Origin of the sequence: Massilia suwonensis (assembly GCF_042655665.1) — a bacterium.
GTDB lineage: Bacteria > Pseudomonadota > Gammaproteobacteria > Burkholderiales > Burkholderiaceae_D > Telluria > Telluria suwonensis.
Genome location: NZ_JBHSMR010000013.1, coordinates 1,506,219 through 1,619,486 on the forward strand (window position 1 = coordinate 1,506,219; position 113,268 = coordinate 1,619,486).

A 113,268-nucleotide genomic window follows, 5' to 3' on the forward strand; every position below is an offset into this window, starting at 1 on the left:
CAAGTTGTGGGGGAAGGACAGATGAGATGGAAGTTTCTTGCCATCCCATGTTACTGCGCAAGATCACCCGACCTCGCACAATAGCGGGGGCTATTGTAACGCAACATATGGAATGCATAAGGGCTGGACTGAATTTTGTTGACCGTCTAAATGATAATAGTTATCATTTGCGTTGTGTACTCAACAGGAAGCTCCCATGTCCGTCCAGAACCCGCCGCGTTCTCTTGAAGGGGCCACAGCCGTGTTGCCCGGTGCGCGGCGTGCGATGTGGCTCAAGACGCTGCATCAGTGGCACTGGATCAGCTCGGCGATCTGCCTGACCGCAATGTTGCTTTTTAGCATCACCGGGTTCACGCTGAACCATGCGGCGCAGATCGAATCGAAACCCGAAGTCACCCGAATCAAGGCCACGGTGCCCGCCGCCCTGCTGCCGGCGCTGCGCAGCTATGCCGAACAGCACGTCGACGGCGAAGCGCCGGTCCCAGCCGCGCTGGCGGAATGGGCCAACGGCGCCTTCCCGGTCGACCTGCGCGGCCGCAGCGCCGAATGGAGCGAGGAAGACGCGTATATCGCCCTGCCCCGCCCGGGCGGCGACGCCTGGCTGCGCGTGAACCTCGACGGCGAGGCCGAATACGAAGTCACCAGCCGCGGCGCCATCTCCTGGCTCAACGACATGCACAAGGGCCGCAATACCGGCCCGGTGTGGAGCTGGTTCATCGACATCTTCGCCATCGCCTGTCTGGTGTTCTGCATCACCGGTTTCCTGATCATGAAAATCCACGCCGCCAACCGGCCCTCGACCTGGCCCGTGATCGGCTTCGGCATCGTGCTGCCGGCCGTGCTGGCCCTCCTTTTCGTCCATTGATTCGCTCATCTATATAAGAAGGCATTGCATGAAACTGTCTCCCTCGCTGGCCCTGACCCTCCCCCTGCTGTCCGGTGGCGCCGTGGCCGCCGACCTGTCGGTGAAGTTCGAACTGCCGCAGCTGAACGTGGCCGAGTACCACAAGCCCTACGTCGCCATGTGGATCGAAAAGGCCGACGGCGCCGTCGCCTCGACCCTGGCTGTGCTGTACGACGTCAAGAAGAAGGACAACGCCGGCGAGAAGTGGGTCAAGGACATGCGCACCTGGTGGCGTAAGGCTGGCCGCGAAGCGCAATTGCCGATCGACGGCGTCTCGGGCGCGACCCGCGCCGCCGGCACCCACACGCTGAGCTTCGGCCCGGCACGCACCGGCATCGACAAGCTGCCGGCCGGCGACTACAAGCTAGTGGTCGAAGCGGCACGCGAAGCGGGCGGACGCGAACTGGTGCGCGTGCCCTTCACCCTGCCTGCCAAGGGCAAGGTTGCGGCCACGGCCAACGGCAAGGAAGAACTCGGCGCAGTCTCCCTCAACATTCAATAAGGCGAATTCATGGACAACTCCTTCATCAAGCATGGCGTACTGGGCCTGATCCTGCTCGCCTCCGCCGGCGCCGCCAGCGCCCACCGTCCGTGGATGCTGCCGACCTCGACCATCGTGGAAGACAAGGGCTGGGTCACGATCGACGGCGCCGTCTCGGAAGGCCTGTTCGACGTCGACCACATGCCGCTGCGCATGGACGGCGTGACGGTCACGGCACCGGACGGCACGACCGCGCCGGCGCCGGCCGCCGTGATGGGCAAGATGCGCTCCTCGATCGACCTGCCGCTGCCGCAGGACGGCACTTACCGCATCGCCCTGGTCAGCAACAACGTCATGGGCAGCTACAAGCTCGGCAACGAAGTGAAGCGCTTCCGCGGCAGCGAAGCCGACTTCGCGAAGCAGGTTCCGGCCGGCGCGCTTGACGTTCGCAAGACGCTCACCCACCAGCGCATCGAAACCTTTGTGACCGCCAACAAGACCAGCGAAGGCGCCCTGAAGCCGACCAACACCGGCCTCGAGATGGTGCCGCTGACCCACCCGAACGACCTGCGCGCCAACGAGACGATGCGCGTGCGCTTCCTCCTCGACGGCAAGCCGCTGCCGAACCTGCCCTTCAGCCTGGTGCCGGGGGGTGTGCGCTACCGTGGCGTGGCCAACGAGATCCGCCTGACCACCGACGCCAAAGGCGAGGCCAGCTTCAAGCTGCCGGCGGCGAACATGTACTGGATGAACGCGGCCTATCCGCCGAATCCGGGCAAGGGTCCAGCACCGGACAACGGCCCCGCCGAGACGAAGCGCTACGCCTACACGGCCACGCTCGAAGCCCTGCCGGAGTAAGTCGCCCTTTGCGCCAGGTTCTCGTTCCCGTCGCCATCGATCCCGCAGCACCGCCGGCCGGCAGCGTCCTCGTCGACGCCGGCGGGGCGACGATGGGTACGAGCTGGTCGGCGCACTTCCTGCAGCCTTCCGGCGTGCGCAGCAGTCTGCAGGCGCAGATGCAGGCGGAACTGGACAATATCGTCCGCGAGATGAGCCACTGGGAGCCGGACTCCGTCCTCGGCCGCTACAACCGCGCACCCGCCGGCAGCTGGCATGCGCTGCCGCCGCGTTTTATTGAAGTACTCGACTATGCCTTGCAGGTCGCCGCCGCCAGCGGGGGCGCCTACGATCCCTTCGCCGGCGCGCTGATCAACCTGTGGGGCTTCGGTCCCGAGCGGCGCTACAACCAGCCGGGTTTCTATGCGCCTGCGCCTGAAAAGGTGCAGGCCACGCTGGCCGCGCGCGCGGCGCTCGATCCGATCTTCGACGGTGAGGGAAAACGCCTGCTGCAGCCGGGCGGCGCCCTGCTCGACTTTTCCTCGGTGGCCAAAGGCTACGCCGTCGACCGCCTGGCCTGGTGCCTGGAACGGCATGGCGTGCGCCACTACCTGGTCGAGATCGGCGGCGAGCTGCGCGGCGCCGGCATGAAGCCGGACGGCCAGCCCTGGTGGGTGACGCTCGAAGGCGTGCCCGGTTTCGACAGCACCGCTACCGTCGCCGCGCTGCACGGCCTGTCGATTGCCACCTCGGGCGACTATCGCCGCTACTTCGAACACGGCCCGGCGCGCGCTTCGCACACGCTCGATCCGCGCACCGGTTATCCGATCGCGAACGAGGTCGCCTCCTGCACCGTGCTGCATCCGCAGTGCATGGCGGCCGATGCGCTCTCCACCACCATCACCGTGCTCGGCTTCGAGGCGGGCCTGGCCTTTGCCGAAGAACGGCAACTGGCCGCGCGCCTGCTGCTGCGAAAGGCCGGCGGCCTCGCAGAACACACCACCACCGCTTACCAGGCCATGCTGCAATGATGCTCACCATCGATCCCGCGCGCTGGGCCAGCGCCATCGCCCTGATCGCCGCCTGGGGCGGCCTGTGCGCGGCCATGCTGCGCAGACCCGGGCGCGAAGCCGCCACCGGCGAGGCCGACTGGCTCGTCGTTTATGCCAGCCAGACGGGGAACGCCGAATACCTGGCGCGCCAGACCGCCGGCACGCTGGCCACCGGCGGATTGTCGGCACGCGCGCTGTGCATCTCCGACCTCGACGCCGCTACCCTCGGCAGCGCCACGCGCGCCCTTTTCATCGCCAGCACCTATGGCGAAGGCGACTCGCCCGATACCGCCGCGCGCTTTGCCGGCGTGACCATGGGCGCCGGCCTCGATCTCTCTCAGCTTCACTACGGCGTGCTCGCGCTCGGCGACAGCAGCTACGCCAATTACTGCGGCTTCGGCCGCGCGCTCGACGCCTGGCTTGCGGCGCGCGGCGCCACGCCCCTGTTCGCGCGCATCGACGTCGACCGCGGCGACGCACAGGCCATCGGCGAATGGCAGCACCAATTGAGCCACCTGGCCGGCACCAGCGACCTGCCCGACTGGGAAGCGCCGGCCTATGGCCAGTGGCGCATCCTCGAGCGCACCCTCCTCAACGAAGGCAGCGCCGGCGCGCCGCTGTACCGGATCGCGCTGATCCCGGCCGAAGGCGCCCTGCCTCGCTGGGAAGCCGGCGACCTGGTGCAGGTCAGCGCCCCGCGCGACCCGGAGCAGCCGCGCGAATACTCGATCGCCTCGGTGCCGGCCGAGGGCCGCATCGAACTGCTGGTGCGCCTGCAGGGCCATGCCGACGGCAGCCTGGGCGCCGCGTCCGGCTGGCTGTGCCTGGACGCGCGCGGCGTCGATCCGATCGCCCTGCGCATCCGCGAACATGCGCGCTTCCGTCTCGGCGACAACGCCGCGCGTCCGCTGATCCTCGTCGGCAACGGCACCGGCCTGGCCGGCCTGCGTTCTCACCTGAAGGCGCGGATCGATGCGGGCGTGTTCGACAACTGGCTGGTGTTCGGCGAGCGCAATGCGCACGCCGATTTCCTCTGCCGCGCGGAGCTGGAACGCTGGCGCGATGGCGGGCGGCTGCGCCTCGATACCGCCTTCTCGCGCGATGGGGCGGAAACGCGCTACGTGCAGCATGTGCTGGCCGAGCAGGCCGAGGAACTGCGCGCCTGGATCGGGCGTGGGGCGGCGATCTATGTTTGCGGCAGTTTGCAGGGCATGGCGACCGGAGTGCACGAGGCGCTGGCGAATGCTTTAGGCGCGCAGACGCTGGACGAACTTGCGGCGCAAGGCCGATATCGACGCGACGTCTACTAAGCCACCCATGAGGTGGCTTTTTTTATGCCCGCGACAGTGCTCGTAGGGTGGGCATGCCCACGCGTACGTGCTCATCCCATGGCATACCGCATCCACAAAACGTCGGCCGTGACCCGCCACGGGCGAGAACCCGTGCCGCGTACCCGCGACCGCCGCACCGCGTGGGCATGCCCACCCTACAACCACCGGCCCCGGAAATATTGAATCAAAACGCGAATGATAACAATTCGCATTTACAAATCGTTAAACGCTCTCTAGAATGCTGCTCAGTTCAACAAGAAGCGCCCGCCCCGAGCAGGCACCCTCCAACGAGAGAAAAACAGGAAGACCATGCATTCGATCAAAAGCCGCAAGCACGCCCCCAGCCGTTTTCACCAGCACATGAGCGCCGCCCTGGCGACCATGCTGCTCCCGCTCGCCGCCGGCGCCAGCGACGCCGTCCCGCAAGTGCTGGACGACGCCAGCAGCGCCCCGGTCTCGAAGGTCGAAGTGCGCGGCAAGACGGAAAACGACTTCAAGGCGGACCACGCCTCCTCGCCGAAGTACACCGAGAAGCTGGTCGACACGGCGCAGTCGGTGCAGGTCATCAAGAAGGAACTGATCGAGCAGCAAGGCGCCCTCACCCTGACCGAAGCGCTGCGCAATACGCCCGGCGTCGGCGCCTTCTTCCTCGGCGAGAACGGCAACACGAACACCGGCGACGCCATCTTCATGCGCGGCTTCGACACCTCGGGCAGCATCTTCGTCGACGGCGTGCGCGACGTCGGCTCGATCTCGCGCGACGTCTTCAACCTCGAACAGATCGACGTCGTGAAGGGCCCGGCCGGCACCGACAACGGCCGCGGCGCGCCGACCGGCTCGGTCAACCTGGTGACGAAAAAAGCCGCGATGGAAGACGCCGTCTCCGGCTCGGTCACGGGCGGCAGCGCCTCGCAGAAGCGCATCACCGCGGACGTCAATAAAGTCCTGAATGAGAAGCGCGGCATCGCCCTGCGCCTGAACGCGATGGCGCAGGACTCCGGCCACGCGGCGCGCGATGTCGTCAACGACAAGCGCTGGGCCATCGCACCGAGCGTCGGCTTCGGCCTGAACGGCCCGACGCGCGTGGTGCTCGACTACCTGCACGTCAAGCAGGACAACATCCCCGACGGCGGCGTGCCGACCATCGGCCTGCCCGGCTACACCAGTCCGGACGCCACCCGCCCGCAGATCGGCGGCGCGCCGATGGTCGATCCGCAGAACTTCTACGGTTCCGATGCCGACTACGACAAGATCACCGCCGACATGGCCACCGTGCGCATCGAGCACGACTTCGCGCCCGGCTTCAAGCTGCACAACATCGCGCGCTACGGCCGCACCAGCCAGGACTACCTGCTGACCGCCTTCATGGGCACCAGCGCCAATATCGGCACCACGCCGGCCACCCTCGGCACGCCGGAAGCCTGGACCCTGGTGCGCAATACCCGCACCATCAAGGACCAGTCGAACAAGATCATCACCAACCAGACCGCCCTCACCTCGCAGTTCGGCACCGGCGCGCTGCAGCACACGCTGGTGACGGGTCTCGAATTCACGAGCGAGAGCCAGGTGGCCTACTCGTACATCCCGGCGAGCCTGGGCACGGTCGGCGTTGCCGGCCGCACCAGCCTGTACGCCCCGGACCCAAGTGCGGCCCTGGTCGGCTTCGCACCGAAGCGCAGCGGCGCCTACAACGACGCCACCGTCGACACCCAAAGCCTGTACGCCTTCGACACCATCAAGATCGGCGACCGCTGGATCGTCACCGGCGGCCTGCGCGCCGACCGCTACAGCGGCGACTACACGGCGGTGGCGGCGACCATCGTCAACAACGCCACGACCGCGCTGACGCCGACCCACTTCAAGGTGGGCGACACGCTCGTCAACGGCAAGCTCTCGGTGCTGTACAAGCCGACCGCCAACAGCAGCGTGTACGCGATGGCCGCCAGCTCGAAGCAGCCGCCGGGTGCGAGCTTCACGGTCTCGGGTAACCTGAACAGCGCGCAGAATCCGATCTACGATCCGCAGGAGACGCTCACCACTGAAATTGGCGGCAAGGTCGACCTGCTCAGGCAGAAGCTGGCGCTGACGGCGGCCCTGTTCCGCACCGAAGTGAAGAACGAAGTCGAGCAGGACCCGGTCGACCTCAAGTACTACCAGACCGGCAAGAAGCGCGTGCAGGGCGTGGAACTGGGCATGGTCGGCGAAGTGGCGCGCAACTGGCTGGTCAGCGCGGGCTACCTGTACATGGACACCAGCGTCGAAGCCGGCAAGCTGGTCACCGCCGGCGGAGAAAACGCGCTGACCTACACGCCCAAGAGCGCCTTTACGTTGTGGACCTCGTACGACCTGCCCTTCGGCCTGAAGGTCGGCGGCGGCGCGCGCTACTCGGGCCGCCTGCTGCGCGGCACCGACGGCGCGGTCGGCACCCCGGCCTATGCCGATTCGTACTGGGTTGTCGACGCGATGGCCTCATACGCCATCAATCGCAACCTCGACATCCGCCTTAACGTTTACAACCTGGGCGACGAGCGCTACGTCGCGGCGATCAACAAGAGCGGCTACCGCTACACGCCGGGCACGCCGCGCTCGGCCAGCCTGACGGCCAACCTGCGTTTCTAAGTAAGAGCTCCTCCCTCCTGCGAGGCTTCGACGCCCGCGCGCCATACGGCGCCCGGGCGTTTTTTTGTGCTCCTCCTATTTGCGCCGCCGCCGGGAAGCCAGGGCCGACACCAGGCCCAGGCCGCCCAGCATCATCGCGTAGATTTCCGGCTCGGGAACCGGCGTCACGTTGATCAGCGCGCGCGAGTCCGCGGTCAGGGTCAGGCCGGCCTCGTTGACGAAGATGCTGTTCCCTTCGAACGTCACGACCGGCGTATAGGTACTCGAGGGATCGACCGACACGCTCAGGATGGCAGGAGCGCCCGTGAAGGAAAACACGAAGCCGTTGAAGCCTCCCGGCGCCGTGGTGCCGCCCGCCCCGTAGTCGATGTCGATCGTCGATGCGCCGACATCGATCGTCACCGGAACCGGCTCGAGATTTGGATCCAGCGACGTGAGGACACCTTCGGGGAATTCGACCGCAGGCCCCACGGTCGCCGATAGAAGGGCCGTGACCCGGTTGGATTCGATCGGCGCGGTGCAGCAATAGGCCGCCAGGTTGACCGTGGATCCGGTCAGGTCCTGCGCCTGCGCTCCCGTCATGGGACAGCAGGCGAGTGCCGCGGCGGCGGCACATAAGATTCGAACGTTCATGATTACTCCTCCATCTGATATGTCAGCAGGTTTATTCAATCTCAATGATTTGATGAGTTAGGGTTTGATACACATCAATTGGAACTCAGCGTTTTTGCATTAGCGCACTCAGCATCGCGCATTCACTCGGGCTGATGACCTGCGGCGCGGCCTGGTCTAGAATGGGCTGCCCCTCATTTCTACCAGGCATCCCTTGAAAATATCGATCGGCCTGCGCCTGTTCGCCTCGGTCCTGCTGGCCATCCTCGCGGTGACGGCCAGCGCGGTCTATCTGCTGCGCCAGAACGTGCTGGAGAGCTTCGGCGACTACGCCGTCCAGATCGAACTGGACCGGCTGGAAGAACTGTCGAACGACCTGGCGCGCCGCTATGCGCAGCATGGCGACTGGCGCTTCGTGCCGGCGACTGGACAGCGCGACTGGATCGTCCGCGAACTGGCGCGGCTGCAGGGCGAGCGCGAAGCGCGTGTGCTTGCCGTGCCGCCCGCGCCGCCCGCGCCCAAGCTTGTCGTTTCGGCTGCCCCGGCCGCGCCAGCTGCTCCTGCTGCTCCCGTCAGCCCAGTCGTAGCGCCCGCACCGCCGGCCCCGCCCGCCCCGCCGGCGGCACCGCTGCCGCCTCTGCCCCCGCCTGCGCTGCAGGATGCACCTGATCCGGACGAAGGCGCGCCCCTGCAGTCACGCATCACCCTGCTCGACGCCGGCGGCAAGGTGCTCGCCGGCCGCCCGCCCGGCAGTCTGCCGCTGGCACGGCGCCCGATCCTGCTTGACGGCCGCACGGTAGGCTTCCTCGCGGTGGCGCGCACCGCGCGACCGACCGACGCGCTGGCCTATGCCTTCCTCGCGCAGTTGAAAGCGAGCCTGTGGCCGATCGCGGCGGCGGGCGTCATCCTGAGCGCACTGGCCGCCAGCCTGCTGGCAAGCCACTTCCGGCGCCCGATCGGACGCCTGGCGAATGGCGCCCGCGCACTCGCCGAAGGACGCTTCGAGACGCGTCTGCGTGACAATCGCAGCGACGAACTGGGCGAACTGGCAGGCCACTTCAACGCACTCGCCGCGCGCCTGGAAGGCGCCGAGCAGGCGCGCCGCCAATGGGTAGCCGATACCTCGCATGAGCTGCGCACGCCGCTGGCCGTGCTGCGCGCGCAGTTGGAAGCGCTGCAGGACGGCGTGCGCAAGGCCGATCCGGAACACGTGGCGGCGATGCTGCGCCAGGTGCTGGCGCTGTCGAAGCTGATCGACGAGCTGTATGCGCTGGCGCGCGCCGACGTGGGCGCGCTCGACTGCCGGCGCGAGCCGCTGGACCTCTGGCAGCTGGCCTGCGAGGAAGCGCAGGCCTTCGCCGAACGCTTTCACACGGCCGGACTGGTGCTCGACATCGGCCAAGCGCCGCCGCACGCCGCCGTCCAGGCCGACCCCGACCGCATGCGCCAGGTGCTGCGCAACCTGTTCGAAAACTGCCTGCGCTACACGAGCGCGCCCGGCCGCGTGACGCTGTCGGGCCAGGCCGCCGGCGGGTCGGTAACGCTGACCATCGACGACAGCGCACCCGGCGTGCCCGATGCGGCGCTGGCGCGCCTCGGCGAGCGTTTTTACCGGGTCGATGCCTCGCGCAGCCGGGCGGGCGGCGGCGCGGGACTGGGACTGGCGCTGTGTGGTCGACTGGTCGAGGCGCAAGGCGGACAGCTGCGTTTCGCACACTCGCCGCTGGGCGGCCTGCGCGTCACGCTGGCGACGGAGTCCACTAAATGAATACTATTTATATCGTTGAAGACGAACCGGAACTGGCGCAGCTGGTCGCCGACTACGTGCGCGCCGCCGGCTTCGTGCCCGAGGTCTTCCACGACGGCGCCGCGGCGCTGGCCGCGATCCGAACCAGGATGCCGGCCCTGGTGGTGCTCGACCTGATGCTGCCCGGCCTGGACGGCCTGTCCCTGTGCCGCGAGGTGCGCGCCTTCTCCGAGGTGCCGATCGTGATGGTGACGGCGAAGGTCGAGGAAATCGACCGCCTGCTGGGACTGGAACTGGGCGCCGACGACTACCTCTGCAAGCCCTTCAGCCCGCGCGAACTGGTGGCGCGCATCAAGGCCATCCTGCGCCGCAGCGGCGTGCCGGCTACGCCGCTGGCGGTCGATGCGGCGGCGCGCCGCGCCAGCGTGCATGGCCAGCCGCTCGACCTGACGCGCACCGAGTTCGACCTGCTGGCCGCACTCGCCGCCCGTCCGGGCCAGGTGTTTTCGCGCGCCCAATTACTTGCGCTGGCGGGCCAGGACAGTCTCGATGTCACCGACCGCGCCATCGACAGCCACGTCAAGAACCTGCGCCGCAAGCTCGATGCGGCCGCGCCGGGCTTCGAGCCGATCCGCTCGATCTACGGGCTGGGCTACCGCTTCGATCTTTGAACTCCATTTTTTCTCCATATTTGCGGCGCATGATGGCTTCATGGCGCCACCGTCGTGCGCCGCAACACAAGGAGAACAACATGGTCCCACGTGCCCTCATCCTGATCGCCCTGCTGCTGGCCGCCGGCGGCAGCCAGGCCGCCGTCCGCATCGACTGCAAGCCCGCGAAGAGCGGCGGCTGCATCGTGCCACCGGCGCCACCGGCACCACCCGCACCACCTGCGCCGCCCGCAGCACCGATGGCGCCGGTCGACCTGCCCATGCCGGCCCCGCCCGCACCACCGGCACCACCCGCTCCGCCCGCCATCCCCGCTCCGCCAGCTCCGCCACCGCTGCCGGACATTCCGGATGCGGCCCACGCCGCCTGCGCGACCAAGGCCAACGGCAGCAAGCTGACCTGGATCATCGGGCCGGGCGAAACCATGCGCGGCCTGTGCGAGCGCGTCGACGGCCGCATGGTGTTCCAGCTGCGCAGCTACCGGAAGGACGATTAAAAGCTAACGCCAGTCCTTATCCGGCTGCATGTTGAGCCGGTGCGCCGCATCGACGACGTCCTGCAATTCCACTGGGTCGCTGTAGGGATCCTCGTCCAGGCTGGTGACCCGGTTCAGCTCCTTCTGCCAGCGCCGCAGCTCATCGACATAGCCGGCGTCCGGCACCCGGCGCAGGTCGCCGTCCGCTTCGACCAGGTCGCAGATGCCGTTGTGCAGCCACTCGCCCGTGTGCCAGTCCGGCATGTCGACCGCGGGGAACAGGCAGATGCCCTGCAGGTCCATGCCGAGGCGCACCGCGGCCAGCGCTTCGCCCATCACGTCGCGCAGCCACTCGGCGCGGCCGTGGCCGAAGCCGCTGGTCTCGCCGATGATCATCGGCCGGCGGTAGCGTTCCCACACGGTGCGCAGCATGTCGCACAGGGGCGCGATGCGGTCGTCGCCGGGCGGCAGCGCCGCATGCGGGCCGTGCTCGCGGTATTCCATCTGGCCGAAGGCGTAGTTGTTGGCGCCGACGATGTCGAGAATCTCGGGCGAGCCGCCCAGTTCCGGATGTTCGCGCCCGCTGATGATGTCCCAGGCGAGGAAGGTGTCGACTTCGGTCTCGTGGCGCGCGGCCTCGACCTGGTCGGGCCGGTCGCGCGGCGCCACCACGCGCACCAGCGGATCGATGTGCACCATGCGCGCTTCCGGATCGACTTCGCGGATCGCTTTGACGCCGGCGATCGCGGCGCGGCACAGCGACAGCCGCAGGCGCAGGCGGTCTTCCTTGCTGCAGCGGTAGGGCGCGGCCCAGGCCCATTCCCCGGCGCAGAAGGAAAAGAAGGTGATCTCGTTAATCGGCGTGAAGAAGTGCGGGCCGCGTAGCTTGGGCAGCACGTATTCGGCGGCGGCGCGGCAATAGGCGGCGAAGCGCGCCACGAAAGCGTCGTCGAAGGGATCGAGATCGTCCGGATAGCCGTAGTGGCACAGGTCCCAGATCGGGCTGACCTTCGAAGCGTTCATGGCCTCGATATAGGGGTCGAGCATCGAGAAGTCGTACTGCCCGCCACGGTCCACCAGCGGCCAGGGAATGCCTTCGCGCGCGACCGCGATGCCGAGGCTGTTCAGGATGCGGTAGTCCTCGGCGACGTGGCGGTCGTGCGCGGTTTCGGCGACCAGGTTGCGCCGCACCTTGTCCTTCCAGACGAAGTTCGAGCATTCGAAGCCGGACAGGAAGAATGTGGGAAAGATGCCGGGATGCCTTGCCATGCGCTTCTCCTTTTGCTATGCGGAGCGAGCATACACCGGTCGCGGATATGCCTGTGTTTGTTAGGAGGAGCGGCCTAGCGAACGGCCTTCTGTTAACAAAATGATTAGAATCGACTCATCAGCGTTGATGAGTCGGGGCAGGCATGTTCGATATGGATCTGGCGTGGTGGGAATTCATTGTGCGCGGCGCGGTCGTCTACCTGGCCCTGCTGGCGATGGTGCGCATCTCCGGTCGGCGCACGGTCGGCCAGTTCACGCCCTTCGACCTGCTGGTGGTGATGCTGCTGTCGGAAGCGGTCTCGAATTCCCTCTCCGGCGGCGACGATTCGCTCAGCGGCGGCCTGATCATCGCCGCCACCCTGATCGCCCTGAACACGGGCGTGGCCATGCTCTCGGCCTACAGCAAGCGCGCCTCGGTAATGCTCGACGGCACGGCGGTGCTGATCGGACGCGACGGCCAGTTCTTCGACAAGGTCGTGCGACGCTGCCGCATCACCGAAGAAGACCTGGACCAGGCGCTGCGCTCGGCGGACTGCAAACGCGAGGACATGCAGTGCGCCTTCCTCGAGGCCGATGGCGAGATCACGATCCAGACGAAAAAGTGAAGCACGGCGATATGATTCACTTTTGATGATAAGTCATCAGAATTTGTATCATATCGACTTCTGCCGTTCAATTGCCCTGCAAGCTTATTGCTCAGCGGCTCCTGCCCATCCGTACCGTGTGGGCGCCTGCTCAGGAAAGTGCTAGTTTTTTTGGCAGCGTCACGCCGTGACGTCTTGGATTCTTTCCTGTTCAGGAGGTCTGCCATGAAACAGAGCTTGTCCATCCTGGCCCTGGCCGCCGCGACGCTGTTCGCGTCCGGCGCCCTGGCCCAGACCATGATCCGGGCCGTCGCCAGCGGCCCGGGCGAAAGCCCGCCGAACGGTTCGCCCGGCTCGAGCGTCGCCGCCTTCGAAATCGACGGCAGCGTGTTGCGCGCCGAAGTGCCTTTCCGCGACCTGCTGGCGGACACGACGATGGCGCACATCCACTGCTGCACCACGGCCGCCTTCACCGGCACGGCGCCGATCGCGATTCCCTTCGTCGACTTCCCGCTCGGGGTCACGGCCGGCACCTATACGCACGCCTTCGACCTGACCGACGCGTCGGTATACGACCCGGCCTTCCTGGCCGCGTTCGGCGGCACGCCGGCCTCGGCCAGCACGGCGCTGATCGACGCAATCAATGCCAACGAGGCCTACCTGAACATCCACACGACCCAGTTCCCGGCCGGCGAGATCCGCGGCTTCATGGTGGCGGCGCCGATTCCGGAACCGGCGACCTGGGGCATGCTGGGAATGGGGCTGGCGAGCCTCGGGATGCTCAAGCGCCGGCGGCGGGCCTAATCGAGGCGCGCTTTCCGTTCGGCCAGCAGCGCCGACCAGGCGGGAATGGCGCGCTCCCAGAAACCCGCGAGCGTGGCCGGTGTCTCAAGCGGCAAGCCGAGGAAGCGCGCGGCGTCCATCAGCGCAGCGATCGCCGCCGCTTCGTCGCCCGGCAGCACGGCCAGCGCGCCGGTCTGCTTCGACAGCTTCTCGCCATTCGCATTGCGCACCACGGGCACGTGCAGGTAGCGCGGCGTCGGCACGCCGAGCAGGCGCTGCAAGTAGATCTGGCGCGCGGTCGAGTCGATCAGATCAAAGCCGCGCACGATGTCGGTGACGCCCTGCCCGGCATCGTCGACCACCACCGCCAGCTGATAGGCCCAGTAGCCGTCGGCGCGCTTCAGGACGAAGTCGCCGGACTCCGTGGCCAGGTGCTGAGTCGTGGGGCCGGCGAAGCGGTCGACGAAGGTGATGCCGTCCTCGGGCGCGTCGGGCACGCGCAGGCGCAGGCTGCGCATGGAACGCCCCGGTGCCAGGCCATGGCGGCAGGTGCCGGGGTAGATAGCGGCGCCGTCGGGCGCGACGCCGAGACGCGAGTCGAGGATTTCGCGGCGGTTGCAGCCGCAGGGATAGGCGTGCGCGCCGAGGCGCTCGGCGGCGGCTGCATATAGCTCCTTGCGCCGGCTTTGCCAGACGACTTCGCGGTCCGAATGCATGCCGAGCGACTCGAGCAGCGCCAGGATCGCCGTGTCGGCACCAGGCACGCTGCGGCCTTCGTCGATATCCTCGATGCGGATCAGCCACTCGCCCTGGTGGGCGCGGGCGTCGAGATAGCTGGCGACGGCCGCGACCAGCGAGCCGGCATGCAGCGGGCCGGTGGGCGATGGGGCGAAACGGCCGATATAGGTGGTGCTCACTGTCTTGGATTAAAGCCTGGACGGGGCAACACCATATCACAGGGCGTGCTTAGCGCGGGCCGCCCTTCCAGCCGTCCTTCTCTTCAAAGTCTTTGATGAGACGGGTGACCTGCCCGCCCACTTCGTTCGGCACCGCCATCGACAGCTGGTAATGCACGATCTCGAAGCTATCTCCCTTGCGGCGCAGGACGCCGCTGGCCTGGCACACGCCCATCTGGGTGTCGAGCAGCTCGTCGAACCAGATCACCGACTGGTCTTCCGAAAAATAGACATTGCGGCGCTGCGCCTTGAAGGCCCAGGCCGACTTGCGCTTGAAATAGGGCTTGGCCCAGGCCTTGAAGGCATCGCGGCGCCAGTGCTCGCTTTTATCGGTCCCGATGTAGATGCCATCCCTGGCGATCTTGTCGAAGTAGGCCATCCGGGCGTGGGCCGCGTCGTCGTGCCAGCGGTCGACAAAGGCATTGACCTGCTTCTTCAGGCCGGAATCGGCCTGGGCGACGAGTGCGCACAGGAGGAGCGAACAGGCGAGCAACAGACGTTTCATGGGCGCGATGAAAGTTGACTTGGAAAAGCAGATTTTACACAGCCATATGTAACCAAGTGTACAAAATGCTAAACTTTCTGCGTTTAGGTGTACATTTGGCAACATCACTCTTCCCCAGCCGTGTATGCGTTCGCTCCTGTTCTGTATGCTCTGCCTGTCCCTCCCCGTCCACGCCGCGCCGGCGGCGCCTCCGGCCGCTGGAGAAAAGCCATCATTGCGCGCACGCCTGGACAAGGAAACCATCCGCGCCGCCATCGCCGCGGTTCCGCCGGAGAAGGAAGCAGCGCCCGGCCGCAACGAGACCGGCGCCGTCAGCGGCGGACCGTACGAAAAGTTTTCCAGGGAGTTCGCCGACGCGCGCCTGCCGGACTGCCTGCATGCCGAAGGCCTGAAAAACCAGCCGACCTTCTTCCTCAGCGGCGTGCTAGCCCTGCCCTTCATCGCCGTCGCCAAGGTGCGCGGCGTCTGCCGCTGAACGTCACGAGATGAAGACCAGCCTGTTCGCCGGCATCTTGTTCGCCGTGATCGATGCCGCTGCGGAGCCGTCCGCCAGAGCGGCGCCTCCCTTGCGCGAGCGCCTGACGGACGAGCTCATCGCATCCGCCGTGCGCGCGACGCTGGCGGAGGATGGCGCACAGGCCGCCCCGGCCCGCGGCGGCACTGCCCTGAGCGGCGACCGCTACCGCAATTTCTCGCGCGCCTTCACCGAATCGAAAAAGCCCTCCTGCCTGGGTGCGGACGCGTTGAAGTTCCAGCCGGCCCAGTACGACATCAAGGGTTGGCGCGTCGACGCGAAAGAGTTGATGGCGCTGCCCTTCTGGGCCGCCGCCATCGCGCGCGGAAGGTGCAACTAGGCTAGCGATGCAACTCGCCCGCGCGCTCGGGCTGGTAGACGACGTCGCGCACGGTGACTTCGAAACGGCCGCCGTCCGGCCGCGTCCAGTCGATGCTGTCGCCCACCTTCAGGCCCAGCAAGGCATTCCCGACCGGGCTCAGGATCGACAGCTTGTCGGCCGCCCCGTTGACATCCTTCGGATAGGCGAGCGACATGTCGAACTCTTCCAGCCCGTGGTCGAGGACAAAACGCACGCGCGAATTCATCGTGACGACGTCCTGCGGCATGTCTTCCGGCTCGACCAGTTCGGCCCTGGCCAGTTCTTCGAGCAGGGCGTCGCGCGTGCCGGCCTGCGCGGCGGGCAGCGAATCGAGCAGTTGTTCAAGGCGCTCCATGTCGAGCGAGGAAACGACGATCGGTGGTCTCATGTGGTACTCCATGTACGTAATTAAGTACTCCGCAGCCTGCGGAGGAAAGTCGAAGCAGTGGAGGAGGCTCGGGAGGACGGAAGGCGGACGCCGGCCGGATGCTTCCTCACCGAGCCCGATAGAGCCAGGCGAGATCTCGCGCGCACGCCGCGGGCGTGCCAATGGTGGACGCGACACGACCTCCCTCGTTCAGGGACGAACCATATGCCTGCAGATTGAAGCAAACTGGATTCATGGTCGATAAAAACTGTTGGCGCTAGCGCACCGTAGGGTGGACTCCCGAGTCCACGCGTCTACACCGCGAGCACACCGCAAAGCCACACACGGACCAGTATAGCTACCCTACCCGATTCGTCAATGCAGGTACGGGCCAATAAAAAAAGCGGGCCGCAGCCCGCTTTTTCAAAACGATCTAAATCGAATTAACGCTTGTCGATCGTCGGCACATCACGCACCGGCGAACCCACGAACAGTTGACGTGGACGGCCGATCTTCTGCTCCGGATCGGCAATCATTTCGTTCCACTGCGCGATCCAGCCGATCGTACGCGCCATCGCGAAGATGCCGGTGAACAGCGACACAGGGATGCCCAGGGCCGACTGCACGATGCCCGAGTAGAAGTCGACGTTCGGGTACAGCTTGCGCGACACGAAGTATTCGTCTTCCAGCGCGATGCGTTCCAGTTCCATGGCCAGCTTGAACAGCGGGTCTTCCTGCAGGCCCAGTTCGTTCAGCACTTCGTGGCAGGTTTCGCGCATCAGTTTTGCACGCGGGTCGAAGTTCTTGTAGACGCGGTGACCGAAGCCCATCAGCTTCACGCCCGAGTTCTTGTCCTTGACCTTGGCGATGAAGGCCGGGATGTTGTCGACCGAGCCGATTTCCTTCAGCATGGTCAGTGCCGCTTCGTTGGCGCCGCCGTGGGCAGGGCCCCACAGGCAGGCGATACCGGCAGCGATACAGGCGAACGGGTTGGCGCCCGACGAACCGGCCAGGCGGACGGTCGAGGTCGATGCGTTCTGCTCGTGGTCGGCGTGCAGGATCAGGATGCGGTCCAGGGCGCGCACCAGCACGTCGTTGACCTTGTACTCTTCGCACGGGTTCGCGAACATCATGTGCATGAAGTTGGCGCTGTACGACAGGTCGTTGCGTGGGTACATGAACGGCTGGCCGACCGAATACTTGTACGCCATGGCGACCAGGGTCGGCAGCTTGGCGATCAGGCGGATGGCCGAGATTTCGCGCTGCTTCGGATCGTTGATGTCGAGCGAGTCGTGGTAGAACGACGCCAGCGCGCCGACGGTGCCGACCAGGACCGACATCGGGTGCGCGTCGCGGCGGAAGCCGCGGAAGAAGAAGTTCATCTGCTCGTGAATCATCGTGTGACGGGTCACGGTGCCTTCGAACTCGGCCTTCTGCTCGGCGTTCGGCAGTTCGCCGTTCAGCAGCAGGTAGCAGGTTTCCAGGAAGTCGCAGTTCTCGGCCAGCTGCTCGATCGGGTAGCCGCGGTACAGCAGCTCGCCCTTGTCGCCGTCGATGTAGGTGATGCTCGAGTTGCACGAGGCAGTCGACATGAAGCCCGGATCGTAGGTGAACTTGCCGGTCTGGCCGTACAGCTTGCGGATGTCGATGACGTCCGGGCCGATCGTGCCCTTGTAGATCGGCATGTCAACCGATGGGCTGCCGTCGGAGAACGACAGAGTGGCTTTGGTATCAGAGATGTTCATGGCACTTCCTTCTTGGGAGTGGATCTTAAAATATAAAACGAAACGTGTTCGCTTACGCTTGTCGCAGGCGCGCCAGCAAGGCGTGCACCTGCGGCAGGTCGACCTCGCCTTCGGGCTCGGCGCGTCCGAGCAGCAGGTCCATCAGCGGATTGTCCGCCAGGTCCAGCAGGCGGGTCAGCGCATCGACGTCTTCATCGCTCAGCTCCGCCTCATGCGCATCGAGGAAGCGCGTGAGGATCAGGTCGTTTTCGAGCAGTCCACGGCGTGCACGCCAGCGCAGGCGGGCACGGTTGGCGGGGTCGGATTGATGCGTTGCTGTCACACTAGAGTCCGTTCTTGGGTCAACACTATACTCCGGCTGCCGGGAATCGGCAGTACCGTACTTCTACTGTATTTATGACAATACTTTGGGCGCAATGCGGGGAAGGATATCCGAAATTGCGCCGGTTTGACGGACGTGATGCTTGTCCGGGTGCTGCTTGGTTTTGCAGGCGACAAGTTCACGCGTCGCCTGCTTTCATGCGGTGTACCGCGTGGGCACGGAGTGCCCACCCTACGGGTCCGCAGCGTAACGTAGGGTGGGCATTCCATGCCCACGCGGTATCACGGCCAGCCATACGGCGCCGGCCGCGCTGGCCGATTAGATCGCGCGGCGAACCAGCAATTCCTTGATCTTGCCGATCGCCTTGTTCGGATTCAGGCCCTTCGGGCAGACGTCCGTGCAGTTCATGATCGAGTGGCAGCGGAACAGGCGGTACGGGTCTTCCAGATTGTCCAGGCGCTCGTTGGTGGCTTCGTCGCGCGAGTCGGCGATGAAGCGGTAGGCCTGCAGCAGGCCGGCCGGGCCGACGAACTTGTCCGGATTCCACCAGAACGACGGGCACGAGGTCGAGCAGCAGGCGCACAGGATGCACTCGTACAGGCCGTCGAGCTCTTCGCGCTCTTCCGGCGTCTGCAGGCGTTCCTTTTCCGGCTTGATCGAGTCGTTGATCAGGAAGGGCTTGACCGAGTGGTACTGCTTGAAGAACTGGGTCATGTCGACGATCAGGTCGCGCACGACCGGCAGGCCCGGCAGCGGACGCAGCACGATCGGCTGGGTCAGTTCGTTCAGGTTGGTGGTGCAGGCAAGACCGTTCTTGCCGTTGATGTTCATCGCGTCGGAACCGCAGACGCCTTCGCGGCACGAGCGGCGCAGGGCCAGCGAATCGTCGACGTCCGACTTGATGCGCTGCAGTGCGTCGAGCAGCATCTTGTCGGTGTCTTTCAGTTCGACGGTGACGTCTTGCATGTAAGGCTTCGTATCCTTGTCCGGATCGTAGCGGTAGATCTTCAGGTGGACTGTGCGTGCCATGTTTTACCTATTCAGTCAGGACGGAGCCTCGTGCCCCGCCCTCTTCAAATTGTTGTCGTGGATTAGAACGTACGTGGCTTCGGTTTGAAGGTATCGACCGTCAGCGGCTTGGTCACGACCGGCTTGTAGTCGAGACGGTTGCCTTCCGAGAAGAACAACGTGTGCTTCATCCAGTTTTCGTCGTCGCGCTGCTCGAAATCGCTATGGGCGTGGGCGCCGCGCGATTCCTTGCGCGCCGCTGCCGAGACGATGGTCGCCTTGGCCACTTCGATCAGGTTGTCGAGTTCGATCGCTTCGATACGGGCGGTGTTGAACACCTTCGACTTGTCCTTGAACGAGATGTGCTTGCGGCGCTCGTCCAGCTGCATGATTTCCTTGACGCCTTCGTCCATCAGGGCCTGGGTACGGAACACGCCGCAGTGCTTCTGCATGGTCGAACGGATCGCGTTGGCGACGTCCTGCACCTTTTCGCCGCCGGTCGAGTTCTCGAGGCTGTTGAGGCGGCCCAGCGCGTAGTCGGCGAAGTCCTTCGGCAGCGCGCGGTTGCCCTGCGCCTTCAGGTTCTGGCCGACGATGTGGTTGCCGGCCGCGCGGCCGAAGACCACCAGGTCGAGCAGCGAGTTGGTGCCGAGGCGGTTCGCGCCGTGGACCGAGACGCAGGCGCATTCGCCGATCGCGTACAGGCCGTTGACGATCTTCTGGCCGCCGGTGCCGTCAGGTGCGACGACTTGGCCATGGATGTTGGTCGGGATGCCGCCCATCTGGTAGTGGATGGTCGGGACGACTGGAATCGGTTCCTTGGTCGCGTCGACGTTGGCGAACTTGTGGCCGATTTCGAGAATCGACGGCAGGCGCTTCTTGATGGTGTCGGCGCCGATGTGACGCAGGTCCAGCAGCACGTGGTCCTTGTTCGGACCGACGCCGCGGCCTTCCTTGATTTCCTGGTCCATCGAGCGCGAGACGAAGTCGCGTGGCGCCAGATCCTTCAGGGTCGGCGCGTAGCGCTCCATGAAGCGTTCGCCGTTCGAGTTGATCAGGATACCGCCCTCGCCGCGCACGCCTTCCGTGATCAGCACGCCCGCGCCGGCCACGCCGGTCGGGTGGAACTGCCAGAACTCCATGTCCTGCAGCGGCAGGCCGGCGCGTGCCGCCATGCCCAGGCCGTCGCCGGTGTTGATGAAGGCGTTGGTCGAGGCGGCGAAGATGCGGCCGGCGCCGCCGGTGGCGAAGATGGTGGTCTTCGCCTGCAGCATCATGACGTCGCCGGTTTCCATTTCCAGGGCCACCACGCCGAGCACGTCGCCGTCGCTGTTGCGCACCAGGTCGAGGGCTTGCCATTCGACGAAGAAGTGGGTGCGCGAGCGGACGTTACGCTGGTACAGGGTGTGCAGCAGGGCGTGACCGGTACGGTCGGCCGCGGCGCAGGCGCGCTGCACCGGCTTTTCGCCGAAGTTGGCGGTGTGGCCGCCGAACGGACGCTGGTAAATGGTGCCGTCGGTGTTGCGGTCGAAAGGCATGCCGAAGTGTTCGAGCTCGTACACGACTTTCGGTGCTTCGCGGCACATGAATTCGATCGCATCCTGGTCGCCCAGGTAGTCCGAACCCTTGACGGTGTCGAACATGTGCCAGTACCAGTCGTCTTCGCTCATGTTGCCGAGCGAGGCGCCGATGCCGCCCTGCGCCGCCACGGTGTGCGAACGGGTCGGGAACACTTTCGAGAGCACGGCGACGTTCAGGCCGGCTTCGGTCAGTTGCAGTGCGGCGCGCAGGCCGGAACCACCGGCGCCGACGATGACGACGTCGAACTGGCGGGTTGGAATTGCAGTATTAATTGCTGCCACGATTAAACACTCCAGAGAATTTGCACAGTCCACACGGCGTAAGCCACCAGCAGGAGCACGGTGATGAACTGCAAGGCCAGTTTGATGCCGGCGTTTTTGACGTAGTCCATCCAGATGTCACGCATGCCGACCCACACGTGGTAAAACAGGCCGAAGAAGGTGACAGCGGAGAAGAGCTTGAACCACTGGCGCGAGAACAGCGCCGCCCAGCCTTCGTAGGTGAAGTTCTGTGCGGTCAGGAAGGTGCCCAGCAGGATCAGGGTGTAGACCACCATGACGATGGCGGTGACGCGCTGCGCCAGCCAATCCTTGACGCCGTAGTGGGCGCCGACGACGAGGCGGCGCTGGCCGATATTATTCTTGCTTGCCATGATTAGAATACTCCGAACAGTTTCAGACCGCACAGCGCGGTCAGGACCAGGCTGATGACCAGCACCCAGCGTGCGGTCTTCTGGGCGGCATCCTTGTCCAGGGCCAGGTGGTTGTCCATGAACAGGTGGCGAACGCCGGCGGTGAAGTGGTGCGCGTATGCCCAGATCAGGCCCAGCAGGATGATCTTGGTGAAGACGTTGTCGACGATGCCGCCGAAGTGGTAGAACGAGATCTCCGAACGCAGGCTCTCTTGCAGGAGATACAGGAGGAACGGCAACATCAGGAACATGCCGGCGCCGCTCACGCGGTGCAGGATCGAGACGATCGCCGACGGCGGCATCTTGTACTTCGTAGTGATATCCGTAATGTGGATGTTACGGAACTCCGGCCGTCCTTTTTTTGTGGCCTCTCTCACGGCTTCGGACATACAACACCTCCCTTAACTGACAAAATGTGATTAACCCTTAATTTTCGCCGATTTTTTGAGCCACACCAAGATGCGATTCCGGAATATCGGCAAGTCGAGCGCGCAAACGGGGTTTTGTTTGGCGCTTTCTTGCTAACAACATATTTTATACGCATACCTACAAACGTGCAGGCGACCACGCCATGCCCGCATGCGGCATTACGACAACTCGTTCTGGTAATGATGCTGGGCCGTCAAATACAAACCGCGCCGCAGCTCCACCGGGCGGTCGCCGTAGGTGAACGAGACCCGGTCCGCCACCAGCAGCGGCGTGCCCTCGGCCACGTTCAGCAACTGCGCCGCCGCCTCGTCGGCGCCGATGGCGCGGATCTTCTCGGTCGCGCGGATCATGCGCGTGCCGAACTCGGATTCGAACAGGCCGTACATTGGACCCTTGTACTCGACCAGGCGTTCGGCCGTCAGTCCCTTGAACACCTGCCCCGGCAGCCACAGCTCTTCGAGGATGGTCGGCGCGCCGTCGAAGGACATCAGGCGCTTGATGTAGACGACCGCGTCGCCCGACTTCAGCTCGAGCAGGCGCGCGACCTCGGCCGGCGCGCGGATGCGGCGCACTTCCAGGATGCGGTTCTCGGGATGGTGGGGCACGCCCTCGTCGGGCATCAGTTTCAGGAAGCGGAAGTGCGCGCGCTCTTCGTGGTGGGTGGCAACGAAGGTGCCCTTCCCCTGCCGGCGCACGACCAGGTTCTCGGCCGCCAGCTCGTCGATGGCCTTGCGGACGGTACCCTGGCTGACCTTGAAACGCGCGGCGAGTTCGACTTCGCTCGGCATCAGCTCGCCCGGCTTCCACTCTCCGGATTGCAGGCTCTGCGTGATCAGCGCCTTGATTTGCTGATACAGCGGCCGGAACGAAGGGGAGCCGGTGTTGCCTGGGCCCTCGCCGGAGGGGGTGATCGGGACGGAATTCATAGACCACGATTTCACCACAAAAGTCCCCCTTCCGTCCAGTGTACACACGGCAAGATATGTGTCTTATATAAGACATATGATAGCGATTGACGGGAGGTGCATCGAGGAATACACTCGCGGTCGATCCGGCGTCTGTCCTGCACTGCGCGCCCACAAGGATTCATGTCCGTTTTGGTATCATTGCAGTTTTCCGAGACAGGCGTATCCTCGGCTTCGACCGTTTTCATTCCCACTTTTGGAGATTCATCATGGCTAAAACCCCACTGCGTGTTGCCGTTACCGGCGCCGCCGGCCAGATCGGCTACTCGCTGCTGTTCCGCATCGCTAACGGCGACATGCTGGGCAAGGACCAGCCGGTCATCCTGCAGCTGCTCGAGATCGACAACGAAAAAGCACAGAAGGCGCTCAAGGGCGTCATGATGGAAATCGACGACTGCGCCTTCCCGCTGCTGGCCGGCATGACCGCCCACTCGGACCCGATGGAAGCCTTCAAGGACGCGGACTTCGCCCTGCTGGTCGGCGCCCGCCCGCGCGGCCCAGGCATGGAGCGCAAGGACCTGCTGGAAGCCAACGCCCAGATCTTCACCGTGCAGGGCAAGGCGCTCGACGCCGTCGCTTCGCGCAACGTCAAAGTGCTGGTCGTCGGCAACCCTGCCAACACCAACGCCTACATCGCAATGAAGTCGGCGCCTAGCCTGCCGGCCAAGAACTTCACCGCCATGCTGCGCCTGGACCACAACCGCGCCCTGTCGCAAGTCGCCACCAAGCTGGGTAAACCAGTCGGTTCGATCGAGAAGATGGCCGTCTGGGGCAACCACTCGCCGACGATGTACGCCGACTACCGCTTCGCCACCATCGACGGCCAGTCGGTCAAGGACGCGATCAACGACGACGCATGGAACCGCGACACCTTCCTGCCGACCGTCGGCAAGCGCGGCGCCGCCATCATCGACGCACGCGGTGCTTCGTCGGCCGCTTCGGCTGCCAACGCGGCGATCGACCACATGCACGACTGGCACCTGGGCACCGCCGGCAAGTGGACCACGATGGGCATCCCATCGGACGGTTCCTATGGCATCCCTGAAGGCACCATGTTCGGCTTCCCGGTCACCGTCGAAAACGGCGAGTACAAGATCGTGCAAGGCCTGGAAATCGACGCCTTCTCGCAAGAGCGCATCAACCTCACGCTGAAGGAACTGACCGAAGAGCGTGAAGGCGTGGCCCACCTGCTGGCCTAAGACGCATCCGGCGAATGGATCCGGCCAAGCCGCCTGTTCGCCGAACCCGCCGTGCCGCATCCAGCGGCACGGCGGGTTCCACTTCTGCACTCACCGAATCAAACATGCATCCTTCCGAGGTTTTATTCCAGGGCAAACGCCAGCCGCTCCTCCTCCCCGCCTGCGATCACTATTGCGGCTCGGAGAAGCTGATGCGCAAGTCGATGGCCCTGCAACAAGAGCTTGGTCCCGTCTTCGACATCACCTTCGACTGCGAGGACGGCGCCGCCGCCGGCAACGAAGCCGCGCACGCCCAGCTGGTCGCCTCGCTGATCAATAGCGAGGACAACCGTTTCGACCGTATCGGCGTGCGCCTGCACGACATCGACAGCCCGCACTTTATCCAGGACGTGGTCGCCATCGTCGGCGCCGCTGCAAGCAAACTGGCCTACGTGGTCCTGCCCAAGCCGAACGGCCTGGACGACGTGCGGCGCGCCCTGGAGATCATCAACCGCGTCGCCGTGCCGAACGGCCGCCCGGCACTCCCCGTGCACGTGCTGATCGAAACCCACGGCGCATTGCACGAAGCCTACGACATCGCCGCCCTGTCCCAGGTCGAGTGCCTGTCCTTCGGCATCATGGATTTCGTTTCTTCGCACTACGGTGCGATTCCGGCGGCCGCGATGCGCACGCCGGGACAGTTTACGCACCCTTTAGTTGTCCGCGCCAAGCTGGAGATGGTTGCGGCATGTCATGCGCATGGCAAGGTGGCCTCGCATAATGTGACGACCGAGATCAAGGACAGCGCAGTTGTGGCTAACGATGCACAACGCGCCGGCGCCGAATTCGGTTTCACGCGCATGTGGAGCATCCATCCGGACCAGGTCAAACCGATCGTCAAGGCGTTTACGCCCCGTCTGTCGGAAGTAAACGAAGCCACCAACATTTTGCAGGAGGCGATGGCGGCGAACTGGGGTCCGATCGCTCAACATGGGCGCTTGCACGACCGCGCCAGCTACCGATATTATTGGACCGTTTTGCAGCGCGCGAAGCTGGCCGGCCTGGCGCTGCCCGATTCCGCGGCGGCAATCGTCAACCAAACGGAACTCCACTAATGGCCACCTCCCCCAAACACCTGTTCGCCGCCGGCGCTTTCGCGTTCGCGGCTTTTACCCTGTGCGCTGCGCCCGCATCTGCTGCTGCTGAGAAAAACCACCCAAAGGCCGAAGACGTCCTGAAGGCAAAGAAATTGTCGAAATCGAAGAAGGCAGCCGCTGCCGCTGCCGCCGGCGCCGCCGGCGCGGCCGCCGCCGACAGCTGGGCGCCGAAAGACGAAGCCGAACCGGACATCACCGACACCAAGGTCACCGAGTACGCTTGCGAGCTGAACAACAAGATCACGATCTACACCAACGAAGGCGACGATTCGCACATCGCCCTGCGCTGGAAGAAGCGCCTGCACCGCATGGAACGCGTCGGCACCACCACCGGCGCCATGCGTTTCGAAAATACCAATTTCCGCCTGGTCTGGATCGGCATCCCGTCGAAGGGCATCCTGCTCGACTCGCGCCTGAACCGCCAGCTGGCCAACGAATGCAAGAACGCCGAGCAGAGCAAGCCGCTGGTGACTGCCAGCTCGGAACAGAAGAAAAGCTGACGCCTCTGCGTCGCCCGTATTGAAGTAATAACAAGAGACCCCACTGAAGGAGAGCTTATGTCTCGCAACACCCTGAACACGCTGAAGGATTTCCCGCTGAGCGCGGGCCAGTCCGGCCAGTTCTATTCGCTGCCGGCCCTGGGCGAAAGCCTGGGCGTGAACCTGTCGCGCCTGCCGGTGTCGATCCGTATCGTCCTCGAATCCGTGCTGCGTAACTGCGACGGCAAGAAGGTCACCGAAGAACACGTCCGCCAGGTGGCGAACTGGGGCGCGACCGCCGAGCGCACCGACGAGATTCCTTTCGTCGTTGCCCGCGTCGTGCTGCAGGACTTCACCGGCGTGCCGCTGCTGGCCGACCTGGCCGCGATGCGCAACGTCGCCGCCCGTACCGGCGCCGATCCGAAGAAGATCGAGCCGCTGGTGCCGGTCGACCTGGTCGTCGACCACTCGGTCACCATCGACCACTTCCGCGAGCCGGGCGCGCTCGACCTGAACATGAAACTGGAATTCCAGCGCAACAACGAGCGCTACCAGTTCATGAAGTGGGGCATGCAGGCCTTCGACACCTTCGGCGTCGTGCCTCCGGGCTTCGGCATCGTCCACCAGGTCAACCTGGAATACCTGGCGCGCGGCGTCATGAAGCAAGGCGACACCTACTACCCTGACACCCTGGTCGGCACCGACTCGCACACCACCATGATCAACGGCGTCGGCGTCGTCGGCTGGGGCGTGGGCGGCATCGAAGCCGAAGCCGGCATGCTGGGCCAGCCGGTCTACTTCCTGACCCCGGACGTCATCGGCGTCAACCTGACCGGCAAGCTGCGCGAAGGCTGCACCGCGACCGACCTGGTGCTGACCATCACCGAACTGCTGCGCAAGGAAAAAGTCGTCGGCAAGTTCGTCGAGTTCTTCGGCGAAGGCACCCGTTCGCTGTCGACCACCGACCGCGCGACCATCGGCAACATGGCACCGGAATACGGCGCGACCATGGGCTTCTTCCCAGTGGACGAAGCAACCGTCGACTACTTCCGCGGCACCGGCCGTACCGAAGAAGAACTGGCCGCCTTCGAGAACTACTACAAGGCACAGGGCATGTTCGGCATTCCGCAGGAAGGCGAGATCGACTACACCCGCGTGGTGCACCTCGACCTGTCGACCGTGACCCCGTCGCTGGCCGGCCCGAAGCGTCCGCAAGACCGTATCGAACTGGGCAACGTGAAGAACAACTTCACCGAACTGTTCAGCAAGCCAACCACCGAAAACGGCTTCAACAAGTCGCCTGACGACCTGTCGAAAGTCTACGAGACGACCAACGGCGTGCGCGTGAAGAACGGCGACATCCTGATCGCCGCCATCACTTCGTGCACCAACACCTCGAACCCGAGCGTGCTGCTGGCTGCCGGCCTGCTGGCCAAGAAAGCCGTCGAGCGCGGCCTGACCGTGGCTCCGCACATCAAGTCCTCGCTGGCTCCCGGCTCGCGCGTCGTCACCGAGTACCTGACCGCCGCCGGCCTGCTGCCTTACCTGGAAAAGCTGGGCTTCGGCGTGACCGCCTACGGCTGCACCACCTGCATCGGCAACGCCGGCGACCTGACCCCGGAACTGAACGCGACCATCGTCCAGAACGACATCGTCGCCTCGGCCGTCCTGTCGGGCAACCGTAACTTCGAAGCACGTATCCACCCGAACATCCGTTCGAACTTCCTGGCCTCGCCTCCGCTGGTCGTCGCGTACGCGATCGCCGGCAACATGACAAAGGACCTGATGAGCGAGCCGGTCGGCCGCGACCCGCAAGGCGTCGACGTCTACCTGGGCGACATCTGGCCGTCGAGCCAGGAAGTGGGCGAGCTGATGCGCTTCGCAATGAACTCGGACGTGTTCAAGAAGAACTACGCCGACGTCAAGGGCAACCCGGGCGAACTGTGGGAGCGCGTCTCCAGCACCGAAGGTCAAGTGTACAACTGGCCTGAGTCGACCTACATCGCCGAGCCGCCGTTCTTCAGCGACTTCGAGATGACCCCGAAAGCGGCCGCCACCGGCATCACCGGCGCCCGTGCGCTGGGCGTGTTCGGCGACTCGATCACGACCGACCACATCTCGCCAGCCGGCTCCATCAAGGAAGACGGCCCAGCGGGCAAGTGGCTGAAGGATCACGGCGTGCTGAAAGCCGACTTCAACTCCTACGGCTCGCGCCGCGGCAACCACGAGATCATGATGCGCGGCACCTTCGCCAACGTGCGCATCAAGAACAAGATGATCCCGCCCAAGGCCGACGGTTCGGCGGTCGAAGGCGGCATCACGATCCACCAGCCGACCGGCGAACAGATGTCGATCTACGACGCGGCCATGAAGTACGTGGCCGAAGGCACCCCGACCATGGTGTTCGGCGGCGAAGAGTACGGCACCGGCTCCTCGCGCGACTGGGCAGCCAAGGGCACCCAGCTGCTGGGCGTGAAGGCGGTCGTCGTGCGTTCGTACGAGCGCATCCACCGCTCGAACCTGGTCGGCATGGGCGTGCTGCCGCTGCAGTTCATCGGGACCGACAGCGTCGAAACCCTCGGCATCACCGGCAAGGAAACCTTCGACCTGAAGGGCCTGGAAGGCGAAATCAAGCCGCAACAGCTGGCTACCCTGGTGATCCACCGCGAAAACGGCGACACCCAGGAAGTGCAAGTCCTGCTGCGTATCGACACCCCGATCGAAGTCGACTACTACAAGCATGGCGGCATCCTGCCGTTCGTGCTGCGCCAGCTGCTGGCTGCTTAATAGCGTGTTGGCCCGCTCAGGCGGGCTGCTTGCAAGCAAAAAGGCCGGAACCCGCGAGGGCTCCGGCCTTTTGTTTTGGCGCGCCGCGGTTTGCCGCTTCGACTTATGATCAATCCACCTGGAAAGATGAAACCAGGTGCATGTATGCAAAAGGACATGAGATGGTCGACCCCGATTTCCAGAGCCTGTTCGATGCAACCCCGATTCCCTACCTGGTGCTGACACCCGACTTCACCATGGTGGCCGCCAACGAGGCGCGCCTGCGCGCAACCATGACGACGCGGGAACAGATCCTGGGGCGTAACCTGTTCGAGGTCTTTCCGGACAATCCGAACGATCCCAACGCCACGGGCGTCAGGAACCTGCGCGCATCCTTGATGCGGGTCCTGCAAAACAGGTGCCCCGATGCGATGGCGCTGCAAAAATACGATATTCCCAAGCGCGGCGCGGCCGAGGGCGAGTTCGAAGTGCGCTACTGGAAGCCCCTCAACAGCCCCGTCTTCGGCCCCACCGGAGAGGTTGCCTACATCATCCACAGCGTCGAGGATGTCACCGACCATATCCTGAAGCAGCAGGCCGTCGAGGAAAGCGAGGCCCGCTTCCGATTGATCGCCGATGCGATGCCGCAGATGGTCTGGTCGGCCCTGCCGGACGGTTACCACGATTACTACAACCGGCAACATTATGAATTCGCCGGCATGGCGGTGGGCGACACCATCGGCCAGAACTGGGGCTCGATCCTGCATCCCGACGACTTGCCGCGCACCAGGACGGCCTGGGAGCACAGCCTCGCCACCGGCGCACCCTATGAAATCGAATACCGCCTGCGGCATCGTTCGGGCGAGTATCACTGGATGCTGGCACGCGCCCTGCCGATCCGCAACCAGTCTGGCCAGATCGAACGCTGGATCGGCACCTGCACCGACATCCACGGCCAGAAAGTCCTGCGCGCGCAGCTGCAGGATGCGCAGCTGCGCCTGGAAGGCACCCTGAGCGCCGCCGAAATCGGCACCTGGACCTGGGACATCCAGGCGGACCGCGTCTATGCCGACTGCAACTTCGCACGGCTGTTCGAGATCTCCGAACAGGATGCCAGAGGCGGCCCGCTCACAGCCTATCTCGCGGCCATCCATCCCGACGATCTCGAAGCGGTCCAGGCCAATATCGCGCAGTCGCTTGCCGCCCGCACGCCTTATCAATACCAGTTCCGGCTGTGCCTGCGCGACGGCGGCATCCGGCATGTCCATGCGCGCGGAAAGATCGACGTCGACGCGCGCGGCGAGCCTGCGTGGATGCCGGGCGTTGTCATCGACATCACGCAACAGAAACTGGCGGAAGAAGCGCAGCAACGCAGCCAGTTCCAGTTCAAGACCATCACCGACTCCAATGTCATCGGGGTCATGCAGTACCGTTACGACGGCAGCATCGTCAAGGTGAACGACGCCTTCCTGAGGATGCTGGGTTACTCGCGCGAAGACTTCGAGCGCGACGGCCTGTCCTGGCGCGACCTGACGCCTCCGGAGTGGGACGAGGTCGACAGGAAGAGCCTGGACGTCCTGCAGTCGACAGGCAGCGTCGAAGCGTTCGAGAAGGAATACCTGAGGAAGGACGGCAGCCGCCTGCCGGTCTATCTCGGCGCCGCCAACTACCAGGACAACCGGGACGAAGGCATCGCCTATATCCTCGACATCAGCGAAATCAGGAAGGCCCAGTCGGCCCTCAAGGAAAGCGAAGTGCAATTCCGGACCCTGGCCGAAAACATCCCGCAGCTGGCCTGGATGGCCGATAGCGACGGCTCGATCTTCTGGTACAACAACCGCTGGTTCGCCTACACCGGCACGACAATCGGGGAGATGAAGGGATGGGGCTGGGAAAAGGTGCACCATCCCGATTTCCTAGAGGCGGTCAAGGCCAAGTTCCGCGCCCACATCGTCGAACAGCAGACCCCGTGGGAAGACCTGTTCCCGCTACGCAGCGCCGCCGGCGAATACCGCTGGTTCCTGTCGCGGGCCGTGCCGATCCGCGACCAGCATGGAAACATCGTGCGCTGGTTCGGCACCAATACCGACATCACCATCCAGCGCGAAGCGGAAGAAGCCCTGGAAGCGGCCAACCGGCGCAAGGACGAGTTCCTCGCCATGCTGGCGCATGAACTGCGTAATCCCCTGGCGCCGATCAGCACGGCGGCGAATCTGCTGGCGATTGCCAGCCCCGACAGGGACACGATCAAGAAGTACAGCGAGATCATCTCGCGCCAGGTCAGGCACATGACGGACCTGGTCGACGACCTGCTGGACGTATCGCGGGTGACGCGCGGCCTGGTGTCGATCGAGAAGTCGGAGCTGGCCATCCACGATGTCATCCATAGCGCCATCGAGCAGTCGGCGCCCTTGATCGACTCGCGCCAGCACCAGCTCACCGTTCGCCTCGCGCAGGACGATGTCCTCGTGCTGGGCGACCGCACGCGCCTGATCCAGGTGCTGACCAACCTCCTGAACAATGCGGCGAAATACACGCCGCTGCGCGGCCATATCCTGCTCTGCATGGAAGTGAAAGCGCCCTGCGTCTGCATCAGCATCGCCGACGACGGCATCGGCATGGATGCGCAGCTGCTGCCGCACGTGTTCGACCTGTTCACCCAGGCCGAACGCACGCCGGACCGCTCCCAGGGCGGCCTCGGGCTGGGCCTGGCGCTGGTCAGGAGCATCATGACTCTCCACGGCGGCACGGTGACGGCCAAGAGCGAAGGGCCCGGCAAGGGCAGCACCTTCACCTTGTCGCTTCCGCTTCACAGCAAGACAGGCAAGGGCGCCGGCGGCGTCGCGGCGGCGGCCATGGAGGACGAGCCGTCTCCATTGCGCATCCTGGTGGTCGACGACAACGTCGATGCCGCGCAGTCCCTGGCCGCCCTCCTCCAGGCACAAGGCCATGCGGTGACCATACACGAGAACGCGAGCAGCGCGATCGAGGCAGCGGCCAGCTTGCGCCCCGACGCCATGATTCTCGATATCGGCCTGCCCGACATGGACGGCTACGAATTGTCGCGGCGCCTGCACGGCATTCCCGCAACCAGGGACGCCCTGTTCATCGCGCTGACGGGCTATGGGCAGGCGCATGACAAGGTCCTGGCCAAGGCGGCGGGCTTCCAGCATTACTTCGTGAAGCCGGTCGACATGACGGCCTTGCGCAGGGCCCTGGCGGAGGCGGCGCCGGCGCCTGCCCAGGAGGCATCTGGCTGAGCTCGCAGGAAGTGGCTGCGCGAGTCGAAAAACGCACACACGCGCCAGATTGTCCTTGCCAAAAATTTAATACTGAATTGATAATCGGGGAGATCGGTAACTCAACATACCCGGGGGTCACATGCGTACCAAAGCTTGCTTTGCGATCACACTCGTCATGGCCGCGCTGCTCGGCTGGCAGCACCTGCACGGCGGCGTGCCGGCCCATCACCTGCTGGCCGATCCGACCTTGCCCGCGCTGTCGAACTGGTGGGGCCTCCTGACCCTGCCCCTGTTGGCCTGGTTCCTTCTCGGCCGCATCGAACGGCGGCGCGCTGCCAGGCCGCATGCCGCGCACGGCGATTTCGCCGCCTTCACGGGCGCCGTGGTGTTCGGCGCCGTGCTCTCGCTGCTGTTTACGGCCGGCCAGAATGGCGCGCTCGATACCCTGGTGCAGGCCTTGGCCCTGCTCGCTTTGTTTTATCCGATCCACCGCGCCGCCTGCGTGCTCGGTTTCGTCGTCGGCATGACCTGGACTTTCGGCGCGGTGCTGCCGATGCTCGCGGCCGCCGCTTTCGCAGCCGCCGGCGCGGCGATTTATTACGGTGTGCGCTTCATCTACGCGCGCGCCGTGATGCAGCGCCGGTAGGGTGGACGGCTTGCCGTCCACGCGTCGATCCTTGACGCTGGATGTGTCGCGCGGCTGATCTTGCCGTGGCTATCACCGCGTGGACGGAGGAGCCGTCCACCCTACATCAGGCGTCCCCAGCAATTCATACCTCGGCCCACATCCGCAACAGGTTGTGATAATGCCCGGTCAGCCCGACCGTGGCCTCTGACTCGCCATGCGCGGCGCGCAGCTTCTGGATGTTGGTGTCCAGCTCGAACAGCAGCGCGCGCTTGCTGTCCTCGCGCACCATGCTCTGGGTCCAGAGAAAGGAGGCGATGCGCTCGCCCTGCGCCACCGGCAAGACCTGGTGCACGCTGCCCGCTGGATAAATAATGGCGTCGCCGGCCGGTAATTTCACCTCGTGGGTGCCGTAGGCATCGACCACCACCAGTTCGCCGCCTTCGTACTCGTCCGGCTCGCTCAGGAACACGGTGGTCGAGACGTCGGCCCGGATCGCCGGCAGCCCCGGGCGCTGGGCGCGGATGGCGCCGTCGACGTGCAAACCGTAGTGCTCGCCGCCGCCGTAGCTGTTGAAGTAAGGCGCCAGGATGCGCAGCGGCAGGACGCTTGAGAAAAACAGCGGATGGGCCATCAGCGCCGCGCTCACGATCTGGCCAAGCTCGACGGCGAGCGGCGAACCCTCGGCCAGCTGGCGGTTGCGTTTCACCTGCGCGCCCTGCGGGCCGACGCTGGCGCGGCCGTCGATCCAGTCGGTTTCCTGCAGGCGCTGGCGCATCTGCGCGACCTGTTCACTGCTCAATACACCCGGGATGTGCAGCATCATGGTGTGTCCTCCTTTCCCGCAAAAAGCACGACCCTCCCCGCTTGAAGCAAGGAGGGCCGTGCGAAACAGTGCCGAAACCTCGGCGCTTATTTAAAACTTCAGGTTCGCCGTCAGGCTCGCCGAGCGCCCCGCGCCCACGCCTGCATAGTGCGGCGAGGACACGCGGTCGAAGTAGAGCTTGTCGCCCAGGTTCTGGATGTTCAGCTGGAACGAGACGTTCTTGTTCAGGTTGTAGCTGGCCATCGCGTCGAAACGCGTGTAGCTCGGCGCGTACTTCGTGTTGTTGATGTTGGCGTAGACCTTGTCCACGTAGTTCATGCCGATGCCGGCGCTGAAGTCCTTGTTGAAGGCATACGAGGTCCAGAGCGAGGCGCTGTGCTTCGGCGTGGTCGGAAAGATGTTGCCGTTGTACGGAGACGGCTCGTAGCGCGGCGCGGCCGTGGTGCCGACGTTCAGGTAGCCGTTGTCGGCCACGATGCCGTCGAGCCAGGTGTAGCCGCCGAACACTTGCCAGGCATTGGTCAGCTTGCCCGAGAAGCCCAGTTCCAGGCCTTTCAGTTCCTTGCGGCCGACGTTTTGCGTGGTGCCGTCCGGCGCGGTGACGCGGGCATTGTTCATCTTGCTCTGGAACACGGCCGCGTTCAGCGACAGGCGGCTGTTCAGCACTTCCCACTTGGTGCCCAGTTCCCAGTTCTTGCTTTCCTGCGGCTGCAGGTTCTGCACCGCGACCGTCAGGCCGTCGAGGCCGTCGCCGCCGTCGTTGCCCGGCGGGGTGGCCGAAGTGGCGTAGGAGACATAGACGCTGCCGTTGGCGCTCGGCTTGTAGACCAGGCCGGCCTGGTAGGTGTCGAAGCTGGTGTCGACATGGGCGCGGACGGCAGCCGTGGCGCCGTTCGCCGCGGTGTCGAGCACGGTCTTGAACTCGTCCCAGCGCGCGCCGATGTTCAGCATCCACTGCGGATTGAATTCGATGGTGTCGAAGGCGTAGACGGCGCGGGTGTTGGTTTTGACCTTGGTCAGCGCCGGCGACACGCTGCGGGTGTAGACCCACGGGTCGTACGGATTCGGATTGACCAGCGGCGCGCAGTTGTAGCCGGTAGCCGCGCCCGAGGTGGCGCAGACCGTGTTACCGGTCAGCAGGTTGTTGGTCCCCGGAGTGAACACATACGCAGCGCGTTCGGTCGTCTCGCGGCTGATTTCCACGCCGGCATTGAAGCTGTGCTTGATCGCGCCGGTGCTGAGCTTACCGGTCAGCGCGGTAGTGTTGGCCATCGTTTCCGTGTCGGTGACGCGGGTGTTGGCGCGGCGCCAGACGGTGCCGTACAGGACCACGTTGCCTTTCGAATCGTCGGGCTGGGTCCAGACGAAGTCGTTCTGCGACTTGCCGTAGCGGGTGACGTTGCGCAGCACCAGGCCGCCGCCGAATTCGTGGCGCAGGTCCACCGTGCCGATGTCGGTTTTGGTGTCGCGGAAGTCGCGGTTGGCCAGGCCGTAGAAGGTTTCGCGCGGCACGTCGATCGGGGTGCCGTCGCCATTCTTCGCGACGTTGACGCCGCTCGAGAACGGGTTGTTGAACGGGATGCCGGTGTCCGGGATCTCGCTTGACTGCATGTGGTAATAGCTCAGGATCGCCTTGGTCGGACCGTTGAGGCCGAAGGTGACCGTCGGCGCGATGCCCCAGCGATCGCCGCCGACGACGTCGCGGCCGGCCACGTCGGCTTCGTGCGCCATCACGTTCAGGCGGAAGGCGGCGTTGTTGCCCAGCGTGCGGTTGATGTCGCCGGTGACGCGGCGGTACTTGTCGGTGCCGATGCCGACCGAGGCGTTATTGAAATTGTCCTGCTGGGCCGACTTGCTGACCAGGTTGATGCCGCCGCCTGCCGAGGAACGTCCGCCGTAGGCCGAGTTCGGGCCCTTCACGACTTCGACCTGCTCCAGGTTGAAGATCTCGCGCGACTGCGAGCCGGAATCGCGGATGCCGTCGACATAGGTGTCGGTCTGGGCGTTGTAGCCGCGGATGAAGACGTTGTCGCCGACCGGGTTGCCGCCTTCGCCCGCGCCGATGGTGATGCCCGGCACCGTGCGCAGCGCGTCGGTCAGGGTCACGGCGGCCGTTTGCGAGATCACTTCCTGGGGGATGACGCTGACCGACTTCGGGGTGTCCAGCAGGGGCGCGGTGAACTTGTCCGAGCTCGAGGCGACCGGCGCCTGGACGTCGCGGCGCGCGGCGCCCGTGACCTCGACCTTCGGAATCGTCGGGTCGACGTCCTTGTTGCCGCCGTCGGCGTGCGCCAGGGGCGCGGCCAGCGTGGCCAGCACGGCCAGTGCAGAACCGGTGAGGCAAGGCGCCGCATGCTTGCGGCTGCGGATGAAGGAAGAAGCGCTCGGTACTGCTGGGCTGGTCTTGGTCATGGTCATCGTTGGTTGTTGCCTGTCCGCTTGCCGGCGTGCCTGCAAAACGGAGAAGAAATGAGAACGATTCGCATTATGATTTTTATTGATGGATTTGGCAAGTATTGATGGGTTGCGCCGGGGTCTGCTTGCGCCGTGGCAAGCCAGATGTGCGCTTCCTGCAACACCTGCCGTAGAGCGGCGCCCTCCCCCTTGTGTTCATGGCATGTGGCCGAATCAACTACAATACCGGGGATATGGGTTTATCATGGCCCCTCGAACCTCACCTTTTACAAGAGACTCTTTCAGCGCTATGCGTCGTCCCTCCAAAGATTCATCCAACAAACTTTCCGCAGAAAGCCAGCGTCTCTCCAGCATTGCCCAGGCCATCGTGCAGTCCGCCAGCCGCGTGGAAGAACGCACCTGGGAACACCAACTGGATGTGCAGCTGCAAAAACTGCTCAGGACCAACCACCAGGAAAGCATCGACGCCGCGCTCAACGCCCTGTTCAAGGACGACCTCGCCGCTTACGACGTGCTGATGGACGGTGTCGAGGCCGTCAGCGAATCGTCGACGATGGTCGAGCAGCAGGACGGCAAGGACGTGGCATGGCAGGCCCTGCTGGTGGCGGCGCCCATCCTCGCGTGGACGCGTTTTTCGATTGGCTCGGGCACGATCCCGGCGGAACTGCTGACCACCCTGTCGGCCCACTTCTCGGCCCACCTGCTGGCTGAAGGCGTGCAGATGTCGATGGCGCCGACCCTGTACGCGATCGACCAGCTGCCGCGCACCCACGCCGAAACCTATGCGCTGACGCACAAGCTGGCCCAGGCCGCGCACAAGGACGCGGGCATCAAGCCGGCCGCGCGCGCACCGGAAACCGCGCCCTTCCTGGCCGACACCCGCTACCTGCTGGTGGCGCTGGTCGCTCCGGCGAATGCGCCGCTGTTCCGCTGGCAGGAGCCGCAGCACCAGCTCGATTTCGAGAAGGAACGGGCGAATGCCCTGAGCGCCTGGCGCGAACAGGCGACCGCGAACGTGGCGCGCATGCTGCCGGGCTGCGGCGTCGAGCTGCTGCTGCCGGAAGCGTATTACGTGGCCTGCCGCGAAGCCGACAAGGCGATCCGCCCGATCTCGATCCGCGCCGCCGTGCACTATCTCACCAATACCCTGGACCTGGAAGCCTCGGACCTGCGCGCCGTGATCGCCGGCTTCGGCGAGGAAGCGGCCGACGGCCAGATCGACGAATACCGCGTCGGCTTCACCCTGCGCCAGAGCGCCGAAGTCGTGTACGGCATCGTCTGGCCGCTGTATGGCCAGGAAGACGAGGAAGGCACGCCGATGGAAGGCCCGGGCGCGGGCGGCCTGCTGCCGGCACCCTTGAGCCCGATCAACGAGATCATCGCGCACCTGAACGAAGCGGGCGTCACCCACATCAAACGCATCAACGAGCTTTATGTCGCCGAGTACTGCGACGACTGCGGCGCGCCCTTGTTCGCCGATCCGACTGGAGAGTTGGTGCACGCGGAGATGCCGGAAGATACGCCGGCGGGGACCGAGCATTTCCACTGAGCCGTTTGCTGTAATTCCATGAAAAATGGCGCTGAATCAGCGCCATTTTTTATGTAGATTCGTGCTTGACGTAGGGTGGAGTCTTGACTCCACGCGTCCCAGCGCATGCGCAGCTACAGAGCATCCTGTGGAAACGCGTGGGGTCGGGACCCCACTCTACGTCACCGATCAGCGGATCGCCGAAATAACGCGCTTGCCGAACTCGGCCACGTTACCACCGTGCCAGCGCCAGACGATCACGAGGTCGTGCTCGGGCGAGACCAGAATCGTATTGCTGCCCGCACCCAGCGCCGCAAAGGCCGTGGCCGGCAAGCCCGGCAGGTTCTTGCCCTTGGTGTTGAGCCACCACAGGTAGCCGTAATCCGGGCCATGGGCGCTCGGCGTCAATGCTTCCTTGACGTAGCTTGCCGGAACGACCTGGCGGCCATTCCAGGCGCCGCCGCGCAGCCACAGGTAGCCGAAGCGCGCCATGTCCCAGGAATTGATCCACATGCCGCCGCCCCAGCGCGTGCCGCCGCTGACCGAGGCCACCTGCTTGCCGTTCAGTTCGACATAGCTGTTGGTATAAGGCACCCACTTCCAGGTATTCGAGGCGCCAATGACATCCATCACCTGCTCCTGGAACACCTCGGGCACCGGTTTCTCGAACACGCGCAGCAGCGACAGGGCGAAGCGGTTGATGCGCACATCGTTGTATTCGTAATGGCTGCCCGGCGCGCCGAGCGTGCGCGGCTTGCGTTCGCCGGCGCCGAACTGTTCCTTGCCGACGAAGTCGGCGTTCTTGCCCCACAGGCTGCCTTCCCACTCGCTTTCCTGCTGCAGGTGCTGCTTCCAGGTCACCAGCGCGTTGCGGGCCGAGGCATAGCCGCCATCCTCGACGCGTTTACTTACCGGCTCGTCGAGCTTGCCGATGCGGGCATCGCGCTGGGCTACGCCGGCCACCGTCGACAACATGCTTTTCGCCACCGAATAGGTCGGGTCGACAAAGGACGTGTCGCCGAACTCGGCCACGACATAGCCCTTGTAGATCACGAGGCCGTTGGTGCGGGCGCGGCGCGTCGGCAGCGAGCCGAGTCGGCTGCCGAAGGTCGCTTCCTGGTCGGAGAAATCGAGGGCGCGTTCGGTCTCGTGGTCCTGCGCATAGTGCACGGCGGTGGCCAGCGCGCTGGGATCCATGCCGAGCTCGGCCGGCGCCTTGCGCGCCCACTCGCCTGCGGGAGGGAAATAGCTGGAAGGCTGGGCGGCCTGCAGGCCGGTGCTGGCCAGCAATGCGCCGAGGCCGAGAACGAGCGCGGCGCGCCGCGTGATGAAGGTCATGCGGAGTCCTTCCAGGAGGAATACGGATGGCGGATCAGGTTGGAATTGAAATAGCGGGCGTCGTGCGTCACCTCGGCACCGATCCAGTCCGGCTTGTCGAAGGCTTCGTCCTCGCTGCCCAGCTCGATCTCGGCCACGACCAGCCCGGCATTGCTGCCTAAAAATTCGTCGACTTCCCAGATGTGCGCGCCACACTCGATGCGTCGGCGATATTTTTCGACCAGCGGCTGCTGGCACAGCCCGTCGAGCAGCTCGGCCGCCTCAGGCAGCGGAATCGGGTATTCCCATTCGCCGCGCGTGGCGCCCTGGCTCTTGCCCTTGATCGTCAGGAAGGCGCGCTCGCCTTCGATGCGCACGCGCACGACGCGCGCCGGGTCGCTGCTCAGGTAGCCCTGGCGCAGCAGCGTCGCTTCGCCCGATGCCCGCCAGCCGTCCCCTAGAACCAGGAACTTCCTTTCGATCTCGACGCCCAAGGGATCAGTCCAGCGATTGCAGGATCGGCTGCAGGATCGCCGCGCCCAGGGCCGCGCTGCGCGCGCCATTCCAGCCGGTATAGCTGTTGGGCAGATTGGCGTTGTCCTTGAACGGCATTTCCAGCGTCAGCGACAGGCACTTGAAGGTGTGGCCGACGTATTTCGACGCCAGGGTCAGCAGCTCTTCGTTGTACTTGCTGGCGGCGTAACCATAGACGTTCTGGAAGTCCGGGCTGGCAGCCATGTATTGGGCCACGAAAGCCTTCTGGCGCGCTTCGCGCTCGGGCGTGAAGTCGGCCAGCATCTCGTTGCCGGCCACGAAGTTGTACGGAAGGGCTTCGTCGCCGTGAATGTCGAAGAACATGTCCACGCCGGTCTCGTGGATCTTGTTCTTCACGCACAGCACTTCCGGGCTGCGTTCGAGACTAGGCGTCATCCATTCGCGGTTCAGGTTGGCGCCGGCCGCGTTGGTGCGCAGGTTGCCGCGCACCGAGCCGTCCGGGTTCATGTTCGGCACGATGTAGAACACGGCGCGCTGCAACAGCTTGCGCGCGATCGGATTGGCGTCGTCCAGCAGCGCATCCATCATGCCTTCGACATACCATTCGGCCATCGTTTCGCCCGGGTGCTGGCGGGCGATGACCCAAATCTTCTTCTCGGCGGCAGGATTGCCGATCACGACCAGGTTCATGTCGCGGCCGTCGACCGTGGTGCCGATATCAATCACGCGCGCGATCGGGTTCTCGGCCACTTCGCCCAGCAGGCGCAGGTGGCGCTCCCAGGTGTAGGGCTCGAAATAGGCGTAATAGATGCTGTCCAGTTCCGGGGTGTGGTTCACCGTCATGACCTGGCCGTCGAAGCTGGTCGGCACGCGGAACCAGTTCTCGGTGTCGTAGCTCGCGCACACCTGGTAGTCCTCGAAGCCCTTCGGATAGGTTGCCTGGCCGGCATTCAGGAAGCGGATCGTGCAGGCCTGGCCGCGCGCGCCCTGCAGGCGGAAGTGGAACCACTGGTGGATGTCCGCGCTGTTGTCGCTACGCAGGTTCAGGTCGATCTGTTTCGCGCTGTCCGCTTGCACCACCTCGATGGCGCCCGAATCGAAATGCTGGCTGATTTTGATAGGCATGGCTGATCCTTTGTTGGCCTGTTCGGAACTGTGAAGATGATACCGGATTTGATCGCGCGGCCGGCCGTCTGCACGACAGGCCGCGGCTCGGGACGCTTGTCAGGCGTCGAGGTCGATCAGGTCGCGGCTGTAAGCAGCCATGATCTGGCGCAGCAGCTCGACGTTGCTGCGGTCGAGCACGAGGACCAGATGCGGCTCGCGGTCGAGGTTGAAAGCCATGCGCAGCTTGCCCGGCAGTTCACGGCAGTTGAGCGACAGCGCGCGCGGATTGGCACGATCGTCCCAGTCTTGCTGGGTGATCCGGGGGCCGGCCGGCGGCGGCTGCAACTGCGGATCCTGATTGACCGGCATGTGCTTGAGCAGCCAGAAGACGATGGACGCCGGAATATGCAGGCAGACATCGCTCGCGCCTTGCGTGGAGAACTTGGCAAGCAGCGAATTGCCCACGCGATCGCACGACATGGACATGCTCTTGACTTCACGAATGACCGCTTCTTTCACGACGAGATTCCTCTGGATAGTTTAAAAAGGCGCAGCGATTCTACCCCATCCCGTCCGGCTTTAGTGTAGCTCCGGCAAGAAAACGGGGAGCTTCACGCTCCCCGTATGCATTCGTTCTCTGCCCTATGCCGGCTACCGCTGGCGGCCGGCACGGCGAGCTGGTGTTTACTCCTTGGAGCTGCGGCCGCCGCTCTTCGACGAGTTGCGCGAGCTGCTGCCCGAACCGGCGCTGGCCGACTGACGGTTGCCGTGGCTCATGCTGCCGGCGCGGCGTGCTTCTTCGGAAGTGAATTCGTGCGCGGTGCCCTTCTGGTGAGCAGCCTTGCCGCCCTGGCTGGCGATTTCGCGCTGGCGCTGCGGGTCCATCGATGCGAAGCCGCGATTGCGGGTGCCGCCGCCGGCGCTCTGGCTGTTGGATTGGTTACCGCCCTGTTTGTTGCCTTGGTTACTCGAAGCCATGATGTGTTCTCCCTGTTCACATATTAAAACCGCCGCGTCCTGCGGCAGGCTGCCACTGCCCATCTGTTTTTATGCCGATGAGCGAATGGTCGAATTCATAGTAGGCATGCGAATTAGATGAGGGTATAGGACATTTTCAGATGACTTTGTAGGACTACAGGCGACAGAAAATGCTCTTACGAAATAGGCTTCTTTTGATCACTTTTCCCATCAGTTTTTGTCCTACACACTACCGATGCGTCTTCCTATACTGGAACCATGCAGGGACGCGCATGATGGCTGGATGAAGCGGCGTCGGCGGGTCTCGATCGGCGGCGTCCGCCCGCAAAACCGTTTTTGAAAGGAAACGCCATGGATGCGAATCAACGCAGCGAAATGAACAACCAGACCAACAACGGCGGCAACGAAAAGTGGAACAAGAACGCCAAGGGCAAGACCGCGCCCGACGCCCCGCTCGACCACACCTATCCACAGGGTGCCTCGCAGCAGCAGGGCCGCCAGGGCATCGACCAGATGGGCACCCAGCAAAGCGGCATGGGTCCCGGGCAGTTCGCCGAAGACAGCAGCCGCTGGGATTTGCCGGGCGGCTCGATGCAGACCCAGCAGAGCGGCGGCAGCGGCCCGCAGCAGGGACTCACCGACAGCCACCAGCGCCAGATGGAACAGCGCTCTTCCGCCTATGGCGAGCTGGAACAGCCGGTCGGCCGCCGTCCGCATGATTCCGGCACCTCCCTGCTGCACCATGAGGGTACGCATGCCGGCAACACGCAGGCGGCCAGCCGCATGAATCCGCAGGATCCGCGCCAGCCCGAACTGCAGGGCGGTTCGCTCGGCCACCACCATGGCGCGGGCGCGTCGATGCAGTCGAGCCAGGGCGGCAATGCCGGCCAGTACGGCGGCGGCGAAGGCAGCCGCGGCGCATCGCAGCAGGCGAACAACCAGGGCGCCCAGCAAAGCACCGACCGCGCCGGCTCGCAGACCGGTGCCCAGGGCAACGAGGCGCGCGAGGACACGTCGCAGCCGCACCAGTCGAACGACACCACCGGCGGCCTGCCGCGCAGCCCTGGCAATTCCGGTCCGCGCAGCGAGAACCAGGGCTGGAAACCGGGCGGCAGCATGCAGCAGGACCCGAACGGCGTGCACGAATCGAACGACGCCGCCGGCGGCTATCCGAAGAGTCCGGCCGGCGCGAACAAGTTGGCGGGCGACCGCAAGATGGACGACGACACCGGTTTTTCGCGCGGCTGAGCGCACGCAACTGATTCGCACGAAACTGATTGATCGAAACAGCCCCGACAGCGCATGAACGCTGCCGGGGATTTTGCACGCCCGCACCGCGCGGGCTTTTTTTCGTCCTCCCGGCCTGCATTCCTGGCCTAGAAGCCGGGCTTTGCCATCAGACGATTCCTACACATACTGAGCAATAACGTGCGGATTTTTCTGACCGCTGCCGGAGCTTACGCCGCCCCCGACGACACTGATCCTGAAATCCGGCGAAGCGGCGTCGGCCCTTGATCCAGATTCAGGACATGCGATTGCGGAGGAACTCGACCGTTCTTCGCGCAATCGAACCACTCCCATCATCGCGCATGGTCGACAAGACGCGCGCTACCAGACAGGACGGGAGAGAGCATGTCAGCAATCACACCAAGAACAGCCAGCAGCGCGATCGCCGTCTCGGTCGTGGTGCCGACCTGCGGGCGGATGGACCTGCTCGACCGTTGCCTGGACGCGCTTACCCGCCAGAGCCTGCCCGGCACCTCTTTCGAGGTCATCGTCGTCGACGACGAGCCCAACCATAACACCCTGCACCTGGTGGCCGGCTGGCGCGCCCGCACCCTCGAGCGCGGCCCGCGCCTGGTCTACCTTCCGAATAGCAACGAGCATGGCCCGGCCGCCGCCCGCAATCTCGGCTGGCGCAGCGCCCAGGCGCCGCTGATCGCTTTTACCAATGAAGACACCGTGCCCTCGCCCGCCTGGCTGGCGCAGGGACTGGCCGCCTTCGGCGACGAGGTCGACGTCCTCTGCGGGCGCCTCGACGCGCCCCTGCCGGCGCGCCCGACCGAAGCCCAGCGCGCCGCACGCCAGGCCGCAAGCGATGCCTTTTGCGTCGCCAACTGCTTCTGCCGCAAGAAGCTGCTGGAGTCGCTCGACGGCTTCGACGAGCGCTTCGAGCAGGCGCGCCACTGCGACGCCGACTTCCATTTCCGCCTGCTGGCATCCAGCGCGCGCATCGTCCGCGCGCCCGAGGCGCTGGTGGTGCAGCCGGTGCGTCCGGCCCCCTGGGGCGCCAGCCTGCTGCGTACGCGCGCGGCCGCCTTCGATGCCCTCCTCTACAAGAAGCATCCGCAGCTGTACCGCGAACGCATCGCCGCCGCGCCGCCCTGGGACCACTACCTTGCGGTGGCGGCCCTGCTCGCCCTGGTCGGCGCCCTGCTGGCCGGCGCGGACACGGTCGCGCTCGTGGCCGGCGTCCTGTGGCTGGGACTCACCGCGCGCCTTTGCCGGCGGCGCCTGCGCGGTACCGCCCACACCTTTTCGCACGTTGCCGACGTCCTCCTCACGTCGGCCCTGATCCCGCCACTGGCCGTGTTCTGGCGCCTGGCCGGGGCCATCCGCTACCGCGTCCGTTTCACCTGAGGTCCCCATGCGCCGACTCAAGATCCTGACCTGGCATACCCACGGCAGCTACCTCTACTACCTGTCGCAGGTGCCGCACGACTTCTACGTGCTGTCGAAACCCGGGCGGCCGCCCGGCTATGGCGGACGCGCCGGCCAGTTCCCCTGGGGCGACAACGTGCACGAGCTGCCGGTCGAGGCCGCGCATGCGCAGGAGTTCGACTGCATCCTGTTCCAGGACGAGCGGCAATGGGAAGAAGACCAGTTCGTCTTTCTGACGGCGGGCCAGCGCGCGCTGCCGCGCATCTACCTCGAACACGCCCCGCCGCGCGCCCATCCCACCGACACCCCGCACCCGGTCGACGATCCGGGCGTGCTGCTGGTGCACGTCACGCCTTTCAACGAACTGATGTGGGATAACCGGCGCACGCCGACGCGCGTGATCGAGCACGGCGTGCTGGTGCCCGATTCGGTGCGCTACCTCGGCGCCCTCGAGCGCGGACTGGTCGTCAGCAACCACCTGGCCCGGCGTGGGCGGCGCATGGGGCCCGACCTGTTCCTGCAGGCGCGCAGCCAGCTGCCGCTCGACCTGGTCGGCATTGCGGCCGAGGAACTGGACGGAATCGGCGAGGTGCAGCACGCGCAATTGCCGGCCTTCGCGGCGCGCTACCGTTTCCTGTTCAGCCCGATCCGCTATTCCAGCCTGGGCCTGGCCGTCATCGAAGCGATGATGGTCGGCATGCCCGTGGTCGCGCTCGCCACGGCCGAGATGGCGACCGTGATCGACGACGGCGCCAACGGCTTCATCGACACCCGCGTCGAGCGCCTGCTGGACTGCATGCGCGACCTGCTGCGCAGCCCCTCGCTGGCGCGCGACCTGGGCCAGGCCGCCCGCCGCCGCGCCCAGGAGCGCTTTTCGATCGAGCGCTTCGCCGCCGACTGGGACGCCGCCTTCCGCCATGTCACGGGCACGGCGGCCCGCGGGAGCGCCGCGTGAGCTTGAACCCCGTGAGGCCGGACGCAGCGCCTGGGAACGAGCAGTCGGCGACACCGCCCGCCCGGCTTGCCTTCATCAGCGAGCACGCCTCGCCGCTGGCGGCGCCGGGCAGCATCGATTATGGCGGCCAGCATGTCTATGTCGCCAACCTGGCGCGCGAACTCGCCCTGGCGGGCGCCCGCATCGACATCTTCACCCGGCGCGACGCACCCGGGCAAAAGCAGCTCGTGCAGCTGTGCGAGGGCGTGCGCGTGGTGCACGTGCCGGCCGGCCCGCCGCGCTACGTGCCGAAGGAGCAGCTGCTGCCCTGGATGCCCCATTTCGCTCGCTTCGTAACCCGCTTTGCCCGGCGCCAGGCGCTGCCCTACGACCTCGTCCACGCCAACTTCTTCATGTCCGGCATGGTCGCCCAGCAGCTCAAGCTCGCGCTCGGCATTCCCTACGTGATCACCTTTCACGGGCTGGGCCGGGTACGCCGCCTGGCCCAGGGCGCGCTCGACGCCTTCCCGCCCGAGCGCAGCCAGATCGAGACCGCGCTGATGCGCCAGGCCGACCGCATCGTCGCCGAATGCACGCAGGACCGGCTCGACATGGAGCAGCTCTACGGCGCGGCGCCGGAGCGCATCACGATCGCGCCCTGCGGCTTCGACCCGGCCGAGTTGTGGCCGGTGCCGCGCACCGCCGCGCGTGCGCAGCTAGGCCTGCCGCCCGGTCGCTTCACCGTGCTCCAGCTCGGACGCATGGTGCCGCGCAAGGGCGTCGACACGGTGCTCCAGGGCCTGGCCCTGCTGCGCGAGCGGCACGGCGTCGATGCCGAACTGGTGGTGGCAGGGAGCGGCCAGACCGCCCTCGATGTCGCCGGCGATCCGGAGCTGGTCCGGCTCGGCGCGCTCGCGCAGCAGCTGGGCATCGGCGATAGTGTGCACTTCGTCGGCCAGCAGCCGCGCGCCGCCCTGCGCCTGTGGTACAGCGCCGCCGACGTCTTCGTCACCACGCCCTGGTACGAAGCCTTCGGCATCACCCCGGTCGAAGCAATGGCCTGTGCCCGGCCGGTAATCGGTTCCGAAGTCGGCGGCATCAAGAGCACGGTGGTGGACGGCCTCACCGGCTTCCTGATCCCGTCGCGCGATCCGCGCGCGCTGGCCGAGCGCCTGGCCCAGCTCCACGCCGATCCGGCGCTGGCCCTGCGCATGGGCGAGGCGGGCCTGCGGCGCGCCTACCGGCACTACACCTGGCGCGCGGTCGCGCAGCAGGTGGCGGCCGTGTACGCGGCGGTACTCGAACAAAGCCGGAGCCCCGCGGCATCCGGCATCGCCACCATCTAGGAGAGAACATGGCATGGACGCAAGAAGCGCAGGGAGCGCAACGACAGCACGTGCAGTATTTGCGCGGTCCTGCCGCCGGCGATCGGGACCGTCACGGCCAGGCTGGCCCTGCCGCCGCTGCGCGCACGGTTCCGGCCTGACATGAAAGCGATCTTCCTCGACAAGGATGGGACGCTGGTCGACAACGTGCCGCACAACGTGGAGCCGCGCCGCATCCGGCTCAGCAGCGGAGCCGGGCCGGCGCTGCGCCTGCTCGCGCGGCTCGACTACCGCTTCTTCGTCGTCAGCAACCAGGGCGGAATCGCCCTCGGACGGTTTTCGGAAAGCGCAATGGGCGCGGTCGGCAACCGCCTGTCGGACCTGCTGTTTCGCGAACACCTCAGCCTCGACGGCTTTTATTATTGCCCGCACGACCCGGGCGGCAGCGTCGCGCCCTATGCGGTCGCCTGCGAGTGCCGCAAGCCGCTGCCCGGCCTGCTGCTCAGGGCCGCCGCCGAGCACGGAATCGACCTGCAGGCGTCCTGGATGATCGGCGACATCCTGCATGACGTCGAGGCCGGCAACCGTGCCGGCTGCCGCACCGTCCTGCTCGACAATGGCATTGAGACCGAATGGCGGCTCGGGCCGCGCCGCATTCCGACCCGCATGGCGCCCGACCTGTACGCCGCGGCGGTCCTGATCGCCGCCTATGACGGCCATGCCCAGAGCGATGGCTACTCATATGCTTAGCCCCATGCCCGGTCTCCGGCCCGATTCTGTGACCAGCCGCTGGAACGAGGCGGCCCACCTGCTCTGCGTGCGGCCCGATTCGCCCGAAGGCGTGCTGATGTGCACGCCCGCCATGCGCGCCCTGCGCGCGCAATGCCCGCAGCGCCGTCTCACCCTGCTCACCTCCCCAGCCGGCGCCGCGCTCGGCCCTTACTTGTCCGACGTCGACGCCGTGCTCGCCTACGAGCCGCCATGGATGAAGAGCAGCACAGCCGCGACGCCCGCTGCCCACATCGACTGGATTGCCAGCCTGGCCGAACGGCGCTTCGACGGCGCCGTCATTTTCACCAGCCACGGCCAGAGCGCCCTGCCCGCGGCCCTGCTGTGCCAGCTCGCCGGCATCCCCTTGCGCGCAGCCTATTGCCGCGAACAGCCCGCCCCTTTATTGACGGACTGGATCGCCGATCCCGAACCGGGTTCCATGCTGCGCCACGAGGTGCAGCGCCAGCTCGATCTCGTGCGCCATCTTGGCGCCGAAATCATGGACGAGCGGCTCGCCTTCGTTCCCGGCGCTGGCGAGATCGAAGCCGTGCGTCGCCGCCTGCGCCACGCCGGCATCGATCCGAACGCTCGCTGGCTAGCCCTGCATCCCGGCGCCGCCGTGAACGCTAGGCGCTATCCGGTGCACCACTGGAGCAGCTTGATAAAAGAGCTGAGCGAACGCATCCGCTGTCCGCTGGTGCTAACTGGCGATGTCCATGAAATGGGATTGATCGATGCCATCGAGATCCCGCCCGGCGCCCGCGTGCTGTCGCTGGCGGGCCAACTCGGCATCGGCGAACTGGGCGCCCTGCTGGCGCAAGCCTCGCTCGTGGTCAGCAACAGCATGGGCTCGGCTCACATCGCCGCGGCTGTTGGGACGCCGGTGGTGGCCCTGTACGCCCTGACGAATCCGCAGCACACGCCCTGGCGCGTGCCCAGCCGGGTACTGAACCACGACGCCGCCCGCCGCGACTTCCAGCGCAGCGTCTGCCTCCAGGGACACCACGAATGCATGGAAAAACTGGCCCCTAACCAGGTGGTGGACGCGGTGTGCAGCCTGCTCAAGCAGACCGAAGCTTATCGCATGCGGGAGGCACTGGCGGATTAGCCCTGCCGGCGCCGCCGCTGACAAGGCCGGCGCCACGCCCGATCAACACGCAAAGGACATCGCGAAACAAAGCCGCAAAACAAAAAGGCCAGTCCGAAGACTGGCCCTTCCGTCTGATTCTCTTGGTCGGGGCGAGAGGATTCGAACCTCCGACCCCCTGCACCCCATGCAGGTACGCTACCAGGCTGCGCTACGCCCCGACGAGCCAGCAATTATACCTGAGACAGAAATTTTGTCAGGATTTTGTGATGCCTAAAGCAAGTTTTCGCGGAGGCCGACGATCCGGATCAAACGCCGTCAGCTTGCTTCCCGGATTACTTCCATTCTCCGCGCAGCTCGCGCACCTGTTCGTACAGGTACTCCGGCGTCGCCTCCTGCGGCGCCACCGGCACGCCCACCGCCAGCGCCAGTTTCGAGCGCAGGCCGCGCGAGAACGAACGCTCGAACAGGTTGCCCGGGTCGCGTGTAAAGACGCTGCCCCACAGGCCGCGCAGCGCCATCGGGATCACGGGGACCTTGCTGCGCTCGACGATCTTCGCGATGCCGCCGCGGAATTCGCTCATCTCGCCCGTCGTTGTCAGCTTCCCCTCGGGGAAGATGCAGACCAGGTCGCCCTGGTGCAGCGCTTCGGCGATGTCGACGAAGGCGCGTTCCATCATGAACGGGTCTTCCTTGGCCGGCGCGATCGGGATGGCTTTCGCGGTACGGAAGATCCAGCCCAGGAAAGGCGTCTTGAAGATGCGGTGGTCCATCACGAAGCGGATCGGGCGCGGGCTGGCGGCGCCGATGACGATGGCGTCGACATAGCTGACGTGGTTGCAGACCAGCACGGCCGGCCCCTCGTCGGGAATGCGCTCGACGTCGACCGTGTTGACGCGGTGGATGGTGTGGATCAAGAGCCAGGCCAGGAAGCGCATCAGGAATTCCGGCACCAGCGAGAAGATGTAGACCGCCACCGCCGCGTTCAGCAGGGCCGTGATCAGGAACATCTGCGGAATCGAGAAGCCCTGCCCGAGCAGCAGGATGGCGACGCCGGCCGCGGCCACCATGAACAGGGCGTTCAGGATGTTCATGCCGGCGATCGTGCGCGAAACGTGTTTCGGATCGCAGCGGGTCTGGATCAGCGCGAACAGCGGCACGATGAAGAAGCCGCCGAATACGCCGATCAGTACCAGATCGGCCAGGATGCGCAGGCTGCCCGGCAGTGCGATCAGCGCAAAGGCGTCGACGGTCGCCGTGTTGGTGTAGGCCAGGCTGGCGAAATACAGGTCGATGCCGAACAGCGACAGGCCGATCGAGCCGAAGGGCACGAGGCCGATCTCGACCTTGCGGCCGGAGAGTTTTTCGCACAGCAGCGAACCGATGCCGATCCCGAGCGAGAACACGGTCAGCAGCAGCACGAAGACACTGTGGTCGCCGTGCAGGTAATCCTTGGCGTAGACCGGGAATTGCGACAGCACCAGGGCGCCGTAGAACCAGAACCAGGAATTGCCGAGCATGGAGAGGAAGACGGTGCGGTTCTTGCTCGAGAAGCGCAGGTTGCGCACCGACTCGGTGACGAAGTTGTAGTTGATCTTGAGCTCGGGCACCGGTGCCGGCGAGACCGGGATGCGCCAGCTGGCAGCCAGGCCGAACAGGGCCATCAGCAGGCTGGCGCCGGCGACGAGTTCGATGCCGAAGGGTTTATGGGCGACCAGCAGGGCGCCCGCCACTTCGCCCAGCAGGATGCCGACGAAGGTGCCCATCTCGACCACGCCGTTGCCGCCGACCAGCTCTTCGGATTTCAGGTGCTGCGGCAAATACGCGTACTTCACAGGGCCGAACAGGGTCGAATGCACGCCCATGCCGACCACGGCGGCGATCAGCAGCCACAGGGTGTGGGTCAGCCAGCCGACGCAGGCGACCAGCATGATGCCCACTTCCAGCATCTTGACGAAGCGCGCCAGCCGGCCCTTCTCGACCTTGTCGGCGATCTGGCCGGCGGTGGCGGAGAACAGGACATAGGGCAGGATGAACAGGCCCGGGATCAGGTTGTTGAGCAGGCCAGGGGAGATCGTGGTCCAGGACAGGGCATCGTAGGTCAGCGCCACCAGCAAGGCGGTCTTGAACAGGTTGTCGTTGAAGGCGCCGAGGAACTGGGTCCAGAAAAACGGTGCGAAGCGGCGTTGCGACAGCAGGGAAAATTGGCTCGATTGGCTCATTCAAGGGTCTCTTATCAGGCGTTGGCGACTGGCGGTGTGTAATCTACAACACCCGGCCGGGCTTGGATATAGAAATTTACCGTGAAGCAACAAACTAGCGATACTAATCCTCTCGGTAGTGCCAGGCGATACCGGAAGCACAGCATCTTGCATCCGCTTGATCCGGAACAAGCCGCAGCTGAGACGCTAGCGCAGGCGCGAGAACAGCCGGAACAAGGGCCCGACGATCAGGATGACCGTCACCATGCGCGTGACGTGGAAGGCGGTGACGATCGGCACGCCCAGGTGCAGCACGCGCGCCGTGAGCGACATCTCGGCGATGCCGCCCGGCGAAGCGGCGAGGATCGCGGTGCCGGGGTGGATGCCGGTGAGCTGGGCCAGGGTCAGCCCGAAACCCGCCGCGCACAGCAGCGTGATCAGGGTGCAGAGCGCGACGCTGGCCAGGTAGCGCGGCGCCGTGTGCGCGAATTCGGGCGTGAAGCGGGTACCGAGCGAGACGCCGATCATGAGCTGGCCGCCGCGGATCATCCATTCGGGCAGGCGCGAGAGTTCGATGCTTGATGCGGTCAGCATCATCGCCACCATCAGCGGGCCGATCACCCAGGCGTTCGGGATGCCGAGGCGTTTAAGCAGCAGCGCGCCGATGCTGGTCACCAGCACCAGCACGGCCAGTCCGGGATAGCTGACCACGCTGGCGAGGGGCACGAACAGGTCGTGGCCGGGCGAACTGCCGTGCGTGCTCCACCAGCGCAGCGCGAAGGGGATGGTGCCGACCACCATCATGATGCGCAGGCTGTGGGCGGCGGCGACGCGATCGAACGCAGCGCCGTGGCGCTCGCCCTGCACCGCCATCTCGGAAGCGCCGCCGACGGCCATCGCGAAGAAGGCGGTGGCGCGGTCAACGCCGGACAGGCGCCGCAGCAGCCAGCCGCCGGCCAGGCCGACCACCACCGCAAAGGCCACGGCGAGCGCGATCCAGCCCGCATACCGGGCCAGCACCACCAGCACCGGCGCGCTGAAGTACAGGCCGAGCGCGGTGCCGATCGCCCACTGCCCCGCTTCGCGCGCCTGCACCGGCGCCGTCAGCCGCGCGCCCAGCATGCAGGCGCAGGCCGTCGAGAACAGCGGCCCGATCATCCACGGCAGCGGCGTATCGAGCCAGAGGCACAGCTGCGCGGCGGCCAGCGCCAGCGCGAGCGCAAGCGCAAAGGAGCGCAGCGGCCCGGGCGCGGCGCTGCGTGTGGCGATGGAAGTCAGAATACCCAGAGCTTCTCCGACGGCATTTCGAGCCAGTAGGCACCCGGGTCGACACGCTGGCGCGAGTACGCCCGCACCGACGTGTCGCCGGCCTTGAACAGGCACTCCCAGCGGTCGCCCAGGTACATGCTCGTCACCAGCGGCAGCTGCACGCCGTTACCCACGCGCTCGCGGCTGATCTTGACGTCTTCGACGCGGATCAGGGTCGTGGCCTCCGGACCGCTGTTCGCGCCGCGCGCGCTGCCATGCAGGGCGATGCCTTCGATCCGCAGCGCGACCCGGCCGCCGCTGCGCTCGAGGACCGTGGCCGGCAGGCGGTTGTTACTGCCCATGAATTCGGCGGTGAACAGGGTGTCGGGAGTTTCGTACATGCTTTGCGGTGTGCCTTCCTGCTCGATCCTACCATTGTTGAGCAAGAGGATGCGGTCGGCGATCGCCATCGCCTCGTTCTGGTCGTGGGTCACCATCAGCGCCGACAGGCCGAGGCGCACGATCAGTTCGCGCAGGAAGACGCGCGCTTCCTCACGCAGCTTGGCGTCCAGGTTCGACAGCGGCTCGTCGAGCAGGATCACCGGCGGGTTGTAGACCAGCGCACGGGCGATCGCCACGCGCTGCTGCTGGCCGCCCGAGAGCTGGTGCGGGAAGCGCTTGCCGAGGTGGCCGAGGCCCAGCTGCGACAGCACCTCGTTCACCTTGGCCTCGATCTCGCCCTTGCCGGTCTTGCGCAGCTTGAGGCCGTAGGCGACGTTGTCGAACACGGTCTTGTGCGGCCACAGCGCATAGGACTGGAACACCAGGCCGAGGTTGCGTTCCTCGGCCGGTTGTTCATGCTTGCGCGCGCCGTCGAACACGCGGCGCTCGCCGATGTCGATCGTGCCCTGGCGCGGGCTTTCCAGGCCGGCCACCGCGCGCAGCAGCGTGGTCTTGCCGCTGCCCGATGGTCCCAGCAGGGCCACCACTTCGCCGCGCTTGAGGTGCATCGAGACCCCTTTCAGGATCGGGTTGGCGCTGGCGCCGCTGCCGTAGTCGAGGTGCAGGTCGTTGACGGTCAAAACGTTCATGGTCATGTCTCGTAGTGTTTAGTTGTGAAGCTTGACGCCGAAGCGCAGCGCGATGCCCAGGCCGATCGCGACCAGGGTGATGTTGATGAACGAGAGCGCCGCCACCAGGTCGGTCGAGCCGCCGGCCCATAGCGACACCAGCATCGCGCCGATCACTTCGGTGCCCGGCGAGAGCAGATACACGCCGGTCGAGTATTCGCGTTCGAAAATCAGGAACACCATCAGCCAGCCGCCCAGCACCCCGTACTTGATCAGCGGGAGCGTGACGTCGCGCGTGACCTGGCCGCGCGTCGCGCCGACCGCGCGCGCCGCCTCTTCCAGTTCCGGTCCGACCTGCAGCAGCGCGGTCGAGATCAGGCGCATGCCGTAGGCTAGCCAGACCACGGAATAGGCCAGCCACAGCGCGAAGATGGTCGAGCGCAGCGCGCGCAGTTGCGGAATCAGGTTGGCCGAGAGCCAGGCGGCCACCGGGTTGTCCAGCCCCTGCAGCATGCCGTCCAGCCAGCTCGGTACGAACAGGAAGACCCACAGGAAGGAGAGACCGGCCAGCAGGCCCGGCACCGCGCGCGGCACCAGCACGCTGTAGTCGAGCAGGCGGGTGATGCCGTCGGGTTTGCGGTGCATGGCCAGCGCGATGCCGGTGTAGCAGACCACGGCCAGCGCGCCGCCGATCACGCCGATCAGCACCGTGTTCAGGATGCCGCGCATCAGCGAGTGCTGTTCGAGGATGTCGCGGAAGTGCTGCAGGGTCAGCACGTCCTTCAGCTGCACGCCTTCGCCCCAGTACTGGACGAAAGAGCGCAGCACGATGCCCGACAGCGGCAACACCACCGTGATCATCACCCAGCCGCCCAGGAGCGCGAGCGCTAGCCATTTCCAGCGGCCCAGGGCCATCGGCTTCTGGCGCGCGCCCTTGCCCTTGATCGAGACGTATTTGTTCGCCGTCTTGAGCAGGCGGCGCTGCAGCATCACCAGCGGCATCGTCACCGCCACCAGGCACACGGCCACCGCCGCCATCAGGTGGTACGAAGGCGTACCCAGTTTATTGGTCAGCTTGTACAGGTAGGTCGGCAGCACCAGGTGGCCTTCCGGGTCGCCCAGCACCAGCACCAGGCCGAAGACTTCGAAGCCGAGGAAGAACACCAGCACGCCGGCATAGGCCAGGGCCGGCATGATCATCGGCAGCGAGACGTTGAACATCACCTGCAGCGGCGAGGCGCCCGAGACGCGCGCGGCTTCCTCGACGTCCGAGCCGAGGCTCTTCAATGCCGACGAGGCGTACAGGTAGACGTGCGGGACGTGGGTCAGGCCGGCGATCACGACGATGCTGGCGAAGGAATACACGTTCCAGGGCACGAAGCCGATCAGGTCCTTCACCCAGGTCGAATAGAAGCCCACCGGTCCCATCGAGACCACGTAGCCGAAGCCCATCACCATGGGAGACACGAAGATCGGCACCAGCAGCACCGGCGCGATCCAGCCGCGACCCGGCAGGTCGGTGCGCACCATCAGGAAGGCGAGGATGCCGCCCAGGGGCACGGCGATCGCGGCCAGGCCGGCGGCCAGCACCAGGCCGTTGCGGAAGGCGACGGCGAAGTCGGGATCGTCGAAGATGAAGCGGAAGGCGTCCAGGCCCAGTTCCTTGTCCGGCATGAAGAAGGGCGCGGTCAGGAAGCTCTGGTAGAAGATGAGGATGAGGGGCACGAAGACCGCCAGCACGGTCAGCACGACGACGAGGCCGCGCGGCCAGTTCAGGCGCTTTCCGCGCCTCATAGGCAATGCGGCGGCGCCGTCCGCGGCCGCGTGGGCGCCGGGCAGGGAAACAGTAGACATGGGTGATCCGATCAGGAGAGGGAGAACAGGCAAAGGCGGCAGGCGGACCCGCAGGTCCGCCCCCCCCCCGCTTACTTCTTGCCGGCGGTGTCCTTCCAGTTCTTCAGGAAGGCCATGCGCGCGGCCGGGGCCAGGTATTCCAGCACGTCGGTGCCGACCGGGATCGGCTTGATGTTCTTCTCGCCGACCATCTCGATCAGTTCGGTCGAGGTGGTCTCGCCTTTCACGTCGCCGCGGATCGCGAACAGCTTGGAATCGTTGGCGATGATGGTCTGGCCGCGCTGCGACAGCAGGTAATCCATCCACAGCTTGGCGGCATTCACGTTCTTCGCGCTCTTGTTGATGAACTGGACGCGCGACATGATCAGCGTGTAGTCCTTCGGCAGCACCACGCCCAGCGACGGGTCGGTCTTGGCGCGCACCAGCGCGTACGAACCGAGCACGTTATAGCCGATCAGGTTTTCGCCCGAGGAGATCCGCTCGAGCATGGTGCCGGTCGAGGACTGCACGCGCAGTTTCGCGGTGCCGAAGGCTTGCTGCAGATTCGCGAAATCCTTGTAGTCCTGGGCGTCCTGGGTCATGAACATGAAGCCCACGCCCGACTTCTCGATGTCGTAGCTGGTGACCTTGTCCTTGAACTTCGGCTGCACGATCAGTTTGGCGAAATCGGCGTGGGTCTGCGGCACCTCGGCGCCGGTGACCAGGCGCTTGTTGTAGACGATCGCCGCCGGCTCGAAGGTGGTGCCGTAGGCCATGTCCTTCCACACCGCCCAGCCCGGGATCTTGCCCGCTTCGACCGAGCGGTAAGGCAGCGCATAGCCGCCCGAGGCCAGCTTGATCTGCAGGTCCATCGCCGAGGACCACAGCACGTCGGCGGTGCCGCCGCCGGCCGCCACTTCCGAGATGAAGCGGTTGTAGACTTCGGTCGAATTCATGTCGTTGTATTCGACGGTGATGCCCGGGTAGAGCGCGTTGAAGTCGCGGATCAGGGGCTGCGCGGCCTTGCTGTCGGTCGCGCCGTAGATCACCAGCTTGCCTTCCTTTTTCGCGGCGTCGACGACCTGTTTGTAGTTGGCGGGATAGCCGGCCGGCACCTGGGCCAGCGCCGGGACGGCGCAGGCGGCGAGGATGGCGGCGGCGATCAGGGTCTTGGTTGCGTTCATGTTTGTCTCCGTGTGTGTTGTTGATGCGTGATGTTTTATCCGGCTATCGCACGAGGTGGAATCGTTCGGCTTGCCGGTTGTAGTCGGATACTGCTTGTTTGATGTGGCGGGTAAGTGCGTCGCCGGTCATCGAGAAGGGGTAGAGGCCGGCCTCCTGGCGCAGGCGCGCGTAATCGGGCGAGGCCTGCATGCGGACAAAAGCGTCCACCCAGCGGCGGTAGTCGGCCTCCGCGACGCCCGGCCCCATCCAGACGCCGCGGATCAGGGGCCAGACCACGTCGACGCCCTGCTCGCGCGCGGTCGGCACGTCCTTCAGTACGCCGGGCAGGCGCTGCTCGGCCAGCACGGCCAGGATGCGCACCTTGCCGTCGCCGGCGTACAGCGCGGCTTCGGAGGCGTCGCCCGAGACCACCTGCACGAAGCCGGCCCCCATCGCGGTGAAGCTTTCGCCGCCGCCTTCGAGGGCGACGAAGCGCAGCCGCTTCGGATCGACGCCGGCGTGCTGGGCCAGGATCGCCATCTTGAGCCAGTCCTGGCTGCCGATGGTGCCGGAAACGCCGATCAGCACCGCCTGCGGATCGCGCCGGATGGCGTCGAACAGCGCGCGCAGGCTGCGGTAAGGCGAGTCGGCGCGCACGGCGATCATGCCGTAGTCGGCGCCCACGGCCGCGACCCAGCGCACGTCGTTCGCGGTGGCCTTGCCGAACTTGCCCTGCGCGAGGTTGAGCAGCGAGCCGCCGGAAAAGGCGACCAGCGTGTTCGGCTCGGCGCGCCGCTGCGACACCAGCGTGTGCCAGGCCACCGCTCCGATCCCGCCCGGCATGTAGCTCAACTTCACGTGGGTATCGCGGGCCCCCGCCTCCAGGCCCTTGCGGGCCAGCTTGCAGGTCAGGTCCATCGCGCCGCCCGGCTTCGACGGCACCACGCACTCGGCGTCGAGCGCGTGTGCATTCAAAGCACAGGCGAGCAGAACCAGCGTAACGAGCGTACGCATCATGGCTGCCTCAGTGGACGAGGATTCAGAAGCGGTGCTGGATGCCTGCGGTGACGCCGGTCTGCGAGGTGCCGAAACCGGCATCGTCGCGCGACAGGCCGACCAGCTGCTCGTGCTTGCCCTTCACGTGTGCCGCCGACAGGTACAGGTCGGTGCGCTTGGACAGCGCGTACATGCCGCGCACCACCAGCATGGTCGGGTCGGCGTCCTGGTTGGCCGCGACGTTCTTGACGTTGACGTGGTAGACGGCGCCGGTCAGGGTGACCTTGCCGATGGTGTCGACTACACCCGCCCAGTAGGTGTCGGCGCGCACGTCGGCGGCGTTGGCGCGGCCCTGCTCCTGCTTGTAGCCGCGCATCGCTGCGAAGTAGCTGAAGTTGCCGGTCTTGTAGTTGGCGCCGAGGTGGAAGACACGGGCTTCGTCGCGGCGGCCGGTGGCGGCCACCAGGTTGCTGTTGACCTGCTCGAAGGCGGCCATCAGGCCCAGGCCCGCATGGTTCCAGGCGCCAGCGACCGCATACTTGCGACTGTCGTTGCTGTTGTTCGGCTGTTCGCCCAGGCCGATGCTGGCGCCGTAGCTGAATTCGCCGGTCGTGCCCGAATACTTGATCAGGTTGTCGAACGCGGTCGTCATGCCGTACTTCGACGGGCCGGTGGCCGCGCCCGAGGTGGCCCACGAGTAGTTCGGCGCGAAGCCCATCGGATCGTACTTGATGACGAAGTCGTAAACCGTGGTGAAGGAGCGGCCGATGACGGCGCGGCCGAATTTGCCGTCCAGGCCGACATAGGCCTGGCGCTTGAACAGGGCGCCGTCGGCGGCGCCGGTATCCATCAGGATGCCGCCTTCGAGGCCGAAGATGGCCTTCAGGCCGCCGCCCAGGTCTTCGCTGCCCTTGAAGCCCCAGCGCGAGGTGTTCTTGCCGCCCGAGATCACTTTCACCACGCTGTCGCCGTCGGCATTGGCGTGATTGAGGTACTCGACGCCGGCGTCGATCAGGCCATAGACCTGGACGTTGGTTTGGGCGTGGGCGGCGGTGCCGAGGGAAAGCGCTGCCAGGACGGCGAGCGCGAGCTGGGATTTCTTCATACTATCTCCGATTGTCGTTATGTTTTTGACCTGCTGTGTTCACTATATGTGCGCCTTCCTTTCAATTCGCTTTCAAGACGCACCAGGCCAGTGCACGTGCAAGGCACTGGCCGCCGCGCGCGCTTTGCGCTTACACTTGGCGCCATGCGAATACTGTTAGTCGAAGACCATGTCGAGCTGTCGCACTGGGTATCGAAGGCCCTGCGCGACGCCAACCTCACCGTCGAATGCGCCGCCAACGGCGCGGACGCGGACGCCCTGCTCCATACCCAGGACTACGCGCTGGTGATCCTCGACCTCACCTTGCCGAAGATGGACGGCCTCGACGTGCTGCGCCGCCTGCGCGCGCGTTCCGGCCCGCGCGCGAAGACGCCGGTCCTGATCCTGACCGCGCGCGGCGGACTGGAAGAAAAAGTGCAGGGACTGAACCTGGGTGCGGACGACTACCTGCCCAAGCCCTTCGAACTGGCCGAGCTGGAGGCGCGCGTCAAGGCGCTGCTGCGGCGCAGTGTCGGCAACGAGGCGCTGGTGCACCAATGTGGTGTACTCAGCTTCGACACGGTGACGCGCATGTTCACCTATGGCGGCGAGCCGCTGGCGCTGACGCCGCGCGAGCACGCGGTACTGGAGACGCTGATCGCGCGCCAGGGCCGCGCGGTGTCGAAAGAGAAGCTGTTCGACGAAGTCTTCGCCCTCGACGACGACGCCAACATCGACGCCATCGAGCTCTACATCCACCGGGTGCGCAAGAAGCTCGACAAGCGCCAGGAAGGCGGCGCCGCGATCACTACCTTGCGCGGCATCGGCTACCTGCTGCAGCCGCGCGGCGCGTCCTAGGTCCATGGCCTTGTCCGCGCTGTTGCGACGCCACGCCGGCGGCTCCCAGGCGCTCGGCAGCCTGCGCGGCCAGCTGCTGCGCAGGCTGCTGGTGCCCTTGCTGCTGCTGGTCGCGATCAATTCCGTCTCGCTCTACCGCGATGCGCTGGAAGCGGCCGACATCGCCTACGACCGCTCGCTGCTGGCCTCCACGCGCGCGCTCGCCGAGCGGGTCTCGGTACGCGACGGCAAAGTGGTGGCGGACGTGCCCTACGTCGCCCTCGACAGCTTCGAGACCGACACCCTGGGCCGCATTTTCTACCGCGTCACCGGCCTGCATGGCGAGACCGTGTCGGGCTACCCCGACCTGCCCGCCGTGCCGGCGAACGTGCCGCGCTCCGAACTGTATCCGGCCCTGGTGCGCTTCTACCAGGCCGACTACAACGGCGAGCCGGTGCGCATCGCCGCCCTGCTGCAGCCGGTCTACGACGATTCGATGCGCGGCATCGCCCTGATCCAGGTCGGCGAAACGCTCGACGCGCGGCGCGCGCTGTCGCGGCGCATCCTGGTGAACACGCTGGTGCGCCAGGCGGTGCTGGTGCTGGCGGTGGGCACCCTGGTCTGGTTTGCCGTGCGCCTGGTGCTGCAGCCGCTGATGCGCCTGAAGAACGAGGTGGAGACGCGGCCCGTGTCCGACCTGTCGAACGTCGATCCGGCCATGGTGCACCGTGAAGTGCGCCCGCTGGTGGGCGCCATGAACGGGGCGATGGGACGGCTGCAGCAGCTGATCGCCGGCCAGCGCCGCTTCATCGCCGACGCCTCGCACCAGCTGCGCACGCCGCTCACGGTGCTCAAGACTCAGGCCGAGCTGGCCCTGCGCGAGAACGATCCGGCCGCGATGCGCGAGATCGTGCGCTCGATCGCCGCCACCACCGACTCGGCCGTGCACCTGGCGAACCGGCTCCTGAGCCTGGCGCGCATCGAGCACGGCGGCGACAGCGCGTCCATGGCGCCGGTCTCGCTGCCCGACGTGGTGCGCCAGGTCGGGCTCGAACTGGCCCTGCCGGCGGTGCAAAAATCGGTCGACCTGTCGCTGGATGCGAGCGGCGAGGCGTTGGTGGAGGGCCAGGCCCTGCTGCTGCACGAACTGGTAAGCAACCTGGTCGACAACGCGATCCGCTACACCCCGCCGGGCGGGGCGGTGCTGCTGCGGGTGCTGGAACAGGGAACGGAAGTGCTGCTGGAAGTGGCCGACAGCGGCCCGGGCATTCCGGAATCCGAGCGCGACAAGGTGTTCGCGCCTTTCTACCGCGCCGGGACGGCGCTGGAGAGCAATCCCGGCGGCACCGGCCTCGGCCTGGCGATCGTGCGCGACATCGTCGCGCTGCACCGGGGCACGGTCAGCCTGGGGGCCAGTGCAGAAGGCGGCTTGAAGGTGCTGGTGACGCTGCCGGCGGAAGCTAGAATTGACGCGGATCAACGCGCTTGAGACAGCGCAAGCGGGGCGGCGGTGACGCTCCTTGTGCAGCGCAGCGTGAGTAGAATGCTCGGATGAATTCGCCCAAGCTCCCATCCATCCAGCGCGGCGCGCTCGACGCGCCGTATGACGACATCGAGCATGCGCTGCTCGATCTCACCACCGCTTCGCTCGACGAGGAAGACGGCATGCCCGCCCTCACCGTCGACGAATTCGCACTCGAATTCCTGATCGAGTGCAGTCCCCCGCCCCGGACGGACGGGCGACACCTACGCTAGTTAGCTGAGCGTCTCGAGCCTGATCCGGATCACCTTCCCGACCACGGAACTGAGCGCCTCGATGCGCTCGATGGCGGCATTCACGTTCTTTTCGCGCGTCTGGTGGGTGATCATGATGATGTCGGTGCGGGCGTCGCCGTGCGTTCCCTTCTGCAGCACTGCGTCGATCGAGATGCCGGCGTCGGCCAGGATGCGGGTCAGGTCGGCCATCACGCCGAGCTGGTCGTTCACGTACACGCGCAGGTAGTAGCTGGTCACGATGTCCGCCATCGGCAGGATCGCGACGTCGGTCATCTGGTTCGGCTGGAATGCCAGGTGCGGCACGCGGCAATACGGGTCGACGGTGGCCAGGCGGGTCACGTCGACCAGGTCGGCGATGACGGCGGACGCGGTCGGCTCGGAGCCGGCGCCCTTGCCATAGTAGAGGGTCGAACCGACGGCGTCGGCTTCGACCAGCACCGCGTTCATCGCGCCTTCGACGTTGGCGATCAGGCGCTGCGCCGGGATCAGGGTCGGGTGCACGCGCAGTTCGATGCCTTCGACGCCATCGACGTTGGCGCGGCGCGTGATGCCCAGCAGCTTGATGCGGTAGCCGAGCTGTTCGGCATAGCGGATGTCGTCGGCCTGCAGGGCGCTGATGCCCTCGACGTGGGCCTTGTCGAACTGCACCGGGATGCCGAAGGCGATCGCCGACATGATGGTCAGTTTATGGGCCGCGTCTACGCCCTCGATGTCGAAGGTCGGGTCGAGCTCGGCATACCCGAGTTCCTGCGCGGTTTTCAGGACCTCGGCGAAGTCGAGGCCCTTGTCGCGCATCTCGGACAGGATGAAGTTGGTGGTGCCGTTGATGATGCCGGCCACCGATTCGATGCGGTTGGCGGTCAGGCCTTCGCGCAGCGCCTTGATGATCGGCACGCCGCCGGCGACCGCCGCCTCGAAGGCGACCATGACGCCCTTTTCCTGGGCGGCGGCGAAGATTTCGTTGCCGTGCAGGGCCAACAAAGCCTTGTTGGCCGTGACCACGTGCTTGCCGTTGGCAATGGCTTTCAGCACCAGCTCGCGCGGCAGCTCGTAGCCGCCGATCAGCTCGACGACGATGTCGACGTCGGGGCTGTCCACGACCAGGAAGGGATCGTCGACGATCTGGCAGGCGCCGCCGTTGGCTCCAATGATGCGTGCGGCACGCTCGAGGTTGCGGGCGGCGACCATGGTGATTTCGATGCCGCGTCCGGCGCGGCGGCGAATGTCTTCCTGGTTACGCTGCAGCACGTTGAAGGTGCCGGCACCGACGGTGCCGATGCCGAGGAGGCCAACTTTGATGGGTTTCATGGTCGATAGTGGGTGATTAGCGCGCGTGGCGTCGTCGGTAACCGTCGAGGAAGCGTGCGATGCGTCCGCAGGCATCCGTCAGGTCGTCGGAATTGGGCAGGAACACGAGCCGGAAGTGGTCCGGCGCGTGCCAGTTGAAGCCGGTGCCTTGCACCAGCAAGACCTTTTCCTCGCCCAGCAGTTCGCAGATGAACTGCTGGTCGTCGGCGATCGGATACATCGCCGGGTCCAGGCGCGGGAACATGTAGAGCGCCGCTTTTGGCTTGACGCAGGACACACCCGGAATATCGGTCAGCAGCTTGTGCGCGAGGTCGCGCTGCTTGAGCAGGCGCCCGCCGGGGCCGACCAGGTCGTTGATGCTCTGGTAGCCGCCGAGCGCCGTCTGGATCGCGAACTGCCCGGGGGCGTTCGCGCACAGGCGCATCGAGGCCAGCATGTTCAGCCCCTCGATATAGTCTTTCGCATGGCGTTTTTCGCCCGAGATCACCATCCAGCCGGCGCGGTAGCCGCAGGAGCGGTAATTCTTCGACAGGCCGTTCAGGGTCACGAACAGTACGTCGTCCGCCAGCGAGGCGATCGAATCGTGCTGGTGGCCGTCGTAGAGCACCTTGTCGTAGATTTCGTCGGCGTAGATGATCAGGCTGTGCTGGCGCGCCAGCTCGATGATGTCGAGCAGGACTTCGCGCGGATACAGGGCGCCGGTCGGGTTGTTCGGGTTGATGACGACAATCGCGCGCGTATTCGGCGTGATTTTCTTGCGCATGTCGGCGATGTCGGGCATCCAGCCTGCCCCCTCGTCGCACACGTAGTGCACCGGGGCGCCGCCGGCCAGGCTGACGGCCGCCGTCCACAGCGGGTAGTCGGGCGCCGGCACCAGCACTTCGTCGCCGTTGTTCAGGAGGCCCTGCATCGCCATCACGATCAGTTCCGAGGCGCCGTTGCCCAGGTAGATGTCGTCGATCTTGACGCCGGCGATCTTCTTTTGCTGGGTGTAGTGCATGACCGCCTTGCGCGGCGCGAACATGCCCTTCGAATCGGTATAGCCGGCCGCGCCGTGCATGTTGCGGATCATGTCCTGCATGATCTCGTCGGGCGGATCGAAACCGAACACGGCGAGGTTGCCGATATTGAGCTTGATGATCTTGTGGCCGTCGTCTTCCATCTGGCGCGCCTGCTCGAGCGCCGGGCCGCGGATTTCGTAGCAGACGTCGTCGAGCTTGTTCGATTTCAGAATCGGTCGCAAATGATCACCTTTTTTGTCAAAACGCCCGCCCGCATGTTGCAGTGCGAAAAATACCATTCTGCCGAAAGCTTCAGATTTAAGCAACCTTGGGCCTGCCCGGCGTGCCGGAGCGGCAAACGTGACGGAAAGGTTACAATGGCAGCCCGTTCCGTCGCCTGAATCCGCCATGAAGCTCCATTCCGACAACACCCAACAATACCAGACCGTGACCGGCTACGACGCCTCGGGCGTGGAAATCAATGCCCAGCGTTTCGACTACAGCGTGCTGGTGATGCCCGAAACCCCGCCGCGCCGCTGGGACGTCCAGCGCTTCGAAGACCTGCAGAGTGCCCACTTCGACCAGATCGCCGTGGATGCGCCCGACGTCGTCATCCTCGGCACCGGCGAGCGCCAGCGTTTCGTGCACCCGCGCCTGATCGGCTCGCTGTCGGCGCGCCACATCGGCGTCGAATCGATGGACAGCCAGGCCGCCTGCCGCACCTACAACGTGCTGATGGGCGAAGGCCGCAAGGTGACGCTGGCGCTGATCATCGAGGGCGGCGCGGCCTGAGCCAAAACTTGCTCTATTGAATGCTGGCAGATTGACCCCATATCGAAGCGGCTATTGACATATCGGCATGCCAGGGTGGCATCCGGATGCATGGCCGATTATGATGACAGGGTTGCAGGATGGGTAAACACATCCTGCCCCCTTACCTGTCCAGGAGAATCCCGTGGCCGTCAGCCCCAGCGCAGCAACTGTAGAGAACTTTTCCGCCGCCATGACCGGCGACCAGACCTTCCAGCTCGGCGGGCGTCCGGCCAAGTACACGGTGCTGTATTTCTACCCGAAGGACAATACCCCGGGCTGCACCACGGAGAGCATGGCCTTCCGCGACAAGCATGACGAATTCCTGGCTGCGGGCGCCGAAGTCTACGGCATCAGCCGCGATTCGCTGCGCTCGCACGAGGGCTTCAAATCCAAGCTCGGCCTGCCTTTCGAACTGATCTCCGACCCCGACGAACTGGTGTGCACCCAGTTCGGCGTGATGAAGAATAAGATGATGTACGGCAAGCAAGTCAGGGGGGTCGAGCGCAGTACGTTTGTCGTTGACGCTGCCGGCCGATTGGTGAAAGAATGGCGTGGCGTGAAGGTCAATGATCACGTCGATGAAGTGCTGGAATTTGTGAAGAGCCAGCCCTGAAAAGTTGGCTCCAGTCGATAACTTTGCTGGACGAACCCCGTCATTTTGAGTCAACGCTTTATACACGCATCATTTCAATCCGGCTGCCTGCCTCGCCGTCTCTCTTCGGCCCTGGCCCGCGCCTCGCTGTACTTCCAAGTTGCATCTACTCCGCCCGCCGGCCTGTCCCAGACACGCCGGCGCAAGGCGTCCTTCACTTTTTTAGAATGAGAACCTGATGCCACTACCAAAAATGCCTACCAAGCCGGCCACCCTGCTGCCGGTGAACGAATACCCGAAAGCCGAACCCGGCAAATCCACCGTGCGCGCGGTCGCCGCAGCGCCGGTCGAAGCCGATCCCGTCGAAGACCTGATCAGCGGCAAGGCAGTCCCCGCCGCCAAGTCCACCCGCGCCCGCAAGGGCAAGGCCGCGCCCCTGGCCGCGGTGCCCGCGCCGAAAGGCGAAACGCAGACCTGGCCGGCGCGTGCCGAGACCGGCACTGTCGCCAAGCTCAAGGAAACCGACATCGCCGAGCCGCATCCGGCCAAGCACAAGCCGGTCGAAGTCAACGTCAAGTCCTCGACCAGCCGCCGCGCCGACAAGTCCGGCCGTACCAAGGTCTTCGTGCTCGACACCAACGTGCTGATGCACGACCCGACCTGCCTGTTCCGTTTCGAGGAACACGACGTCTACCTGCCGATGATGACGCTCGAGGAACTCGACGACCACAAGAAAGGCATGTCGGAAGTCGCGCGCAATGCCCGCCAGGTCTCGCGCACCCTGGACGCCCTGATCGCCAACATCGACGACGACGCCATCGAGGCCGGCATCGAGCTGGCCAAGCTCGGCAACAAGGATGCGAAGGGCCGCCTGTTCTTCCAGACCAGGCTGCAGAACGGTCCCCTGCTGCCGGAAGGCTTGCCGGTCGGGAAAGCCGACAACCAGATCCTGGGCGTCGTGAAAGCCCTTGCCGCCGAGCAGCCGGACCGCGCCATCGTGCTGGTGTCGAAAGACATCAACATGCGCATCAAGGCGCGCGCGCTGGGCTTGCCGGCCGAGGATTACTTCAACGACCACGTGCTGGAAGACACCGACCTGCTGTACTCGGGCATCGTTCAGCTGCCGGACGATTTCTGGGACAAGCACAGCAAGAACGTCGAATCCTGGCAGGAGAACAAGAACGGTGCGTCAAGCACCTTCTACCGCGTCAACGGCCCCTTCATTCCGAGCCTGCTGACTAACCAGTTCGTTTACCTCGAACCGACCGGCGCCGGCGAAACGCCCTTCTATGCCCAGGTCAAGGAGATCAACGGCAAGACCGCGGTACTGCAAGTGCTGCGCGACTTCAGCCACAGCAAGAACAGCGTCTGGGGCATCACCGCACGCAACCGCGAGCAGAATTTCGCGCTGAATCTCCTGATGAATCCGGAGTGCGACTTCGTCACCCTGCTCGGCCAGGCCGGTACCGGTAAAACCCTGCTGGCCCTGGCGGCGGGTCTGGCGCAGGTGCTGGAAACCAAGCTCTACAACGAGATCATCGTCACCCGCGTGACGGTGCCCGTGGGCGAAGACATCGGCTTCCTGCCGGGTACCGAGGAAGAAAAGATGTCGCCGTGGATGGGCGCGTTCGACGACAACCTGGAAGTGCTGAACAAGTCCGATTCCGACGCCGGCGACTGGGGCCGCGCCGCGACCCAGGACCTGATCCGTTCGCGCATCAAGATCAAGTCGCTCAACTTCATGCGCGGCCGCACCTTTGTGAACAAGTTCCTGATCATCGACGAGGCGCAGAACCTGACGCCGAAGCAGATGAAGACCCTGGTCACGCGCGCCGGTCCCGGCACGAAGATCCTATGCCTGGGCAATATCGCGCAGATCGACACCCCGTATCTCACCGAGGGCTCGAGCGGCCTGACCTATGTGGTCGACCGCTTCAAGGGCTGGTCGCACAGCGGCCACGTGACGCTGGCGCGCGGCGAGCGTTCGCGCCTGGCGGATCACGCGAGCGACGTGTTGTAAGCGTTCCCGCTTTCCTGAAAACCTGCGCGCCGCAAGGCCCGCAGGTTTTTTTTCGCCTCACCGCGCCGTCACCCGCTCCAGTTCGGCCGGCGCCAGCGGGCGCGAAAAATAATAGCCCTGGCCTTCGTCGCAGCCCAGCGTCCTGAGCAGCTGCATCTGCCGCTGGTTCTCGACACCCTCGGCCACGACGCGCATGCCGAGGGCGTGCGCCATCGCGATCATCGAGGCGATCAGGGTGCCGCCTTCCGGATGATCGATGCGCAGCACGAAAGCGCGGTCGATCTTGAGCACGTCGAAACGCAGCTTCTGGAGCTGGGACAGCGAAGAATAGCCGGTGCCGAAGTCGTCGATGCACAGCTTGATCCCCAATGCGCGCAACTGGCGAAACACGGCCGCTTCCCCAAGCCCGTCCTGCATCATCGAGGATTCGGTCACCTCGATTTCCAGCAGGCGCGGGTCGATGCCATAGCGTTCGACCGCGCCCCGAAAGACGGCCAGGATATCGGACTGGACGAACTGGCGCGGCGAGACGTTGACCGAGACCGGCACCAGCGCCGCGCCCTCGCGCGTCCATTCGGCCAGTTGGCGGCACACGCTGTCGAGCACCTGCTCGCCCAGGGGCACGATCAGGCCGGTGTCCTCGGCCAGCTGGATAAAGCGGTCGGGCCCGGTCAAGCCCTGGCCCGGGCGTTGCCAGCGCACCAGGGCCTCCATGCTCGACGTGGCGCCGGCGGCTAGGTCCACGCGTGGCTGGTAATGCACGACGAACTGACGCTCGTCGAGGGCGCGCCGCAATTCCACCTCGGTCTCGAGGCGGCTGCGGATTTCCTCGAACAGGCGCGCTTCGAAAAAGCGGAAGCTGCCCTTGCCTTCCGTTTTGACGGAGTACATCGCGATGTCGGCATGCTTGAGCAAGGTCTCCGCATCTTCGCCATGCTCGGGAAACAGGCTGATCCCGATCGAGGCGCCCAGTACGTGGCTCGCCTGGTGCAGGTGGAAACCGTCGCGGAAGGAAGCCAGCAGGCGTTCAGCCACATGGTCGACGTCCGCAACGTCGTCGATCTGTTCCAGCACGACCACGAATTCGTCGCCGCCCAGGCGCACCACGTGGTCGCGCGGGCGCACCGCGATCTTGAGGCGCTTGCCGACCGTGCGCAGCAGTTCGTCGCCCGCCGCATGGCCGAGCGCGTCGTTGACGGTCTTGAAACCGTCGAGGTCGATGAAGAGCACGGCCAGCCGGCGGCCGCTGCGGCGCGCGCCCTCGATCGCCTGCGGCAGGTAGTGCTGGACCCAGTAACGGTTGGGCAAGCCGGTCAGCTCGTCGGAATTGCTGCGGCGCTCGAGCTCGGTCATGTGCGCCTTGTTTTCGCTGATGTCGCGGATTGTCACGGCGAGGTCGCCGCCGGCGCGGACCGCCTTGTAGTGGATCCAGCGGGCCTTCAAAAGCTGGTCCGGCGCCGCCGGCACCGGCAGCTCGCGGTCGTACACCCCGGTCTCGAGCGCCTCGCACAGCCGCTCGCAGGCCGTGCGGAACAGCGCGCCGCGATAGAACTCGGACAGGCGGTGTCCGATCAGCTGCATCGGATGCTTGCCGAACATGTCGGCGCCGAACTGGTTGCAGTCGACGATTTCGAAATCGTGCACGACGCCGTGCAAATCGTACAGGGGGCGGTTGATGAAGAAGCCTTCTCCCGCCTCCTCGGTTGCCAGGCGGTAGGTCGAGCGGATCGTCTCGATCTGGTGCTGCTTCCACTTCGCATGCACATAGAAACTGCTGGCCAGCATGGCCGCGAGCATCAGCCAGGCCGTGTTCCACCAGGCGCTGGCCAGGGCCGCGTCGCGGTGGGCACGGAACGGCGCCATGGCCGCGTATTCGTCGACGCCGACGATGCCGACCAGGTCGAGGTCGGGAAAAGGCCGCCAGCCGGCCACGCGCGCGCGCCCGTCGGCGAACCAGCGCGCGCCGTCGAGCCGGGCCACGCCCGCCGGGCTCTCCCCCGGCACCGGCGCCAGCAGGAAAGGCGTTTTATAGGTATGGACGGTGCCGCCGCGGCGCGTGGCCATGAGGGTGCCGTCGTGGCGCGCCAGGCCGACGAAGCCGTGCTCGGCCAGGATGGGTTCGGCATAGTGCTGCGTGAAAAACGACGGCAGCACCGAGACCAGCACGATGCCGTCGAATTGCCCGTCGTTCGACGGCAGGCGGCGCGAGAAAGCGATGACTTCCCGGTTCGACAGCTGGCCGTCCAGCGGTCCGCTCAGGTACAGCTTGTCGCCGGCCGCGCGTTGCTGCTCGGTGAAGTAGAGCTTGTCGCCCAGATACCTGCCGGCGGCGCCCGGACGCGTGCTGGTGAGGACGATGCCATTGCGGTCGACGATCGCCACGGCGGAGATGTATTGCTGGGAAAAGACCCCGGCCTCCATCGTGCCTTCCAGCTGCAGGCGCCGGCCCGACACGGCCCAGTCGTGGCGCAGGAGCAGCAGGATGCGGTCGGTGTCGCCGATCGAGCGGCGGGTACGGATGACCAGGCTGCGCGCATAGGCGTCGACCTGCTGCTCCAGCTCGGCCTGCCGGTCGCGCTGTTCGTGCTTCAGGTCGAGCAGGACGTAGCTCCACAGCACGATAATCGCGGCCAGCGCGAGCGCCGGCCACACCAGCAGCAGGGGCAGCCGCTGGCGCAGGAAGGCCAGGAAAGGCCGCAGGCGGCCGAGCGCCCGGGTCCAGCTTGCGGCCGGCATCGCCTTGTCGATGTGCAGGTCCATCCGAACTCCAGCTTCAGGGACAGCGTGGATCAGAGTATGACACGGCGCCCCGCCGCCGCTGACGTATGCGCGCCGCATTGCGCAATAAAAAAAGCCCGGCAGTGCCGGGCTTTTTTTAGGTGCAACAAGCAGCTTACATGATGTGGCGGCCGATCCACCAGGCAATCGCCGCCATGAAGGCCGACGCCGGGATGGTGAAGATCCATGCCCACACGATGTTGCCCGCCACGCCCCAGCGCACAGCCGAGGCTTTTTGCGAGGCGCCCACGCCGACGATGGCGCCGGTGATGGTGTGGGTGGTCGAGACCGGGATGCCCCAGAAGCTCGCCATCAGCAGGGTCATGGCGCCGCCGGTTTCGGCGCAGAAGCCGCCCACCGGTTTCAGCTTGGTGATCTTCTGGCCCATGGTTTTGACGATGCGCCAGCCGCCGAACAGCGTGCCGAAGCTGATCGCCGCATAGCAGGAGATGATGACCCAGGCCGGCGGGTGCGCGTCCGTCGGGCTGACGTGGCCAGCGGCGATCAGCAACATCCAGATGATGCCCATGGTCTTTTGCGCGTCGTTGCCGCCGTGGCCCAGCGAGTAGCCGGCTGCCGACACCAGCTGCAGGCGGCGGAACCAGACGTCGACTTTGCGCGGTGTCGATTTCACGAAGATCCAGGACACCAGCAGCATGATGATCGAGCCGAGCACGAAGCCGAGCATCGGAGCGACCACGATGAAGATGACGGTCTTCCACAGGCCTGCCGCGACCAGCGCGCCGGTGCCCGACTTGGCCACTGCCGCGCCGACCAGGCCGCCAATCAGCGCGTGCGAGGACGAGGACGGGATGCCGTAGTACCAGGTGATGATGTTCCAGACGATGGCCCCGACCAGGGCCCCGAAGATCACGTAATGGTCGACCACGTGCGGGTCGATCGTGCCCTTGCCGATCGTCTGCGCCACCTTCATGCTGACCACGAAAATGGCGATGAAGTTGAAGAAGGCGGCCATGGCGACGGCCGATTGCGGTTTCAGCACCCCGGTCGAGACGACGGTCGCGATCGCGTTCGCCGAATCGTGGAAGCCGTTCATGAAGTCGAACACCAGCGCGAGCAGCACCAGCAAACCCAGCACGTAAATGCTGATAGTTAAATGTTCCATAATTATTCTTGTTGTGGAAGCTTACGCGTTCTCGACGATGATGCCTTCGATGATGTTCGCCACGTCTTCGCAGCGGTCGGTGACGGTCTCGAGGATCTCGTAGATCGCCTTCATCTTGATCAGGTTGCGCACGTCCGGCTCGTCGCGGAACAGTTTCGACATCGCGGCGCGCATCACGTGGTCGGCGTCCGATTCCAGGCGGTCGATTTCTTCGCAGATGGCGACGATCTTCTGGGCGTTGCCCATGTCGTGCAGCAGGCCGACGGCCGATTGCACCTTCTCGCAGCAGGCCAGGCACAGTTCGGCCAGGCGCTTCGCTTCCGGCGTGACGGCGTGCAGGTCGTACAGGGAGATGGTCTGGGCCGCGTCTTCCATCATGTCGAGGATGTCATCCATGCGCGTGATCAGCTTGTGGATGTCGTCGCGGTCGATCGGGGTGATGAAAGTCTTGTGCAGCAGGTCGACGGTGGCGTAGGTGACTTTGTCCGCCTGCTTTTCGATGCTCTCGACGGCGTGCGTGCGGTTTTCCAGGTCGTCGAAGTTGGTCATCAGGCCGACCATCTCGTGCGCACCCTTCACGCACAGCGCAGCGTGCTGGTTAAACAAATCAAAAAACTTGCCCTCGGTGGGCATCAGGCGTCCAAACATTAATGGTTCTCCGTGTAAAAACTTGGGACTGCAAGGGTGCGCTGCGTAGCAAGCGAAGCAGCGTCACAATATCGGCTTAATCGCCCTGGTAGACGGCGAGGTTACCGCTGTAGTTGCCAAACTTGGTGTACTGGCCGATCCAGGTCAGGCGGATCGCGCCGATCGGACCGTTACGCTGCTTGCCGATGATGATCTCGGCGGTACCTTTATCGGGCGAGTCGGCGTTGTAGACCTCGTCGCGATACAGGAAGATGATCACGTCCGCATCCTGCTCGATTGCGCCCGATTCGCGCAAGTCGGACATCACGGGACGCTTGTTCGGGCGCTGTTCCAGGGAGCGGTTCAGCTGCGACAGTGCGATGACGGGGCAATGCAACTCTTTCGCCAGGCCCTTTAGCGAACGCGAGATCTCGGAAATCTCGGAAGCGCGGTTGTCGCCCGGCTGGCTGCCCTGCATCAGCTGCAGGTAGTCGACGATGATCAGGCCGAGCTTGCCACATTGGCGCGCCAGGCGGCGCGCGCGTGCGCGCATCTCGATCGGGTTCAGCGCCGGCGTCTCGTCGATGTAGAGCTGGGCATCGTTCATCTTCTGGATCGCGTGCGTCAGGCGCGGCCAGTCCTCGTCGTTGAGGCGGCCGGTACGCAGGCGGTGCTGGTCGAGCTGGCCAACCGAACCGAGCATACGCATGGCCAGCTGGGCGCCGCCCATCTCCATCGAGAACACGGCGACCGGCAGGCCCGCTTCGATGGCGACGTTCTCGCCGATGTTCACCGAGAACGCGGTCTTGCCCATCGACGGACGGCCGGCGACGATGACCAGGTCGCCCGGCTGCAGGCCCGAGGTCATCTTGTCGAGGTCGATGAAGCCGGTCGGCACGCCGGTGATCTCGCCCTGGTTTTCGCGAGAATACAGTTCGTCGATGCGCTCGACGACCTGGGTCAGCAGCGGCTGCACGGCGGTCCAGCCCTGGGCGCCGCGCGCGCCCTGCTCGGCGATGGCGAAGATCTTGGATTCGGCTTCGTCAAGCATCTGCTTGACTTCCTTGCCTTGCGGATTGAACGCGTTGCCGGAAATTTCGTCGGCGACGGTGATGAGTTTGCGCAGCACGCCGCGGTCGCGCACGATCTCAGCGTAGCGGCGGATGTTGGCGGCGGACGGCGTGTTCTGGGCCATCGCGTTCAGGTATTGCAGGCCGCCCACGTCGTCGGCCTTGCCGAGCGAGACCATGGCCTCGTAGACCGTAATCACGTCGGCCGGCTTGCCACTGTTAATCAGGCGCACCATCTGTTCGAAGATGATACGGTGGTCGTAGCGATAAAAATCGTCCGCGTGCATGAAGTCGGCAATACGGTCCCAGGCCGCATTGTCGCGCAGGAGGCCGCCGATGACGGACTGTTCTGCTTCGATGGAATGCGGGGGAATGCGCAGCGATTCGATTTGCGGATCTGCGGGGGTATTCATGGCGGGCATTATAACCTTTCCGGTCACACGGCTGAAATAATTGGCGAGTTTCCGGAAATAAAAAAAGCCGGGATAACCCGGCTTTTTCTTTAAAACAACAGCTTACTGACTGTAAACTGCGGACTTACTTAGGCAGCTTCGCCGACGACAGCGATCGTGATTTCCACGACGACGTCGGTGTGCAGCGCGACGGCAACAGGGTGCTCGCCGGTGGTCTTCAGCGGGCCGGTCGGCAGACGCACTTGCGCCTTTTCGACTGCGAAACCTTGCTTGCTCAGGGCTTCGGCGATGTCGAAGTTGGTGACCGAACCGAACAGACGGCCGTCGACGCCGGCTTTCTGTGCGATGGTGATGGTCATGCCGCTCAGCTTGTCGCCCTGGGCTTGCGAAGCAGCCAGCTTTTCAGCAGCAGCTTTTTCCAGCTCGGCGCGCTTGACTTCGAACTCGGCCACAGCGGCCTGGGTTGCACGGCGGGCCATCTTTTGCGGGATCAGGAAGTTACGTGCGTAACCGTCCTTGACCTTGACCACGTCGCCCAGGTTGCCGACGTTAACAACTTTTTCCAAAAGGATAACTTGCATATTTTTCTCCAGGATGTTCTGAACTGACAGCCGCGATTAGGCGTTGTGCAGGTCGGTGTACGGCAGCAGCGCGAGGTAGCGTGCGCGCTTGATCGCGGTGTCGACCTGGCGCTGGTAGTGCGCCTTGGTGCCGGTCAGACGTGCCGGCATGATCTTGCCGTTTTCCTGGACGAAGTCCTTCAGGGTGTCGACGTCTTTGTAATCGACCTGTTCCACGTTTGCAGCGGTGAAGCGGCAGAACTTCTTACGCTTGAACAGCGGGTTCTGCTGTTTGCGCTTGAGTTTTTCTTTAGCCTTGTTTTTGTCGAACTTTTTACCGAATGCCATTTTGAGGCTCCTGTATATCTAAAAGGTGGGCCGCTAGGTAATTAAGCGGCAGCACTGAAATCAATGATGTGAAACACCAGGGCTTTGCTGTTGCGATTCTTCCTGGCCAGAAATCCCGTGAACTGGTGCGCGGCGCCCAGCTCTGCTGCTGCGAAACGGCCCGAAATTTCTCCCGCGGCGAACGCGGCGATTTCAAACTGGACCTGTCTCTCCACTCCTGCCTCGACCTGCTGCGAATTGTGCATCAGGATTGCCGAGACGACCGGCACGCCGGCGGGGGTGTAGCGCAGTACGTCGCGTTCAGCAATCGTCGCGACGACTTGAAGCTGGTTCACTAGGAGTTCACGATTCCTGGCAGAAGAATTCAGGCAGCGGCGGCCGGGGCAGCAGCCGGGGCTTCTGCGCGGTGGCTCTTGGCTGCGTCTTCGCGCTGGACCGACTTCATCATTGGCGATGGAGCGGTTTCAGCTTTCTTCATCTTCACGGTCAGGTGACGCAGCACGGCATCATTGAACTTGAATGCGGTTTCCAGCTCGACCAGGGTCTCGTTGTCGCACTCGATGTTCATGCAGATGTAGTGTGCCTTCGGCAGCTTCTGGATCTGGTAAGCCATCTGGCGACGGCCCCAGTCTTCCACGCGATGGATGTTACCGCCGCGGCTCGTCACCGTGGTCTTGTAACGCTCGATCATCGCCGGGACTTGCTCGCTTTGGTCCGGGTGGACGATAAAAACGATTTCATAATGACGCATGCAACACTCCTTGAGGACGTTTAAACAAATGCCCACCTCGGCGTCAAGACGAGTGTGGGAAGGGAAAGCCGGCAATTATAACGCGACTTCGAGCGCAGCACAATCACCCTAGGGGCAGGCAGCAGGGGCCAGGTACTTCTGTACGCCAGAGCTAAGCGTATAACCCTGCATGGATAAAATTTGCAAGTTTGTTGATTTAACATTTTAACTATGCCAACTTTCCTTGTCGCAACTTTGCGACTGGGATCAAATGTGCGTTTCAGACCTAACTTCATCATTTTAAGAAAGAATGACATGAAACTGAAAAAAGCTTCCCTGATCGGTGCAGCGCTGGCCTTCGTCGCCGCTGCCGCCTATGCAGCGCCGCCGTACGGCTACACGAATATTTACTATAGCGATGCAACATACTCGGTCGAGGTGGGCCACGCTGAATTCACCTGTTCCGGCCGGTGGTATCGATCTGGTGAAGAAACGGACTATTTCGTCAGGACGAACGAAAACCAATGCCGCTGGGGCGGCTGGGACCTCGATCCCTGGGGCTGATACATAGGTAATATGTAGGTAATCGAAGAGCATACGTTGGCTTGACCCGACGTATGCTCGCGATGAACAGCTTAAATTGCCTGCACTTGAAAGTATCACTTGCAAATCCACGAATACTGTACAAAAATACAGTCTGAATCATTAACCCGTGGTAGATCCATGCTCAAGCTCACTGCAAGGCAAGAACAGATCCTGAACCTGATCAAGGAAGCGATCGACAATACCGGCTTCCCGCCGACCCGCGCCGAAATCGCCAAAGAGTTGGGCTTCAAGTCGGCCAACGCCGCCGAGGAACACCTGCAGGCTCTGGCCCGCAAAGGCGCCATCGAGATCGTTTCGGGCACTTCGCGCGGCATCCGCCTGATCGGCGCCTCCACGCCGGAACCGGTGCCGCACGTGCCGGCCGCCCTCCTGATGTCGCTGCCGCTGGTCGGCCGCGTCGCCGCCGGCTCGCCGATTCTGGCCCAGGAACACGTCGAGGCCACCTACAACGTCGACCCGGCCATGTTCGGCGCCCGCCCCGATTTCCTGCTGAAAGTACGCGGCTGGTCGATGCGCGACGCCGGCATCATGGATGGCGACTTCCTCGCCGTCAAAAAGATCGACAGCGCCAAGAATGGCCAGATCGTCGTCGCCCGTCTCGGCGAAGACGTCACCGTCAAGCGCTACCGCAAGACCGGCGACACGATCGAGCTGCTGCCGGAAAACCCGGACTTCAAGGTCATCCGCGTGGAACCGGGCGACGAGTTCGCGCTCGAAGGCCTGGCGGTTGGCTTGATGCGCAGCTGGCACTGACCGGCGCATTCGACCTGCACACCGGATCGCTGCATCGGATCATAAAAAAAGCCGCTTACGCGGCTTTTTTACGTCCCGGTTTATTTCCCGGTCTGGCTGTAATTGCTCCTGCGCGCATCGATCTCGCGTTGGCGCTCGGCCGAAGGACCAGCGTCGATGATCGCCTTGTGTTCCTTGACGTAGGCTTCGGTCGCGCTGCGCCAGGCGGCAACGTCGGCGAGGACCAGCTTGGCACTTACCTTGGCCTCTTCCACCAGGTTTTCCTGCACCGTCGCCAGATAGGTCTTGGCGCGTTCGGTCTCTGACGCGTTCATGAGCTTCACGACATCGGCGGGAATGCGCTTGACGAGGGGCGAGGAGGCGTTCATGTTTTCGACGAAACCGTTGTAGCAGGCTTGCCAGTTGGAGATGGCCGCCGACACCCGCTCGATCTCGTCGGGCTGCTTGGAGATGGCCGGGATCCGGGGCGCGGGACAGTAATACTTTCCGCTTTTCAGCTCGGCTCCATCGTATTTGCCTACCCAATAATCGATGTCGGCGCGCCGCTCCACGCGCTGCTGCATGACGACCAGGGAGCTGGCGGCCACCGCATTGCCTTTGGCGGCCGCCTTGCGGAACCATGCCTCGGCCTTGGCCTCGTCCACGGCGCCCGCTTCGCCGTACCAGTACATCTGGCCCAATTGCTGCTGGGCGTCGACGTTGCCGGCATTGGCCAGCCTGGTGTACAGCGCGAGGGCTTCCGGATATTTTTTCTGCTCGAACAAGGCGTTGGCAGCGGCGAGATCGTTCGCGGCGCTGACGGGCAAGCTCGCGAACAGGACGGCACAAAACAGGAATTTTTTCATGGGAGTAACAGGTTGAGCAAGGCCCATCATACTGCGAGATGCGGCCCTGCTCAACCGGGAAGTCGCTTCCCTGCGGATTATTTACCTGTACTTACCCGCGCGTCCGTACCGCCGTGCAGGCGCAATTCGTTGTCGCGCACGATGCGCGTGGTTTCCAGTTCGATCTGGCGTTTGCGGCGCACGTTCTCTTCCTTGACGAAGGACTGGGTCGCCTTTTCCCAGGCGTCGCGTTGCGCCAGGGTTGCATTGGCCTGGGTTTGGGCGTCGGCCAGGATCTTGCGGTAGGTCGGCTCGATATGGGCCTGCACGCGTTCGAATTCGGCCGGGCTCATCATGTCGAGCACGTCCTGTGGAATCACTTTACCTGGGGGCATCGCAGCATTGAAATTGCTGACGAAGCCGTTGTAGCACTCCTGCCACGTGGCGACGGAAGCCCTGACCGCCTGGATTTCCTCGTTGGTCTTGGACAGGACCGGGATCGCCGGCGCTGCGCAGGCGTACTTGCCGGAACGCAGCTCTTCGCCGCGGTATTCGCTCATCCAGTAGTTGATTTCCTTGCCGCGGGTCTTGCGCCGCTCGAGGATGGCCAGCGACTCCCTGGCATCGGGCACGCCGGCAGCGGCCGCTTTTGCCATCCAGTCGCGCGCGGCATCCAGGTCTTGCGCCGTGCCGTCGCCGAACCAGTACATTTCAGCCAGGCGGAACTGCGCTTCCGGGTTGCCGGCCTGCGCGGCCTTGGTATAGAGCGGTAGCGCCTTGGCATAATCCTTGGCGGCCAGCAGCCGGTTGGCATCGGCGAGATCGTCGGCGCTGGCAGTGAGGCAGACGAAAAGGAGGGAGAATACGAGGCGGCGCATGACATCGTCCTTTCAGGTTGTTATTGAACGATGATAAAACGGTAATGTTTGTAGCGCAATGCATTCTGCATGCGGGCAGTGTCGTGTTTTCACATCCTATCGCCGCGCGACTGCCAGGCCGGCGGCAGGATGCAAGCTCATGCCGCCATCCCGGGCGCCTGTTTCTGCTTCAGGCCTCCAGCGCGCCGCGGAAGTCGTCCAGCAGATCCTCGGTATCCTCGATCCCCACCGACACCCGGATCAGCGACTCGGCAATCCCCATGCTCGCGCGCCGCTCTGCGCCCATCTCGAAGAAGATCGTGTGCGCCACCGGAATCACCAGGGTGCGCGTGTCGCCAAGGTTGCTGGCCGGGATCGCCAGGTTCAGGCGGTTCAGATAGTCGAACGGATCGATATCTTCGCGCAGCTCGAAGCTCAGCAGCGAGCCGCCCGCGCGGAACAGTTGGCTGGTGATGCCGTGTTGGGGATGGGATTCAAGGCCCGGGTAGTGGACTGCGGAGACGCGCTCGTCGCTTTCGAGCATCTGCGCCAGCGCCAGCGCGTTGGCGCAGGTGCGCTCCATGCGCAGCGCCAGGGTTTCGGCGCCGACGGCGATGTGGTGCGCCGCTTCCGGACCGAGGGCGGCGCCGAAGTCGCGCAGGGCTTTCGCGCGCAGCTGGGCCATGCCCTGGGCTGCACTCGGCTGCTTGCGGAAGTTGGCGGCGATGTTCGGGTAGGCGCTCCAGTCGAACAATCCCGTATCGGTCAGCGCGCCGCCGAGAGCGATGCCGTGGCCGGCGATCGATTTCGTCAGGGAATTGACGACCAGGCCGGCACCGACTGCCTTCGGGCGGAACAAATACGGCGTGGTCATCGTGTTGTCGACCACGTACAGGATGCCGCGCGCGCGGCACAGTTCGCCGATGCGGGCCAGGTCCGCCACTTGCGTGCGCGGATTGGCGATCGTCTCGACGAAGACCATGCGGGTGTTCTCGCGCAGCACCGCTTCGACGTTGGCGGCGTCGGTCGCGTCGACGAAATCGACCTCGACGCCCTGCCCCGCCACCGTCTGCCACAGGCTGTTGGTGTTACCGAACAGGAAGCTCGACGAGACGATGTGGTCGCCCGCCTTCAGCAGCGCCTGGAACAGCGCGCCGATCGCCGCCATGCCGGTGCCGAAACACAGGCTGGCGACGCCGTCTTCCATCTTGGTGATCTTGTCTTCCAGCGCCGACACCGTCGGGTTGCCCTGGCGGCCGTAGCGGAAGCCCGGCTCCTTGCCCTGGAACACGGAAGCCAGCTGGCGCGCGTCGTCGTAGCCGAAGGCGACCGAGGTATGCACCGGCTTGTGCAGCGAACCCTGCTCGATCGCCTTGCGGCGGTCGTTGTGCAGGATGGTGGTCGTGAAACCGTAGTTCTTTTTCTCGCTCATGACAGGCTTACTCGGCGGCGACCGGCGGATTGAGGTTCAGCTGGGTACGCACCACGTCGTCCTGCGACACGCCCTTGCCGCCGTTATGGCGCGCGGTCTCCAGGTTGTCGAGGTAGGCCGGGGTCACGTCGCCGGTGATGTACACGCCGTCGAAGCAGGATGCCTCGAAATTCGTCAGCGCCGGGTTCACGTCCGAGATCGAACGCTTGAGCGCGTCGATGTCCTGGTAGACCAGGCGGTCGGCGGTGATTTCCTTGCACACTTCCTCGACGGTGCGGCCGTAGGCGATCAGCTCGTCGCGGGTCGGCATGTCGATGCCGTAGACGTTCGGAAACAGCACCGGCGGCGCGGCCGAGGCGAAGAAGACTTTACGGGCGCCCGCTTCGCGCGCCATCTGCACGATTTCGCGGCTGGTGGTGCCGCGCACGATCGAATCGTCCACCAGCAGCACGTTCTTGCCCTTGAACTCGGAGCCGATGGCGTTGAGCTTCTGGCGCACCGATTTCTTGCGCATGCCCTGGCCAGGCATGATGAAGGTACGGCCGATGTAGCGGTTCTTGATGAACCCCTCGCGGTATTCGACGCCGAGCTTCAGCGCCAGCTGGATCGCGGCCGGACGCGAGGAATCCGGGATCGGCATGACGACGTCGATTTCCTCGACCGGAATCTCCTTGCGGATCTTGTCGGCCAGGTATTCGCCCATTTTCAGGCGCGTGGCGTAGACCGAGGCGCCGTCGATCACGGAGTCCGGGCGCGCCAGGTAGACGTATTCGAAGGCGCAGGGATTGAGCGAGGGATTTTCCGCGCACTGGCGCTCGTGCAGGACGCCATCGTTATCGATGAACACGGCTTCGCCCGGCGCGACGTCGCGCAGGAAGCGGAAACCGATGCCTTCCAGGGCCACCGATTCGCTGGCGACCATGTACTCGACGCCGTTCTCGCCTTCGTTCATGCCGATGCACAGCGGACGGATGCCGTAGGGGTCGCGGAAGGCGAGCATGCCGTGGCCGGCGATCTGGGCCACGACGGCATAGGCGCCACGCACCCGGCGATGCACCACGCCGACCGCCTTGAAGATGGCTTCGGCGTCGAGCGAATAACCGTTGGCCGCTTCCTGGATCTCGTGCGCCAGCACGTTGAGCAGCACCTCGGAGTCAGAATTGGTGTTGATGTGGCGGCGGTCGTTGCGGAACAGGGCTTCCTTGAGCTCGGCCTGGTTGGTCAGGTTGCCGTTGTGCGCCAGCGTGATGCCGAAGGGAGCGTTCACGTAGAAGGGCTGCGCTTCTTCCTCGCTCGAGGAGCCGGCGGTCGGGTAGCGGCAGTGGCCGATCCCGGTATTGCCCTGCAGCGAACGCATGTTACGGGTACGGAACACGTCGCGCACGAGACCGTTGGCCTTGTACATGGAGAACATGCTGCTGTGATTGGTTGCAATGCCCGCTGCGTCCTGGCCGCGGTGCTGCAGCAGCAGCAATGCGTCGTACAACAACTGGTTGACGGGAGTTTGCGAGACGACGCCGACGATGCCACACATGGTGCGCTCCTAAGAACTGAATGCTGTTACGAAAGGATTTAAAAACGAAACTAAAAATGTACGTGCTGCGCCAGCGCAGCAGGGAGAAATGGCTTGACGGTGCGCGCTCCGGCCTCGGCCAGCGGGGACAGCAGCGCGTCTTTCCAGAATGCTTGTTGGGGAATGGCTGTCATGGAACACAATATGACGGCGGCCAGCACGATTACAATCCCGCGCGCCAGGCCGAACAGGCCGCCGAGGCCGCGGTCCGCGAGCGTCAGGCCGGCCGCGTCGATCAGCGCGCCGATCGCCAGGGACAGCAGTCCCATCAGGATGCGTACGCCGAGGAACAGGGCGACGAAGGCCACGATCAGGCGCGTCGTTTCGCCCGGTATCATATCCGGCAACAGCGGCGCGAGGCGCGCGCCATAGGCATTCGCCACGACGAAGGCGACAACCCACCCCGTCAGCGACAGGATTTCCTTCACTAAACCACGCATGGTGCTGATGACAACCGACGCTACCAGCACGAACAAAACCAGATAATCGAAAATCGTCACGCAGCAAGCACACCTATCAGACCGGGACCAGGAAACCGCTCAAGCCCAGGCTGCCCAGCTTGGCCTTGGTCCGGTCAGCTTCCTCGCGGCTGCCGAAGGGTCCGACCTGGACCTTGATCAGGGCGCCGGACTTTTTGGTGAAGGAACTGATGCCGCCGGCCCGCAAGCGCGCCTGCAGTTCGTCGACCTTTTCCTGGGTGGCGAGGGCCGCCACCTGCACCACGAAACGCTGGCCGGCTTCCGCCTTCTCTTCAGTGCGCGGGTGCGCTTCGGCGGTCTTGGTGGGCTTGCCCTCCAGCAGCGCCAGTGCGCGAGCCGCTTCGCTGTCCTTCGGTTTCGGCGTGACCGGCTTCGGTTCAGGCTTGTCTTCGGGCTTCTTCGGCGCAGGCTTCTCGGCAGGCTTCTCGGCCACCTTGCGCTCGGCCGGTTTCGTTTCCAGCTTGTGCTCGGCCGGCTTCGGCTCCGGCTTGTGTTCGGCCAGCTTCGGTTCCGGCTTGGCCGGTTTCGGCTCCTTGTCCACGTCCACCGTCTTCACGGTTGGCGCTTCGACAGGCGCCGGGCGCGGGGCCGGCGCGAGCGGCGGCGGTGCAATGACTTCCTCGTCCTGGTCGACGCTGTCGGCGGCCGGTACCGGAGACGCAGGCATCGGCAGCGCGGGGGCTTTTTCCTTCGACGGGATCTGGATCGCGATATCGCCGGACAGCGGACGCGGTTCGGAATCGAGCAGCATCGGCAGGCCGACGGCGGCGGCCAGCGCCAGCGCGACGGCCCCTACCAGGCGGCGCCGGGCGCGCTTCTTTTCCGGCAGCATGGGGTCGCCGCCGCTGCGGCTGCGGCGCGAACCGCCCTGCCCGCTTTCGTTGGCCGAATTTGCGTGACTGGCACGCTTGGAACGGGCCTGCTGCCCATAGTCGGCGTCATCGCGGGCGAAGTCACGCGAGATTCGGCCACTATCCTGGGCGGCGCTTTCTTGCTTGTTTTTACCAAAAATCGAGAACAAGCCCATGCGTCTGTATGTCAGTGAAGAGAGTTTTTTCGGGCCGCCATCACGCCGGCGACGGTATAGAACGAGCCAAAGACCACAATTCTATCATTCTCCTCGGCACGGCTCACCGCATTTGCAAATGCCGCCGCCGGATCGGCGAACTGCGTCACCGAAAAATCGCTATCCTTCGCCCCGGTCGGACGCAACGCCGCAACCTTCTCGGCCAGATTGGCGCCCTTCGCCGAACGCGGCGACGGCAGCTCGGCCAGGCACCAGTGGTCGACGATTCCGGCCATGGGTTTGAGCACGCCTTCGATGTCCTTGTCTTCCATGATGCCGAACACGGCATAGGTGTAGCGATGGAAACCCATGTTGCCGAGGTTCTGGGCCAGCGTGGCCGAGGCATGCGGATTGTGGGCGACGTCGAGCACCGTGGTCGGACGGCCCGGCAGCACCTGGAAGCGTCCCGGCAGTTCGACCAGCGCCAGGCCGCTGCGCACTTCCTGGGCGCCGCAGGGCAGCTGCATGCGCAGCGTTTCGAGCGCCGCCAGCGCGGCCGAAGCGTTCAGCAGCTGGTTGGCGCCGCGCAGGGCCGGATAGGCGAGCGAATTGCGGCGCTGGGTGCGTCCGCCATAGCTCCACTGCTGCTGGTCGCCCTGATAATTGAAATCGCGTCCGATCAGCCACAGGTCGGCGCCTATGTCGTGCGCGTGCTGGATCAGCGATTGCGGCGGCAGCGGATCGCTGCAGATCGCCGGCTTGCCGGCGCGGAAGATGCCGGCCTTCTCGAAGCCGATTTCCTCGCGCGTCTCGCCCAGGTAGTCGGCGTGGTCGATGTCGATGCTGGTGACGATGGAGACGTCGGCATCGATCACGTTCACGGCATCGAGACGCCCGCCGAGGCCCACTTCCAGGATCGCGACGTCGACGCCGGCCTTCGAGATCAGGTGCATGATCGCCAGCGTCGTGAACTCGAAATAGGTCAGGTCAATGTCGCCGCGCGCTTCTTCGACGAAATCGAAGGCTTCGACCAGTGCTGCGTCGCTGGCCATTTCGCCATTGATGCGGGCGCGCTCGTTAAAGTCGAGGAAGTGCGGCTTGATGTAGAGGCCGACGCGGTAGCCGGCGTGCAGCAGGACGGATTCAAGCATTGCGCAGGTCGAGCCCTTGCCGTTGGTGCCGGCCACCATGATCACCGGGCAGGAGAACTGCAGGTTCATGCGTTCCTTGACGGCGCGGACGCGGTCCAGGCCCATGTCGATGTGGGTTTCGGCGTGGCGCGACTCGATCAGCGCCAGCCACGCGGGCAAGGTGGTGGGAAGCATGGATATGAATTGGTTGCGTTGAAACGAAAAACCGGCGGGCCGCGATGCGGGCCGCCGGCCAGAATAATAGCAGTTGCCGGGTTAAGCGATGACTTCAGCCGGCTGGTTCTGCAGCAATGCCAGCAGGCGGGCGATTTCTTCGCGCATCTTGCGGCGGTCGACGATCATGTCGACGGCGCCCTTCTGCACCAGGAATTCGGCGCGCTGGAAACCTTCCGGCAGCTTTTCGCGCACGGTGTTTTCGATGACGCGCGGACCGGCGAAGCCGATCAGGGCTTTCGGTTCGGCGATCACGACGTCGCCCATGAAGGCGAACGAAGCCGAGACGCCGCCCATGGTCGGGTCGGTCAGCACGCTGATGAACGGCAGTTTCTTTTCCGACAGCTTGGTCAGCATGGCGGTGGTCTTCGCCATCTGCAGCAGCGACAGCAGGCCTTCCTGCATGCGCGCGCCGCCGGTGGCGGTGATGCAGATAAACGGCACCTTCTGTTCCAGGGCGACCTGGGCGCCGCGTGCGAAACGCTCGCCGACGACCGAACCCATCGAGCCGCCCATGAATTCGAATTCGAAGCAGGCCACGACGACCGGCAGGCTCATGATCGAGCCGCCCTGAACGATCAGCGCGTCGGTCTCGCCGGTGGCGTCCATTGCTTGCTTGAGACGGTCAGGATACTTCTTGCTGTCCTTGAACTTCAGGGTATCGACCGGCAGGGCTTCCTGGCCGATCTCGTAGCGGCCACCTTCGTCGAGCAGCGCATCGAGGCGCTCGCGGGCGCGGATGCGCATGTGATGGTCGCACTTCGGGCAGACGTGCAGGTTCGACTCGAGGTCGGCGCGGTAGAGCACCGCTTCGCAGGATGGGCACTTGACCCACAGGCCTTCCGGCATGGTTTTGCGGTTCGCGGCATCGGAGCGCTGGATTCGTGGGGGCAGCAATTTTTCCAACCAACTCATGTTCTCTCCTTTGCGGCAAATCTAGAATGGGGCGTAGTGTAGCCGCTAGCGCTGGGCTTGTCACCGCTTGCCAGTCTGTCAACCAAAGCCTGGCCCGCGCTGACGCTTAGTCGTGGCCGAGTTCGCTTGTCGTGAATTCGAAGCCGCCAACCCGCGCTGCAACCATGTTATACACCCATGCGCCGAACAGGGTGAACACGAAACCGAGCGCCGTGTAGAGCAAGGGCATCAGCAGCATGACCAGCAGCGAGCCGCCCACCCACTGCCCCGTCGTCATCAGCGGCAGCGCCGTGAGGGCGACCAGCGGAAGGGAAATCACGAAATACAGGGCGGCCATCACTTTGGCGTTCTGCAGGATGGCGACGCGGACGATTTGCTTCTTCATGAATGTCTTCCAGGCAAGAATGGGTAGACTGACTCTACCTTACCGGCAGGCAAGACAGCAAGTAAAAACGCCGGCGGTGGCAAGGCCACGGCCGGCGTAAGCGTTGCGCGCTCTGCGCAGACGGATTCAGCTTTGCTTGACCTCGGCGGTGGTGAATTCGAAGCCGCCGACCATCGAGGCGACCAGGTTGTAGACCCATGCGCCGATCAGGGTGAACACGAAACCGCTGGCGACATACGCAAGCACGAAGACGACCATCGTAACCAGCGACATGGCCGCCTGGCTCATCACGCCGCCGGCCAGCGCCATGATGGCCAGCATCGGCAGGGACAGGACGAGATAGAGTGCAGCCATCATCTTCGCGTTCTGGACCAGGGAAACACTGTTGATTCGCTTCTTCATCCAAGGGCTCCACAAAAGTTGAGGTACGGAAATTCAATGTACCTCAACAGGGAGCGCCGACGTATGCATGCGCCGGTCTTTCCCGATTGAGCAAACGCAGGAAAGCGGTGCGTACTGGCCGTTTATTGACTGTCGAGCGCAGTGCGGATGCCGGCAACAAAAGCCTGGACGGCCGGGACGGCCGCCTCGGCCCCGGCATTCTCGATTTCCTGGATGATCCGGCTGCCGATCACGACCGCATCGGCCACGGAAGCGACCGTCTTCGCCGTCTGCGCATCGCGGATGCCGAAGCCGACGCCGATCGGCAGGCTGACGTGCTCGCGGATCGCGGCCACGCGGCGCGCCACGTCCTCGGTATCGATGCTGCCGGCGCCAGTTACCCCTTTCAGCGAGACGTAATAGCTGAAGCCGCTGCCGTAGCGGGCGACCTGCCTGATGCGCTCCTGAGTCGAAGTCGGCGCCAGCAGGAAGATCAGGTCGAGATCGCTCTCGCGCATGGCGTCGGCAAAGGCTTCGCACTCTTCCGGCGGGTAGTCGACGACGATCGCGCCGTCGGCGCCCGCCTCTTTCGCGCAGCGGATGAATTCGTCCGGGCCGATGCGCTCGATCGGGTTCGCGTAGCCCATCAGGACCACCGGCGTATCGGGGTCGGTCTGGCGGAACTCGCGAACGTAGTTGAAGACATCCTTGAGGCCGATGCCGAATTTCAGGGCGCGCTCGCAGGCGCGCTGGATGACCGGGCCTTCGGCCATCGGGTCGGAGAATGGGACGCCCAGCTCGAGGACGTCGGCGCCGCCCGCGACGAGCGCGTGCATCAGGGGGACGGTCAGCTCGGGGCCGGGGTCGCCGGCGGTGATGAAGGTGACGAGGCCGGTTTTGTTTTGTTCGCGCAGGGTGGCGAAAGTTGTTGCGATTCGGGACATGTTTTTTCTCTGCTCTGTAGACGGTGGCGGTTGGGTGTGCATGAGTTCGTTGAACGCGTGGACGGCGGAGCCGTCCACCCTACATTCGTGTGCTGTAGGGTGGACGGGTCTCCCGTCCACGCGTCCAACAAGCTCAGCCGAAATCGAGCCCCATCCGTTGCGCCACCGTGTGCATGTCCTTGTCGCCCCGTCCCGACAGGTTCACCAGGATCAGCTTGTCCTTTGGCAGCGTGGCCGCCAGTTTTACCGCGTAGGCGATCGCGTGCGAGGATTCCAGCGCCGGGATGATGCCCTCGATGCGGCAGCAGTCATGGAAGGCAGCCAGCGCCTCGTCGTCCGTGATCGACACGTACTCGGCGCGCGCCGAATCCTTGAGCCAGGCGTGCTCGGGACCGACGCCCGGGTAATCCAGGCCGGCCGAAACCGAGTGGGTCTCGATGATCTGGCCGTTCGTATCCTGCAACAGGTAAGTCCGGTTACCGTGCAGCACGCCAGGGAAGCCGGCCGTCAGCGAGGCCGCATGCTTGCCCGAATCGAGCCCCTCGCCCGCCGCCTCGACGCCGACCAGCTTGACGCCGGCCTCGTCGATGTAGGGATAGAAGATGCCCATCGCATTCGAGCCGCCGCCGATGCAGGCGATCACGTAGTCGGGCTGGCGCCCCGTCATCTCCGGCATCTGCACGCGGCATTCCTCGCCGATCACCGACTGGAAGTCGCGCACCATCATCGGATACGGGTGCGGACCGGCCACTGTGCCGATGATGTAGAAGGTGTTTTCGATGTTGGTGACCCAGTCGCGCATGGCTTCGTTGAGCGCGTCCTTCAGGGTCTTGCTGCCGGACTCGACCGGAACGACGGTCGCGCCCAGCAGTTTCATGCGGTACACGTTCTGGGCCTGGCGCTTGACGTCCTCGGCGCCCATGTAGACCACGCATTCGAGGCCGAAGCGGGCGCAGATGGTGGCGGTGGCGACGCCGTGCTGGCCCGCGCCGGTCTCGGCGATGATGCGCTGCTTGCCCATGCGCCGTGCCAATAAGGCCTGGCCGATCACGTTGTTGATTTTATGCGCGCCGGTGTGGTTCAGGTCTTCGCGCTTGAAGAAGACTTGCGCGCCGCCGGCCAGCTCGGACCAGCGCTTGGCGTGGTAGACCGGGGACGGACGGCCGACGAAGTGGGCCAGCTCGTAGCGGAACTCTTCGAGGAATTCGGGATCGTGCGAATAACGGGCGTAGGCGTCGTTGAGCTCGGCCAGCGCGTGGGTCAGCGTTTCGGCAACGAAACTGCCGCCGTAGGGGCCGAAGTGGCCGCGCGCATCGGGAAATTGATAATCGGTCGTCTGGAACAGGGCGTCGGGGCCGCGTTCAGCTGCTGCTTCCTGGCGCTCCAGGGCTGCTTCCTGTACTGCTTTCATGGGAGTATTCGCTTTCAATGGTGGCATCGGCTGCCCGCACCGCGGCGATGAAATCCGCGATCTTGCGGGCGTCCTTGATTCCCTTGGCTGTCTCGACACCGCTGCTGATGTCGACGGCCCAGGGGCGTACGCGGGCGACTGCGTCAGTCGCGTTTTGCACGCTCAAGCCACCACTCAAAACGACCCGAGGCGCGAGCTCTTTTGGAATAAGAGACCAATCGAAGACCTTTCCGGCGCCGCCGTAGGCATCCACATAGGTATCGAGCAACAGGCTCGAAAACCAGGGGCTGGCGGCGCGGTATGCGAGTTCGCATTCTAGCAAATCGTGCGGGCTTGTGTCCGGCTTCATGCGGTAGGCGTGGACGAAAGGCCGCTGCACCGCCGCGGCGATGCGCGCGCACTCTTCCATCGTTTCGTCGCCATGAAATTGCAGCAGCGCCACCGGACCTGCCTCGACCACCGCCCTCACCTCGTCCACGCTCGCATTCACGAACAGCGCGACCGAGCTGACGTAGGGCGGCAAGCCGCGCGTCAACTCACCGAAGCGCTCGGGCGTGAGGTAGCGCGGGCTCTTCGGGTAGAAGACGAAGCCGAGCGCGTCGGCGCCCGAGGCGACGGCCGCGCGCAGGTCTTCCTCGCGCGTGATGCCGCAAATCTTGATACGGGTACGGTGCATGTTTACGATCTTAAAGCCAAGGCAAAGGCGAAATTGTCTCTTGGGGCAATCCCCACTTCGGATCGTAATTGATTTTCGCGAAATACAGGCCGTCGGGCATGAAGGTCGGCGCGGCGGCGTCGCGGTCGCGCGCGGCCAGCACCTCGGCCATCCAGTCCGGTTCGTTGCGGCCGGTGCCGACGTAGATCAGCGCGCCGACGATGTTGCGCACCATGTGGTGCAGGAAGGCGCTGGCGCGCACGGTGAAGACGATGATGTCGCCGCGCCGCTCGATCGAGATTTCCTGCATGTCCTTGACCGGCGTGTTCGCCTGGCAGCCGGACGCGCGGAAGGAGGAAAAATCGTGCAGGCCGATCAGGTGACGGGCGGCTTGGCGCATGCGCTCGACGTCGAGTGGACGGAACACCCAGCCGGCGCGTCCGGCCAGCAGCGCGGACGGGTTCGAATTGTTGTACAGCACGTAGTGATAGGTGCGCGCACGCGCCGAAAAGCGCGCATGGAAGTCCTGCCCTTCGGCGTCGGGCGCCACTTCGGCGGCCCAGCGCACGGAAATCGAATCCGGCAGGAAGGTATTGGTGCCGCGCACCCAGCTCTGCATCGACCGGTCGAGCTCGGTGTCGAAGTGGACGACCTGCTCGACCGCATGCACGCCGGCATCGGTGCGGCCAGCGCAGGTGGTGGCTAGCTTGGTGCAGGCAAACTTCTCGAGGGCAATCTCGAGCGCGTCCTGGACGGTGTCGCGGCTCGGCTGTTTCTGGTAACCATTCCAGCCGGTGCCGACGTACTGGAGTCCGAGTGCGATGCGCCTCACGCCACGGGTCACGCCAATGAGGCGCGCATGGCACTGGCGCGGCTGGATTGTTCGACGTTACCGCCCTTGATCACTTCGTCGAGCAATTCGCGTGCGCCTTCCTTGTCGCCGATCTCCTGGTAGGCGATCGCGAGGTCGAGCTTGGTTTCCATCTCCATCTGGGCCGGGGTCAGCTCGGCCGAGGCGTGCTCGACGGGAGCCGGGGCCGTTTCCGGTTCGGTCAGTGCGAAGTCGTTGGCCGGCAGGTCGAGGTCGAGGCCCGCCATGTCGAAGCGCGGCACCGGGGTGCCCGGGTTCGGGATCGCCGGCACATCGGTTTGCGCGAACGGGTCGTCCTGCGGCGCGGCGGGCGCGGCCGGCTGGCCGAAGTCCATCATGTCGAGGTCGAACAGCGGGTTCTTCGACGCGTCCGGTGCGGCAGCCACTTCGGGAGCGGCCGGCTCGGCCGGGGTCAGGTCGAGGTCGGTCGAGCCGAAATCGAAGACCGGTTCCTGCTTGTCGCCCACCGGGGTGACCGGGGTCGTGTCGGTCAGGCCGAAGTCCATGGCGTCGAGGTCGAACAGCGGATCCTTCAGGTCCGATGCCGGCGGCGTCACAGGTGCCTCAGGCAGCGGTGGGAGCTCGAACTCGCGGGCCAGCTGGGCCATGTCGATGTCGGTGTTCGGGCCGTTCTTGCTGAGGTCAAGCACGAAGGCGTCGTCTTCGTCCACGCTTGCCGCGGCCGCAGGCTGGGCAGCCGGCGCATCGAAGTTCATGTCGAAGGCGAGGTCGTCCAGGCTGTCGCTGCTGGTCACCGCCGGGGTGCCGGACGCCGGTTCGAGAGGCGCGAAAGGCTCCATGTCGAACTGCAGGTCGGGCACGGCGGTCGCGTCGTCGTGTACGGCGTTTTCGGTGCCGCTGGTGGCGACCGGTTCGAAGCTCAGGCCGCCGAGGTCGAAGTCGAGCAGGTTGTCGTCCTTGGCTGCAGGCGCCGGCTCGTGGTCGGCCAGCTGCGGCAGCGCGGTGGCCTCATGATCCAGGCCCAGGCTGTCGAGGTTGAAGCCGGTGTCGAGCGGCGCGCCGGTGACGGCGTCGACCGTCGATTCCGGCTCGATCATTTCGGTGCTGTCGTCGCGCTTGCGGAAGGCCTGCTCGAGCTGTTGCGAGAGCATCGTCTGCGGGCCGGCATCATCGCCCAGGCTTGCCGCGGCCAGGCCGGCGCCGGCCACTGCCGCACCGCCGGCGACGGCCGCGCCAGCATTACTTCCCATCGCGGCTCCTTGCGCGTACATCGGGTTGTTCGGGTCGAGCGTGTGGCCGAGCGCGGCGGCTTGCGCCCACTCGTCGCCCTTGCCGCCCGTCAGGCTGTACAGCTCGGTAGCCTGGGCCGCGAAGGCAGGCACGTCCTTGCGCGCCGCGTAGATCTCGAGCAATTTGAGGCGCACCGGATGGCGGTACGGATCGTTGCGCAGGGCTTCCTTGAGGATGTCCTCGGCCTGGGTGTCGAAGTTATAGGCCAGATACAGCTCGGCTTCGGCCAGTGGGTCGACTTCGTTCGTGTCGAGCTGGCTGGCCGAGGGCGCGAAGCTGGAGTTGAAGACGCTGTCGTGGGTATCGACGCTCTGGCCGCCCGTTTCCGCGAACATCGCCTGCGCCGGCTGGGCCGCGCTGCCGAGGATGGTCGGGGTGTTCGGGGTCTTCTCGACGACCACCTTCTGCTTGCGGCGCTGCGACAGGCCGAGCGCGGCGAGCAGCAGCACGGCGGCGCCGGCGCCGAGATACAGGATGTTGTCCATCAGCGTGTCGGCCAGGCTGGTCTCGGCCGGCGCCGGTTCCGCCGGGACGACCGGCTTCTGTGCCGGCTTGATCTTCGGCGCTGCCTTGGGCGCGGTATCGGCCTGCGCGACCACGGAGTCGGCCGGCGTGATCGGCTTGATGGCCGGGGCGCCTTCCGCGCGCTGGGTGGCGGCGGCGCCGGTCTGGCTCTTGACCGTGATCAGTTTCTCGAGGTCGTTGACGTTCTTTTCCAGTTCCTTGACGCGGGTCTGGGCATCGTTCAGTTCCTTTTCCTTGGCCACCACGTCTTCCGCCGTGGCGGCGCCGTTGCCGGCTTTCGGCGGCAGCGCCTTCGACAGGCGCAGCTGGTCCTGCGATTCGTTGGCGGCGGTCGGGCGTTCCTCGACCTTGGCCGTGATGCGGCCGGTCGCGCTCTGCCCTGCTGCCGCTTCGCGCGCCGGGGCGCTGGTGGCGACCTGGCCGGCCAGCTTGGCGCGGTAGGCGTTGAAGTCGGCCGCGTGCGCGACCACGGTGCCGTGGGCGTCGCCCGCGTCCAGGCCGCGCAGGCTCTCTCCGGCCGGCACCGACAGGATCTGGCCCGACTTCAGGCGGTTCATGTTGTTGCCGATGAAGGCGTCCGGATTGGCGCGGTACAGGGCGACCAGCATCATGTCGAGCGAGACGTCGACGGGTTTCAGCTTGCCGGCGATGCGGCTCAGCGTATCGCCCGACTTGACGCGGTAGCGCGAGGCGTTGGCCGCGGCCGGCTCGCCCGCAGTCTCTTGCGCGCGTGCCGCGCGTTGCGGACGTTCAGTTGGCGCCGGCGCCGCTGCCGTGTCGCGTGCGGGACGTGCCGCCGGCGCCGCGCTCGGCGTCACTTGCGCCGACTGGGTCGCGCGCAGTTCGGCCGGGTCGAGCAGGAAGGTGTATTCGCGCACCAGGCGGCCATTGTTCCAGGACAGTTCCAGCAGCAGGTCGACGAAGGGTTCGTTCAGCGGCTGCGGCGAGGTGATGCGCACGAACTGGCGCCCGCCGCGCTGCTCGACGGCGAAGCGCAGCGACAGCAGGGCCGGATTGAATTCGACGTTGGCGGCGCGGTAGGCTTCCGGCGATGCGAGCTTCGCGACCAGGCCCGACGCTTCCTCGGCGGAGACGGCGGTCAGTTCGATCTCGGCGCGCAGCGGCTGGCCCAGCGCCGACAGGACGGTCAGCTTGCCCAGTCCTGCCGCGTTGGCCACCGACGACAACAGCACAGCACTGGCGACCGCGGCGGTAAGCGTTTTCAACGCGGACGACATGATCTGAGGGCGGCGGTTCAGTGGCATAGGGTTCGGTGCGAGATGGTTGGCAGGAGGGAAAGGACGGTTTCCCGGAGGTCTCAACATATCATCATGCACTGGAGCATGCAAGCTCTGCGGGGCGTAGGCTTGCGAATCTGTGGGATGGATGAGCTATCGATAATCTTTCGACATCGGCTGTTGCAATGCTTGATTATCGGGGCGCTAACAGGTGTGGTTGGTTCGCCAATTGTAGGGTGGAGTCCTGACTCCACGCGGTGATACGTGCCGGCTCCGATTTCGTGCCGGATGATCTCGCTGCTATGTATCACCGCGTGGAGTATTTGAAGCCGGGGGCTTCAAATACGAGTCCACCCTACAAAAACGCCGCGATGATCGCGGCGTTTTCCTTACTCTTACTTATCGAGCACGATCCGCAGCATGCGCCGCAGCGGCTCGGCCGCGCCCCACAGCAGCTGGTCGCCGACCGTGAAGGCCGACAGGTAATCCGGCCCCATCGACATCTTGCGCAGGCGACCCACCGGGATCGTCAGGCTGCCCGTCACCGCTGCCGGCGACAGGTCGCGCATCGAGGCTTCGCGCGTGTTCGGCACCACCTTCACCCACTGGTTGTGCGAAGCGATGATGTCGTTGATCTCGTCGAGCGGCACTTCCTTCGTCATCTTGATGGTCAGCGCCTGCGAGTGGCAGCGCATCGCGCCGATGCGCACGCACAGGCCGTCGACCGGAATTGCACTCGTGCCAAAACCTTCGCCGCGGCCGAGGATCTTGTTGGTCTCGGCGCCGGCCTTCCACTCTTCCTTCGACTGGCCGTTGCCCAGGTCCTTGTCGATCCACGGGATCAGGTTGCCGGCCAGCGGCACGCCGAACTGTTTGGTTTCATCGGCGCTCAAACCATGCTGGGTCGCCAGCACGGTGCGGTCGATCTCGAGGATGGCCGATGCCGGGTCGTCCAGCAGCGGTTTCACCGCGCCGTTGATGGTGCCGAACTGGGTCAGCAGTTCGCGCATGTGCTGGGCGCCGCCGCCGGAGGCCGCCTGATAGGTCATGGAGGTCATCCACTCGACCAGGCCCTGCTCGAACAGGCCGCCCAGGCCCATCAGCATGCACGAGACGGTGCAGTTGCCGCCGACGTAGTTCTTCACGCCGCGCGACAGTGCGTTCTTGATCACGTCCTTGTTGACCGGATCGAGCACGATGACGGCGTCGTCGTTCATGCGCAGGGTCGACGCGGCGTCGATCCAGTAGCCGTTCCAGCCGCTGGCGCGCAGCTTCGGGAAGACCTCGCTCGTGTAGTCGCCGCCCTGGCAGGAGATGATGATCTCGCATTTCGACAGCTCGGCGATGTCATGCGCGCTCCTCAAGACGGTTTCGTTCTTCGCCATCTTCGGCGCGGCGCCGCCCGCATTCGAGGTGGTGAAGAACACCGGCTCGATGTGGTCGAAATCGCCCTCGTCCTGCATGCGCTGCATCAGGACCGAACCCACCATGCCGCGCCAACCTACCAGGCCTACCAATTTCATTTTAATTCCCGTTTGTTTTGTAAATCATGCAAGCGCCCGCACCACGGCGTCGCCCATCTGTTCCGTACTGACACGCTGCGTACCATCCTCAAATATATCCGGAGTCCGCAATCCTTGCTGGAGAACACTCTTGACGGCGGCCTCGATGCGATCGGCCTGCTCGGCCTTGTTCAGCGAGAAGCGCAGCATCATCGCGGCCGACAAAATCGTCGCCAGCGGATTCGCGATGCCCTTGCCCGCGATGTCGGGCGCCGAGCCGTGCGAAGGTTCGTACAGGCCTTTATTGTTGGCGTCGAGCGAAGCCGAAGGCAGCATGCCGATCGAGCCGGTCAGCATCGCGGCCGCATCCGACAGAATGTCGCCGAACATGTTGCCGGTGACGATGACGTCGAACTTCTTCGGTGCGCGCACCAGCTGCATGGCCGCGTTATCGACGTACATGTGCTCGAGTTCGACGTCCTGGTATTCCTTGTGCACGTCGGTCACGATGTCGCGCCAGAACTGGAAGGTTTCCAGCACGTTGGCCTTGTCGACGCTGGTCACGCGCTTGTCGCGCTTGCGCGCAGCCTGGAAGGCCACGTGGGCGATGCGGCGGATCTCGCCTTCGGCATAGCGCATCGTGTCGAAGCCTTCGCGCTGGCCCTTGAAGGGACCGTCGGGGCATTCGCGCACGCCGCGCGGCTTGCCGAAATAGATGTCGCCGGTCAGCTCGCGGATGATCAGGATGTCCAGGCCCGACACGACTTCCGGCTTCAGGGTCGAGGCGCCCGCCAGTTCCGGATACAGGATCGCCGGACGCAGGTTGGCGAACAGGCCGAGCTCCTTGCGCAGGCCCAGGATGGCCTGCTCCGGGCGCAGCGCGCGCTCGAGCGTGTCGTACTGGTAGTCGCCGACCGCGCCGAACAGCACGGCGTCGGCTTCCTTGGCCAGTTTCAGGGTCGAGTCGGGCAGCGGATGGCCGTGCGCGGCATAGCCGGCGCCGCCCACTTCCGCGCGTTCCATCTCGAAGGATTCGCCCAGCGCGTCCAGCACGCGTACGGCTTGCGCCATGATCTCGGGGCCGATGCCGTCACCCGGCAGGATTGCAATCTTGGTCATGCTGCCTTTCAGATGGTGTTGGCCAGCCAGGGCTGGCGTGCAAGGTGGCGTTCCTCGAAGGCGCGGATCTCGTCGGCGTGGCGCAGGGTCAGGCCGATGTCGTCCAGGCCGTTGAGCAGGCAGTACTTGCGGAAGTCGTCGATCGCGAATTCGAAACCGATGCGGCCGTCCGGCGTGCGCAACACCTGGTTCTCGAGGTCGACAACCAGCTTGAATCCAGTGCTCGCCTTGACTTCGTCGAACAGCTGGTCGATTTGCGCTTCGGTGAGCACGATCGGCAGCAGGCCGCTCTTGTAGCAGTTGTTGAAGAAGATGTCGGCGAAGCTCGGCGCGACGATGGCCTTGAAGCCGTACTGCTGCAGGGCCCAGGGCGCATGTTCGCGCGAGGAGCCGCAGCCGAAGTTTTTGCGGGCCAGCAGGATCGAGGCGCCTGCATAACGCGGCTGGTTCAGCACGAAGTCCGGGTTCAGGGGACGGTTGCTGCAATCCTGGCCCGGCTCGCCGTGGTCGAGATAACGCCATTCGTCGAACAGGTTCGGGCCGAAGCCGGTACGCCGGATCGATTTCAGGAACTGCTTCGGGATGATGGCATCGGTGTCGACGTTGGCGCGGTCGAGCGGCGCCACCAGTCCTTCGTGTATGGTGAATTTGTCCATTGCCTCTCCCGTTTTAAAAGATGGATTACTTGCCGCCGGCGCCGGTGACGACCTGGCCGACCTTCTGCACGTCGCGGCCGATGCCGGAGATCGTGTTGCAGCCTGCGAGAACGATGGCGATCAGGGAGAGGGCGAAAACTTTTTTCATGATGGTCCTAAAGGTATTTAACTAAACAATTTACAGCGAGCGTACATCGACGAAGTGGCCGGCGATGCCGGCCGCGGCGGCCATGGCCGGCGACACCAGGTGGGTGCGTCCGCCCTGCCCTTGCCGGCCTTCGAAATTGCGGTTCGAGGTCGAGGCGCAGCGCTCGCCCGGTTCCAGGCGGTCGGCATTCATCGCCAGGCACATCGAGCAGCCCGGCTCGCGCCATTCGAAGCCGGCGGCCTTGAAGATTTTATCCAGGCCTTCGCGCTCGGCCTGTTCCTTCACCAGTCCCGAACCCGGCACCACCATCGCGAGTTTGACGTTCGAGGCGCGCTGGCGGCCGCGCACCACATGCGCGGCTTCGCGCAAGTCCTCGATGCGCGAATTGGTGCAGGAACCGATGAAGACCTTGTCGATGCGGATGTTCTCGATCGGGGTATTCGGGGTCAGGGCCATGTAGGTCAGCGCCTTTTCCATGGCGTCGCGGCGTACGGCATCCTTTTCCTGGTCCGGATCGGGCACGCGGCCGTCGATCGCGGTCACCATCTCGGGCGAGGTGCCCCAGGTGACCTGCGGGCGGATCTGGGATGCATCCAGCCTGACGACCATGTCGAACTTCGCGCCCGGATCGGTGTGCAGGGTGCGCCAGTAGGCCACTGCCTGTTCCCATTGCGGGCCGACGGGCGAGAACGGACGGCCTTTCACGTAGTCGATCGTGGTGTCGTCGACGGCGACCATGCCGGCGCGTGCGCCCGCTTCGATCGCCATGTTACAGACCGTCATGCGGCCTTCCATCGACAGCGAGCGGATGGTCGAGCCGCCGAATTCGATGGCGTAGCCGGTGCCGCCGGCGGTGCCGATCTTGCCGATCACGGCCAGCACGATGTCCTTGGCGGTGACGCCCTTCGGCAGCGCGCCGTCGACCTGCACCAGCATGGATTTCGATTTCTTCGCCAGCAGCGTCTGCGTCGCCAGCACGTGCTCGACTTCGGAGGTGCCGATGCCGTGCGCGAGGCAGCCGAAGGCGCCGTGGGTCGAGGTGTGCGAGTCGCCGCAGACCACGGTCATGCCGGGAAGCGTCGCGCCCTGCTCCGGCCCGATCACGTGGACGATGCCCTGGCGCTTGTCGTTCATGTTGAAGTAGGTGAGCCCGAAGCTCTTCGCGTTCGCGTCCAGGGTCTCGACCTGCAGGCGCGAAGTCGGATCGGCGATCCCTTCGCGGCGGTCGGTGGTCGGCACGTTGTGGTCAGCGACCGCCAGGTTGGCAGCGGTGCGCCATAGTCCGCGGTGCGCTTCGCGCAGGCCCTCGAAGGCTTGCGGGCTGGTGACTTCGTGCACCAGGTGGCGGTCGATGTAGAGCACGGTCGTGCCGTCGGCGTCGGCACGCACGACGTGCGATTCCCAGAGTTTGTCGTAGAGCGTCTTTAACATGCTTTGTATCCTGTCGAAGCTGCCACCGGAAGCGGGGGATTTTGATTATGCCATAATTGTGCACTGCGGCAGTAATGGGGTCATTTTGCACGATCCTGCCAATAATGAAGCACGTGTGCAAATATCGTTTGCACACCAGCTCGCTTATGCAAATAAAAAAAGCCTGCGCAAGAAATGCGCAGGCTTTTATTGCAAGGGCAAATTCCGCCCTTTTTCACCAAACGGGTGCTTTTTATGCTGCCATGCGCACCGTGCTGCGGCAGCCGTCCATCAGGAAGGACAGGCCTACGACCAGCACCAGCTCGCCCTCGGCCGAACGCGCGGTACCGGTGATGCCCTCGACGGTCAGCGCCGTCATCGGCTTGATCACGAGGTCGGCCGTACCGTCGACCGCTTCCACCGCCAGGATGTAAGGCTGCGGGGCGTTGATGACGATGCCGACACGCTCCGCCGCTTCCTCGTAGCCGAGCGAGCCGGCCAGCGAACGCACCGGCAGCGGACGGCCCTGGTCCTTCAGCACCGGGGCGCCGCCGACCTGGGAGAAGGTTTCCGGCAGTTCGACCACGCGCTCGACCACCGCCATCGGCAGCGCCAGCGAAGCACCCGAGGTCGAAACCAGCATCGTCGGCACGATCGACAGTTCGATCGGCAGGCGAATCGCGAACTTGGTGCCGTGGCCCAGCGAGGAATCGATGCGGATCGCGCCGCGGTTTTTTTCCACCGCCGTCTTGACGACGTCCATGCCCACGCCGCGGCCCGAGACCGACGACGCCACTTCCTTGGTCGAGAAGCCCGGCAGGAACACGAGTTGATACGCATCCTCGTCGCTCTGGGCGCCGTTCTCGCCGATCAGGCCCTTGTCGATGGCTTTCCTGCGCAGCTTGGCCGGGTCCATGCCCTTGCCGTCGTCCTGCAGCACGATCATGACGCTGTTGGCTTCCTGCCAGGCTTTCAGCAGGATGAAGGCTTTCGCGGGCTTGCCGGCGGCGACGCGTTCCTGCGGCGATTCGACGCCGTGGTCGAGCGCGTTGCGCAGCATGTGCACCAGCGGATCGTAGAGGCTGTCCACGACGACGCGGTCGACTTCGGTCTCGGCGCCTTCGATCGTCAGTTCGACGTCCTTGCCGAGGTCTTTCGCCAGTTCGCGCACCAGGCGCGGGAACTTCTGGAACAGGCGGCCCACCGGCTGCATGCGCGTCGCCAGCGTGGCGCGCTGCAGTTCGGCCGAGTAGCGCGACGCGCGTTCCAGGGTTTCGGTCAGGGTCGCCATCAGGGTCGCGGCTTGTCCCTCGAACTTGAACTGCGACAGGCGTTCCAGCAACACGGCGGCCTGGTTGGCAGCCTGCACCGATTCGCCGGCAACTTCCAGCAGCGCGTCGAGTTTGACGGCATCGATACGGATGCTTTCGTCCTTGGCCGGCGCGGCGGCGGCGGCCTTGCCGTCGCTGTTGCGACGGTCGACGCCATCCCAGCCGGCCTTGGCGGCAGGTGCGGCGGCGGCCTCGGGCTGCGCCACGGGAGCGGCGGCAGGTGCAGCGGCGGGCGCGGCCTCGGGGGCCGAGGCCGCGATGGCGGCGCTGGCCGGCACCACGGCGTTGTACATCGCAGGCCAGTCGAGACCGTCTTCACCGACGGCAGCGGCGGCTGGAGCGGCCGGAGCAGCGGCAGGCGCGACGGCTGCGGCAACCGGTGCCGGCGCAGCAGCCGGGGCTGCGGCGGGCGCGGCTTCGGTCTTGCCTTCGATCGCATCCATCAGGATGCGTTCCAGGTCCTGCGGCATCGGCGCCAGCGCTTCGGGCGCGGTGCCGTTGTTCAGGTCGTTCAGCTGGTCGGCCACGAAGCCCGAAGCCTGCAGCGCCGCCTCGATCGACAGCGGCGTGACCGGCGCGGCGCCGGTGCGCAGCGCGTCGAACAGGTTCTCGGTCAGGTGGCAGGCCGCGACGAGCGCAGGCAGGCCCATGAACCCGGCACCGCCCTTGATCGTGTGGAACGAGCGAAACACCGCATTCAGCGTTTCCTTGTTTTCCGGATCGCGTTCGAGGCGCAGGAGGTGTTCTTCAACATTGACAGCCAGATCCATCGCCTCGACGACGAAGTCCTTGAGCATATCGTCCATTAGAATCCCAGATCGGCAAGAAGGTCGTCGACGTTATCCTGGTCCAGCGCCGCGGACGGCATGGACGGACCGGACATCAATTGAGCGGGAGCTGCTTCCTTTTCGGCCAGCTTGGCGCGCGTTTCCGGCGGCGCGTTGTCGCGCAGCAGCTGGGCAAGTTCGTTTTCCACGGTCTTGGTGATACCCACGACCTTCTTGATCAGCTGGCCGGTGATGTCCTGGAAGTCCTGGGCCATCATGATTTCCAGCAGGCGGGCTTTTTCCGCCTCGGTCGCCTCTGCCACAGTTGCCGCGAACTGGCGCGAATCGCCGGCCAGGGCCTTGAATTCGTCCAGGCTCAGCTTGCCCGCGAACAGGTCGGCCCAGCGGGTTTCCATCTCGGAGGCCTGCTTCGACAGCTTGTCCTGGGCCGGCATGCCGTCGTCCAGGGTGTTGAGCACCTTGTTGGCGGCCTGTTCGGTCAGCGTGGCGACGTATTCCAGGCGGTCCTGAGCGTCGTTGATCTGCGAGGACGCCTCGGTCAGCGCGCGGTCGTAGCCCAGCTCGCGCAGCGAGTCGTGCAGCAGGCGCACGATGCCGCCCAGGCGTTCGTACATGTTCTTGTCGCCCTCGGCGCCCTCTTCGGCGGCGACATTGGCCACGGCGACGGTCGCCACGGCGGCCGTTGCCAGGGCGGCGGTCGGCGCGCCGGCTGCCGCAGGCGGCTGGCTGGAGGCCACCTGGTCGAACAAGGCTTCCAGGTCGTCTTCGTCGGCGGCGGCAGGTGCCGCCACGGCCTCGGCTACCGGCGCAGCAGGCGCCGGCGCACTGGCGCGCTGGGCTGCCACTTCCTCGAATAAGGCGTCGAAATCGTCGGCGGCGTCGGTCATAATTCCTGCTTCTCCATAATATGAATGTGTCGCAATCTTGCGTGCTTCGGTCCGTTGGATGTGGACTCCCGCGCGCGTCATGCAGCGACTGGAAGCCCGTAAATTCAGTAAGCGAGTTTAGCAGCGTAGTTGCCGTAGGTAAATCTCGGAAAAAGCAATACAACGAAATGGACAAGGAAACTTAATTCCGCGACAATAAAACCATGCAGTTCCTGAATATTTTCGCAAGTCAGGTGTTGTTTTGTGGTCGCGTCGATTGTGCACCGTTTTTCGAGGCGTTCCGAAGCAGGCAAGCTCGTGTTTGAGCAAAGTCAACAGCTTGCGCGGTCACAAGCCCGGAACGCGATTCAGAAGCCACAATAGCGTGGCGTATGGAGGGCTTATCATGTACCGGAAAATCCTGATCACCACCGACGGCTCGGCCGTGTCGCAGCACACGGCCTGTGCCGGCGTCAAGTTCGCGCAGCAGATGGGGGCCGAGGTGCTGGCCCTGTTCGTCGCGCCGGAATACCAGTATCCGGTCTACGTCGAAATCATCCCGCCCGCCTATCCCAGCGAGGACGAATACATCGCGCAGATGCGGCGCACCGGTGAAGACTACATGGGCAGGATCATGCGTTCCTGCGCCGGCGCCGGCCTGCAGCACAGCTGCATGACGGCCTTTTCCGATGCCACGGCGCTCAAGATCGTCGACGTCGCCGAACAGGAAGGCTGCGACCTGATCTTCATGGGCTCGCACGGACGCAGCGGCTGGGGCCAGATCCTGCTGGGCAGCGTCACCAACAAGGTGCTGTCGCATACGACCAAGCCGGTACTGGTGCACCGCCTGATCAACGAGCCAGCCGCCACCTGAGGCCGGCGCCCTGCCTACTATATTAGAACAGCCGCGGTGCGCCGCGGCCTGGGGGAACGGCTACATGATAAGAATCGTCATTGCCGATGACCATACGATCATGCGCGAGGGACTCAAGCGCATCCTGGACGGTGCGCTCGACGTCGAAATCGTCGGCGAAGCCACCAACGGCTTCGAGGTGCTGTCGCTGGTGCGCCAGGGCGGCTTCGACCTGCTGCTGCTCGATTTGTCGATGCCCGGACGCAGCGGCGTCGACCTGATTCGCCAGGTGCGCAGCGAAGCGCCCAAGCTGGCGATCCTGATCCTCACCATGCACGAGGAAGAACAATATGCGGTGCGCGCCATCCGCGCCGGCGCCCAGGGCTATCTCACCAAGGAAAGCGCGGGCACCCAGCTGGTCGGGGCGATCCGCAAGGTGGCCTCGGGCCGGCCCTATATCAGCACCGAGGTCGCCGAGCAACTGGCCCTGAACATCATGGCGCCGAACGAGCAATTGCTGCACAAGCAGCTCTCGGACCGTGAATTCGAAGTGTTTTCGCTGCTGGTCGGCGGCAAGTCGATCACCGAGATCGCCAACAACCTGCACCTGTCGGTGAAAACCGTCAGCACCCACAAGACCCGCATCATGCAGAAGATGGGCATGACTTCGCTGTCGGAAATGGTGCAATACGCCGTCGCCCACCGGCTGCTGGCGCCGCTGAAAGCCTGAACGGCCCCGGCAGCAAGCCGGTTGCGGGCCTGGGCGCTTTGGCGCTGCGGGCCCAAAAGACGTTTGACAACGGTTCACAGTCATTTGTGCCATGCGCGCCACGGGGCGTGCTGGGCACCCGGGAGCCTGCAGCACGGGCATCCTACCTCCCCCTTGACGCGACGCCCCGCTGTGGTAAGAATATTCCTACAGCCTTAGCTCCCCTCCTACCTACACATTCAGCCATTGCTGATACCAATGCCGAACTCGTGTTGGCATACTGAATTCAGCGTATCGACTTGCTTGCGATCTAATTTTTCTCCGTAAGCCAAGCCTGCCGCTTGATGAATCCTATTGAAGCACCCGGTAGCGGCACCCCACCACGCCGCGCCAGCTCGAATTCTTCACTGGAGAAAAGCATGCAGTCCCAGCAAACGCCAGAACAACGCAACGCCTCGTCGACCATGCATTCCACTCCTATGGAAGCAGGCCGCCAACGCCAGGGCCGCCTGTGGTCCAACCTGAAAGAAGTCTGCGACCTGCTGCATATCCCGGCCGCCGTCTCGATCAATTCCGAAGAACTGCTGTTCCAGCACGTGCAATTCAAGACCGGCCAGCGCGTCCACACGATCGGCCAGGCCTTCGACACCCTGTACATCGTCAACTCCGGCTTCCTGAAAACGGTGCTGATCGACGAATTCGGCAACGAACAGGTGCTGAGCTTTCCCATGAAGGGCGACATGCTCGGCGTCGACGGCATCCACACCCGTCACTACGCCTCCGAGGCCGTGGCCCTGTCCGACTGCGACCTGATCTTGCTGCCCTTCAAGAAATTGACCGCCCTGGGCCGTGTGCACATGGAGCTGGAAAACCTGATGTACGGCGTGATGAGCCGCGAACTGGTGCGCGAACAGGCCATGATCGGCATGCTCGGCGCCCTCTCCGCCGAGGCGCGCGTGGCCCGCTTCCTGGTCTCGCTGGCCGACCGTTTCGCCGCCATGGGCTACTCGAGCAAGCTGTTCAACCTGCGCATGACGCGCCACGAGATCGGCAGCTACCTGGGCCTGACGCTGGAAACGGTGAGCCGCACCCTGTCGGCCTTTAACGAAATCGGCCTGATCACGGTCGACCAGCGCACCATCGGCATCAAGGATCCGGAAGCACTGAAGACCCTGCGCCGCCTGCCCCCTTCGCGCTCGCGCACCAAGGCGGCCGGCGCCAAGAAGGCCGAGCTCGACGCGGCCGGCGGCGACCAGGTGCTGGCGACGGTTTGACCGTTCGGCAGATGTACAAACGGCTCCGACGAGATGTCGGAGCCGTTTTACTTTGCACCGTCGAGGAATCGTAGGGGTAGTCGAGGCCAATGGCCTCGACTACCCTACGCCTTACTGATCCCGCGACAATACGCCGTTGTTGACTCGCACCGCATCGCCCGCGCGGAAGCCCGGATCGTTTTCATACTGCAGCGTCTGGGTCGCGCCGTTGCCCGTATAGCGCACGACGACTTCATAGCGCTGCGAGCGGTTCCGGTTGCGTTCGATGTTGTTTCCTACCATCCCACCGCCAATGGCGCCGGCCACCGTGGCCGCCGTGCGGCCGCTGCCGCTGCCGACCTGGTTGCCCAGCAGGCCGCCGACGACGGCGCCGGCCGCCGTGCCGAGATAATTGCCCTGGCCGCTGACTTCGACCACGTTCACCGCTTCCACCGTTGCGCAATTGGTGCAGTAGCGCGCCGTGCGCGGGGCGCTGGTGGCGACCGGAGACGCAACCGGACGCGGCGCGCCTGCCAGCAGCGGACGGCCCAGCACCTGGCTGGTGTAGCGGCCGTTGGCGCGGATGGTCGCCGTCACCCGGCTGTCCGGGGCGATGCGGTCGTCGCGGCGGATCGTGTAGTCGGCCGCATATTCGCCCGGACGCACCTCCGGCAGGAAGAACACGCCGCGCGCACCGGTGATCGTCAGCTCGACGCGCGCACCCGGGGTGCCGAACACGGTAAAGCCGAGATCGGCGCCCGGCACCAGCTCGTCGCTGCTGCGCACCTCGAATCGTTCGATCTTCGGCACCGTGGCCAGGTCGCCGCGGCGGTTCGGACGCGGCGCGCCGTCGCGCACCACCGATTCGGCCAGCACGTCGGTCGCCACGCGGTTGCCCACGCGCAGGTTGGCCGTGACGGCACTGTTGTTGGCGATGCGGTCGCGCGCGCCGATCGTGTAGGTGCCGACATACTGGCCCGGCTCGGTTTCCGTCATGTGCACGTTGCGGGTGGCGCCGTCGATGCGCAGGGTCGCGGTGCCGCCGGGCGTGCCGTACAGGTCGAAATGCAGTTCGACGCCGGGCGCCAGGCGCCGCACTTCCTCGACGTTGAAGCCGCGGATGACGGGGCTCGACAGGTTGTCGCGCGCGTACTGCTGGGCCTGCGCGACGGTCGGCGCCAGGGTCAGGGAGCACAGCGGCAACAACGCGACCACGGTCGCGCCCAGGGTATGTCTGAGTTTCATGGTGTGTCTCCTCGTATGGGGCAAGACAATATTCATAGCGTACTTACACGGTACGCCAGTGCCCCTGAGAAAACAGTGCGCTAACGAACGCTGTGCACGGCCTCGCCTGAGGTGACGAAAATGGCGTCGCCCGGCTCGCGCGTGACGACGTGGCCGCCGGTAAAGGAGCCAAAGGAAGGCAGGATCATGCGCCCCTTGCCGACCACGAAGCACGGCAGGCGCAGCGAATCGAAACGCGTCGCCAGCACCCAGGCCGGGTGCACGTGGCCGGCCAGCGCATAGCCGCCGGTCTCCAGATCGGGGTGATGGCAAAACGCAAACGGCCCTACCGCATGCGGTTCGTCGACCAGCTCGATGCCGAGCGCCGCCGTCGGATCGCCGGCGTGTTTATCGTGGTTGCCGCGCACCAGGGTCAGGCGCAGGTCGCGGCGGCGCTCGCGCCAGGCCAGCATCGCCTGCTGGGTGCTGGACGCATGAGCGGCGCGCGCATGCAGGAAGTCGCCGAGGAAGACCACGTGCTCGGCGCCATGCAAGTCGATCAGGGCATCGAGCCCGACCAGGTTTTCCGTGGTCGTGCCGCGCGGCACCGGAATGCCTTGCGCGCGGAAGGAAGCAGCCTTGCCGAAATGGATGTCGGCGATGATCAACATTTTTTGAGCCGGCCAGAACACGGCTTTTTCAGGCAGGAGCAGCAAGCGCTCGCCAGCAATCTCGACAACAGAACCCGTCATACGGCAGCAGCCTTCTCCAGTTCGCGCACCATGCGCGCTACACGGTCATTCAATTTCTCAGTACTCACTTTTTCGCGGAAACGCTCGACCATCAGCGCAAAGCCGAAGGGCGTCGCGCGTTTCACGACACGATACGCGACTTTCCGCGCATGCAGTTCGGCCAGCGTATCGCGCAGGCGGGTCAATTCCAGTTCCTGCTCCAGCACTTCACGCTGGGCTTGCGTCAACAGCAAGTTGCCGGCGTCGTGCTTACGGAACACTTCGAAGAACAGCGAGGACGAAGCCTGCACCTGCCGGTTCGATTTCGGCTGGCCCGGATAACCCTGGAACACCAGCCCGGCGATGCGGGCCACTTCGCGGAAGCGCTGCTGCGACAACTGGGTCGCGTTCAGGCTGTCGAGCACGTCTTCGAGCAGGTGCTCGGTGTCGAACAGGGGCACGTCCAGGCCGGTCGCGCTTGAGAACTCCTGCTCCCAGTCGACCGGCTCGGGCGACATCAATTCAAAACCGTAGTCGTTGATCGCGATCGAAAACGTGATCGGCTGGCGCCGCCCGATGCGGTAGGCGAACAGCGAAGCCAGGCCCATGTGCACCGAGCGTCCCGCGAACGGGTACACGAACAGGTGATAGCCCTCGCGGCTCTTCATCGACTCCAGCACCAGGGTATCGAGCGTGGGCAGGGCCGACCACTTCGACTGAATGTCGAGCAGAGGCCGGATCGCCTGCATTTCCGGCCCTTCGAAACGGCCCTCGGCCGCCTGGCGCAACTGCTCCAGGGCAGCGTGCGCGAGCTCGGACGACATCGGCATCTTCGCGCCCTGCCAGCGCGCAATTGCACCGCGCGTACCGGTCGCGCGTTTCACGAAAGCCGTCATCTCGTGCACCCGGACGAATTCCAGGATGCGTCCGCCGAACAGGAAATGGTCGCCTGGCTTGAGGCGCCCGATGAAGGACTCCTCCATGCTGCCGATGCGCCCGCCGCTGACGTATTTCACCTGGATGGTCGCATCCGAGACGATGGTGCCGATGCCCATCCGGTGCCGCCGCCCGATGGCGGTATCCGGCACCCGGTAGACGCCCTCCTCGTCCGGCAGCACGCGCCGGTATTCCGGATACACGGTGAGACTCTGTCCGCCGCGCGCGACGAAGTCCAGCGCCCACTGCCACTCTTCCTCGGTGAGATGGCGATACGACCAGGCACGGCGCACTTCATTGAAGAACTCCTCGGAGCGGAAACCGCCGCCCAGCGCCACCGTCACCAGGTGCTGCACCAGCACGTCGAAGGGCTTATTGGGCACATAACGCCCCTCGATCCTGCGCGCCGCCACCGCCTTCTTGGCGCCGGCCGCTTCCAGGATTTCCATGCTGTTGGTCGGCACCAGGGTCACGCGCGACACCCGCCCCGGCGCGTGACCGCTGCGCCCGGCCCGTTGCAGCAGGCGCGCGATGCCCTTGGCGCTGCCGACCTGCAGCACGCGCTCGACCGGCAGGAAGTCCACGCCCAGGTCGAGGCTGGCGGTGCAGATCACGGCTTTCAGGTCGCCCTTCTTCAGGCCCATCTCGACCCAGTCGCGCACCTCGCGCGCCAGCGAACCGTGGTGCAGCGCGATCAGGCCGGCCCAGTCGGGACGCGCTTCCAGGATGTTCTGGTACCAGATTTCCGATTGGGCGCGGGTATTCGTGAACACCAGGGTCGCGTCGTAATGCTCGATCTCGTCGATCACGGGTTTCAGCATCTGCAGGCCCAGGTGGCCGCCCCAGGGAAAACGCGCGACATCTTTCGGGATCAGCGAGTCGACGACGATTTCCTTCTTGGTATCGCCTTCGACCAGCACGCCCTCCATCCCACCCAGCAGTACCTGGCGCGCCAGATCCAGGTCGCCCATCGTCGCCGACACGCCCCAGACCACCAATCCGGGGCGCCAGTGGCGCAGCCGCGCCAGCGCCAGCTGCACCTGCACACCGCGCTTGCTGCCCATCAGCTCGTGCCACTCGTCGATGATGATCATGTCGAGGTGCTTGAACTGCTCGGCGGCCGCCGCATGGCTCAGCAACAGCGACAGGCTTTCCGGCGTCGTGACCAGGCTGGTCGGCCACTTGCGCGCCTGGCGTGCGCGCTCGGCCGAGCCGGTGTCGCCGGTGCGGGCGCCGACCGTCCACTCGGGCGCGAGCGCCGCGGCGGACTCCTCGAGCGCGCGCTGGGTGTCGGCGGCGAGCGCGCGCATCGGCGTGATCCACAGCACGCGCAGGCCGCTCATCCGCCCTTTTGCCAGGGCGCCACGCTGCAAGGCGGCCAGCCACACGGCGTAGGTTTTACCGGCGCCGGTATTCGCATGCAGCAGCCCGGACTGGCCGGCCAGCGCGGCCTTCCAAACTTCTTTCTGGAACGGGAAAGCTTTCCAGCCGCGCGAGGCGAACCAGTCCTTGACGACGCTTGGTGTTGGCCCGCTCATGCGCGCAGGCCTGTTATTCGCTGAAAGGGTTTGCCCATCAATGCAGGTTTCTCGTTAGGATTCCCGACGTAAATATGGCCGACAGCGCCGATCACAAGCGCAAGGTGCAGGCTTAGGCGCTTGCCGCCGCCAATAAACCCTTGAGCGTATCGAGCGTGTCCGCATCCTCGACCGTCTTGTCGTCGCGCCGCCGCAAAATCCGCGGGAAGCGCACGGCGATGCCCGCCTTGTGGCGCGAGGACAAGGCAATGCCCTCGAAGCCGATCTCGAACACCATGGTCGGCTTCACCGAGCGCACCGGCCCGAATTTCTCGATGGTCGTCTTGCGGATCGCATTGTCAACCTGGGCAATCTCGGCATCCGTCAGGCCGGAATAGGCTTTTGCGAAGGGTACCAGCTTGCGCTCGCCATGCCCTTCGTCGTCGTCCCAGACAGCAAAGGTGTAGTCGGTATAGAGCGAAGCGCGGCGCCCGTGTCCGGCCTGCGCATAGATCAGTACCGCGTCGACCGAGTAGGGATCGACCTTCCACTTCCACCAGGTGCCGACATCCTTGGTGCGTCCCACGCCGTACTGGGCACTTTTGGCCTTGACCATCATGCCTTCGACGCCGCGGTTGCGCGATTCTTCGCGCAGGGCGGCCAGCGCTTCCCAGCTGTCGGCCTGGACCACGGGCGAGATTTTGAGTTGCGGCTGATCGATGGCAGCCACCTGCGTTTCCAGCAGCGCGCGCCGTTCGTGCTGGGGCAGCTGGCGCAGGTCGACGCCGTCGAGTTCCAGCAAGTCGTAGCAGACCAGCACGGCCGGCAACTCGGCCAGCAACTTGGCGGACAAGGTTTTGCGGCCGATGCGGCGCTGCAGTTCGGCAAACGGCGCCGGCACGTCGTTGGCGTGATCCCAGACCAGCACCTCGCCATCGACCACGGTCCCCTCAGGCAGGCGCACGCTGCACAGCTCGGGAAAGCGCTCGCTGATCAGGTCTTCGCCGCGCGACCACAGGTAATTCTGCGCCCCGCGCCGCACCAGCTGGGCGCGGATGCCGTCGTATTTCCATTCGACTTGCCAGTCGTGCAAATCGCCCAGCGCGGCCGGGTCGCCCTGCAACTGATGCGCCAGGAAGAAGGGATAGGGTTGGCCGCCGCGCAGCTTGTGCTCTTCGTCCGACTGCGCGGCAATCAATTGCAGGAACTTGGCGGCAGTTGGACGCACGCTGCCGTCGGTCCAGCCCATCAGGCGCTGGGCGATCAGTTTGCTGTCCACGGCGGCGATGTTCGCCAGCGCGCGCGTCACCAGCAGCTTCGAGACGCCGACCCGGAAGCCGCCGCCGATCAGCTTGCAAAACAGGAAGCGCTCGGGCGTGGTCAGCTCGTTCCAGTAGGTGAACAGGGCTTCGCGGATGACAGGCGGGTCGGCGCCGCGCAAGGGACCGATGCGTTCGGTCATCCATTCTGCCAGACCGACGTCGCTGCGCTTTTCCGGCGGCGGCAGGATGTGTGCGATGGTTTCGGCCATGTCGCCCACCGCATGGTAGGACTCGTCGAACAGCCATTCGTCCAGCACCGCGTATTCGATCGCGAACTGGCGCAGCAGCTTGGTCGGCACCGCCTGCCGCGGCTTACCGCCGGCCAGGAAATACACGGCCCAGGCCGCGTTCTCGGGTGCGGCCGTGGAAAAATACTGCTGCAGGGCCTCGAGTTTACGGTTGGTGGCGGTGGTCTCGTCGAGTTCGGCGAACAGGCGGGCGAATTCACGCATCCTTGCTCTCCTGCTGCTCCACGGCTTGCTCCCCTTCCGCCGCCGGTTGCGGCGCGATGCCGACGTCGTCATCGTCGTCGCCGTATTCGGTATCGAAGCCGGCCGCGTCCAGTCCCTGCTGGCACAGCCATTTGACCATCACGGGGATCGAGCCGTGGGTGACGATGATGCGCTGGGCGCCGGTGGCGGCAATAGCGCTCATCAGGCCCGGCCAGTCGGCGTGGTCGGACAACACGAAGCCGCGGTCGACGCCACGGCGCCGGCGCGCGCCGCGCAGCTGCATCCAGCCGCTGGCGAAGGCGTCGCTGTAGTCGCCGAAGCGCTTCATCCAGGGCGAGCCGGAGGCGGACGGCGGCGCCACGACGATGGACTGCTTCAGCGCCGCCTTGTCGACGTCGCTCACCATCAGGGTCGGCGGCAGCATGATCCCGCCTTCCCGGTACACGCGATTGAGCGGTTCCACGGCGCCGTGGCAGACGATCGGGCCGATCGAAGGATCCAGCCCCGACAGGATGCGCTGGGCCTTGCCGAAAGAGTAGCCGAAGATCACGCTGCAGCGCCCCTCTTCCGCATTCTTCTTCCACCAGCGGTTGATGTCGTCGAAAATGCTCTGTTCGGGTTCCCAGCGGTAGATTGGCAGGCCGAAGGTCGATTCGGTAATGAAGGTATGGCAGCGTACCGGCTCGAAGGGCGCGCAGGTTTTGTCGGGTTCGATCTTGTAGTCGCCGGAGGCGACCCAGACCTCGCCCTGGTGTTCCATACGCACCTGGGCCGAACCGAGCACGTGACCGGCCGGATGCAGGGAGATGGTGACGCCGTTGTGCACGACGGTCTGGCCGTATTCGAGGCCGTCGACATTGATGTCGCCCAGGCGCGAGCGCAGCACGTGCACGCCGCTGGCGGCGGTCAGGTATTTGCCGTGGCCGTAGCGCGCATGGTCGCCATGGGCATGGGTGATCACGGCGCGCTCGACCGGCCGCCAGGGATCGATATAAAACCCGCCAGGGACGCAGTACAGCCCCTCCTTGCGCACGACGACCATATCTCCCATGCGGACCTTTCCGGCTTCAGACTAGTTCAACGAAGTCTGCCATAAAGCTTTTATGCTCGCCGTCCGGGAAGTCGATGCCGATCTGGTCGCCTGCCACCGACACCACCACGCCCTCGCCGTACTTCGGCACCTTGACCTTCATGCCGGCTTCAAAGTGCGGGCCGGCCGGCTCCGGTTCGGGCGTGTGGTCGAACTCGTCGTCGCGGATTTCGATGTCTTCCAGCGCCAGCGCCGGCGGGTTCTTGCAGTTGTCGCAGCGGCAGCATTTCTCGAAGCCTTCGACCTCGTCGCCGAAATAGTCGAGCATCAGTTTCCAGCGGCAGAAGCCGCTTACCGCATAGCTGACCATCTTTTCCAGCGACTCGCGGTCGTGCTCCTGCTTTTGCACGTAGACCGCGGCCAATTGCTCGAAATGGGCCGCCTTCGGCTCGTTCGCCGTGATCACGAACTCGAGCTTGCGGTTCTGGCGCACGAACTTGCCGTCCTTCAGCAGCTTGAGGCAGACCTTGATCTTGGCTTCGTTTAGGTCGCCCAGCTTGTCCTCGATGCCTTCGGTCGTGACCGCACCCTCTTCCGCCAGTTCGCGCGCGGCCTCGTAGACCGAGCGGATCTCCTCCGCGTCCGGATAGTGCTTGACGAGGAAGAACTGCTGCAGGCGTTTGTCGTCCTGCAGGAAGAGCAAGGTGCACTGGGCATCCTGGCCGTCGCGCCCTGCCCGGCCGGATTCCTGGTAATAGGATTCGAGGTTCGCCGGAATTTGAAGATGGATCACGAAGCGGGTGTCGCTCTTGTCGATGCCCATGCCGAAGGCGTTGGTCGCGACCATGACGCGCCGTTCGTCGTTCATGAACAGGTCCTGGTTCGCCTTGCGCTCGGCGCTGGGCAGCTTGCCGTGGTAGATCGTCACCGATTCGCCCGCTTCCTCGAGGATGCGGTGCATCTCTTCGGCCGCCTTGACCGTGGCGGCGTAGACGATGCCGACGCCTTCGGTTTCGGCCACCAGGCGCCGGGCTTCGGAAAACTTCTCGTCGGGATTGGTCACCTGCACCACGCTGTAGTGCAGGTTCGGGCGGTAGATGCCGGTGTTGATGACCTTCATGCGCGGCCGGTTCAGCTGGCGGCCGATGTCTTCCATCACCTCGTCGGTGGCGGTGGCGGTCAGGGCCAGCACGGTCGGGTGACCGAGCGCGGCAATGGCGGCCGCCATCTCGATATAGGCCGGGCGGAAATCGTGGCCCCATTGGGAAATGCAATGGGCTTCGTCGATCGCGACGAGGGCAACCGTCGTTTGCTTCAGCACTTCCAGGAACTCGGGCGAAGCCAGGCGCTCCGGCGTGCAGAACACGATCCCGCAAGCGCCGGTCGCAATCGCATCCAGCGCTTCCCGTTCTTCCTCGGCATTCAGGCTGCTATTGACCTGACAGGCACGCACGCCCAGTTCTTCCAGCTTGCCGAGCTGGTCCTTCATCAGCGAGATCAGGGGCGAGACGACCACCGTCAAGCCCTCCAGCAGATGCGCCGGAATCTGGTAGCACAGCGACTTGCCGCCGCCGGTGGGCATGATCGCCAGCGTGTCCTTGCCGTCGAGGACGCTGTCGATGACGCGCTGCTGGCCGTCGCGCAGGCGTTCGATGCCGAACACGGAGCGCAGCAGTTTTTTGATGGAATGACGGCGCACTGCGAGCAGGCCGTTATGCAGGAGTTGGGGGTCGTGTCGGGTCATGCGAGCACTCTAAGGCGCGCGCGCGAACACGACTATAGGACGCCAGCCAGATGTGGCGTAGGAGCGGCACTTGATGGCCCTTCTCGCCGCTGAGACAGTTGCGCAAGGTCTATTCCTACAGAACGGAGGAATGCCCGCCGATGCCGCGCAAAGTGGCCTGGCCTCAAAATGGCACCATACCAACGCGAATGTGAAGACCAGGAGAAACAATCATGATGCGCTCGATCCCCACTACCCTGACCGCACTCCAACTTGCCCTCGCCAGCGCCGCTGCCTGGCTGATCTTCGAAACGAATACCCTGCAGAGCGCAGCGGTCCTGATGTTTCACTGAATTCCTGCGCCATGTGCGGCAGGTTTCGCCAGTGATGTCTGGCTGAAATCAATTGTCGCAAAACATGGCTTCTGCTGGCGCACGATAAGGCCAGGCAACAGTTGAGACCGGTACAGCGTACGTGCCGGCAATTAAATAAAGCGACAACGCCACCCATTGGGGTGGCGTTTTTTGTTTTCCTGCCGATGACCCGAAAAAAACGCCATCCCGACTCGCATCGGGATGGCGTTTCCTTACCGAGAGAACAATCGATCAGGCAGCCTTGGCTTCCATATCGACCGCGTCGGTCTCTTCGGTCGGCAGACGCATCATGTAGTCGAAGGCGGCCAGCGAAGCCTTGGCGCCCTCGCCCACGGCGATCACGATCTGCTTGAACGGCACCGTGGTGACGTCGCCGGCGGCAAACACGCCCGGCAGCGAGGTTTCGCCACGCACGTCGACTTCGATCTCGCCGTACGGCGACAGCTCGATCGTGCCCTTCAGCCATTCGGCGTTCGGCACCAGGCCGATCTGCACGAACACGCCCGCCAGTTCGACCGTCTTGACCTCGCCGCTGTTGCGGTCCTTGTACGACAGGCCGGTGACCTTCTTGCCGTCGCCATGGATTTCCGTGGTCTGGGCGCTCTTGATCACGTTCACGTTCTTCAGGCTGTAGAGCTTGCGCTGCAAGACCGCGTCGGCGCGCAGCTCGGCGCCGAATTCGATCAGCGTCACGTGTTCGACGATACCGGCCAGGTCGATGGCCGCTTCGACGCCCGAGTTACCGCCGCCGATGACCGACACGCGCTTGCCCTTGAACAGCGGACCGTCGCAGTGCGGGCAATAAGCCACGCCGTGGTTCTTGTACTCTTTTTCGCCCGGCACGTTGATTTCGCGCCAGCGGGCGCCGGTCGAGATAATCACCGACTTCGATTTCAAAACGGCGCCGTCTTCGGTCGTCACTTCGAACAGCTTGCCGTCCTCGTTCCTCTCGAGCTTGGCCGCGCGCTGCAGGTTCATGATGTCGACTTCGTATTGCTTGACGTGCTCTTCCAGCGAGACGGCAAACTTCGGCCCTTCGGTTTCCTTGACCGAGACAAAGTTCTCGATCGCCAGGGTGTCGAGCACCTGGCCGCCGAAACGGTCGGCCACGACGCCGGTACGGATGCCTTTGCGGGCGGCGTAGATCGCCGCGGCTGCGCCGGCAGGACCGCCGCCGACGATCAGCACGTCGAAGGCTTCTTTCTTGGACAGTTCGGCCGCCTTGCGCTTGCCGGCGCCGGTGTCGAGCTTGGCGAGGATTTCCTCGGCGCTCATGCGGCCCTGGCCGAAGTGCTCGCCGTTCAGGAACATCATCGGCACGGCCAGGATCTGGCGCGACTCGACTTCATCCTTGAACAGGCCGCCATCGATGGTCGTAACCTTGATGCGCGGATTGATGATCGACATCGAATTCAGCGACTGCACGACTTCCGGGCAGTTATGGCAGGACAGCGAAATAAAGGCTTCGAAGACGAAGTCGCCGTCGAGATTCCTGATCTGTTCGATCACTGCCTCGTCGAACTTGATCGGGTGGCCGCCGACTTGCAGCAGGGCCAGCACCAGCGAGGTGAATTCGTGGCCGAGCGGAATCGCGGCGAATTCGATACCGATGTCGGTACCGACGCGATTGATGGCAAACGACGGCTTGCGTACGCCCTGGCCATCGTCGCGGTAGGTAATCTTGGCGCTCAGGGAGGTGATTTCCTTGAGCAGCTCTTCCATTTCGCGCGCTTTCGGCGACGCGTCCAGCGATGCAACGATCTCAATCGGCTGCACCACTTTTTCCAAATAGGCCTGCAACTGCTTCTTGAGGGTTGCTTCGAGCATGGTTTTTCCTTTTATTCGGTGAAGAATGGATGCCGGCGGTCTTCCCTGCCCGGCATCCCGGTACTGCTAACTGCTGACTACTAACTACTTAGATCTTGCCGACCAGGTCCAGCGACGGGGTCAGCGTTTCGGCGCCTTCGGTCCACTTGGCTGGGCAAACCTGGCCTGGGTGGGCGGCGACGTACTGGGCAGCCTTGACTTTGCGCATCAGTTCCGATGCGTCGCGGCCGATGCCGTTGTCGTGCACTTCCATGACCTTGATCTGGCCTTCAGGATTGATGACGAAGGTGCCGCGCAGTGCCAGGCCTTCTTCTTCGATCATGACCTGGAAGTTGCGTGCCAGGGTGCCGGTCGGGTCGCCGATCAGCGGGTAGTTGACTTTCTTGATGGCGTCCGAGGTGTCGTGCCATGCCTTGTGGGCGAAGTGGGTGTCGGTCGACACGCCGTAGACTTTCACGCCCATTTTTTCGAATTCAGGCTGGAAATCAGCCAGGTCTTCCAGCTCGGTCGGGCAGACGAAGGTGAAGTCGGCCGGGTAGAACATCAGAACCGACCAGGTGCCCTTGAAGTTCTCTTCCGTCAGGTCGACGAATTTGCCTGCGTGGTAAGCGGTTGCTTTGAATGGCTTGATCTCGGTATTGATAAGGGACATGGAAGCTCCTGTTGTGGTGTGAATCAAAAGTTGATAAATGCAAGTGTAGAGCGCTTGCGCTCGCTTGTAAAATTAATTGATC

Annotated in this window: 103 protein-coding genes and 1 tRNA gene; 37 read left to right on the plus strand and 67 right to left on the minus strand. The window is 64.7% G+C overall.

All coding sequences use genetic code 11. From position 1 onward, the window contains the following. The first annotated feature begins 196 nt into the window (after window positions 1-196). The 6 genes from ACFPQ5_RS14805 (at window position 197) to ACFPQ5_RS14830 (ending at window position 7,224) form a co-directional block, all read left to right on the plus strand. Window positions 197-865 (plus strand): PepSY-associated TM helix domain-containing protein, encoded by a 669-nt coding sequence (locus tag ACFPQ5_RS14805; RefSeq protein ID WP_379756988.1) that lies wholly within the window; start codon window positions 197-199, stop codon window positions 863-865. Between the two features lie 28 nt (window positions 866-893). Beyond that, complete coding sequence (locus tag ACFPQ5_RS14810; protein ID WP_379756991.1) at window positions 894-1,406, plus strand: DUF2271 domain-containing protein; 513 nt, start codon at window positions 894-896, stop codon at window positions 1,404-1,406. A 9-nt stretch (window positions 1,407-1,415) separates the two neighbouring features. Beyond that, complete coding sequence (locus tag ACFPQ5_RS14815) at window positions 1,416-2,243, plus strand: DUF4198 domain-containing protein (RefSeq protein ID WP_379756995.1); 828 nt, start codon at window positions 1,416-1,418, stop codon at window positions 2,241-2,243. Window positions 2,244-2,251: 8 nt separating this feature from the next. Then, complete coding sequence (locus ACFPQ5_RS14820) at window positions 2,252-3,253, plus strand: FAD:protein FMN transferase (protein ID WP_379756999.1); 1,002 nt, start codon at window positions 2,252-2,254, stop codon at window positions 3,251-3,253. Next, window positions 3,250-4,584 carry a sulfite reductase subunit alpha gene (locus ACFPQ5_RS14825; protein ID WP_379757002.1) on the plus strand — a complete coding sequence of 445 codons (1,335 nt, stop codon included), beginning with the start codon at window positions 3,250-3,252 and terminating at the stop codon, window positions 4,582-4,584. Before ACFPQ5_RS14820 ends, ACFPQ5_RS14825 begins: the two co-directional genes overlap by 4 nt. A gap of 330 nt (window positions 4,585-4,914) precedes the next feature. After that, window positions 4,915-7,224, plus strand: a complete 2,310-nt coding sequence (locus ACFPQ5_RS14830; protein WP_379757005.1) for a catecholate siderophore receptor Fiu — start codon at window positions 4,915-4,917, stop codon at window positions 7,222-7,224. Between the two features lie 75 nt (window positions 7,225-7,299). Here the strand turns inward: ACFPQ5_RS14830 and ACFPQ5_RS14835 are convergent, their stop codons facing one another. After that, window positions 7,300-7,857, minus strand: coding sequence for a PEP-CTERM sorting domain-containing protein (locus ACFPQ5_RS14835; RefSeq protein WP_379757008.1), 558 nt, complete (start codon window positions 7,855-7,857; stop codon window positions 7,300-7,302). 193 nt (window positions 7,858-8,050) lie between these two features. On the opposite strand from ACFPQ5_RS14835, the gene ACFPQ5_RS14840 reads away from it, so the two are divergent. From ACFPQ5_RS14840 to ACFPQ5_RS14850, 3 genes are all read left to right on the plus strand, one after another. Next, entirely contained in the window at window positions 8,051-9,604 is a 1,554-nt protein-coding gene (locus ACFPQ5_RS14840; protein ID WP_379757011.1) for an ATP-binding protein, read from the plus strand. Beyond that, complete coding sequence (locus tag ACFPQ5_RS14845) at window positions 9,601-10,254, plus strand: response regulator (RefSeq protein ID WP_379757014.1); 654 nt, start codon at window positions 9,601-9,603, stop codon at window positions 10,252-10,254. The genes ACFPQ5_RS14840 and ACFPQ5_RS14845 overlap by 4 nt, the downstream gene beginning before the upstream one ends. Before the next feature lie 80 nt (window positions 10,255-10,334). Continuing rightward, window positions 10,335-10,748 (plus strand): hypothetical protein, encoded by a 414-nt coding sequence (locus ACFPQ5_RS14850; RefSeq protein WP_379757016.1) that lies wholly within the window; start codon window positions 10,335-10,337, stop codon window positions 10,746-10,748. A 3-nt stretch (window positions 10,749-10,751) separates the two neighbouring features. Here the strand turns inward: ACFPQ5_RS14850 and ACFPQ5_RS14855 are convergent, their stop codons facing one another. Next, on the minus strand, window positions 10,752-11,996 hold the full coding sequence (locus ACFPQ5_RS14855; protein WP_379757019.1) for a glycoside hydrolase family 1 protein: 1,245 nt from the start codon (window positions 11,994-11,996) through the stop codon (window positions 10,752-10,754). 143 nt (window positions 11,997-12,139) lie between these two features. Between ACFPQ5_RS14855 and ACFPQ5_RS14860 the strand changes: the two genes are divergently transcribed. Together ACFPQ5_RS14860 and ACFPQ5_RS14865 are read left to right on the plus strand one after the other, a co-directional pair. After that, window positions 12,140-12,601, plus strand: coding sequence for a DUF421 domain-containing protein (locus tag ACFPQ5_RS14860; RefSeq protein WP_379757022.1), 462 nt, complete (start codon window positions 12,140-12,142; stop codon window positions 12,599-12,601). Window positions 12,602-12,805: 204 nt separating this feature from the next. After that, the gene (locus tag ACFPQ5_RS14865; RefSeq protein WP_379757025.1) at window positions 12,806-13,384 is read left to right on the plus strand and encodes a CHRD domain-containing protein; all 579 of its coding nucleotides are present in this window, start codon (window positions 12,806-12,808) and stop codon (window positions 13,382-13,384) included. Here the strand turns inward: ACFPQ5_RS14865 and gluQRS are convergent. Both gluQRS and ACFPQ5_RS14875 read right to left on the minus strand, forming a co-directional pair. Next, a complete protein-coding gene (gluQRS, locus tag ACFPQ5_RS14870; RefSeq protein WP_379757028.1) occupies window positions 13,381-14,280 on the minus strand; it encodes a tRNA glutamyl-Q(34) synthetase GluQRS in 900 nt (299 codons plus the stop codon). The two genes, ACFPQ5_RS14865 and gluQRS, sit on opposite strands and share 4 nt — an antisense overlap. A 49-nt stretch (window positions 14,281-14,329) precedes the next feature. Further along, window positions 14,330-14,824, minus strand: coding sequence for a nuclear transport factor 2 family protein (locus ACFPQ5_RS14875; RefSeq protein ID WP_379757031.1), 495 nt, complete (start codon window positions 14,822-14,824; stop codon window positions 14,330-14,332). A gap of 214 nt (window positions 14,825-15,038) precedes the next feature. Between ACFPQ5_RS14875 and ACFPQ5_RS14880 the strand changes: the two genes are divergently transcribed. Together ACFPQ5_RS14880 and ACFPQ5_RS14885 are read left to right on the plus strand one after the other, a co-directional pair. Continuing rightward, window positions 15,039-15,299, plus strand: a complete 261-nt coding sequence (locus tag ACFPQ5_RS14880) for a hypothetical protein (protein ID WP_379757034.1) — start codon at window positions 15,039-15,041, stop codon at window positions 15,297-15,299. 10 nt (window positions 15,300-15,309) lie between these two features. Next, window positions 15,310-15,678 carry a hypothetical protein gene (locus ACFPQ5_RS14885; RefSeq protein ID WP_379757037.1) on the plus strand — a complete coding sequence of 123 codons (369 nt, stop codon included), beginning with the start codon at window positions 15,310-15,312 and terminating at the stop codon, window positions 15,676-15,678. 1 nt (window position 15,679) lies between these two features. Here the strand turns inward: ACFPQ5_RS14885 and rnk are convergent, their stop codons facing one another. The 8 genes from rnk to ACFPQ5_RS14925 all read right to left on the minus strand — a co-directional run bounded on the left by rnk (window position 15,680) and on the right by ACFPQ5_RS14925 (window position 22,768). Further along, window positions 15,680-16,087, minus strand: a complete 408-nt coding sequence (gene rnk / locus ACFPQ5_RS14890) for a nucleoside diphosphate kinase regulator (RefSeq protein WP_379757040.1) — start codon at window positions 16,085-16,087, stop codon at window positions 15,680-15,682. A 422-nt stretch (window positions 16,088-16,509) separates the two neighbouring features. Next, window positions 16,510-17,811: a citrate synthase gene (gltA, locus tag ACFPQ5_RS14895; protein WP_379757043.1), complete on the minus strand. Its 1,302-nt coding sequence runs from the start codon at window positions 17,809-17,811 to the stop codon at window positions 16,510-16,512. 52 nt (window positions 17,812-17,863) lie between these two features. Next, window positions 17,864-18,133 (minus strand): FAD assembly factor SdhE, encoded by a 270-nt coding sequence (locus ACFPQ5_RS14900; RefSeq protein WP_379757046.1) that lies wholly within the window; start codon window positions 18,131-18,133, stop codon window positions 17,864-17,866. Between the two features lie 318 nt (window positions 18,134-18,451). Then, window positions 18,452-19,162: a succinate dehydrogenase iron-sulfur subunit gene (locus tag ACFPQ5_RS14905; RefSeq protein ID WP_379757049.1), complete on the minus strand. Its 711-nt coding sequence runs from the start codon at window positions 19,160-19,162 to the stop codon at window positions 18,452-18,454. Between the two features lie 62 nt (window positions 19,163-19,224). Further along, window positions 19,225-21,003 carry a succinate dehydrogenase flavoprotein subunit gene (gene sdhA / locus ACFPQ5_RS14910; RefSeq protein WP_379757052.1) on the minus strand — a complete coding sequence of 593 codons (1,779 nt, stop codon included), beginning with the start codon at window positions 21,001-21,003 and terminating at the stop codon, window positions 19,225-19,227. Window positions 21,004-21,005: 2 nt separating this feature from the next. After that, entirely contained in the window at window positions 21,006-21,374 is a 369-nt protein-coding gene (sdhD, locus tag ACFPQ5_RS14915; RefSeq protein ID WP_379757055.1) for a succinate dehydrogenase, hydrophobic membrane anchor protein, read from the minus strand. A gap of 2 nt (window positions 21,375-21,376) precedes the next feature. Next, window positions 21,377-21,802: a succinate dehydrogenase, cytochrome b556 subunit gene (gene sdhC, locus ACFPQ5_RS14920; RefSeq protein ID WP_379757058.1), complete on the minus strand. Its 426-nt coding sequence runs from the start codon at window positions 21,800-21,802 to the stop codon at window positions 21,377-21,379. Window positions 21,803-22,000: 198 nt separating this feature from the next. Then, the gene (locus ACFPQ5_RS14925) at window positions 22,001-22,768 is read right to left on the minus strand and encodes a GntR family transcriptional regulator (protein ID WP_379757061.1); all 768 of its coding nucleotides are present in this window, start codon (window positions 22,766-22,768) and stop codon (window positions 22,001-22,003) included. 248 nt (window positions 22,769-23,016) lie between these two features. Between ACFPQ5_RS14925 and ACFPQ5_RS14930 the strand changes: the two genes are divergently transcribed. The 6 genes from ACFPQ5_RS14930 (at window position 23,017) to ACFPQ5_RS14955 (ending at window position 32,275) form a co-directional block, all read left to right on the plus strand. Beyond that, the gene (locus tag ACFPQ5_RS14930; protein ID WP_379757064.1) at window positions 23,017-24,006 is read left to right on the plus strand and encodes a malate dehydrogenase; all 990 of its coding nucleotides are present in this window, start codon (window positions 23,017-23,019) and stop codon (window positions 24,004-24,006) included. A gap of 104 nt (window positions 24,007-24,110) precedes the next feature. Then, entirely contained in the window at window positions 24,111-25,100 is a 990-nt protein-coding gene (locus ACFPQ5_RS14935; protein ID WP_379757067.1) for an HpcH/HpaI aldolase/citrate lyase family protein, read from the plus strand. Continuing rightward, a complete protein-coding gene (locus ACFPQ5_RS14940; RefSeq protein ID WP_379757070.1) occupies window positions 25,100-25,642 on the plus strand; it encodes a hypothetical protein in 543 nt (180 codons plus the stop codon). The genes ACFPQ5_RS14935 and ACFPQ5_RS14940 overlap by 1 nt, the downstream gene beginning before the upstream one ends. A gap of 57 nt (window positions 25,643-25,699) precedes the next feature. After that, window positions 25,700-28,408 carry an aconitate hydratase AcnA gene (gene acnA / locus ACFPQ5_RS14945; RefSeq protein ID WP_379757073.1) on the plus strand — a complete coding sequence of 903 codons (2,709 nt, stop codon included), beginning with the start codon at window positions 25,700-25,702 and terminating at the stop codon, window positions 28,406-28,408. Window positions 28,409-28,569: 161 nt separating this feature from the next. Further along, window positions 28,570-31,647: a PAS domain S-box protein gene (locus tag ACFPQ5_RS14950; RefSeq protein ID WP_379757076.1), complete on the plus strand. Its 3,078-nt coding sequence runs from the start codon at window positions 28,570-28,572 to the stop codon at window positions 31,645-31,647. Between the two features lie 121 nt (window positions 31,648-31,768). Then, the gene (locus ACFPQ5_RS14955; RefSeq protein WP_379757078.1) at window positions 31,769-32,275 is read left to right on the plus strand and encodes a hypothetical protein; all 507 of its coding nucleotides are present in this window, start codon (window positions 31,769-31,771) and stop codon (window positions 32,273-32,275) included. A 124-nt stretch (window positions 32,276-32,399) separates the two neighbouring features. Here ACFPQ5_RS14955 and ACFPQ5_RS14960 read toward each other — a convergent pair whose 3' ends face one another. Then, complete coding sequence (locus tag ACFPQ5_RS14960) at window positions 32,400-33,080, minus strand: Fe2+-dependent dioxygenase (protein ID WP_379757081.1); 681 nt, start codon at window positions 33,078-33,080, stop codon at window positions 32,400-32,402. A gap of 90 nt (window positions 33,081-33,170) precedes the next feature. Continuing rightward, entirely contained in the window at window positions 33,171-35,492 is a 2,322-nt protein-coding gene (locus tag ACFPQ5_RS14965) for a TonB-dependent receptor (RefSeq protein ID WP_379757084.1), read from the minus strand. Between the two features lie 292 nt (window positions 35,493-35,784). Here ACFPQ5_RS14965 and ACFPQ5_RS14970 point away from each other — a divergent pair, with 292 nt between their 5' ends. Further along, a complete protein-coding gene (locus ACFPQ5_RS14970; protein WP_379757087.1) occupies window positions 35,785-37,044 on the plus strand; it encodes a DUF2863 family protein in 1,260 nt (419 codons plus the stop codon). A gap of 168 nt (window positions 37,045-37,212) precedes the next feature. Here ACFPQ5_RS14970 and ACFPQ5_RS14975 read toward each other — a convergent pair whose 3' ends face one another. The 5 genes from ACFPQ5_RS14975 to ACFPQ5_RS14995 all read right to left on the minus strand — a co-directional run bounded on the left by ACFPQ5_RS14975 (window position 37,213) and on the right by ACFPQ5_RS14995 (window position 40,920). After that, window positions 37,213-38,361: a serine hydrolase domain-containing protein gene (locus ACFPQ5_RS14975; protein ID WP_379757090.1), complete on the minus strand. Its 1,149-nt coding sequence runs from the start codon at window positions 38,359-38,361 to the stop codon at window positions 37,213-37,215. Then, window positions 38,358-38,834, minus strand: a complete 477-nt coding sequence (locus tag ACFPQ5_RS14980) for a CYTH domain-containing protein (RefSeq protein ID WP_379757093.1) — start codon at window positions 38,832-38,834, stop codon at window positions 38,358-38,360. Before ACFPQ5_RS14980 ends, ACFPQ5_RS14975 begins: the two co-directional genes overlap by 4 nt. 4 nt (window positions 38,835-38,838) lie before the next feature. Next, window positions 38,839-39,960 (minus strand): M14 family metallopeptidase, encoded by a 1,122-nt coding sequence (locus tag ACFPQ5_RS14985; RefSeq protein ID WP_379757096.1) that lies wholly within the window; start codon window positions 39,958-39,960, stop codon window positions 38,839-38,841. A gap of 99 nt (window positions 39,961-40,059) precedes the next feature. Continuing rightward, window positions 40,060-40,461: a hypothetical protein gene (locus ACFPQ5_RS14990; RefSeq protein WP_379757099.1), complete on the minus strand. Its 402-nt coding sequence runs from the start codon at window positions 40,459-40,461 to the stop codon at window positions 40,060-40,062. Window positions 40,462-40,626: 165 nt separating this feature from the next. Further along, window positions 40,627-40,920: a KGG domain-containing protein gene (locus tag ACFPQ5_RS14995; RefSeq protein WP_379757102.1), complete on the minus strand. Its 294-nt coding sequence runs from the start codon at window positions 40,918-40,920 to the stop codon at window positions 40,627-40,629. 351 nt (window positions 40,921-41,271) lie between these two features. Between ACFPQ5_RS14995 and ACFPQ5_RS15000 the strand changes: the two genes are divergently transcribed. The 6 genes from ACFPQ5_RS15000 (at window position 41,272) to ACFPQ5_RS15025 (ending at window position 47,719) form a co-directional block, all read left to right on the plus strand. Beyond that, entirely contained in the window at window positions 41,272-42,168 is an 897-nt protein-coding gene (locus ACFPQ5_RS15000; RefSeq protein ID WP_379757105.1) for a hypothetical protein, read from the plus strand. Between the two features lie 384 nt (window positions 42,169-42,552). After that, window positions 42,553-43,560, plus strand: coding sequence for a glycosyltransferase family 2 protein (locus ACFPQ5_RS15005; RefSeq protein WP_379757108.1), 1,008 nt, complete (start codon window positions 42,553-42,555; stop codon window positions 43,558-43,560). Window positions 43,561-43,567: 7 nt separating this feature from the next. Then, window positions 43,568-44,536 carry a glycosyltransferase family 4 protein gene (locus ACFPQ5_RS15010; RefSeq protein WP_379757111.1) on the plus strand — a complete coding sequence of 323 codons (969 nt, stop codon included), beginning with the start codon at window positions 43,568-43,570 and terminating at the stop codon, window positions 44,534-44,536. Next, entirely contained in the window at window positions 44,533-45,861 is a 1,329-nt protein-coding gene (locus ACFPQ5_RS15015) for a glycosyltransferase (protein WP_379757114.1), read from the plus strand. Before ACFPQ5_RS15010 ends, ACFPQ5_RS15015 begins: the two co-directional genes overlap by 4 nt. A gap of 141 nt (window positions 45,862-46,002) precedes the next feature. Then, a complete protein-coding gene (locus tag ACFPQ5_RS15020) occupies window positions 46,003-46,590 on the plus strand; it encodes a D-glycero-alpha-D-manno-heptose-1,7-bisphosphate 7-phosphatase (RefSeq protein WP_379757117.1) in 588 nt (195 codons plus the stop codon). Continuing rightward, window positions 46,583-47,719, plus strand: coding sequence for a glycosyltransferase family 9 protein (locus ACFPQ5_RS15025; RefSeq protein ID WP_379757120.1), 1,137 nt, complete (start codon window positions 46,583-46,585; stop codon window positions 47,717-47,719). The genes ACFPQ5_RS15020 and ACFPQ5_RS15025 overlap by 8 nt, the downstream gene beginning before the upstream one ends. A gap of 123 nt (window positions 47,720-47,842) precedes the next feature. Here the strand turns inward: ACFPQ5_RS15025 and ACFPQ5_RS15030 are convergent. From ACFPQ5_RS15030 to ACFPQ5_RS15065, 8 genes are all read right to left on the minus strand, one after another. Continuing rightward, window positions 47,843-47,919, minus strand: a tRNA-Pro gene (locus ACFPQ5_RS15030). Window positions 47,920-48,033: 114 nt separating this feature from the next. Continuing rightward, window positions 48,034-49,920, minus strand: a complete 1,887-nt coding sequence (locus ACFPQ5_RS15035; protein WP_379757123.1) for an MFS transporter — start codon at window positions 49,918-49,920, stop codon at window positions 48,034-48,036. A gap of 186 nt (window positions 49,921-50,106) precedes the next feature. Continuing rightward, on the minus strand, window positions 50,107-51,168 hold the full coding sequence (locus ACFPQ5_RS15040; protein WP_379760125.1) for an AbrB family transcriptional regulator: 1,062 nt from the start codon (window positions 51,166-51,168) through the stop codon (window positions 50,107-50,109). Between the two features lie 5 nt (window positions 51,169-51,173). Continuing rightward, the gene (locus tag ACFPQ5_RS15045) at window positions 51,174-52,238 is read right to left on the minus strand and encodes an ABC transporter ATP-binding protein (protein WP_379757126.1); all 1,065 of its coding nucleotides are present in this window, start codon (window positions 52,236-52,238) and stop codon (window positions 51,174-51,176) included. A gap of 18 nt (window positions 52,239-52,256) precedes the next feature. Next, window positions 52,257-54,071, minus strand: a complete 1,815-nt coding sequence (locus ACFPQ5_RS15050) for an ABC transporter permease (protein ID WP_379757129.1) — start codon at window positions 54,069-54,071, stop codon at window positions 52,257-52,259. A gap of 71 nt (window positions 54,072-54,142) precedes the next feature. Next, a complete protein-coding gene (locus ACFPQ5_RS15055) occupies window positions 54,143-55,234 on the minus strand; it encodes an ABC transporter substrate-binding protein (RefSeq protein WP_379757133.1) in 1,092 nt (363 codons plus the stop codon). Between the two features lie 43 nt (window positions 55,235-55,277). Beyond that, complete coding sequence (locus tag ACFPQ5_RS15060) at window positions 55,278-56,231, minus strand: tripartite tricarboxylate transporter substrate binding protein (RefSeq protein ID WP_379757136.1); 954 nt, start codon at window positions 56,229-56,231, stop codon at window positions 55,278-55,280. 22 nt (window positions 56,232-56,253) lie between these two features. Further along, the gene (locus tag ACFPQ5_RS15065) at window positions 56,254-57,315 is read right to left on the minus strand and encodes a porin (RefSeq protein ID WP_379757139.1); all 1,062 of its coding nucleotides are present in this window, start codon (window positions 57,313-57,315) and stop codon (window positions 56,254-56,256) included. Between the two features lie 144 nt (window positions 57,316-57,459). On the opposite strand from ACFPQ5_RS15065, the gene ACFPQ5_RS15070 reads away from it, so the two are divergent. The 3 genes from ACFPQ5_RS15070 (at window position 57,460) to ACFPQ5_RS15080 (ending at window position 59,886) form a co-directional block, all read left to right on the plus strand. After that, a complete protein-coding gene (locus ACFPQ5_RS15070) occupies window positions 57,460-58,152 on the plus strand; it encodes a response regulator (protein ID WP_379757142.1) in 693 nt (230 codons plus the stop codon). Between the two features lie 4 nt (window positions 58,153-58,156). Continuing rightward, window positions 58,157-59,620 carry a sensor histidine kinase gene (locus tag ACFPQ5_RS15075; protein WP_379757145.1) on the plus strand — a complete coding sequence of 488 codons (1,464 nt, stop codon included), beginning with the start codon at window positions 58,157-58,159 and terminating at the stop codon, window positions 59,618-59,620. A gap of 62 nt (window positions 59,621-59,682) precedes the next feature. Next, window positions 59,683-59,886, plus strand: coding sequence for a hypothetical protein (locus ACFPQ5_RS15080; protein WP_379757148.1), 204 nt, complete (start codon window positions 59,683-59,685; stop codon window positions 59,884-59,886). On the opposite strand, the gene ACFPQ5_RS15085 is transcribed toward ACFPQ5_RS15080, so the two are convergent. Both ACFPQ5_RS15085 and ACFPQ5_RS15090 read right to left on the minus strand, forming a co-directional pair. After that, window positions 59,887-61,215 carry a homoserine dehydrogenase gene (locus ACFPQ5_RS15085; protein WP_379757151.1) on the minus strand — a complete coding sequence of 443 codons (1,329 nt, stop codon included), beginning with the start codon at window positions 61,213-61,215 and terminating at the stop codon, window positions 59,887-59,889. It lies immediately after the preceding gene. A gap of 16 nt (window positions 61,216-61,231) precedes the next feature. Continuing rightward, on the minus strand, window positions 61,232-62,458 hold the full coding sequence (locus tag ACFPQ5_RS15090; RefSeq protein ID WP_379757155.1) for a pyridoxal phosphate-dependent aminotransferase: 1,227 nt from the start codon (window positions 62,456-62,458) through the stop codon (window positions 61,232-61,234). Between the two features lie 166 nt (window positions 62,459-62,624). Here ACFPQ5_RS15090 and ACFPQ5_RS15095 point away from each other — a divergent pair, with 166 nt between their 5' ends. From ACFPQ5_RS15095 to ACFPQ5_RS15105, 3 genes are all read left to right on the plus strand, one after another. Beyond that, window positions 62,625-63,008 (plus strand): Mth938-like domain-containing protein, encoded by a 384-nt coding sequence (locus ACFPQ5_RS15095; RefSeq protein ID WP_379757158.1) that lies wholly within the window; start codon window positions 62,625-62,627, stop codon window positions 63,006-63,008. A gap of 163 nt (window positions 63,009-63,171) precedes the next feature. Beyond that, complete coding sequence (locus ACFPQ5_RS15100; RefSeq protein ID WP_379757161.1) at window positions 63,172-63,642, plus strand: peroxiredoxin; 471 nt, start codon at window positions 63,172-63,174, stop codon at window positions 63,640-63,642. Between the two features lie 217 nt (window positions 63,643-63,859). Next, complete coding sequence (locus ACFPQ5_RS15105) at window positions 63,860-65,641, plus strand: PhoH family protein (protein WP_379757164.1); 1,782 nt, start codon at window positions 63,860-63,862, stop codon at window positions 65,639-65,641. A gap of 57 nt (window positions 65,642-65,698) precedes the next feature. Here ACFPQ5_RS15105 and ACFPQ5_RS15110 read toward each other — a convergent pair whose 3' ends face one another. The 8 genes from ACFPQ5_RS15110 to rpsF all read right to left on the minus strand — a co-directional run bounded on the left by ACFPQ5_RS15110 (window position 65,699) and on the right by rpsF (window position 73,314). Continuing rightward, window positions 65,699-68,401, minus strand: coding sequence for a bifunctional diguanylate cyclase/phosphodiesterase (locus ACFPQ5_RS15110; RefSeq protein ID WP_379757167.1), 2,703 nt, complete (start codon window positions 68,399-68,401; stop codon window positions 65,699-65,701). A gap of 133 nt (window positions 68,402-68,534) precedes the next feature. Next, window positions 68,535-69,545 (minus strand): inorganic phosphate transporter, encoded by a 1,011-nt coding sequence (locus ACFPQ5_RS15115; protein WP_136219828.1) that lies wholly within the window; start codon window positions 69,543-69,545, stop codon window positions 68,535-68,537. 21 nt (window positions 69,546-69,566) lie between these two features. Further along, the gene (locus ACFPQ5_RS15120) at window positions 69,567-70,193 is read right to left on the minus strand and encodes a DUF47 domain-containing protein (protein WP_136219827.1); all 627 of its coding nucleotides are present in this window, start codon (window positions 70,191-70,193) and stop codon (window positions 69,567-69,569) included. Between the two features lie 76 nt (window positions 70,194-70,269). Then, window positions 70,270-71,655 (minus strand): replicative DNA helicase, encoded by a 1,386-nt coding sequence (locus tag ACFPQ5_RS15125; protein ID WP_379757171.1) that lies wholly within the window; start codon window positions 71,653-71,655, stop codon window positions 70,270-70,272. A 128-nt stretch (window positions 71,656-71,783) separates the two neighbouring features. Beyond that, window positions 71,784-72,236 (minus strand): 50S ribosomal protein L9, encoded by a 453-nt coding sequence (gene rplI, locus ACFPQ5_RS15130; RefSeq protein ID WP_136219825.1) that lies wholly within the window; start codon window positions 72,234-72,236, stop codon window positions 71,784-71,786. Window positions 72,237-72,272: 36 nt separating this feature from the next. Then, complete coding sequence (rpsR, locus tag ACFPQ5_RS15135) at window positions 72,273-72,563, minus strand: 30S ribosomal protein S18 (protein WP_056332995.1); 291 nt, start codon at window positions 72,561-72,563, stop codon at window positions 72,273-72,275. 41 nt (window positions 72,564-72,604) lie between these two features. Continuing rightward, window positions 72,605-72,898 (minus strand): primosomal replication protein N, encoded by a 294-nt coding sequence (gene priB, locus ACFPQ5_RS15140; protein WP_379757174.1) that lies wholly within the window; start codon window positions 72,896-72,898, stop codon window positions 72,605-72,607. A gap of 29 nt (window positions 72,899-72,927) precedes the next feature. Beyond that, a complete protein-coding gene (gene rpsF, locus ACFPQ5_RS15145) occupies window positions 72,928-73,314 on the minus strand; it encodes a 30S ribosomal protein S6 (protein WP_136219823.1) in 387 nt (128 codons plus the stop codon). 294 nt (window positions 73,315-73,608) lie between these two features. On the opposite strand from rpsF, the gene ACFPQ5_RS15150 reads away from it, so the two are divergent. Together ACFPQ5_RS15150 and lexA are read left to right on the plus strand one after the other, a co-directional pair. Continuing rightward, complete coding sequence (locus ACFPQ5_RS15150) at window positions 73,609-73,857, plus strand: DUF6289 family protein (protein ID WP_379757177.1); 249 nt, start codon at window positions 73,609-73,611, stop codon at window positions 73,855-73,857. A 159-nt stretch (window positions 73,858-74,016) separates the two neighbouring features. Beyond that, a complete protein-coding gene (lexA, locus tag ACFPQ5_RS15155) occupies window positions 74,017-74,652 on the plus strand; it encodes a transcriptional repressor LexA (protein ID WP_379757180.1) in 636 nt (211 codons plus the stop codon). Between the two features lie 80 nt (window positions 74,653-74,732). Here the strand turns inward: lexA and ACFPQ5_RS15160 are convergent, their stop codons facing one another. From ACFPQ5_RS15160 to ACFPQ5_RS15265, 22 genes are all read right to left on the minus strand, one after another. Further along, on the minus strand, window positions 74,733-75,497 hold the full coding sequence (locus tag ACFPQ5_RS15160) for an SEL1-like repeat protein (RefSeq protein WP_379757183.1): 765 nt from the start codon (window positions 75,495-75,497) through the stop codon (window positions 74,733-74,735). 77 nt (window positions 75,498-75,574) lie between these two features. After that, window positions 75,575-76,354 carry a tetratricopeptide repeat protein gene (locus ACFPQ5_RS15165; protein ID WP_379757186.1) on the minus strand — a complete coding sequence of 260 codons (780 nt, stop codon included), beginning with the start codon at window positions 76,352-76,354 and terminating at the stop codon, window positions 75,575-75,577. Window positions 76,355-76,523: 169 nt separating this feature from the next. Next, the gene (locus tag ACFPQ5_RS15170; RefSeq protein WP_379757189.1) at window positions 76,524-77,765 is read right to left on the minus strand and encodes a cystathionine gamma-synthase family protein; all 1,242 of its coding nucleotides are present in this window, start codon (window positions 77,763-77,765) and stop codon (window positions 76,524-76,526) included. 7 nt (window positions 77,766-77,772) lie between these two features. Continuing rightward, the gene (gene purF / locus ACFPQ5_RS15175; RefSeq protein WP_379757192.1) at window positions 77,773-79,299 is read right to left on the minus strand and encodes an amidophosphoribosyltransferase; all 1,527 of its coding nucleotides are present in this window, start codon (window positions 79,297-79,299) and stop codon (window positions 77,773-77,775) included. Window positions 79,300-79,349: 50 nt separating this feature from the next. Next, window positions 79,350-79,838 carry a CvpA family protein gene (locus ACFPQ5_RS15180; RefSeq protein ID WP_379757195.1) on the minus strand — a complete coding sequence of 163 codons (489 nt, stop codon included), beginning with the start codon at window positions 79,836-79,838 and terminating at the stop codon, window positions 79,350-79,352. Window positions 79,839-79,854: 16 nt separating this feature from the next. Beyond that, entirely contained in the window at window positions 79,855-80,844 is a 990-nt protein-coding gene (locus tag ACFPQ5_RS15185; RefSeq protein ID WP_379757197.1) for an SPOR domain-containing protein, read from the minus strand. Between the two features lie 11 nt (window positions 80,845-80,855). Continuing rightward, window positions 80,856-82,148 (minus strand): bifunctional tetrahydrofolate synthase/dihydrofolate synthase, encoded by a 1,293-nt coding sequence (gene folC, locus ACFPQ5_RS15190; RefSeq protein WP_379757200.1) that lies wholly within the window; start codon window positions 82,146-82,148, stop codon window positions 80,856-80,858. 81 nt (window positions 82,149-82,229) lie between these two features. After that, the gene (gene accD, locus ACFPQ5_RS15195) at window positions 82,230-83,102 is read right to left on the minus strand and encodes an acetyl-CoA carboxylase, carboxyltransferase subunit beta (RefSeq protein WP_379757203.1); all 873 of its coding nucleotides are present in this window, start codon (window positions 83,100-83,102) and stop codon (window positions 82,230-82,232) included. Between the two features lie 106 nt (window positions 83,103-83,208). Next, complete coding sequence (locus ACFPQ5_RS15200; RefSeq protein WP_379757206.1) at window positions 83,209-83,487, minus strand: hypothetical protein; 279 nt, start codon at window positions 83,485-83,487, stop codon at window positions 83,209-83,211. Window positions 83,488-83,613: 126 nt separating this feature from the next. Continuing rightward, window positions 83,614-83,889 carry a hypothetical protein gene (locus ACFPQ5_RS15205; RefSeq protein ID WP_379757209.1) on the minus strand — a complete coding sequence of 92 codons (276 nt, stop codon included), beginning with the start codon at window positions 83,887-83,889 and terminating at the stop codon, window positions 83,614-83,616. 122 nt (window positions 83,890-84,011) lie between these two features. Further along, entirely contained in the window at window positions 84,012-84,812 is an 801-nt protein-coding gene (trpA, locus tag ACFPQ5_RS15210; protein ID WP_379757212.1) for a tryptophan synthase subunit alpha, read from the minus strand. 133 nt (window positions 84,813-84,945) lie between these two features. Further along, complete coding sequence (trpB, locus tag ACFPQ5_RS15215; protein ID WP_379760127.1) at window positions 84,946-86,157, minus strand: tryptophan synthase subunit beta; 1,212 nt, start codon at window positions 86,155-86,157, stop codon at window positions 84,946-84,948. Window positions 86,158-86,173: 16 nt separating this feature from the next. Beyond that, complete coding sequence (locus ACFPQ5_RS15220) at window positions 86,174-86,899, minus strand: phosphoribosylanthranilate isomerase (protein ID WP_379757215.1); 726 nt, start codon at window positions 86,897-86,899, stop codon at window positions 86,174-86,176. 10 nt (window positions 86,900-86,909) lie between these two features. Further along, a complete protein-coding gene (truA, locus tag ACFPQ5_RS15225) occupies window positions 86,910-87,710 on the minus strand; it encodes a tRNA pseudouridine(38-40) synthase TruA (RefSeq protein WP_379757218.1) in 801 nt (266 codons plus the stop codon). Window positions 87,711-87,718: 8 nt separating this feature from the next. Then, complete coding sequence (locus tag ACFPQ5_RS15230) at window positions 87,719-90,751, minus strand: motility hub landmark protein FimV (protein ID WP_379757221.1); 3,033 nt, start codon at window positions 90,749-90,751, stop codon at window positions 87,719-87,721. A 407-nt stretch (window positions 90,752-91,158) separates the two neighbouring features. After that, on the minus strand, window positions 91,159-92,286 hold the full coding sequence (asd, locus tag ACFPQ5_RS15235) for an aspartate-semialdehyde dehydrogenase (protein ID WP_379757223.1): 1,128 nt from the start codon (window positions 92,284-92,286) through the stop codon (window positions 91,159-91,161). 24 nt (window positions 92,287-92,310) lie between these two features. Then, window positions 92,311-93,384 (minus strand): 3-isopropylmalate dehydrogenase, encoded by a 1,074-nt coding sequence (gene leuB / locus ACFPQ5_RS15240; protein ID WP_379757225.1) that lies wholly within the window; start codon window positions 93,382-93,384, stop codon window positions 92,311-92,313. 8 nt (window positions 93,385-93,392) lie between these two features. Beyond that, a complete protein-coding gene (gene leuD, locus ACFPQ5_RS15245) occupies window positions 93,393-94,040 on the minus strand; it encodes a 3-isopropylmalate dehydratase small subunit (RefSeq protein WP_379757228.1) in 648 nt (215 codons plus the stop codon). Between the two features lie 25 nt (window positions 94,041-94,065). Further along, on the minus strand, window positions 94,066-94,188 hold the full coding sequence (locus tag ACFPQ5_RS15250) for a lipoprotein (RefSeq protein WP_379757231.1): 123 nt from the start codon (window positions 94,186-94,188) through the stop codon (window positions 94,066-94,068). A gap of 30 nt (window positions 94,189-94,218) precedes the next feature. Continuing rightward, window positions 94,219-95,619, minus strand: coding sequence for a 3-isopropylmalate dehydratase large subunit (leuC, locus tag ACFPQ5_RS15255; RefSeq protein WP_379757234.1), 1,401 nt, complete (start codon window positions 95,617-95,619; stop codon window positions 94,219-94,221). Window positions 95,620-95,851: 232 nt separating this feature from the next. After that, window positions 95,852-97,735 (minus strand): chemotaxis protein CheA, encoded by a 1,884-nt coding sequence (locus ACFPQ5_RS15260; protein ID WP_379757237.1) that lies wholly within the window; start codon window positions 97,733-97,735, stop codon window positions 95,852-95,854. Then, complete coding sequence (locus tag ACFPQ5_RS15265) at window positions 97,735-98,604, minus strand: protein phosphatase CheZ (protein WP_379757240.1); 870 nt, start codon at window positions 98,602-98,604, stop codon at window positions 97,735-97,737. The genes ACFPQ5_RS15260 and ACFPQ5_RS15265 overlap by 1 nt, the downstream gene beginning before the upstream one ends. A 385-nt stretch (window positions 98,605-98,989) precedes the next feature. Between ACFPQ5_RS15265 and ACFPQ5_RS15270 the strand changes: the two genes are divergently transcribed. From ACFPQ5_RS15270 to ACFPQ5_RS15280, 3 genes are all read left to right on the plus strand, one after another. After that, entirely contained in the window at window positions 98,990-99,457 is a 468-nt protein-coding gene (locus tag ACFPQ5_RS15270; RefSeq protein WP_379757243.1) for a universal stress protein, read from the plus strand. Window positions 99,458-99,521: 64 nt separating this feature from the next. Next, complete coding sequence (locus ACFPQ5_RS15275; protein ID WP_056332929.1) at window positions 99,522-100,166, plus strand: response regulator; 645 nt, start codon at window positions 99,522-99,524, stop codon at window positions 100,164-100,166. A gap of 458 nt (window positions 100,167-100,624) precedes the next feature. Continuing rightward, a complete protein-coding gene (locus tag ACFPQ5_RS15280; RefSeq protein WP_379760129.1) occupies window positions 100,625-101,419 on the plus strand; it encodes a Crp/Fnr family transcriptional regulator in 795 nt (264 codons plus the stop codon). Between the two features lie 111 nt (window positions 101,420-101,530). Here the strand turns inward: ACFPQ5_RS15280 and ACFPQ5_RS15285 are convergent, their stop codons facing one another. From ACFPQ5_RS15285 to ahpC, 8 genes are all read right to left on the minus strand, one after another. Further along, window positions 101,531-102,643: an outer membrane lipoprotein gene (locus tag ACFPQ5_RS15285; RefSeq protein ID WP_379757248.1), complete on the minus strand. Its 1,113-nt coding sequence runs from the start codon at window positions 102,641-102,643 to the stop codon at window positions 101,531-101,533. Between the two features lie 80 nt (window positions 102,644-102,723). Next, window positions 102,724-103,374 (minus strand): ligase-associated DNA damage response endonuclease PdeM, encoded by a 651-nt coding sequence (gene pdeM, locus ACFPQ5_RS15290; RefSeq protein ID WP_379757251.1) that lies wholly within the window; start codon window positions 103,372-103,374, stop codon window positions 102,724-102,726. Then, window positions 103,371-105,827: a ligase-associated DNA damage response DEXH box helicase gene (locus ACFPQ5_RS15295; RefSeq protein WP_379757254.1), complete on the minus strand. Its 2,457-nt coding sequence runs from the start codon at window positions 105,825-105,827 to the stop codon at window positions 103,371-103,373. The genes pdeM and ACFPQ5_RS15295 overlap by 4 nt, the downstream gene beginning before the upstream one ends. A gap of 112 nt (window positions 105,828-105,939) precedes the next feature. After that, window positions 105,940-107,580: an ATP-dependent DNA ligase gene (locus ACFPQ5_RS15300; RefSeq protein ID WP_379757257.1), complete on the minus strand. Its 1,641-nt coding sequence runs from the start codon at window positions 107,578-107,580 to the stop codon at window positions 105,940-105,942. After that, the gene (locus tag ACFPQ5_RS15305) at window positions 107,573-108,631 is read right to left on the minus strand and encodes a ligase-associated DNA damage response exonuclease (RefSeq protein ID WP_379757260.1); all 1,059 of its coding nucleotides are present in this window, start codon (window positions 108,629-108,631) and stop codon (window positions 107,573-107,575) included. The genes ACFPQ5_RS15300 and ACFPQ5_RS15305 overlap by 8 nt, the downstream gene beginning before the upstream one ends. A gap of 16 nt (window positions 108,632-108,647) precedes the next feature. Beyond that, window positions 108,648-110,354 carry a RecQ family ATP-dependent DNA helicase gene (locus ACFPQ5_RS15310; protein ID WP_379757263.1) on the minus strand — a complete coding sequence of 569 codons (1,707 nt, stop codon included), beginning with the start codon at window positions 110,352-110,354 and terminating at the stop codon, window positions 108,648-108,650. A 584-nt stretch (window positions 110,355-110,938) separates the two neighbouring features. Continuing rightward, on the minus strand, window positions 110,939-112,534 hold the full coding sequence (gene ahpF, locus ACFPQ5_RS15315) for an alkyl hydroperoxide reductase subunit F (RefSeq protein ID WP_379757266.1): 1,596 nt from the start codon (window positions 112,532-112,534) through the stop codon (window positions 110,939-110,941). Window positions 112,535-112,622: 88 nt separating this feature from the next. Beyond that, window positions 112,623-113,186 carry an alkyl hydroperoxide reductase subunit C gene (gene ahpC, locus ACFPQ5_RS15320; RefSeq protein ID WP_379757269.1) on the minus strand — a complete coding sequence of 188 codons (564 nt, stop codon included), beginning with the start codon at window positions 113,184-113,186 and terminating at the stop codon, window positions 112,623-112,625. Between the last annotated feature and the right edge of the window lie 82 nt (window positions 113,187-113,268).

What these genes read in the sequence shown, in the direction of transcription:
- ACFPQ5_RS15055 (WP_379757133.1), bottom strand. Translation starts at nt 55,234, where the DNA reads ATGAACGCAACCAAGACCCTGATCGCCGCCGCCATCCTCGCCGCCTGC.
- ACFPQ5_RS14940 (WP_379757070.1), top strand. Translation starts at nt 25,100, where the DNA reads ATGGCCACCTCCCCCAAACACCTGTTCGCCGCCGGCGCTTTCGCGTTC.
- ACFPQ5_RS14935 (WP_379757067.1), top strand. Translation starts at nt 24,111, where the DNA reads ATGCATCCTTCCGAGGTTTTATTCCAGGGCAAACGCCAGCCGCTCCTC.
- sdhC (WP_379757058.1), bottom strand. Translation starts at nt 21,802, where the DNA reads ATGTCCGAAGCCGTGAGAGAGGCCACAAAAAAAGGACGGCCGGAGTTC.
- rplI (WP_136219825.1), bottom strand. Translation starts at nt 72,236, where the DNA reads ATGCAAGTTATCCTTTTGGAAAAAGTTGTTAACGTCGGCAACCTGGGC.
- ACFPQ5_RS15200 (WP_379757206.1), bottom strand. Translation starts at nt 83,487, where the DNA reads ATGAAGAAGCAAATCGTCCGCGTCGCCATCCTGCAGAACGCCAAAGTG.
- ACFPQ5_RS14825 (WP_379757002.1), top strand. Translation starts at nt 3,250, where the DNA reads ATGATGCTCACCATCGATCCCGCGCGCTGGGCCAGCGCCATCGCCCTG.
- rnk (WP_379757040.1), bottom strand. Translation starts at nt 16,087, where the DNA reads ATGAGACCACCGATCGTCGTTTCCTCGCTCGACATGGAGCGCCTTGAA.
- ACFPQ5_RS14805 (WP_379756988.1), top strand. Translation starts at nt 197, where the DNA reads ATGTCCGTCCAGAACCCGCCGCGTTCTCTTGAAGGGGCCACAGCCGTG.
- ACFPQ5_RS15085 (WP_379757151.1), bottom strand. Translation starts at nt 61,215, where the DNA reads ATGAAACCCATCAAAGTTGGCCTCCTCGGCATCGGCACCGTCGGTGCC.
- ACFPQ5_RS14835 (WP_379757008.1), bottom strand. Translation starts at nt 7,857, where the DNA reads ATGAACGTTCGAATCTTATGTGCCGCCGCCGCGGCACTCGCCTGCTGT.
- ACFPQ5_RS15065 (WP_379757139.1), bottom strand. Translation starts at nt 57,315, where the DNA reads ATGAAGAAATCCCAGCTCGCGCTCGCCGTCCTGGCAGCGCTTTCCCTC.
- ACFPQ5_RS15050 (WP_379757129.1), bottom strand. Translation starts at nt 54,071, where the DNA reads ATGTCTACTGTTTCCCTGCCCGGCGCCCACGCGGCCGCGGACGGCGCC.
- ACFPQ5_RS15265 (WP_379757240.1), bottom strand. Translation starts at nt 98,604, where the DNA reads ATGACCGACGCCGCCGACGATTTCGACGCCTTATTCGAGGAAGTGGCA.
- ACFPQ5_RS15120 (WP_136219827.1), bottom strand. Translation starts at nt 70,193, where the DNA reads ATGTTTGGACGCCTGATGCCCACCGAGGGCAAGTTTTTTGATTTGTTT.
- ACFPQ5_RS14995 (WP_379757102.1), bottom strand. Translation starts at nt 40,920, where the DNA reads ATGGCTTCGAGTAACCAAGGCAACAAACAGGGCGGTAACCAATCCAAC.
- ACFPQ5_RS15070 (WP_379757142.1), top strand. Translation starts at nt 57,460, where the DNA reads ATGCGAATACTGTTAGTCGAAGACCATGTCGAGCTGTCGCACTGGGTA.
- ACFPQ5_RS15275 (WP_056332929.1), top strand. Translation starts at nt 99,522, where the DNA reads ATGATAAGAATCGTCATTGCCGATGACCATACGATCATGCGCGAGGGA.
- ACFPQ5_RS14855 (WP_379757019.1), bottom strand. Translation starts at nt 11,996, where the DNA reads ATGGCAAGGCATCCCGGCATCTTTCCCACATTCTTCCTGTCCGGCTTC.
- ACFPQ5_RS15010 (WP_379757111.1), top strand. Translation starts at nt 43,568, where the DNA reads ATGCGCCGACTCAAGATCCTGACCTGGCATACCCACGGCAGCTACCTC.
- ACFPQ5_RS15310 (WP_379757263.1), bottom strand. Translation starts at nt 110,354, where the DNA reads ATGACCCGACACGACCCCCAACTCCTGCATAACGGCCTGCTCGCAGTG.
- pdeM (WP_379757251.1), bottom strand. Translation starts at nt 103,374, where the DNA reads ATGACGGGTTCTGTTGTCGAGATTGCTGGCGAGCGCTTGCTGCTCCTG.
- ACFPQ5_RS14960 (WP_379757081.1), bottom strand. Translation starts at nt 33,080, where the DNA reads ATGATGCTGCACATCCCGGGTGTATTGAGCAGTGAACAGGTCGCGCAG.
- ACFPQ5_RS14885 (WP_379757037.1), top strand. Translation starts at nt 15,310, where the DNA reads ATGAAGACCAGCCTGTTCGCCGGCATCTTGTTCGCCGTGATCGATGCC.
- ACFPQ5_RS15285 (WP_379757248.1), bottom strand. Translation starts at nt 102,643, where the DNA reads ATGAAACTCAGACATACCCTGGGCGCGACCGTGGTCGCGTTGTTGCCG.
- asd (WP_379757223.1), bottom strand. Translation starts at nt 92,286, where the DNA reads ATGAAATTGGTAGGCCTGGTAGGTTGGCGCGGCATGGTGGGTTCGGTC.
- ACFPQ5_RS14830 (WP_379757005.1), top strand. Translation starts at nt 4,915, where the DNA reads ATGCATTCGATCAAAAGCCGCAAGCACGCCCCCAGCCGTTTTCACCAG.
- ACFPQ5_RS14905 (WP_379757049.1), bottom strand. Translation starts at nt 19,162, where the DNA reads ATGGCACGCACAGTCCACCTGAAGATCTACCGCTACGATCCGGACAAG.
- ahpF (WP_379757266.1), bottom strand. Translation starts at nt 112,534, where the DNA reads ATGCTCGAAGCAACCCTCAAGAAGCAGTTGCAGGCCTATTTGGAAAAA.
- ACFPQ5_RS15260 (WP_379757237.1), bottom strand. Translation starts at nt 97,735, where the DNA reads ATGGACGATATGCTCAAGGACTTCGTCGTCGAGGCGATGGATCTGGCT.
- ACFPQ5_RS15280 (WP_379760129.1), top strand. Translation starts at nt 100,625, where the DNA reads ATGGAAGCAGGCCGCCAACGCCAGGGCCGCCTGTGGTCCAACCTGAAA.
- ACFPQ5_RS15150 (WP_379757177.1), top strand. Translation starts at nt 73,609, where the DNA reads ATGAAACTGAAAAAAGCTTCCCTGATCGGTGCAGCGCTGGCCTTCGTC.
- ACFPQ5_RS15300 (WP_379757257.1), bottom strand. Translation starts at nt 107,580, where the DNA reads ATGCGTGAATTCGCCCGCCTGTTCGCCGAACTCGACGAGACCACCGCC.
- ACFPQ5_RS15005 (WP_379757108.1), top strand. Translation starts at nt 42,553, where the DNA reads ATGTCAGCAATCACACCAAGAACAGCCAGCAGCGCGATCGCCGTCTCG.
- ACFPQ5_RS14925 (WP_379757061.1), bottom strand. Translation starts at nt 22,768, where the DNA reads ATGAATTCCGTCCCGATCACCCCCTCCGGCGAGGGCCCAGGCAACACC.
- ACFPQ5_RS14950 (WP_379757076.1), top strand. Translation starts at nt 28,570, where the DNA reads ATGGTCGACCCCGATTTCCAGAGCCTGTTCGATGCAACCCCGATTCCC.
- ACFPQ5_RS15025 (WP_379757120.1), top strand. Translation starts at nt 46,583, where the DNA reads ATGCTTAGCCCCATGCCCGGTCTCCGGCCCGATTCTGTGACCAGCCGC.
- ACFPQ5_RS15220 (WP_379757215.1), bottom strand. Translation starts at nt 86,899, where the DNA reads ATGCACCGTACCCGTATCAAGATTTGCGGCATCACGCGCGAGGAAGAC.
- ACFPQ5_RS15045 (WP_379757126.1), bottom strand. Translation starts at nt 52,238, where the DNA reads ATGAACGTTTTGACCGTCAACGACCTGCACCTCGACTACGGCAGCGGC.
- rpsF (WP_136219823.1), bottom strand. Translation starts at nt 73,314, where the DNA reads ATGCGTCATTATGAAATCGTTTTTATCGTCCACCCGGACCAAAGCGAG.
- ACFPQ5_RS15110 (WP_379757167.1), bottom strand. Translation starts at nt 68,401, where the DNA reads ATGGACCTGCACATCGACAAGGCGATGCCGGCCGCAAGCTGGACCCGG.
- sdhD (WP_379757055.1), bottom strand. Translation starts at nt 21,374, where the DNA reads ATGGCAAGCAAGAATAATATCGGCCAGCGCCGCCTCGTCGTCGGCGCC.
- ACFPQ5_RS15080 (WP_379757148.1), top strand. Translation starts at nt 59,683, where the DNA reads ATGAATTCGCCCAAGCTCCCATCCATCCAGCGCGGCGCGCTCGACGCG.
- ACFPQ5_RS15305 (WP_379757260.1), bottom strand. Translation starts at nt 108,631, where the DNA reads ATGGGAGATATGGTCGTCGTGCGCAAGGAGGGGCTGTACTGCGTCCCT.
- ACFPQ5_RS15125 (WP_379757171.1), bottom strand. Translation starts at nt 71,655, where the DNA reads ATGAATACCCCCGCAGATCCGCAAATCGAATCGCTGCGCATTCCCCCG.
- ACFPQ5_RS15115 (WP_136219828.1), bottom strand. Translation starts at nt 69,545, where the DNA reads ATGGAACATTTAACTATCAGCATTTACGTGCTGGGTTTGCTGGTGCTG.
- ACFPQ5_RS15185 (WP_379757197.1), bottom strand. Translation starts at nt 80,844, where the DNA reads ATGGGCTTGTTCTCGATTTTTGGTAAAAACAAGCAAGAAAGCGCCGCC.
- ACFPQ5_RS15035 (WP_379757123.1), bottom strand. Translation starts at nt 49,920, where the DNA reads ATGAGCCAATCGAGCCAATTTTCCCTGCTGTCGCAACGCCGCTTCGCA.
- trpA (WP_379757212.1), bottom strand. Translation starts at nt 84,812, where the DNA reads ATGTCCCGAATCGCAACAACTTTCGCCACCCTGCGCGAACAAAACAAA.
- ACFPQ5_RS15170 (WP_379757189.1), bottom strand. Translation starts at nt 77,765, where the DNA reads ATGAGCGAGAAAAAGAACTACGGTTTCACGACCACCATCCTGCACAAC.
- lexA (WP_379757180.1), top strand. Translation starts at nt 74,017, where the DNA reads ATGCTCAAGCTCACTGCAAGGCAAGAACAGATCCTGAACCTGATCAAG.
- ACFPQ5_RS14975 (WP_379757090.1), bottom strand. Translation starts at nt 38,361, where the DNA reads ATGACCTTCATCACGCGGCGCGCCGCGCTCGTTCTCGGCCTCGGCGCA.
- ACFPQ5_RS14970 (WP_379757087.1), top strand. Translation starts at nt 35,785, where the DNA reads ATGCGTCGTCCCTCCAAAGATTCATCCAACAAACTTTCCGCAGAAAGC.
- ACFPQ5_RS15270 (WP_379757243.1), top strand. Translation starts at nt 98,990, where the DNA reads ATGTACCGGAAAATCCTGATCACCACCGACGGCTCGGCCGTGTCGCAG.
- ACFPQ5_RS14985 (WP_379757096.1), bottom strand. Translation starts at nt 39,960, where the DNA reads ATGCCTATCAAAATCAGCCAGCATTTCGATTCGGGCGCCATCGAGGTG.
- ACFPQ5_RS14955 (WP_379757078.1), top strand. Translation starts at nt 31,769, where the DNA reads ATGCGTACCAAAGCTTGCTTTGCGATCACACTCGTCATGGCCGCGCTG.
- ACFPQ5_RS14810 (WP_379756991.1), top strand. Translation starts at nt 894, where the DNA reads ATGAAACTGTCTCCCTCGCTGGCCCTGACCCTCCCCCTGCTGTCCGGT.
- ACFPQ5_RS14930 (WP_379757064.1), top strand. Translation starts at nt 23,017, where the DNA reads ATGGCTAAAACCCCACTGCGTGTTGCCGTTACCGGCGCCGCCGGCCAG.
- ACFPQ5_RS14815 (WP_379756995.1), top strand. Translation starts at nt 1,416, where the DNA reads ATGGACAACTCCTTCATCAAGCATGGCGTACTGGGCCTGATCCTGCTC.
- leuD (WP_379757228.1), bottom strand. Translation starts at nt 94,040, where the DNA reads ATGGACAAATTCACCATACACGAAGGACTGGTGGCGCCGCTCGACCGC.
- ACFPQ5_RS14865 (WP_379757025.1), top strand. Translation starts at nt 12,806, where the DNA reads ATGAAACAGAGCTTGTCCATCCTGGCCCTGGCCGCCGCGACGCTGTTC.
- ACFPQ5_RS15000 (WP_379757105.1), top strand. Translation starts at nt 41,272, where the DNA reads ATGGATGCGAATCAACGCAGCGAAATGAACAACCAGACCAACAACGGC.
- acnA (WP_379757073.1), top strand. Translation starts at nt 25,700, where the DNA reads ATGTCTCGCAACACCCTGAACACGCTGAAGGATTTCCCGCTGAGCGCG.
- ACFPQ5_RS14845 (WP_379757014.1), top strand. Translation starts at nt 9,601, where the DNA reads ATGAATACTATTTATATCGTTGAAGACGAACCGGAACTGGCGCAGCTG.
- ACFPQ5_RS15105 (WP_379757164.1), top strand. Translation starts at nt 63,860, where the DNA reads ATGCCACTACCAAAAATGCCTACCAAGCCGGCCACCCTGCTGCCGGTG.
- ACFPQ5_RS15165 (WP_379757186.1), bottom strand. Translation starts at nt 76,354, where the DNA reads ATGCGCCGCCTCGTATTCTCCCTCCTTTTCGTCTGCCTCACTGCCAGC.
- ACFPQ5_RS15160 (WP_379757183.1), bottom strand. Translation starts at nt 75,497, where the DNA reads ATGAAAAAATTCCTGTTTTGTGCCGTCCTGTTCGCGAGCTTGCCCGTC.
- purF (WP_379757192.1), bottom strand. Translation starts at nt 79,299, where the DNA reads ATGTGTGGCATCGTCGGCGTCGTCTCGCAAACTCCCGTCAACCAGTTG.
- ACFPQ5_RS14850 (WP_379757016.1), top strand. Translation starts at nt 10,335, where the DNA reads ATGGTCCCACGTGCCCTCATCCTGATCGCCCTGCTGCTGGCCGCCGGC.
- gltA (WP_379757043.1), bottom strand. Translation starts at nt 17,811, where the DNA reads ATGAACATCTCTGATACCAAAGCCACTCTGTCGTTCTCCGACGGCAGC.
- accD (WP_379757203.1), bottom strand. Translation starts at nt 83,102, where the DNA reads ATGAGTTGGTTGGAAAAATTGCTGCCCCCACGAATCCAGCGCTCCGAT.
- ACFPQ5_RS15205 (WP_379757209.1), bottom strand. Translation starts at nt 83,889, where the DNA reads ATGAAGAAGCGAATCAACAGTGTTTCCCTGGTCCAGAACGCGAAGATG.
- ACFPQ5_RS15075 (WP_379757145.1), top strand. Translation starts at nt 58,157, where the DNA reads ATGGCCTTGTCCGCGCTGTTGCGACGCCACGCCGGCGGCTCCCAGGCG.
- folC (WP_379757200.1), bottom strand. Translation starts at nt 82,148, where the DNA reads ATGCTTCCCACCACCTTGCCCGCGTGGCTGGCGCTGATCGAGTCGCGC.
- ACFPQ5_RS14965 (WP_379757084.1), bottom strand. Translation starts at nt 35,492, where the DNA reads ATGACCAAGACCAGCCCAGCAGTACCGAGCGCTTCTTCCTTCATCCGC.
- ACFPQ5_RS15295 (WP_379757254.1), bottom strand. Translation starts at nt 105,827, where the DNA reads ATGAGCGGGCCAACACCAAGCGTCGTCAAGGACTGGTTCGCCTCGCGC.
- ahpC (WP_379757269.1), bottom strand. Translation starts at nt 113,186, where the DNA reads ATGTCCCTTATCAATACCGAGATCAAGCCATTCAAAGCAACCGCTTAC.
- rpsR (WP_056332995.1), bottom strand. Translation starts at nt 72,563, where the DNA reads ATGGCATTCGGTAAAAAGTTCGACAAAAACAAGGCTAAAGAAAAACTC.
- leuC (WP_379757234.1), bottom strand. Translation starts at nt 95,619, where the DNA reads ATGTTAAAGACGCTCTACGACAAACTCTGGGAATCGCACGTCGTGCGT.
- ACFPQ5_RS15095 (WP_379757158.1), top strand. Translation starts at nt 62,625, where the DNA reads ATGAAGCTCCATTCCGACAACACCCAACAATACCAGACCGTGACCGGC.
- leuB (WP_379757225.1), bottom strand. Translation starts at nt 93,384, where the DNA reads ATGACCAAGATTGCAATCCTGCCGGGTGACGGCATCGGCCCCGAGATC.
- ACFPQ5_RS15250 (WP_379757231.1), bottom strand. Translation starts at nt 94,188, where the DNA reads ATGAAAAAAGTTTTCGCCCTCTCCCTGATCGCCATCGTTCTCGCAGGC.
- ACFPQ5_RS15060 (WP_379757136.1), bottom strand. Translation starts at nt 56,231, where the DNA reads ATGATGCGTACGCTCGTTACGCTGGTTCTGCTCGCCTGTGCTTTGAAT.
- ACFPQ5_RS15020 (WP_379757117.1), top strand. Translation starts at nt 46,003, where the DNA reads ATGAAAGCGATCTTCCTCGACAAGGATGGGACGCTGGTCGACAACGTG.
- ACFPQ5_RS14860 (WP_379757022.1), top strand. Translation starts at nt 12,140, where the DNA reads ATGTTCGATATGGATCTGGCGTGGTGGGAATTCATTGTGCGCGGCGCG.
- ACFPQ5_RS14875 (WP_379757031.1), bottom strand. Translation starts at nt 14,824, where the DNA reads ATGAAACGTCTGTTGCTCGCCTGTTCGCTCCTCCTGTGCGCACTCGTC.